Origin of the sequence: Streptomyces sp. V3I7, from assembly GCF_030817495.1 — a bacterium.
Taxonomy (GTDB): Bacteria; Actinomycetota; Actinomycetes; order Streptomycetales; family Streptomycetaceae; genus Streptomyces.
The window spans coordinates 2498604-2611083 of the sequence record NZ_JAUSZK010000001.1; the positions used below are offsets into that span (position 1 = coordinate 2498604).

Annotated in this window: 101 protein-coding genes, 3 tRNA genes and 5 pseudogenes (2 of these 109 only partly in view); 44 read left to right on the plus strand and 65 right to left on the minus strand. The window is 70.4% G+C overall.

The window, feature by feature from the left end; translation table 11 throughout:
* A protein-coding gene (locus QFZ74_RS11625; protein WP_307620735.1) for an IclR family transcriptional regulator crosses the window boundary here: on the plus strand, window positions 1–702 show its 3' portion. The gene continues 57 nt to the left of window position 1, outside the view; 702 of the gene's 759 nt are visible here — the last part of the coding sequence; its start codon lies off the left edge, out of view; it ends in the stop codon at window positions 700–702.
* A gap of 126 nt (window positions 703–828) precedes the next feature.
* Window positions 829–902: transfer RNA gene (locus QFZ74_RS11630), tRNA-Lys, on the plus strand.
* A gap of 64 nt (window positions 903–966) precedes the next feature.
* Here QFZ74_RS11630 and QFZ74_RS11635 read toward each other — a convergent pair.
* Both QFZ74_RS11635 and QFZ74_RS11640 read right to left on the minus strand, forming a co-directional pair.
* Window positions 967–2091 (minus strand): SPFH domain-containing protein, encoded by a 1125-nt coding sequence (locus QFZ74_RS11635; protein WP_307620736.1) that lies wholly within the window; start codon window positions 2089–2091, stop codon window positions 967–969.
* A 72-nt stretch (window positions 2092–2163) separates the two neighbouring features.
* Window positions 2164–3486 (minus strand): peptidoglycan-binding protein, encoded by a 1323-nt coding sequence (locus QFZ74_RS11640; RefSeq protein ID WP_307620737.1) that lies wholly within the window; start codon window positions 3484–3486, stop codon window positions 2164–2166.
* Window positions 3487–3683: 197 nt separating this feature from the next.
* Here QFZ74_RS11640 and QFZ74_RS11645 point away from each other — a divergent pair.
* A tRNA-Lys gene (locus QFZ74_RS11645) sits at window positions 3684–3757 on the plus strand.
* Between the two features lie 464 nt (window positions 3758–4221).
* Here the strand turns inward: QFZ74_RS11645 and QFZ74_RS11650 are convergent.
* A pseudogene (locus tag QFZ74_RS11650) lies at window positions 4222–4435 on the minus strand (transposase).
* A gap of 22 nt (window positions 4436–4457) precedes the next feature.
* Here QFZ74_RS11650 and QFZ74_RS11655 point away from each other — a divergent pair.
* Window positions 4458–4667: pseudogene (locus QFZ74_RS11655) on the plus strand (zinc ribbon domain-containing protein); the annotation flags it as partial.
* A gap of 228 nt (window positions 4668–4895) precedes the next feature.
* Here QFZ74_RS11655 and QFZ74_RS11660 read toward each other — a convergent pair.
* Both QFZ74_RS11660 and QFZ74_RS11665 read right to left on the minus strand, forming a co-directional pair.
* Window positions 4896–5564: a class F sortase gene (locus QFZ74_RS11660; RefSeq protein WP_307620738.1), complete on the minus strand. Its 669-nt coding sequence runs from the start codon at window positions 5562–5564 to the stop codon at window positions 4896–4898.
* A gap of 14 nt (window positions 5565–5578) precedes the next feature.
* A complete protein-coding gene (locus tag QFZ74_RS11665; protein ID WP_307620739.1) occupies window positions 5579–6292 on the minus strand; it encodes a hypothetical protein in 714 nt (237 codons plus the stop codon).
* A gap of 229 nt (window positions 6293–6521) precedes the next feature.
* Here QFZ74_RS11665 and QFZ74_RS11670 point away from each other — a divergent pair, with 229 nt between their 5' ends.
* Window positions 6522–7301 carry an HAD-IIA family hydrolase gene (locus QFZ74_RS11670; protein ID WP_307620740.1) on the plus strand — a complete coding sequence of 260 codons (780 nt, stop codon included), beginning with the start codon at window positions 6522–6524 and terminating at the stop codon, window positions 7299–7301.
* Window positions 7302–7325: 24 nt separating this feature from the next.
* On the opposite strand, the gene QFZ74_RS11675 is transcribed toward QFZ74_RS11670, so the two are convergent.
* A complete protein-coding gene (locus QFZ74_RS11675) occupies window positions 7326–8108 on the minus strand; it encodes a hypothetical protein (protein WP_307620741.1) in 783 nt (260 codons plus the stop codon).
* Window positions 8109–8238: 130 nt separating this feature from the next.
* Window positions 8239–9567, minus strand: a complete 1329-nt coding sequence (locus tag QFZ74_RS11680; protein WP_373462370.1) for an ROK family protein — start codon at window positions 9565–9567, stop codon at window positions 8239–8241.
* A gap of 56 nt (window positions 9568–9623) precedes the next feature.
* Between QFZ74_RS11680 and QFZ74_RS11685 the strand changes: the two genes are divergently transcribed.
* The 3 genes from QFZ74_RS11685 (at window position 9624) to QFZ74_RS11695 (ending at window position 12189) form a co-directional block, all read left to right on the plus strand.
* A complete protein-coding gene (locus QFZ74_RS11685; RefSeq protein WP_307620742.1) occupies window positions 9624–10712 on the plus strand; it encodes a Gfo/Idh/MocA family oxidoreductase in 1089 nt (362 codons plus the stop codon).
* Window positions 10709–11224 carry a heme-degrading domain-containing protein gene (locus tag QFZ74_RS11690; protein ID WP_307620743.1) on the plus strand — a complete coding sequence of 172 codons (516 nt, stop codon included), beginning with the start codon at window positions 10709–10711 and terminating at the stop codon, window positions 11222–11224. The genes QFZ74_RS11685 and QFZ74_RS11690 overlap by 4 nt, the downstream gene beginning before the upstream one ends.
* A gap of 77 nt (window positions 11225–11301) precedes the next feature.
* Window positions 11302–12189, plus strand: a complete 888-nt coding sequence (locus QFZ74_RS11695; protein WP_307620744.1) for an LLM class F420-dependent oxidoreductase — start codon at window positions 11302–11304, stop codon at window positions 12187–12189.
* A gap of 30 nt (window positions 12190–12219) precedes the next feature.
* Here QFZ74_RS11695 and yidC read toward each other — a convergent pair whose 3' ends face one another.
* From yidC to QFZ74_RS11710, 3 genes are all read right to left on the minus strand, one after another.
* Complete coding sequence (yidC, locus tag QFZ74_RS11700) at window positions 12220–12939, minus strand: membrane protein insertase YidC (RefSeq protein WP_307620745.1); 720 nt, start codon at window positions 12937–12939, stop codon at window positions 12220–12222.
* A gap of 114 nt (window positions 12940–13053) precedes the next feature.
* Window positions 13054–13362, minus strand: coding sequence for a DUF6412 domain-containing protein (locus QFZ74_RS11705; RefSeq protein WP_307620746.1), 309 nt, complete (start codon window positions 13360–13362; stop codon window positions 13054–13056).
* Between the two features lie 60 nt (window positions 13363–13422).
* On the minus strand, window positions 13423–13971 hold the full coding sequence (locus QFZ74_RS11710) for a helix-turn-helix domain-containing protein (protein ID WP_307620747.1): 549 nt from the start codon (window positions 13969–13971) through the stop codon (window positions 13423–13425).
* Window positions 13972–14021: 50 nt separating this feature from the next.
* Here QFZ74_RS11710 and QFZ74_RS11715 point away from each other — a divergent pair, with 50 nt between their 5' ends.
* The 5 genes from QFZ74_RS11715 (at window position 14022) to QFZ74_RS11735 (ending at window position 19659) form a co-directional block, all read left to right on the plus strand.
* Window positions 14022–15449 (plus strand): MFS transporter, encoded by a 1428-nt coding sequence (locus QFZ74_RS11715; RefSeq protein ID WP_373462371.1) that lies wholly within the window; start codon window positions 14022–14024, stop codon window positions 15447–15449.
* 237 nt (window positions 15450–15686) lie between these two features.
* Complete coding sequence (locus QFZ74_RS11720) at window positions 15687–16706, plus strand: SEC-C domain-containing protein (RefSeq protein WP_307620749.1); 1020 nt, start codon at window positions 15687–15689, stop codon at window positions 16704–16706.
* A 258-nt stretch (window positions 16707–16964) separates the two neighbouring features.
* Window positions 16965–17366, plus strand: coding sequence for a very short patch repair endonuclease (locus QFZ74_RS11725; RefSeq protein ID WP_307624123.1), 402 nt, complete (start codon window positions 16965–16967; stop codon window positions 17364–17366).
* Window positions 17363–18334: a DNA cytosine methyltransferase gene (locus QFZ74_RS11730; protein ID WP_307620750.1), complete on the plus strand. Its 972-nt coding sequence runs from the start codon at window positions 17363–17365 to the stop codon at window positions 18332–18334. The genes QFZ74_RS11725 and QFZ74_RS11730 overlap by 4 nt, the downstream gene beginning before the upstream one ends.
* A gap of 98 nt (window positions 18335–18432) precedes the next feature.
* The gene (locus tag QFZ74_RS11735) at window positions 18433–19659 is read left to right on the plus strand and encodes a DNA cytosine methyltransferase (RefSeq protein WP_307620751.1); all 1227 of its coding nucleotides are present in this window, start codon (window positions 18433–18435) and stop codon (window positions 19657–19659) included.
* A gap of 27 nt (window positions 19660–19686) precedes the next feature.
* On the opposite strand, the gene QFZ74_RS11740 is transcribed toward QFZ74_RS11735, so the two are convergent.
* Genes QFZ74_RS11740 through QFZ74_RS11750 form a run of 3 tightly spaced genes read right to left on the minus strand, consistent with a single transcriptional unit; the run spans window position 19687 to window position 23680 of the window.
* Window positions 19687–20565, minus strand: a complete 879-nt coding sequence (locus QFZ74_RS11740; RefSeq protein WP_307620752.1) for a DUF6339 family protein — start codon at window positions 20563–20565, stop codon at window positions 19687–19689.
* Complete coding sequence (locus QFZ74_RS11745; RefSeq protein WP_307620753.1) at window positions 20562–21554, minus strand: hypothetical protein; 993 nt, start codon at window positions 21552–21554, stop codon at window positions 20562–20564. Before QFZ74_RS11745 ends, QFZ74_RS11740 begins: the two co-directional genes overlap by 4 nt.
* Window positions 21551–23680, minus strand: coding sequence for a helix-turn-helix transcriptional regulator (locus tag QFZ74_RS11750; protein ID WP_307624124.1), 2130 nt, complete (start codon window positions 23678–23680; stop codon window positions 21551–21553). The genes QFZ74_RS11745 and QFZ74_RS11750 overlap by 4 nt, the downstream gene beginning before the upstream one ends.
* 584 nt (window positions 23681–24264) lie before the next feature.
* Here QFZ74_RS11750 and QFZ74_RS11755 point away from each other — a divergent pair.
* From QFZ74_RS11755 to drmB, 4 genes and pseudogenes are all read left to right on the plus strand, one after another.
* On the plus strand, window positions 24265–29022 hold the full coding sequence (locus QFZ74_RS11755; RefSeq protein ID WP_307620754.1) for a DEAD/DEAH box helicase: 4758 nt from the start codon (window positions 24265–24267) through the stop codon (window positions 29020–29022).
* Window positions 29019–30932 (plus strand): UvrD-helicase domain-containing protein, encoded by a 1914-nt coding sequence (locus tag QFZ74_RS11760; RefSeq protein WP_307620755.1) that lies wholly within the window; start codon window positions 29019–29021, stop codon window positions 30930–30932. Before QFZ74_RS11755 ends, QFZ74_RS11760 begins: the two co-directional genes overlap by 4 nt.
* A pseudogene (locus QFZ74_RS11765) lies at window positions 30929–34178 on the plus strand (helicase-related protein). Before QFZ74_RS11760 ends, QFZ74_RS11765 begins: the two are co-directional and overlap by 4 nt.
* Window positions 34175–36043 (plus strand): DUF1998 domain-containing protein, encoded by a 1869-nt coding sequence (drmB, locus tag QFZ74_RS11770; RefSeq protein WP_307620756.1) that lies wholly within the window; start codon window positions 34175–34177, stop codon window positions 36041–36043. Before QFZ74_RS11765 ends, drmB begins: the two are co-directional and overlap by 4 nt.
* A 164-nt stretch (window positions 36044–36207) precedes the next feature.
* On the opposite strand, the gene QFZ74_RS11775 is transcribed toward drmB, so the two are convergent.
* A complete protein-coding gene (locus QFZ74_RS11775; protein WP_307620757.1) occupies window positions 36208–36840 on the minus strand; it encodes an ATP-binding protein in 633 nt (210 codons plus the stop codon).
* 217 nt (window positions 36841–37057) lie between these two features.
* On the opposite strand from QFZ74_RS11775, the gene QFZ74_RS11780 reads away from it, so the two are divergent.
* The 4 genes from QFZ74_RS11780 to QFZ74_RS11795 all read left to right on the plus strand — a co-directional run bounded on the left by QFZ74_RS11780 (window position 37058) and on the right by QFZ74_RS11795 (window position 39694).
* Entirely contained in the window at window positions 37058–37903 is an 846-nt protein-coding gene (locus QFZ74_RS11780; protein WP_307620758.1) for a helix-turn-helix transcriptional regulator, read from the plus strand.
* Window positions 37904–38101 (plus strand): DUF397 domain-containing protein, encoded by a 198-nt coding sequence (locus QFZ74_RS11785; RefSeq protein ID WP_307620759.1) that lies wholly within the window; start codon window positions 37904–37906, stop codon window positions 38099–38101.
* Window positions 38102–38547: 446 nt separating this feature from the next.
* The gene (locus QFZ74_RS11790; RefSeq protein WP_307620760.1) at window positions 38548–39360 is read left to right on the plus strand and encodes a hypothetical protein; all 813 of its coding nucleotides are present in this window, start codon (window positions 38548–38550) and stop codon (window positions 39358–39360) included.
* A 163-nt stretch (window positions 39361–39523) separates the two neighbouring features.
* Window positions 39524–39694: a DUF397 domain-containing protein gene (locus QFZ74_RS11795; protein ID WP_307620761.1), complete on the plus strand. Its 171-nt coding sequence runs from the start codon at window positions 39524–39526 to the stop codon at window positions 39692–39694.
* A 436-nt stretch (window positions 39695–40130) separates the two neighbouring features.
* On the opposite strand, the gene QFZ74_RS11800 is transcribed toward QFZ74_RS11795, so the two are convergent.
* A complete protein-coding gene (locus QFZ74_RS11800) occupies window positions 40131–40742 on the minus strand; it encodes a DUF4291 domain-containing protein (RefSeq protein ID WP_307620762.1) in 612 nt (203 codons plus the stop codon).
* 856 nt (window positions 40743–41598) lie between these two features.
* Here QFZ74_RS11800 and QFZ74_RS11805 point away from each other — a divergent pair.
* The 5 genes from QFZ74_RS11805 to QFZ74_RS11825 all read left to right on the plus strand — a co-directional run bounded on the left by QFZ74_RS11805 (window position 41599) and on the right by QFZ74_RS11825 (window position 45497).
* Window positions 41599–41997, plus strand: coding sequence for a hypothetical protein (locus tag QFZ74_RS11805; RefSeq protein WP_307624125.1), 399 nt, complete (start codon window positions 41599–41601; stop codon window positions 41995–41997).
* Window positions 41994–42944, plus strand: a complete 951-nt coding sequence (locus tag QFZ74_RS11810; protein WP_307620763.1) for a hypothetical protein — start codon at window positions 41994–41996, stop codon at window positions 42942–42944. The genes QFZ74_RS11805 and QFZ74_RS11810 overlap by 4 nt, the downstream gene beginning before the upstream one ends.
* Before the next feature lie 259 nt (window positions 42945–43203).
* Window positions 43204–43446, plus strand: coding sequence for a hypothetical protein (locus QFZ74_RS11815; RefSeq protein WP_307620764.1), 243 nt, complete (start codon window positions 43204–43206; stop codon window positions 43444–43446).
* Between the two features lie 107 nt (window positions 43447–43553).
* On the plus strand, window positions 43554–44771 hold the full coding sequence (mycP, locus tag QFZ74_RS11820; protein ID WP_307620765.1) for a type VII secretion-associated serine protease mycosin: 1218 nt from the start codon (window positions 43554–43556) through the stop codon (window positions 44769–44771).
* 360 nt (window positions 44772–45131) lie between these two features.
* Window positions 45132–45497, plus strand: a complete 366-nt coding sequence (locus tag QFZ74_RS11825; protein ID WP_307620766.1) for a hypothetical protein — start codon at window positions 45132–45134, stop codon at window positions 45495–45497.
* A gap of 228 nt (window positions 45498–45725) precedes the next feature.
* Here QFZ74_RS11825 and QFZ74_RS11830 read toward each other — a convergent pair whose 3' ends face one another.
* The 4 genes from QFZ74_RS11830 to QFZ74_RS11845 all read right to left on the minus strand — a co-directional run bounded on the left by QFZ74_RS11830 (window position 45726) and on the right by QFZ74_RS11845 (window position 50039).
* The gene (locus QFZ74_RS11830; RefSeq protein WP_307620767.1) at window positions 45726–46433 is read right to left on the minus strand and encodes a hypothetical protein; all 708 of its coding nucleotides are present in this window, start codon (window positions 46431–46433) and stop codon (window positions 45726–45728) included.
* The gene (locus QFZ74_RS11835; protein WP_307620768.1) at window positions 46430–48688 is read right to left on the minus strand and encodes a hypothetical protein; all 2259 of its coding nucleotides are present in this window, start codon (window positions 48686–48688) and stop codon (window positions 46430–46432) included. Before QFZ74_RS11835 ends, QFZ74_RS11830 begins: the two co-directional genes overlap by 4 nt.
* A gap of 55 nt (window positions 48689–48743) precedes the next feature.
* The gene (locus QFZ74_RS11840; protein ID WP_307620769.1) at window positions 48744–49088 is read right to left on the minus strand and encodes a hypothetical protein; all 345 of its coding nucleotides are present in this window, start codon (window positions 49086–49088) and stop codon (window positions 48744–48746) included.
* Window positions 49089–49271: 183 nt separating this feature from the next.
* Window positions 49272–50039 (minus strand): class I SAM-dependent methyltransferase, encoded by a 768-nt coding sequence (locus QFZ74_RS11845; RefSeq protein ID WP_307620770.1) that lies wholly within the window; start codon window positions 50037–50039, stop codon window positions 49272–49274.
* Window positions 50040–50208: 169 nt separating this feature from the next.
* On the opposite strand from QFZ74_RS11845, the pseudogene QFZ74_RS11850 reads away from it, so the two are divergent.
* A pseudogene (locus QFZ74_RS11850) lies at window positions 50209–50535 on the plus strand (hypothetical protein); the annotation flags it as partial.
* Between the two features lie 240 nt (window positions 50536–50775).
* On the opposite strand, the gene QFZ74_RS11855 reads toward QFZ74_RS11850, so the two are convergent.
* Complete coding sequence (locus tag QFZ74_RS11855; RefSeq protein WP_307620771.1) at window positions 50776–52107, minus strand: DUF445 domain-containing protein; 1332 nt, start codon at window positions 52105–52107, stop codon at window positions 50776–50778.
* A 197-nt stretch (window positions 52108–52304) separates the two neighbouring features.
* On the opposite strand from QFZ74_RS11855, the gene QFZ74_RS11860 reads away from it, so the two are divergent.
* Window positions 52305–53642, plus strand: coding sequence for an SGNH/GDSL hydrolase family protein (locus QFZ74_RS11860; protein WP_307620772.1), 1338 nt, complete (start codon window positions 52305–52307; stop codon window positions 53640–53642).
* 88 nt (window positions 53643–53730) lie between these two features.
* On the opposite strand, the gene QFZ74_RS11865 is transcribed toward QFZ74_RS11860, so the two are convergent.
* Genes QFZ74_RS11865 through QFZ74_RS11880 form a run of 4 tightly spaced genes read right to left on the minus strand, consistent with a single transcriptional unit; the run spans window position 53731 to window position 57259 of the window.
* A complete protein-coding gene (locus tag QFZ74_RS11865) occupies window positions 53731–54558 on the minus strand; it encodes a DUF1707 domain-containing protein (RefSeq protein WP_307620773.1) in 828 nt (275 codons plus the stop codon).
* Window positions 54559–54597: 39 nt separating this feature from the next.
* Window positions 54598–55617 (minus strand): ATP-binding cassette domain-containing protein, encoded by a 1020-nt coding sequence (locus tag QFZ74_RS11870; protein ID WP_307620774.1) that lies wholly within the window; start codon window positions 55615–55617, stop codon window positions 54598–54600.
* Window positions 55618–55620: 3 nt separating this feature from the next.
* Window positions 55621–56466: an ABC transporter permease gene (locus QFZ74_RS11875; RefSeq protein ID WP_307620775.1), complete on the minus strand. Its 846-nt coding sequence runs from the start codon at window positions 56464–56466 to the stop codon at window positions 55621–55623.
* Complete coding sequence (locus QFZ74_RS11880) at window positions 56459–57259, minus strand: ABC-2 family transporter protein (protein WP_307620776.1); 801 nt, start codon at window positions 57257–57259, stop codon at window positions 56459–56461. The genes QFZ74_RS11875 and QFZ74_RS11880 overlap by 8 nt, the downstream gene beginning before the upstream one ends.
* Window positions 57260–57462: 203 nt before the next feature.
* Between QFZ74_RS11880 and QFZ74_RS11885 the strand changes: the two genes are divergently transcribed.
* Window positions 57463–60402, plus strand: a complete 2940-nt coding sequence (locus QFZ74_RS11885; RefSeq protein WP_307620777.1) for a transglycosylase domain-containing protein — start codon at window positions 57463–57465, stop codon at window positions 60400–60402.
* 92 nt (window positions 60403–60494) lie between these two features.
* Here the strand turns inward: QFZ74_RS11885 and QFZ74_RS11890 are convergent, their stop codons facing one another.
* Entirely contained in the window at window positions 60495–60851 is a 357-nt protein-coding gene (locus QFZ74_RS11890) for a co-chaperone GroES (protein ID WP_307620778.1), read from the minus strand.
* 57 nt (window positions 60852–60908) lie between these two features.
* On the minus strand, window positions 60909–61238 hold the full coding sequence (locus tag QFZ74_RS11895) for a DUF3618 domain-containing protein (RefSeq protein WP_307620779.1): 330 nt from the start codon (window positions 61236–61238) through the stop codon (window positions 60909–60911).
* Window positions 61239–61333: 95 nt separating this feature from the next.
* Here QFZ74_RS11895 and bcp point away from each other — a divergent pair, with 95 nt between their 5' ends.
* The 4 genes from bcp (at window position 61334) to QFZ74_RS11915 (ending at window position 63403) form a co-directional block, all read left to right on the plus strand.
* Window positions 61334–61801 (plus strand): thioredoxin-dependent thiol peroxidase, encoded by a 468-nt coding sequence (gene bcp, locus QFZ74_RS11900; protein WP_307620780.1) that lies wholly within the window; start codon window positions 61334–61336, stop codon window positions 61799–61801.
* A gap of 159 nt (window positions 61802–61960) precedes the next feature.
* Window positions 61961–62623, plus strand: a complete 663-nt coding sequence (locus QFZ74_RS11905; RefSeq protein WP_307620781.1) for an HNH endonuclease signature motif containing protein — start codon at window positions 61961–61963, stop codon at window positions 62621–62623.
* Complete coding sequence (locus QFZ74_RS11910) at window positions 62620–63288, plus strand: HNH endonuclease (protein ID WP_307620782.1); 669 nt, start codon at window positions 62620–62622, stop codon at window positions 63286–63288. Before QFZ74_RS11905 ends, QFZ74_RS11910 begins: the two co-directional genes overlap by 4 nt.
* A gap of 31 nt (window positions 63289–63319) precedes the next feature.
* Window positions 63320–63403 (plus strand) — tRNA-Leu (locus QFZ74_RS11915).
* A gap of 47 nt (window positions 63404–63450) precedes the next feature.
* Here the strand turns inward: QFZ74_RS11915 and rdgB are convergent.
* From rdgB to QFZ74_RS11935, 4 genes are all read right to left on the minus strand, one after another.
* On the minus strand, window positions 63451–64053 hold the full coding sequence (gene rdgB, locus QFZ74_RS11920) for an RdgB/HAM1 family non-canonical purine NTP pyrophosphatase (protein ID WP_307620783.1): 603 nt from the start codon (window positions 64051–64053) through the stop codon (window positions 63451–63453).
* A gap of 32 nt (window positions 64054–64085) precedes the next feature.
* The gene (locus tag QFZ74_RS11925) at window positions 64086–64496 is read right to left on the minus strand and encodes a hypothetical protein (protein ID WP_307620784.1); all 411 of its coding nucleotides are present in this window, start codon (window positions 64494–64496) and stop codon (window positions 64086–64088) included.
* A gap of 159 nt (window positions 64497–64655) precedes the next feature.
* A complete protein-coding gene (gene rph, locus QFZ74_RS11930; RefSeq protein ID WP_307620785.1) occupies window positions 64656–65396 on the minus strand; it encodes a ribonuclease PH in 741 nt (246 codons plus the stop codon).
* Between the two features lie 34 nt (window positions 65397–65430).
* Window positions 65431–65664 (minus strand): PTS glucose/sucrose transporter subunit IIB, encoded by a 234-nt coding sequence (locus tag QFZ74_RS11935; RefSeq protein ID WP_307620786.1) that lies wholly within the window; start codon window positions 65662–65664, stop codon window positions 65431–65433.
* A gap of 137 nt (window positions 65665–65801) precedes the next feature.
* On the opposite strand from QFZ74_RS11935, the gene QFZ74_RS11940 reads away from it, so the two are divergent.
* Window positions 65802–67076, plus strand: coding sequence for a PTS transporter subunit EIIC (locus QFZ74_RS11940; protein WP_307620787.1), 1275 nt, complete (start codon window positions 65802–65804; stop codon window positions 67074–67076).
* A gap of 24 nt (window positions 67077–67100) precedes the next feature.
* Here QFZ74_RS11940 and QFZ74_RS11945 read toward each other — a convergent pair whose 3' ends face one another.
* A complete protein-coding gene (locus tag QFZ74_RS11945) occupies window positions 67101–67853 on the minus strand; it encodes an MBL fold metallo-hydrolase (protein ID WP_307620788.1) in 753 nt (250 codons plus the stop codon).
* 233 nt (window positions 67854–68086) lie between these two features.
* Between QFZ74_RS11945 and QFZ74_RS11950 the strand changes: the two genes are divergently transcribed.
* Complete coding sequence (locus QFZ74_RS11950; RefSeq protein ID WP_307620789.1) at window positions 68087–68569, plus strand: type II toxin-antitoxin system PemK/MazF family toxin; 483 nt, start codon at window positions 68087–68089, stop codon at window positions 68567–68569.
* A gap of 5 nt (window positions 68570–68574) precedes the next feature.
* Window positions 68575–68811 (plus strand): annotated as a pseudogene (locus QFZ74_RS11955) (FtsX-like permease family protein); the annotation flags it as partial.
* On the opposite strand, the gene QFZ74_RS11960 reads toward QFZ74_RS11955, so the two are convergent.
* The 9 genes from QFZ74_RS11960 to clpS all read right to left on the minus strand — a co-directional run bounded on the left by QFZ74_RS11960 (window position 68787) and on the right by clpS (window position 74931).
* Entirely contained in the window at window positions 68787–69260 is a 474-nt protein-coding gene (locus tag QFZ74_RS11960; protein WP_307620790.1) for a hypothetical protein, read from the minus strand. The pseudogene QFZ74_RS11955 and the gene QFZ74_RS11960 overlap by 25 nt on opposite strands.
* A 204-nt stretch (window positions 69261–69464) precedes the next feature.
* The gene (locus QFZ74_RS11965) at window positions 69465–70004 is read right to left on the minus strand and encodes a GNAT family N-acetyltransferase (RefSeq protein WP_307620791.1); all 540 of its coding nucleotides are present in this window, start codon (window positions 70002–70004) and stop codon (window positions 69465–69467) included.
* A 12-nt stretch (window positions 70005–70016) separates the two neighbouring features.
* Window positions 70017–70967, minus strand: coding sequence for a PLP-dependent cysteine synthase family protein (locus QFZ74_RS11970; protein ID WP_307620792.1), 951 nt, complete (start codon window positions 70965–70967; stop codon window positions 70017–70019).
* A 16-nt stretch (window positions 70968–70983) separates the two neighbouring features.
* A complete protein-coding gene (locus tag QFZ74_RS11975) occupies window positions 70984–71262 on the minus strand; it encodes a MoaD/ThiS family protein (protein WP_307620793.1) in 279 nt (92 codons plus the stop codon).
* Window positions 71263–71375: 113 nt separating this feature from the next.
* Complete coding sequence (locus QFZ74_RS30420) at window positions 71376–71471, minus strand: putative leader peptide (protein WP_373462372.1); 96 nt, start codon at window positions 71469–71471, stop codon at window positions 71376–71378.
* A 113-nt stretch (window positions 71472–71584) separates the two neighbouring features.
* The gene (locus tag QFZ74_RS11980; protein ID WP_307620794.1) at window positions 71585–72007 is read right to left on the minus strand and encodes a M67 family metallopeptidase; all 423 of its coding nucleotides are present in this window, start codon (window positions 72005–72007) and stop codon (window positions 71585–71587) included.
* Between the two features lie 134 nt (window positions 72008–72141).
* Window positions 72142–73581 (minus strand): amino acid permease, encoded by a 1440-nt coding sequence (locus tag QFZ74_RS11985; protein ID WP_307620795.1) that lies wholly within the window; start codon window positions 73579–73581, stop codon window positions 72142–72144.
* A gap of 370 nt (window positions 73582–73951) precedes the next feature.
* A complete protein-coding gene (locus tag QFZ74_RS11990; protein WP_307620796.1) occupies window positions 73952–74554 on the minus strand; it encodes a DUF2017 domain-containing protein in 603 nt (200 codons plus the stop codon).
* Between the two features lie 11 nt (window positions 74555–74565).
* A complete protein-coding gene (gene clpS / locus QFZ74_RS11995; RefSeq protein WP_307620797.1) occupies window positions 74566–74931 on the minus strand; it encodes an ATP-dependent Clp protease adapter ClpS in 366 nt (121 codons plus the stop codon).
* A 7-nt stretch (window positions 74932–74938) separates the two neighbouring features.
* On the opposite strand from clpS, the gene QFZ74_RS12000 reads away from it, so the two are divergent.
* Both QFZ74_RS12000 and QFZ74_RS12005 read left to right on the plus strand, forming a co-directional pair.
* A complete protein-coding gene (locus QFZ74_RS12000) occupies window positions 74939–76336 on the plus strand; it encodes a nicotinate phosphoribosyltransferase (RefSeq protein ID WP_373462373.1) in 1398 nt (465 codons plus the stop codon).
* 46 nt (window positions 76337–76382) lie between these two features.
* Window positions 76383–76970 carry a nicotinamidase gene (locus QFZ74_RS12005; RefSeq protein WP_307620798.1) on the plus strand — a complete coding sequence of 196 codons (588 nt, stop codon included), beginning with the start codon at window positions 76383–76385 and terminating at the stop codon, window positions 76968–76970.
* Between the two features lie 3 nt (window positions 76971–76973).
* Here QFZ74_RS12005 and QFZ74_RS12010 read toward each other — a convergent pair whose 3' ends face one another.
* A complete protein-coding gene (locus tag QFZ74_RS12010; protein ID WP_307620799.1) occupies window positions 76974–77339 on the minus strand; it encodes a hypothetical protein in 366 nt (121 codons plus the stop codon).
* Between the two features lie 121 nt (window positions 77340–77460).
* Complete coding sequence (locus tag QFZ74_RS12015; protein WP_307620800.1) at window positions 77461–79812, minus strand: immune inhibitor A domain-containing protein; 2352 nt, start codon at window positions 79810–79812, stop codon at window positions 77461–77463.
* Between the two features lie 412 nt (window positions 79813–80224).
* On the opposite strand from QFZ74_RS12015, the gene QFZ74_RS12020 reads away from it, so the two are divergent.
* Window positions 80225–80536: a hypothetical protein gene (locus tag QFZ74_RS12020; protein ID WP_307620801.1), complete on the plus strand. Its 312-nt coding sequence runs from the start codon at window positions 80225–80227 to the stop codon at window positions 80534–80536.
* Window positions 80537–80549: 13 nt separating this feature from the next.
* Here QFZ74_RS12020 and QFZ74_RS12025 read toward each other — a convergent pair whose 3' ends face one another.
* Window positions 80550–81173, minus strand: a complete 624-nt coding sequence (locus QFZ74_RS12025) for an RDD family protein (protein ID WP_307620802.1) — start codon at window positions 81171–81173, stop codon at window positions 80550–80552.
* 505 nt (window positions 81174–81678) lie between these two features.
* Entirely contained in the window at window positions 81679–83049 is a 1371-nt protein-coding gene (locus QFZ74_RS12030; protein WP_307620803.1) for an RDD family protein, read from the minus strand.
* A 242-nt stretch (window positions 83050–83291) separates the two neighbouring features.
* Here QFZ74_RS12030 and QFZ74_RS12035 point away from each other — a divergent pair, with 242 nt between their 5' ends.
* Both QFZ74_RS12035 and QFZ74_RS12040 read left to right on the plus strand, forming a co-directional pair.
* Window positions 83292–83705 (plus strand): SsgA family sporulation/cell division regulator, encoded by a 414-nt coding sequence (locus QFZ74_RS12035; protein ID WP_307620804.1) that lies wholly within the window; start codon window positions 83292–83294, stop codon window positions 83703–83705.
* Window positions 83706–83808: 103 nt separating this feature from the next.
* Window positions 83809–85224 carry an FG-GAP and VCBS repeat-containing protein gene (locus QFZ74_RS12040; RefSeq protein ID WP_307620805.1) on the plus strand — a complete coding sequence of 472 codons (1416 nt, stop codon included), beginning with the start codon at window positions 83809–83811 and terminating at the stop codon, window positions 85222–85224.
* A gap of 8 nt (window positions 85225–85232) precedes the next feature.
* On the opposite strand, the gene QFZ74_RS12045 is transcribed toward QFZ74_RS12040, so the two are convergent.
* Window positions 85233–86693, minus strand: a complete 1461-nt coding sequence (locus QFZ74_RS12045) for an FAD-binding oxidoreductase (RefSeq protein WP_373462374.1) — start codon at window positions 86691–86693, stop codon at window positions 85233–85235.
* A 92-nt stretch (window positions 86694–86785) separates the two neighbouring features.
* Here QFZ74_RS12045 and QFZ74_RS12050 point away from each other — a divergent pair, with 92 nt between their 5' ends.
* Window positions 86786–88276 carry a lipopolysaccharide assembly protein LapB gene (locus tag QFZ74_RS12050; protein ID WP_307620807.1) on the plus strand — a complete coding sequence of 497 codons (1491 nt, stop codon included), beginning with the start codon at window positions 86786–86788 and terminating at the stop codon, window positions 88274–88276.
* A gap of 77 nt (window positions 88277–88353) precedes the next feature.
* Here QFZ74_RS12050 and hppD read toward each other — a convergent pair whose 3' ends face one another.
* Window positions 88354–89502 (minus strand): 4-hydroxyphenylpyruvate dioxygenase, encoded by a 1149-nt coding sequence (gene hppD, locus QFZ74_RS12055; protein WP_307620808.1) that lies wholly within the window; start codon window positions 89500–89502, stop codon window positions 88354–88356.
* Window positions 89503–89637: 135 nt separating this feature from the next.
* On the opposite strand from hppD, the gene QFZ74_RS12060 reads away from it, so the two are divergent.
* Window positions 89638–90108: an Lrp/AsnC family transcriptional regulator gene (locus tag QFZ74_RS12060; protein WP_307620809.1), complete on the plus strand. Its 471-nt coding sequence runs from the start codon at window positions 89638–89640 to the stop codon at window positions 90106–90108.
* Window positions 90109–90349: 241 nt separating this feature from the next.
* On the opposite strand, the gene QFZ74_RS12065 is transcribed toward QFZ74_RS12060, so the two are convergent.
* From QFZ74_RS12065 to QFZ74_RS12120, 12 genes are all read right to left on the minus strand, one after another.
* Complete coding sequence (locus QFZ74_RS12065; protein WP_307620810.1) at window positions 90350–91141, minus strand: S16 family serine protease; 792 nt, start codon at window positions 91139–91141, stop codon at window positions 90350–90352.
* Window positions 91142–91324: 183 nt separating this feature from the next.
* Window positions 91325–91966: an IclR family transcriptional regulator gene (locus QFZ74_RS12070; RefSeq protein ID WP_307620811.1), complete on the minus strand. Its 642-nt coding sequence runs from the start codon at window positions 91964–91966 to the stop codon at window positions 91325–91327.
* Between the two features lie 298 nt (window positions 91967–92264).
* Window positions 92265–94058 (minus strand): DEAD/DEAH box helicase, encoded by a 1794-nt coding sequence (locus QFZ74_RS12075; protein ID WP_307620812.1) that lies wholly within the window; start codon window positions 94056–94058, stop codon window positions 92265–92267.
* Between the two features lie 122 nt (window positions 94059–94180).
* On the minus strand, window positions 94181–94561 hold the full coding sequence (locus QFZ74_RS12080) for a type II toxin-antitoxin system death-on-curing family toxin (protein ID WP_307620813.1): 381 nt from the start codon (window positions 94559–94561) through the stop codon (window positions 94181–94183).
* Window positions 94558–94758, minus strand: coding sequence for a CopG family transcriptional regulator (locus tag QFZ74_RS12085; protein ID WP_307620814.1), 201 nt, complete (start codon window positions 94756–94758; stop codon window positions 94558–94560). The genes QFZ74_RS12080 and QFZ74_RS12085 overlap by 4 nt, the downstream gene beginning before the upstream one ends.
* Window positions 94759–94794: 36 nt before the next feature.
* Window positions 94795–95235, minus strand: coding sequence for a DUF4186 domain-containing protein (locus tag QFZ74_RS12090; protein WP_307620815.1), 441 nt, complete (start codon window positions 95233–95235; stop codon window positions 94795–94797).
* 42 nt (window positions 95236–95277) lie between these two features.
* Window positions 95278–96351 (minus strand): SUKH-4 family immunity protein, encoded by a 1074-nt coding sequence (locus tag QFZ74_RS12095; RefSeq protein WP_307620816.1) that lies wholly within the window; start codon window positions 96349–96351, stop codon window positions 95278–95280.
* A gap of 172 nt (window positions 96352–96523) precedes the next feature.
* Complete coding sequence (locus QFZ74_RS12100) at window positions 96524–98836, minus strand: xanthine dehydrogenase family protein molybdopterin-binding subunit (RefSeq protein ID WP_307620817.1); 2313 nt, start codon at window positions 98834–98836, stop codon at window positions 96524–96526.
* Window positions 98833–100776, minus strand: a complete 1944-nt coding sequence (locus tag QFZ74_RS12105) for a 2Fe-2S iron-sulfur cluster-binding protein (RefSeq protein ID WP_307620818.1) — start codon at window positions 100774–100776, stop codon at window positions 98833–98835. The genes QFZ74_RS12100 and QFZ74_RS12105 overlap by 4 nt, the downstream gene beginning before the upstream one ends.
* On the minus strand, window positions 100773–101666 hold the full coding sequence (locus QFZ74_RS12110; RefSeq protein WP_307620819.1) for a xanthine dehydrogenase family protein subunit M: 894 nt from the start codon (window positions 101664–101666) through the stop codon (window positions 100773–100775). Before QFZ74_RS12110 ends, QFZ74_RS12105 begins: the two co-directional genes overlap by 4 nt.
* 375 nt (window positions 101667–102041) lie before the next feature.
* On the minus strand, window positions 102042–102329 hold the full coding sequence (locus QFZ74_RS12115; protein WP_307620820.1) for a DUF3039 domain-containing protein: 288 nt from the start codon (window positions 102327–102329) through the stop codon (window positions 102042–102044).
* 29 nt (window positions 102330–102358) lie between these two features.
* A complete protein-coding gene (locus tag QFZ74_RS12120; protein WP_307620821.1) occupies window positions 102359–102931 on the minus strand; it encodes a YqgE/AlgH family protein in 573 nt (190 codons plus the stop codon).
* Window positions 102932–103183: 252 nt separating this feature from the next.
* On the opposite strand from QFZ74_RS12120, the gene murA reads away from it, so the two are divergent.
* Window positions 103184–104524: a UDP-N-acetylglucosamine 1-carboxyvinyltransferase gene (gene murA / locus QFZ74_RS12125; RefSeq protein WP_307620822.1), complete on the plus strand. Its 1341-nt coding sequence runs from the start codon at window positions 103184–103186 to the stop codon at window positions 104522–104524.
* Window positions 104525–104635: 111 nt separating this feature from the next.
* On the opposite strand, the gene QFZ74_RS12130 is transcribed toward murA, so the two are convergent.
* The 7 genes from QFZ74_RS12130 to QFZ74_RS12160 form a co-directional block, all read right to left on the minus strand.
* Window positions 104636–104917, minus strand: a complete 282-nt coding sequence (locus QFZ74_RS12130; protein ID WP_307620823.1) for an HU family DNA-binding protein — start codon at window positions 104915–104917, stop codon at window positions 104636–104638.
* Between the two features lie 359 nt (window positions 104918–105276).
* Window positions 105277–106692 carry an NAD-dependent malic enzyme gene (locus QFZ74_RS12135; protein ID WP_307620824.1) on the minus strand — a complete coding sequence of 472 codons (1416 nt, stop codon included), beginning with the start codon at window positions 106690–106692 and terminating at the stop codon, window positions 105277–105279.
* Window positions 106693–107051: 359 nt separating this feature from the next.
* The gene (locus QFZ74_RS12140; protein ID WP_307620825.1) at window positions 107052–109346 is read right to left on the minus strand and encodes a UvrD-helicase domain-containing protein; all 2295 of its coding nucleotides are present in this window, start codon (window positions 109344–109346) and stop codon (window positions 107052–107054) included.
* A gap of 84 nt (window positions 109347–109430) precedes the next feature.
* A complete protein-coding gene (locus QFZ74_RS12145) occupies window positions 109431–110255 on the minus strand; it encodes an anti-sigma factor (RefSeq protein ID WP_373462375.1) in 825 nt (274 codons plus the stop codon).
* Window positions 110255–110776, minus strand: a complete 522-nt coding sequence (locus QFZ74_RS12150; protein WP_010039908.1) for a sigma-70 family RNA polymerase sigma factor — start codon at window positions 110774–110776, stop codon at window positions 110255–110257. Before QFZ74_RS12150 ends, QFZ74_RS12145 begins: the two co-directional genes overlap by 1 nt.
* Window positions 110777–111093: 317 nt before the next feature.
* Entirely contained in the window at window positions 111094–111687 is a 594-nt protein-coding gene (locus QFZ74_RS12155; protein ID WP_307620827.1) for a CGNR zinc finger domain-containing protein, read from the minus strand.
* Between the two features lie 137 nt (window positions 111688–111824).
* Window positions 111825–112480, minus strand: partial view of a uroporphyrinogen-III synthase gene (locus QFZ74_RS12160; protein ID WP_307620828.1) — the 3' portion only. 523 nt of this gene lie beyond the right edge of the window; the window shows 656 of its 1179 coding nt (coding positions 524–1179); its start codon lies beyond the right edge, outside the window; the stop codon is at window positions 111825–111827.

Consider the following 112480-nt stretch of genomic DNA (forward strand, 5'->3'; position numbering starts at 1 on the left):
GTCCTGGAGACGGTGGCACGCCGCTCCGTCGGCGTCACCGACGCCGAGCTGGTCCGCCGGACCGGCATGCGCCCCGACCGCCTGACCGTCCTGCTGCGCATGCTGTGCCGCGAGGGGTACGTCGAGCAGATCGCCGGCGGTGCGTACGTCACCGGGGAGACCCTGCGCCGCCTCGGCTCCGCGCAGGACCGCGAGCAGACCCTGCGCGACCGGCTCCAGCTCAGCCTCGGCCGGCTGCGCGACTCGGTCGGCGCGGCGGTCTACCTCAGCTGGTACGTCGACGGGGAGGTCAAGATCCCCCAGTACGCCGACAGCCCGGCCACGCCGGTGGTCAACGAGTGGGTCGACTTCCGCTGCTCCGCCCACGCCACGGCCATCGGCAAGAGCCTGCTCACCCAGCTCGACCACAACGGCCGCCGCGACCACCTCTCCCGGCACAAGATGCCCCGCCTCACCTCGCGCACCATCACGAGTGACAAGCTCCTGCTGTCCCGGCTGGAGTCCCAGCCGCCGACCGTGCCCGTCCTGGACCTCCAGGAGTACGCGATCGGCACGGTGTGCGCGGCGGTCCCGATCACGGCCGGATCCGCGGTGGGCTGCCTGGCGCTGTCGCTCCCCGTGGAGCACGCCCACCGGCTGCGCCAGGCCGCCGACACCCTCAACCGCAACGCGGGCCCGGTCCTGCTGTCCCTCGCCCTGTAGCCTCGCCCTGTAGCCCGGCCTGTGGCCGCGGGTCAATGGTGATCACCGGCGTGGTCACCAGCACCCCTCGGGACCGGGTAGTATTTTCTTCGTCGCCAACCGCGAAGCGCGGAAGGCGAGAGTCATGCGCCGCTAGCTCAGTTGGTTAGAGCAGCTGACTCTTAATCAGCGGGTCCGGGGTTCGAGTCCCTGGCGGCGCACAGAAGAGAAGCCCCTCACCTCGGTGAGGGGCTTCTTCGCGTGGGGCCATGGGGCCACCACCCGTCACGCGACCGGCTCCCCCCGCCCCGAGCAGAACGCCACCGTCAGGTCCCTCACCAGGACCTTCCGCTCGTAGTCGTCGAGTTCGACCAGGCCGCGCATGGTCAGCCGGGTCACCGTGTCCTCCACCGAGTCCACCACGGAGGTCAGCATGCTGGAGCGCTGCTGGGCGTCCAGCGCGGCGATGCGGCGCCGGTGCATGGCGGCGGCGACCTCGGGGGCGTACTCGACGCACACCGGCCGCACCGAGAACACCTCTAGGCCCACGGGCGCGGCGTCCGCGGACACCAGGCGGGTCAGTGCGTCCCCGGCCGACTCCATGGCGCCCCGGGTCCCGCCCGGCATCTCCACCGGCACCCGCGCGAGCGCCGCCTCCACACACTCGCGCAGATACGTCTCGTGGTCCTCGACCCCGAGCACAGCCCGCGCCGTGTCCCGCACCCGCCACACCACGAGCACCACCGCCCGCAGCGCGACCCCGCTGCCGTCGGCCGCCGGCATCGGCTCGCTGCGCCAGTGCCGCAGCCGTACGTCCACCCGCCGCCGGCGCAGCAGCGGGTTGACCCACAGCAGGCCGGTGCGCCGGACCGTCCCCCGGTAGCGGCCGAACATCCCGAGCACCCAGGCCCGTCCGGTACGCCCCCGCAGCAGCCCGCCGAAGCCGAGCAGCCCGAGTGCCCCGGCCCCCGCGTACGCCGCCCACTGGGCCGGACCGAGCCCGGCGCCCGCCAGCGCGGGCAGCCCGAGCGCCTGCTCGGCGAGCCGCGGCAGCACGCCCGCCCACCAGGAGGCGGCCACACATCCGGCCACCCCGCCCACCCCGGCGCAGACCCCGGCCATCCCGGGCAGCACCCCGGCCGGGCACTCGGCCAGGTCGGGGTCGACCTGCGCCGCGGGCCGTGCCTTCGACGGAATCGGGGATCTGAGACGCGGCTGCTCGCCGGTCCCCTGCCGGCGGCCCACCACGGCGGGCTTCAGCGGCACCGACACCGGCGCGGGGTCGTCGCGGAACAGCAGATGGACGGGGATCTCGGTGGTCGCCTCGTTGTGGATCAGCCGGCCGTGCGGACGGAGCGGCCCCTCGACCGGTCCGTCCGACTCGGGCGTGTGTGACGTGGTCGTACTCATGGGTGCCTCCAGCCTCCGCGCCAGATGCGTCATGAACGGTGAGAAGTGAGAAAGAAGGGGGTCGGGGGGACGTCAAGCGAACAGGCGCCTCCAGGTCTCCGGGCCCGGATAGCCGTCCGCCGCTCCGCCCCGCCAGCCCTGTGCGCGCTGGAAGGCCTCGACCGCCCGCCGGTCCGCGTCGCCCCAGCGCGGCCCCGGGCCGTCGGTGTAGAAGGAGCCGAAGCCCTTCGCCACCAGCTGTCTGCCGAGCAGGGTGACGTACTTGTTGTCCGCGCCCGGCCGGAACATGGCGCGGCCGGGATAGCCGGGGACGCCGTGCGAGGCGGGTCCGGGCTCCGCGGGCTTGTCCGGGGCGGGCGCGGACGAGCCCGCCTTCGCCGGGGCGATGCTCTTGCCCTGGCCCGACGCCAGCAGCTCCCAGGTCCGCGGCCCCGGCAGACCGTCCGCGGCCGCCCCCGTCCACCCCTGGGCCTGCTGGAACGCCTGGGTCGCCCGCCGGTCCGCGTCCGACCAGCGCGGTCCGGGGCCCTGGGTGTAGAAGGCTGCGGCACCGCGGGCGACCAGCATCTGGCCGAGCTGCGTGACGTACTTGTTGTTCGCCCCCGGACCGAAGTACGACGCCCCCGGGAACGGGCCCGCCTTGATCGCGGCGGCCGGTTCGGCGCCCGACGTGGTGGGGGTCACGCCCTTGTACCGGTAGGGGACGTACCGGCTGGAGTTGCTCCAGTAGGCATATGGCGTGGACTGGCGGCGGGCGTTCGGGGGTGTCTGCTCGTAGGCGGTGTAGTAGGTGTGCGTGTAGTCGGTCCAGCCGCCGAAGATGACGACGTGCGAGCCCTTCTCGGGGTTGTCGGGGTTGTGGAAGAGCAGCATGTCGCCGGGCTCCAGCTCGTCCTTCTTGATCTTCACCCCGAAGCCGCCGAGGCTGCCGGTCCACTCGTTGCCCGGCAGCCCCCAGGCCATCGAGACGAAGCCGGAGCAGTCCTGCCGGTAGCCGTCGGTCCAGTACGTGGTCATGCTGTACGGCACCTTCGCGGTGACCCAGGTCTTGGCCCGGTTGATGATCTCCGTCCGGGTGGCCGCGGGCAGCTTCGCCGGTGCGGCGGGCTTGCCGCCGGGGCCGTGCAGCGGGGCGCGCTTGCCCTGGGGGGTGTCGGGCTCACCGTCCGCGGGGACACCGGGCCGCTGCGGGGCGGGAGCGGCGACGGCGGGGACCGCCTGGCTCGCGGCGAGGGCGGCCGAGGTGGCGGCGGCCACGACGAGGGCCCGCCGGGCCGCCGGGTGGCCGCCGAAGCGGGCGGGCAGGGCGCGCGAGCCCACCTGCCGCCAGTGAACGCATCCGGGGCAGTCGCAGTCGCTCACGGGATCGACGTCCTCGAAGACCGGAGTCGTCATGCGATTCCCCTCACATTCCGGGCCGTTTTCCGGATGAAATGCCCACATCTGTGCACGTTGATCAGTTTCTCAACTGTCTTCCGCACGCGCATGTTGACGGTCCGAATGATGTACGGCCCCGATCCGGCCGCATGCGGCCGACCGGGCGATGGTCGGGAGCACCCTCGCAGGTCAGGTAGAGTTCTCTTCGTCAGCAGGCGCCGCTAGCTCAGTTGGTTAGAGCAGCTGACTCTTAATCAGCGGGTCCGGGGTTCGAGTCCCTGGCGGCGCACAGACCGGAAGGCCTTCCACTTCAGTGGGGGGCCTTTTCGCATGGCGCACACCCCTTGTCAAGCACCGACACGGCCGATTCGCACACCCCCGCAAGCGGCATATTGAACGCATATGACCGGTAAACCCCGCGTTTCGCGTCTTGCGATCATGCTCGGCAGCGTAGAACCCCTGTTGTCCAAGTTGCCGCGCATTCAAGGAAGTTGGGGGGGGAAGCCGTTGTCGGCGTGCAGCCGTTCACCAGGTGCGGCACGTTCACCCACCGTGGCCTCCAGACCTCCCGCGCCGATCGCCGGCTACCGGGATTCATTCGCAGTGCCCCGGCGTTCACGCCGGGGGTGAAGCGAATCTGATGGTGGCGACGCGGAGCGTCGCGGATTCAGGTCCGGCGGAGCCGGACACCGCAGTTCTTCGTCTGCGGTCCGGAGTGTCGCGAGGGCTGGTCCCGGCGGAGCCGGGCGGTGCTCACACCGGCCGGTTCTGCTGTTCGATGTACTGCTTGACCACGGTGAGCGGGGCGCCGCCGACGGTTCCGGCGAAGTAGGAGCCGGACCACAGCTTGTTGGCCCGCCAGTAGTGGCGTACCAGGTCGGGGAACTCTTGGCGCAGACGGCCTCAAGTGGGCATCGGTGAACACTCCGTGCCGGAACTTGGTCACGAAGACCAAATGAACGTGCATCACGAAAGCACAGTGCCTACCAGACGGACCCAAGCCCCTCGATGTCCGGGAGTGGACGTGCGCCGCCTGCGGCGCGGTCCACGACCGGGACATCAATGCCGCGATCAACGTGAAGACGGCCGCCGGACTGGCGGTATCGGCCTGCGGAGCGCCGATGAGACCAGAACTCGCTCTGGCACAGCGCGAAGAAACAGGAAGCCACGGATTCCCGACCCAAGCCCGTGCCGCGTAGCGGCACGGGAACGGAACGGAAGGCCAGAATCCTCGGGCTTCAGCCCGAGGTGCAAGTCAATCCCGCAGCCCGAGCGCGCGCCGCGCGGTCGAGGACCAGCCCGGTCGGCGGCTTCGGGGGGAGCAGGTCGTCGACCGGGCCAGGTCAGGTCAGATCAGGTCAGGTCAGGTCAGGGGCAGCTCGGTGGAAGCTGGCTCATGGCCGGTGGCCCTCATGAGCCGGCGGTCCTCATGAACCGGTGGTCCTCGTGAGGTACGCCGAGACGACCACGTTCGCCGTGTAGCTGTGGCGCGCCTCGTCGTAGGCGCCGCCGCAGGTGATCAGCCGCAGCTCGGCCCGGCTCGACTGGCCGTCCCCGTAGGCCTGTTGAGCGTCGAAGTGGTCGCGCGGCAGCACCCGGACGTCGTCCACGGTGAACTCGGCGACCCGGCCGTCGTCACGGGTGACACGGACCGTCTCGCCGGTGTGCATCGTGCTGACCTTGTAGAAGACGGCGGGCGCGGCCTCGGTGTCCACGTGTCCCACCATCACCGCGGTCCCCGCGGCCCCGGGTTTCACCCCGCCCGAGTACCAGCCGACCACCCCGGGCCGGTCGAACGGGGGCGGGTCGACCGCCCCCTGCGCGTCCAGCCCGCGGGCGACGACCGGCGCCCTCACGCCCAGCTCGGGGATGTCGAGGCGCTGCGGCAGCGCGCTGCCGAGCGGCTCGGCGTCGGGCGGCAGTCCCGCCCCGTCGGGGCGCCCGACCGCCGCCATGTCACCCGTCGTCGGCCCGGTCATCCCCGGCGGTACGTCGGTGACCTCGCGTCCCCACAGCCACAGCCCGAGCAGCAGCATCGCCCAGGTCACGCCGGTCAGCAGCCGCCCGGCCCCGGCGGCCCGTTCTCCTTCGGACATCGTGACCCGCGCTCTCAGGCGGACCCGCGGCCGCGGCGGGCCGTGCGCAGCCCGACGGCGACCGCGGCGAGCCCGGCCAGCAGCAGGCCGGTGACCGTCTGGGCGGTACCGGGCCCGGCGGAGCGGGCGGCGTCCTCGGAGGCGAGGTGCGCGGTGCCGCCGCCGCCCGCGGGCACGGGAGCGGTGGGCGACGCGGCGCCCGAGGGCTTGGACGGTGCGTCGGAGGGCCCGGTGCCGGGCTGCCGGCCGCCGGAGGACTGCTGGTCCGACTTGTCGCCCTGGTCGTCCGCGGCCTCGTCCGACGTGCCATGGCCCGAGGACTGCTGGTCGTGGTCCGAGGAGTCGCCGCGGCCGGACTGCTGCTCCTGCTTGTCGCCGTGGTCCGACTGGCGGCCGGAGTCGTCGTCGCCCTTGTCGTGGTCCGACTGCTGGTCGGTCGGGTTGGACTGATTGGACTTGTTGGGTTGGTTGGACTTGTTGGATTGGTCGGCCTGGTTGGACTGGTTGGTTTGTGCGGTCTGGTTGGTCTGTTCGGTCGCCTGTCCGGTGAGGTCGCCGTAGGCCGCGAAGGCGTCCGTCCACAGGGCGACATCGGCGCCCTGGACCGGAGCGAGCGGCCCCGACGGAGGTACGGAGACTCCGCCGCCGTCCGCCGCGAGGGCGGCGGTCGGGGACAGTGCGACGGCGGTCAGCAGGCCTGTGCAGAGAGTGAGGCGTATTGAGCCCATCGTGAAACCTCCAGATAACTGGAGGCTCCCCCGCCCACCGGAAGCCCGCATCCGGCGACGGCGGTGATTACTCCATTCGGGGACGGATACGGAACATCCAAGGGGACCCGCACCCGGTACGGAACGCGGAGCCGGAGATCCCCGGATCCCGGGTTCGTCCGTCACCACCGGCGTAGGGCTGCCTAGCATGGTCGTCTCACACGTTCGCGCAGAGCGGGAGTCCGTACGCATGACAGAACGCAGGCCCATCGAATCGTGGCTCACCGACATGGACGGGGTGCTGATGCACGAGGGCATCCCCGTGCCCGGCGCGGAGGCCTTCATCAAGAAACTGCGTGAGTCGGACCGCCCGTTCCTCGTACTCACCAACAACTCGATGTACACCGCGCGCGATCTGCACGCCCGGCTGAACCGGATCGGCCTCGACGTGCCGGTCGAGAACATCTGGACCTCCGCCCTGGCCACCGCCAAGTTCCTGGACAGCCAGCACCCCGGCGGCACGGCCTATGTGATCGGCGAGGCGGGTCTGACCACGGCACTGCACGACGTCGGGTACGTGCTGAGCGACCAGGACCCCGACTTCGTGGTCCTCGGCGAGACGCGGACGTACTCCTTCGAGGCGCTGACCAAGGCGATCCGGCTGATCAACAACGGCGCCCGGTTCATCGCCACCAACCCCGACAACACCGGCCCCTCCCCCGAGGGCGCGCTCCCGGCGACCGGATCCGTCGCCGCGCTGATCACCAAGGCCACGGGCAAGGAGCCGTACTTCGTCGGCAAGCCCAATCCCCTGATGATGCGCACCGCGCTGAACACCATCGGCGCGCACTCCGAGACGAGCGCGATGATCGGCGACCGGATGGACACCGACGTCCTGGCCGGTCTGGAGGCCGGCATGGAGACCTTCCTCGTCCTCACCGGCCTCACGAACAAGGCCGACCTCGACCGCTACCCGTACCGGCCGACCAAGGTGGTGGACTCCATCGCCGACCTCGTCGACCTCGTCTGACGGCGCGGGCCGACCGGCGCCGGGTCAGCGGCGCCTGCGCGCCAGCAGCATCGCGGTGGTTCCGGTGAGCAGGAAGACGACGGAGGTCAGGGCGAGGAGGCGGATGACGAGGCCGGTACGGGCGAGCTGGTCGGCGAAGGAGAGGCCGCCGGGGTCGGCACTGGCCGACGGGCCGGGGGTGACGGCGGGGGAGGCCGGGCCCGAGCTGCTGGTGGGCCGCGTGGGCGTCGCCGCCACACCGGCACCGGCACCGCCACCGGTGATTCCGAACCGGTAGTCGTCGGACTGCCCGATCCAGTCACCGTCGTCGCCGTGCCGCTGCACGACGGCCGCGTTCGCGGTGACCGTGTCCGTCACCGCGCCGGCGGCGATCGCGAGCCGCACCTTCACGGTGACGGTCTTGCCGGGCCCGACCGTGAACCCCGGTAAGCCCCCGTCGAACGCCCCGACCAGCTCGTCCTCGTCGGTGGCCACGAACGGGACGGGGTACGCCCGCGCCCCGTCGTAGAACTCCAGCCGCGGCTGGGACGCCTGGAGGACGCGGAGGTCGTCGACGAGGACGAGGACCGGGTGGACGTCGGTGCAGGTGCCGCCGCCGGTGTTGGCGAGGTCGATGTACCAGGTGCCGTATCCGCCGCCGGCCTCGTACGTGTCGGGGCCGCCGTGGATGCGGGTGGCGAGGGGGAAGGAGCGCCCGTCGGACCCGGCGCAGGCGGGACTCGCCGCCGCGTGCGCGATGGCCGGGGGCAGCGGGAGGAGGACGGCGGCTGCGGCAAGGCAGAGGGACAGGGGCGTGCACAGTCGCATGAACACGGAAGTCTGGTGCGGGGGTTGAGCGGTCGGGGGAGCCGCGCCGAGACGGTGCCTCGATCGGCGGCCCAACTCCGCTCGATCGGAGGTGAGTTCTCTTGGTCGCTCACCCTCCCCCGCCCCCGCCTCACACATCCCCCCGCCCGAACAACGACCCCAGCACCAACTGAGCCGCTCCCTCCGCCACCCCCCGAGCCCCGCCGGAGGCGACCCGCACCGGGACCGCCCCGCTGGGCGCCCCCTCACGCCGGGCGCGTGCGTCGAGTACGGCGGCGACACCGCGCACGAACTCCTCCGGCGCGGCGTCGACCGTACGGCCGCCCAGCAGGACGAGGTCTATGTCGAGGAGCCCGACCAGGTTCGCCGCTCCCGCGCCGAGCACCCGCGCCGCCTCTCCCACGTCCCCGCGCTCCACGGCCGCGAGGCACAGTGCCTCGATGCACCCCTGGTTCCCGCACTCGCACACCGGCCCGTCGAGCTGGATGACCTGGTGCCCGAACTCGCCGGCCCCGGTCCGCGCCCCGCGGTGCACGTTCCCGCCGATGACCAGGCCCGCGCCGAGCCCCGTACCGAGATGCAGATACGCGAACGATCCCCCGCCGCCACCCCGGACACCGGAACCGCCGGCCCCGCCGGACTCGGTCTCGGCCCCGGCTCCCGCGTCCACACCCCCCGATCCGCCAACCCCCGCTTCCGCAGGCACCACTTCCGAGGACCCCGCCCCCACAACCCTCGCCCCCGCCCCCGAAACCGCAAGCCCCAACGCGGCCGCATTGGTGTCCTTGTCGACGACCACGGGCAGCCCCAGCCGCCGGCCCAGCGCGTCCCGCAGCGGGAAGCCGTCCCACTCGGGGAAGCCGGTGACGCGGTGCAGGATGCCGCGTGTGTGGTCGAGGGGTCCGGGCAGCGCGACGCCGACCCCGAGCACGGGGACGGCCGGCTCAGCGAGCAGTTCCTCGATCTGCCGGGCCGTCGCCTCGACGACCGCCTCCGCTCCCCCGCCGCCCAGATGGACCGGGGTCCGGCTCTCGCGTACGACCGTCCCGTCGAGGTCGACCAGGACCGCCCGCAGCTCGTCCCGGTCCAGGTGCACGCCCACCGCGTGCCCCGCCTCCGGCACCAGCCGCAGCACGGTCCGCGGCTTGCCGCCCGTGGACGCGCGCCGTCCGGCCTCCGCGGCGAGGCCCTCCTCGCGCAACCGCGCGGTGATCTTGCTGACCGCCTGCGGGGTCAGACCGGTGCGCTCGGCGAGTTCGAGCCGGCTGATCCCCTCGGCCCCGGCCGTCCGCAGCAGGTCGAGCACGAGCGCGGTGTTGTGGCTGCGCAGCCCCAGCAGATTCACCCCGGATGACCTGACCGCCCCGGCCACCCGGACCCCGCGGACCGTACGCCCCCTTATGCCCGCCGCCCGGCCACCGCTCCCGCCGCCGTCCTCCACGCCCGTCACCTGCTTCACACCCCCATTGTCGCCGACACTTGCACTATGGCAACAGCGTTGCGAAAGTGGGACGCATGACAACTGGTACGACCGGCACCACCGGCGCCCCCCTCCGTGTGGGCCTGATCGGCTACGGCCTGGCGGGCTCCGTCTTCCACGCCCCGCTCATCGCCTCGACCGAGGGCCTCACCCTCGACACCGTGGTCACCGCCAACCCCGAGCGGCAGGAGCAGGCCCGCGCCGAGTTCCCGGACGTCCGGATCGCCGCGACCGCCGACGAGCTCTTCGACCGGGCCGGCGAGCTGGACCTGATCGTCATCGCGTCCCCGAACCGGACCCACGTACCGCTGGCCACCGCCGCCCTCAAGGCGGGCCTGCCGGTCGTGGTGGACAAGCCGGTCTCCGGTACGGCCGCCGAGGCCCGTGAGCTGGCCGCCCTCGCCGAGGAGCGCGGTCTGCTGCTCTCGGTCTTCCAGAACCGCCGCTGGGACAACGACTTCCTGACCCTGCGGCAGCTGATCGCCGACGGCAGGCTGGGCGACGCCCTGCGCTTCGAGTCCCGCTTCGAGCGCTGGCGTCCGCAGCTCAAGGGCGGCTGGCGCGAGTCCGGCGACCCCGCCGAGATCGGCGGGCTGCTGTACGACCTGGGCAGCCACGTCGTCGACCAGGCGCTGGTCCTGTTCGGCCCGGTCACGCACGTGTACGCCGAGGCGGACGTCCGCCGCGCCGGCGCCGAGACGGACGACGACACGTTCATCGCCCTCACGCACGCGAGCGGTGTCCGCTCCCACCTCTACGTCTCCGCGACCACGGCCCAGCTCGGCCCGCGCTTCCGGGTGCTGGGCTCCGAGGCCGGCTATGTGAAGTACGGCCTGGACCCGCAGGAGGCCGCCCTGCGCGAGGGTCTGCGCCCCGGCCCCCACTGGGGTGCGGAGCCCGAGACCCTGTGGGGCCGGCTCGGCGCCGGCGAGTCCCCGCTCACGGGCGGCGGCGACGCCGTACCGACGCTGCCGGGCGACTACCTGGCGTACTACGAGGGTGTGGCCAAGGCCCTCACCGGCGCGGGCCCCAACCCGGTGACCGCCCTGGAGGCGGCCGCCGCCCTCGACGTACTGGAAGCGGCCCGCGTGTCCGCGCGCGACGGAGTGACGGTGACGCTGTGACCCACCCCCAGAGCACCCCGGCCGCCGCCGAGCACACCCCGGGCATCGAGGACCTGGAGGCGCAGGAACGGCGCCTGGTCTTCGAGCGGTTCACGCACGACGACGCCTGGGCCCTCGGCTCGCTCCTCGTGGAGATGGCCCGCGAGCGCCAGGCACCGGTCGCCATCGACATCCACCGTGCGGGCCAGCAGCTCTTCCACGCAGCCCTGCCCGGCTCCACGCCCGACAACGACGCCTGGATCGCCCGCAAGCGCCGCGTCGTGGAGCGCTACGGCTCCGCGTCCTACCTGGTCGGCGCCCGCTTCCGCGCCAAGGGCACGTCGTTCGAGGAGTCCTCCCGCCTCGACCCCGACACGTACGCGGCGCACGGCGGCTCGTTCCCGATCACCGTCGCGAACGTGGGCGTGATCGGCTCGGTCACGGTCTCGGGCCTCCCGCAGCTCCAGGACCATCGCATGGTGGCGGAGGCGCTGGAGCGGTTCCTGGGTCAGGCAGCCGCACGACGGGATTAACCCGCGGCTCCCTCCGGTTGGGCCTGTCGTACGCCACAGCGATCATGGAACGACACCCACCCGGAGGGAACGCCCCCATGAGCACCGCCCCGAAGGACACCCCGGACACCCTCAAGAAGGCCATCGGCCGGTACGGCGTCTGGAGCGCCGGTCTGCGCTCCGAGGACCCGGCCCTGCGCACCGAACTGGCCGAGGCCGCCGCCGAGCTGGAGCAGCTGGGCTACGGCGCCGCCTGGCTGGGCGGCAGCAGCGCGGCCCGGCACGCCGCGCCCCTCCTCGACGCCACCTCACGGCTGGTGGTCGGCACGAGCATCCAGAGCATCTGGCAGTACGACGCCGACGCGAGCGCAGCGGCCTTCACCGAGGTGGACGCCGCCCACCCCGGCCGCTTCGTCCTCGGCCTCGGCGCGAGCCACGCCAAGCTCGCGGAGCAGTACCGGCGCCCGTACTCGGCCATGGTCGCCTACCTCGACGCGCTGGACGAGGCCGGTGTCCCCGCCGGCCGCCGGGTCCTCGCGGCCCTCGGCCCGAAGATGCTCCAGCTGTCCGCCGACCGCGCGGCCGGCGCGATCCCCTATCTCGTCACCCCCGAGCACACGGCCGAGGCCCGCGAGGTGCTGGGCGAAGTCCCGCTGCTCGCCCCGGAGTTCAAGGTCGTCCTGGAGACCGACCCGGCCCGCGCCCGCGCCGCCGCCCGCGCGCACCTGGCCATGTACCTGGCGCTCCCCAACTACACCAACAACTTCCTCCGCCTCGGCTTCACGGAGGACGACCTGGCCGACGACGGCAGCGACCGCCTCATCGACGCCGTGTACGCCTGGGGCGACGACGACCGCGTCCGCACCCGCGTCCAGGCCTTCCTCGACGCGGGCGCCGACCATGTGGCGCTGCAGGTGGTGGGCGACGGATCACGCGACGGCCTGCCACTGGAGGAGTGGCGCAGGCTGGCGGACCTCCTGTCGTAGGGGCTCAACTGCCGGCTGTCACAGGGGTGCTCAGCGGAAGAGAACCGCCCGCTCCACCGCGCTCCACGTCGTACTGGTGACGACGTAGAGCGCGGCGGCCAGGGGGACGACGGCCACGGTGACGAGGGTGAAGTAGGGCAGGAACGGCGCCACCTTGGCGGCCGCGCCGAGCCCCGGCACCCCGTCACTCCCGGCCGCCGCCGGACCGTCGGTGATGTTTCTGCGCGCCGTACGGACCGTACGGACGCAGGTGAAGGTAGCGACGGCGGCGACGAGCGCGAACAGCGCGAGGTACACGACTCCCGCCGCCCCGAACACCCCACCGCCCGCGAGGGCATCGGCCCACCGCGCGCCGAGCGGCGCGGCGAACAGCCGGTGTGCCAGCAGGCCGTTGCTCTCGCCGCCGATCGTCGTGCTGGAGAACAGGCGGTAGAGCAGGAAGAACGCGGGCATCTGGACCAGCGTCGGCAGACACCCGGAGAGCGGCGACACCTTCTCCTCGGCGTGCAGTTCCAGTACGGCCTTCTGGAGCCGCTGCGGGTCCTTCCGGTACCGCGTCCGCAGCTCGGCGACACGCGGCTGGAGCGCGGCCCGGGCCCGCTGCCCGCGCGCGGCGGCCCGGGACAGCGGGTGGAGCAGGAGCCGTACGAACGCGGTGAGCAGAACGATCGCGGCGGCGGCAGCGGAGGCGTGCAGCAGCGGTTCGAGCAGCTCGGCGAACTGCCCGACAAGATCGGCGAAAACGGACATGGGTGAGCCCTCCGTGGGTCTCGTCGTGCCGGGTGACGATGTACGTGCATGGCGGCATGACGACCCGCGCGGGGTCAGCTGGGCGGTGTGCGGTGGAGCGGTGTGCGGTGTGCCCTACGCGGTGGCCGTCGGGAGGGCGTGCCCGGGCGCCCTGGGCCGCGGTCGGCCGGAGGCGTCGGGATCACGCTGCGGCAGGAAGGCCGTACGGCGGTCGCGGTCGCGGATGGCCGTACGGATCCGGGTCGGCGGCACGAGGGGCGCGCAGCGCGCGGCGACGAGACAGCAGACGGCGAACGCGGAACCGGCGGCGGCGGTCGCGGCGAGGGCGACGGTGGCGGAGAGGCCACCGGTGTCGATCAGGGCGATGCCGACCAGCAGGAGAAGTACGGCGGCGGGGCGCGTGCCGATCCAGCTGCGGATCATCAACTGCGCCCTCCTCCCGCCCACTTGCCCTACCGCCGCGACTACGCGCCTCGGTCGGGGCTATGCGTCCTCGGTCGCGAGGGGCTCCAGCAGCCGCTTGGGCCTGAGGAGTACCCGGCTGACCGGATCCGCCGGGTCCGGATCGAGTCCGGGGCCCGGCTCCATAAGGACGTCCTCGACGGGTACGACGGTTCCGCAGGCGCCGCATTCTCCGTAGGGGCCGAGTTCGGTGCCGCAATCCGCGTGCCGGAAGTAGCGCAGCGGACGGGTCCCGGTGAACTGCTCGCGCCCCCACAGGCCCAGCGCGCGCAGGGTCGGCCACAGGCCGATGCCCCGGTCGGTCAGCACGTACTCGTCCCTCGGCGGCGACTCCTGATAGCGCCGCTTCTCCAGAATCCCCTCTGCGGTGAGGGTCTGGAGACGGGCGGCCAGTACGGCGCGCGGGATGCCGAGATGGACGAGGAAGTCGTTGTAGCGGCGGACGCCATAGAGGGCGTCGCGAACGACGAGCAGGGTCCAGCGTTCGCCGACGACCTCCAGCGCGCGTGCGATGGAGCACTCCTGCGTCGCGTAGTCCTTGCCCAGTGCCATGGCGTCCACCTTAGCCATATCCGTAAGAGTCAGTTCAATGACCGAACTGATGATGCTAGGCTACCCCCATGCCTAGGTTCAATGAACGAACCATGAAGGAAGCTCGCGAGCGAAGCAGACCGCTCAGCGCACCGGAAGCCGGGCGGCCCCCGCGCCCGAAGGTCACGCTCGCCCTGACCAGCGCCGCCACGGTCGTGGCCCTGATGACCTACACGGCGCCGATGGTCACGCTGCCCGACACGGCCGCGGACCTGCACACTCCCCTGTCGGCACAGGCCTGGCTCCTGAACGGCACCCCCCTGGGACTGGCCGCGCTGCTCCTGGTGGACGGCAGCCTGGCCGACGACTACGGCCGCCGTCGCGTCTTCCTGTACGGCACGCTGGCCCTCGGATTGACGACGACACTGGGCGGCCTGGCCACGTCGACCTGGGCTTTCACTGTGGCCCGCGTCGCCCAGGGCGCGGCGAGCGCGGCGATCCTGGCGTGCAGCCTGGGCCTGCTGGTGACGGCCTTCCCGACACCGCGGGGACGACTGCACGCGACGGGCATCTGGGGCGCCTTCGTGAGCGGCGGGATCGCGACCGGCCCCCTGCTCGCCGGGGCGATGCCGAACTGGCGGTGGGCGTACGGCGCCCTCGGCGCGGCGGCGCTGGTGGTCGCCGGACTGGGAGCGCGGGCAGGCAGGTTGCCGGAGTCCCGCGCCCCGAGGGGCGGCCGTCCGGACATCGCGGGAGCGGCGGCGTTCGGCCTGGCGCTGGTGGCGCTGGTGGCCGCACTGACGCTGGGGCGGGACGGATGGCTGCGCGCGCCGGTGGGCTTGTTGCTGGCGGCGGCGGTGGTGCTGCTCGGTGTCTTCGCCCGCGTGGAGCGGCGCGTACCGACTCCGATGATCGAACTGAGCCTGCTGCGCAGCCCCCGCTTCCTGGCGTCCTCCGCGGGCGGCCTGTTCACGGGCCTGGCGGTGATCGGCCTGTTCAGCTTCCTACCGGCGCTGCTGCAACGGACGTCGGGCCTGTCGGCCATGGACACGGCCTGGCTGTTCCTGCTCTGGTCCGGCCTGTCCTTCGTCGTGGCCTTGCAGGTCAAGCGGCTTGCGGGCCGGGTGGCCCCACGCCGGCAACTGGCAACCGGCTTCCTGCTGCACGCCGTCGCCGCACTGACGATGCTGGGCGCGCTGGACACCGGGTCGTGGCCCCGGCTCCTTCCGGGTCTGGTGATCGGCGGGGTGGGCAGCGGCCTGCTGAACGCGGCGCTCCCCTCGCTGGCGGTGGAATCGGTACCGCCCGAGCGGGCGGCCATGGGCGCGGGGGCCCAGCAGACGTTCCGGTACATCGGCTCATGTGCGGGCGTGGCCTTGACGATCGCCCTCGCCACGTCGTCCGGCGGAGGTCTGGCGCGGGGCGCGGATGTGGCGATGGTGGTGTCGGCGGGCTTGGCCGTGGTGGGAGCGGCGGGTGTGGTGCTGCGGGAGCGGGGAAGGGCCGGCGCCGGTTGATGTCAGGAGGGCCGACGACGTCATACCGGAAGCGTCAGGGACGACGGCACGGTGTGCCCCTGCCTGCGCTGCCTGCCCCGCGGGCCTGCCCCGCGGGCCTGCCCCGCGGGCCTGCTCTGCCGGCTCTGCTCTGCCGGCTCTGCTCTGCCGGCTCCGCTCTGCCCGGCTCTGCCTGCGAAGGCCGGCCATCCGGTGCTCCCTCTCCTCATGTCACCGCTCGGCAGTACGGTGTCACCCATGCGCCCCGACACGCCTGCCGAGAACGTCGACCACACCAACGAAGCGGCACGTCTGGAGCGAGCCGCCGGCCTGTATCCCGAGGACGCCGAGGCCCTGCTCCTCCAGGCCGCGGCCCACCTGGAACTCTCCGGTGACCGCCCCGCCGCGACCACGCTCTACGACAGCCTCCTCTCCTCCTCCAGGAAACTGGAGAACCCCCACCTGGTACGGGCCCTCAAGGCCGCGAACCTCTGGGAGTACGGTCACGAGGCCGAGGCTCGCGCCATCATCGACGGAGTCCGCGCCTCCGCTCCGCGCGACCCGGCTCCCTGGGTGATCGTGGCCGAGTCGCTGGAAGCCCACGACGAACTGGAAGCGGCCCAGGACACGTTCACGGAGGGAGCCCGCCTCTTCCTCACAGACGCCGCGGAGCCCTCGCACGACGTCCGCTCCCTCCTCTTCGGCCGCCACCGCGTCCGCAGGATGCTGGGCCTGCCCCACGACGACTGGGACTCGCGGGCCGACACCCTCCACTCCGCGTCCGTCTCCCTGGACGAACTGCACGACCCCAAGCGCGTATGGTCCCTCGGCTCGGACAACCCGGCGGACCTGGCGGCGGAGATCGCCCGCCTCAAGGCCGAACTCGACACCTACCGCGAGGCGTTGTCCCGCCCCTTCCCGGTAGCGGTCCTCCACTGGCCGGCGAACGAACTGGGCGAACTGGTGGCGGCGTACCCATCCCTGTCCACGGAATACCCCTCCCATGACCGGCACCTGGCGACGATAGAGGCGTCCCTGCGGGAACTGGCGTCCTCCGGCACGGCGAACCTGGGAATCGTCACGGGAACGGTCCCCTCCTACGAAGCCTTCGCGGCATCGGAGGCGTCATCCCCGGCGGACGTGACGCTACTGCCCCAGTACGCGACGACGCTGGCGGCGCGGGGACGGGCTGTGGCTTGGCCTCCGCAGCGGGGGGATGGGTGTTGGTGTGGGGTGGGGCGGACCTACAGTGCCTGCCACGGGGACCTGGACGCCTGAAGGTCGACGACCACCCGGCCAACAGCCCGATGCGGCCGGACTCGCTTCCGTGATGGAATTGATGCCGCAGCCGTAGCGCAGCGGTTCGGTCGATCCGTGTGGGCTCGCGATGACGTTCGGTCTCGCCTTGCCCACCTCGTCCACGCGATCGTCTCGGTCCGGCCTGACTCGGCGATCAACCGAAGGATCGAGTCACGATCGTGAGGCACAGCCGCCTTGAGCACGATGAAGCCATTGTCGCCTGCCGTCTCGGCGCGCATGAGCAGGCAAGCCAGCAAGGACACGGCTACCGAACTGGCGGTCCGTCGCCTGCTCCACGCGGCCGGGCTGCGCTACCGCGTGGAATACCCGGTGCCTGGCATGGCTCGACGCCGGATCGACGTGGCATTCACATCGGTCAAGGTGGCGGTCCTGATCGACGGATGCTTCTGGCACGGTTGCCCCGAACACGCCACGCATCCGAAGTGGAACGCAGAGTGGTGGCGGCAGAAGCTGGATCGCAACATGGCGCGGGACGCGGAGACCACGGAGCACCTCGTGGCCGCCGGGTGGGAAGTGCTGCGGTTCTGGGAGCATGAAACTGCAGAAGACGTGGCATGGCGCATTGCGGCGGTGGTAAAGCAGCGGAGGGCCCAGCAAAGACGGGGGAACAAGCGATGAGTGGGCTGACCTTTGTCGACGTGTGCTCGGGGGCCGGCGGGCTCGCCCTCGGACTGGAGCAGGCTGGCTTCGAACCGAGCCTGTTGCTGGACGAGGACGCCGATTCCTGCCGGACCCTGCGGGCCAACCGACCACGGTGGAACGTGCTCCAAGCGGACCTTCTGGATCTCGACCCGAGCGAGCATCCGGAGAGCTACGACGTGGATCTGTTGTCCGCGGGACTGCCTCGGGTGAAGTCCAGCGCCACCGCCGCTCGGGCCGAGTCGGGCGCGGAGGAGCGGCTCCTGAGGGCAGCCGTCTACCTCGCCCACGCCATCAGGCCCCGGGCGCTGCTGATGGAGAACGTGCCCACCCTCGTACACGGGGACAGGTTCCGCGACTTCCGCGAGTTCGCCCGTGCCGAACTGGATCATCTCGGTTACGAGTTCAGCTGGTTCGTCCTCAACGCTGCGGATTTCGGAGTGCCACAGGATCGCAAGCAGGGGGTACTGGTGGCGATCAAGAAAACGTGGCACCCCTCCTTCCGTTCGCCTTCCCCCACCGTGGCCGACCATGTCTCGGTCGGTGAGGCCCTGGCGCCGTCCATGCGCTCGCGTGGCTGGAAGGACGCCGACCGATGGGCAGCCCAAGCAATCGCCGTGGCTCCGACCCTGGTCGGCGGCTCGAAAAGCCACGGTGGGGCGGACCTGGGGCCTTCCGGAACCAAGCGGAAGTGGGCTGGCCTGGGGGTGAACGCCCACTCGCTGAGCAACGAGCTCCCAGGGCCCGAATTCGTGTGGGCGCCGGAGCGCGGCAAAGACGGGATGGTGCAGCTCACGGTGGACCAGACAGCCCTGCTCCAGAGCTTCCCCGAGGGCTGGGAGATCACTGGAAAGAAGACGGCCCGATACCGGCAGATCGGCCATGCCTCCCCGCCACCGGTGGGCGAGGCGCTCGGCCGGGCCATAGCCCACGCACTCCGATCCTGAACGATGAATCTCCAGGTCAGATCAGAAGTGGCAGGTTCGCGACCGGCCGCATGATACAGGCGATGGACACGATCCACGGCTAGCTACACTTCCACCTCATGACCCGAGCACCTCATCCCGACGCGAATCAGGATCCGCCCGTCATCGTCGACCTCTTCGCGGGACCGGGCGGCCTCGACATCGCAGCCGAGGTGCTCAATATCCCCACCATCGGCGTGGAGTGGGACGAATCGACTCGAGTCACCCGGCGTGCCGCCAACCTGCGGACGACCGAGATCGGGGACGTGGCAAAACTGAACCCGCTCGACCCGGAGGTCGCCTCGGCCAGCGTCCTCACCGGCGGGCCCCCCTGCCAGACCTACTCCGTGGCAGGAAACCGCGAGGGACACAAACATCTCGATGACGTGAAGCACCTGGCCCAGCTCGTGGGGCAGAGCAAGAACGTCGGGGAGCTGGAGAAGAACTGGGCGATGGTCGAGCAGACAGCTCGCATGCTGTCATGGGCCGACGAGCGCACCGGGCTCGTACTCCAGCCCCTGCGGTGGATCGTCGAGAAGATGCTCAAGTCCGACCCCTACAAGGTGGTGGTGCTGGAGCAGGTGCCGACCGTCCTGCCCGTCTGGAAGCACTACCGCGACATCCTTCGCGAGCTCGGATACGACGCGGATTGCCACATCCTGCACACCGAGGAGTACGGGGTGCCACAGACACGTCGCCGCGCGGTACTGATCGCCCGTTACCGGGGAAGCGCAGGCAAAGGTGTCGAGTTCCCACCCCTGACGCACCAGCGCTACCGCAAGGGGGTGAAGCGCCTCTCCGCAGCGCCTGAAAACACGGCGCCGACGAGTGACGTTCAGCAGAACCTGCCCTTCGAGACCCCGGATCCCGCCCCCGCCGCGAGGAAGCCGTGGGTCTCCATGGGCGACACACTCAAGGACTCCCGTTCCACGGAATTCGTCGTTCGCTCCAACTACGGCTCGGGCGGTGACCCCGAGAAACGAGGACTCCGCACCTCCAACGATCCGGCCGCCACGGTCACCGGCAAGGTACTGCGCAACAGGGTGTTCGACCTCAAAGGCTACGACGCTGGCGATCAACCTGAACTGGGGCCGGAACAGGACCGTTTCACGTTTCCCGAGGCCGGCCTACTGCAGACCTTTCCTGCCGAGTACCCGTGGCGAGGCACCGACGTCGCGCAACAGATCGGCAACGCGATCCCGCCGCTCCTGGCCATCCACGTCCTGTGCACAGCATTGCAACTGGACGAGGACCACAAGCAGCGAGCCATCAAAGCACTGGGGACCTGGCGTCCTCCCCACTTGTAGAGAGGACACCGGCCAGGACTGCTCGGATCAGCTTTCGTCCACTGCTTCCTCGCTCTCGTCCTTCCCGCGCACGGGCGCGTCCGCGAACAACTCCGCGAAGTGGTCCGTCAGGCGATCCACCGATGCCTCGGGGGCGTGCTCCTCGACAGGGCCATGAGGAAGAGGGCGATGGTGCACGGAGAGACCCTGCTCACCCTCGTCGATCCACCTCTGGACAGCCCCGGCATCCCGCTCCACGTCCGGCGCGATCACGTCGTACATCAGAGTCGCGGCCGCCGTGTTGACGGCTTTGCCCAGCGCGTTCGCATCACGGCCCGTCCGGACGACGTCCCTCTTCAGCAGCCGGACCAGCGCCTGCGCCGTCGGGCGGTGATCGATGACGTCCAACCTCAGCACCGTGTTCAACATGTCCTGGTTGCCACAGGCGGTGACCACCGGTTCATAGTCGGAGCCGTTACGGAACAGTTCGGCCGACCACCAGAGCCGGGCGAAGGCCTGCTTGTGATAGGGCCCTTTGAAGTAGCGGGCGTTGACGGTCTTCGTCTCGGAACGGTGACGCCAGACGACGAAGTCGGGAGCGACACCGAGGGCCAGGTAGTTCCACAGCGCGGAGTCCGCGGCCTCCGCACGCGTCAGCCGAAGGACGGCGTGCAGACGTGGCGCGAGCCAGGCGTCCACCTGCGTCGGCCGGTCGTCGCGGTACGTGTACATCGCGTCGTCGATCAGGTCCCGTATCGCGCGAAGTCGCGTCCGAGGGGTCTCGGGCAGCGGCTCGGAAGCCTGGTTCAGAGCGATCGACGGGACGTTGTCCTTCCCTGACAGCAACCCGTCCGTGATGAACCTCGCCGCGTTCTCGTCGGCCAGTCGCGCCAGGTACTCGGGCAGCTGGTCGGGCCTCTCCGTCATGCCTCGTCCTCACGCTTGAGCTTGTCCAGACCGCGTACGGTCTCCGAGAGCACCCTGGGCACCTCGGCCCTTCGCATCGCCGCGTACTGGATGCGCGGCTGCAGTTCTGTCCACCCCGTCGCACCCACACGCCGGCGGTGCACCTCACGCAGGGCGTCCTCGAGAGTGCGGTCGGGCACGACATCGGGGAGCATCTCCCTGAGCACCTCGCCCTGCCAACCGTTCGGGAACAGCGGTGTGCCGTCGTCCTCGATCTCCAGATCGCCGATGGCCGAATGAAACACGGCGATCCACACGTCGGCGGCCATCTGGGACACCATCAGTTCATTGACCAAACCCTCGGGGCCCCTTCCCTCGGCGCCGAGGACGTCCGTCATACCCTCGAAGTCGGTGTTGATATGCACGGTGGGCAGCGTGCCCGACGCGTTCACGATCCACGGGGCGTCGGTGAAGCTCCGCAGCCAGCTCGGGCCCTTGGCGAAACCGACTTCCTTGATGTCGAAGCTCTGCTCCCGTGTCGGGGTGTCGCTCCGCACGTCGACGATCCACTCGTCAGCCGCTTCCGCGATGATCCGTCCGGGCACCCCGTCGACCGTCGCGACCACCTGGACCGTCAGTGAGGCGCGGTCGAAAACATCCGCGCGCAGAACCTGCAGTTCACCGCGCCATTCCCGGCCGCCCTCGACCTCGGGGGCGAGCCGGGACGTGACACGCATGTTGGTCGTCCTGTCGGCCAGCACCGCGGCCACCACGACATCGGACCACGGGCCGCCCGGCTCGGTGGCCTTCGAAGGAATCGTGGCGGAGATCGCCAGGGTGGCGCTCTCCCAGTCCTCCGTCTCCGCCAGGCCGAGTGCGACGGCGCGCTCGATCACGGAGCGCGCGCGGGAGTCGAGCCGCTCGCGGGGCTGTTCGGGCGCCTTCACACTCGCCGCGTCAACCCGCAGGGAGACCGTGCCGCGCAGGCGTGGGTACGGGAAAACCTTCATGACAGCGACTCCCCTTCACCGGTGCGCAGTTCGACGACGAGCCCGCTCAGACTCGACCTGACGGCGTGTGTCGCGGGATCCGTCACTCCGCGGAACGTCGCTGAACGCGCTTCGTCGGAGAGACGCAGGGTGCCGTCCACCACCTGGCAGTTGTTCACTCCGACGAGCTCGGCCCACTCGATGGTGGGCCGCGGCCCGGAGCGTACGTCGAACTTGGCCACCGGGGCGAGCCGCCAGGTGTGGCCACCGGCAGGAATCCTGATCTCGCCGATCACCTGCCAGGCTCCGCCGTCGAGCAACTGAGCGTCCAGTTCCTCCAGTACAGGCAGCGTCGCCGCCGACAGGCGACGCGCCTTCTTCGCCGAGCCCACGGTCAGCTTCGGAGCCAGGCGCCCTCCCCCTGCCTTGGACTTCTTCTTGGGACGGACCACCAGCTCCTTGATCGCCGCATTGGTCTCCCGAGTGAGGGAGGCTATGCGCCGGTACGCCGAGGGCGAGTAGGTGAGCGTGAGCTCCTCGGTCTGTCCCCACTTGTTGTGCTCCGGGGGCTCAGCGGCGCGAAGGAACTCCTCTGCCTCGGCTGCGAACGGGGCCTGTGTGCCCGCGGCATCGCCGGCCAACAAAACGGCCTGGAACGGGTTGATGGACAACGGCAATCCGGGGACGGCGGCGTCCCGTACCGTCATGCGATTGCCTCGCATGGCCGCGACACGATTGGATTTGCCGTCGGCGTCCTCGGCGTCCGTCACCAGAAGCACGGCGCGGTGCTCTCCCAGAGAGCCTCGTCCGCCATCTCGGGTGGGCAGTTGCAGGGGCACGGTGGTCGCGGCGACCTGCCCGGATTCCGTGAGCCGTTCCACGGTCGTGCCGTCGAGGAACGCCTTCAGAGCGCGTGTGCGCGAAGGCTGTGTCACCGTGGGGTCGACGCGCTCCTCCGGGAGGACCACCTCGCCGTTGCGGAGGGTGCGCACGGAGGCCTCCAGCAGAGGCAGTCGGTCGCCACCCCCCGTCATCGCCGCCCAGAAGTTCTTGCCCAGCGCCTGCACGAGCCTGCGATGCATCCGATGGATGCTGTCGTCGTCATCGCCCTCGTCGTCATCGGGTACGCGGTTGGCATCCACGAGGCTCGCCACGTCGTGGGCTCCGACGATCAGGAACGATGTCCCGGGCTCACCGCTCTCACGCGTCAGATGAAGGGAAGCGACCGTCTCCTCGTCCGCCCACCAGGAGCGTGCCACGGCGGCTCCCGGCGAGTCGGGGTCGGGTCGCCCGAGCCACGCCGGCCCTGCCCACGCGCTGCCGTCCACCTGACGCCACGGCAGGTCCAGCCGCCCGATGAGTCGCCGTTCGGTCCGGCCCTCGTGCGGTTCGGACAGCGTGGAGTTCATGAGTACGAGGCCGAGTCGACTGGTGGCCCACAGAGTGGCCTTGCCCAGACCGTACGAACCGCCCGCCGAACTACCGGACTTGTGGCTGTCGAGCTGACGCCTCACCACTGCCGCGAAGCGGCCGTCGTCGTAGTCGTCGCCCGTCAGACCGGCGGCGTTGTAGTCGTCCACCCGCAACAGCACAAGCCGGTCGTGCTCGTACATGTCCCGCAGCCCGGAGTCGATGACCCGGCCGACCTTCTGTTCCTGGGCGGCAGCCGTCACGTAGTGCGGGTAGAGGTCGTCCCACCGGATCGCTTCTCGGAACCTCGCGAGGGTCTCGCCGGTGAGTTCGTGCAGGGTGTAACGGACACGTACAGGTTGCCCGTTGGCGGTCAGCCGCTCATCGAGACTGTTCTGGCAGGTCTCCCTTGCGAGCACCTCCACGTCCGCGTCGAAGGCGAACGCCGCGGCATTGCCCAACTCGCGGCCGCCGTCGGCGTGTCCGGGACGGTGGTACCAGCCGACGGGGAGGCCGGCCTGGGTGTCGGCGGTGCGGGTGTGCACCGTGGCCAGATCGGTGTTCAATGCCCGAGCGATACGTTCGATCGTCTCAGGTCGCGGGGTGGCCCGTCCGGTGATCCACGCCGAGACCGCCGCACGCGTCACGTCCACGGTCTGGGCCAGCTCGGTCTGCGTCATGTCGGCGAGCTTCAACTGCCGCGCCAGCCATGGACCGAAGTCCTCGCTTGCTTCCACGGTCACCTGCTCTCGGGTTGTGCTCCACTTGCGTAGGACAGCGAGGCCACCCTACCCGCGCCTTTGACAACCGGCCCCTTGTCAAAGGGTCTTTGACAGAGAGCCCGACCTTCAAGGCATTACACGCTGCCAGACTTCACCCGGATTCATCCGGGTTGCCCCTTTCTTCGCCCTCCGCGCACCCCTTCGGAAGCCTTGCGCGCCCCCGACGCGGCCCGCTACCTTCTACTCCAGCGGCCCCACCCGCATCGGATGAAACGATTCTCCGAAGCCCTGGTTGAAGTGTGCCGTCTTCTCGTTTTAAATCTCCCGACGGCAGCACAGGCAGCGGTGTGCGGAAATCTGTCTTCGCGCACCCAACTTCATTCGCCAGCCCTCCTCGTGCGTAATACACGCTGACTCGCCGTCTCGCCGACCGAAAAACAGAGGCCGCGTTTCGGGAACCGCCGTCCCGATAGCCGCGTCAGTCTCCACACCCACACGTCGACACATATATGACCGGGAGTCACATCGGGACCGCCTCGGTCCGAACAGCGCACCGTTCCGCCCCTCCCGCCAGGCCTTCACCCCAGGACCGGAGTCCCATGTCTTCTGACTTGACCCCTGTGATCAAGACCGTGGTCGATCAATCCTCCCGTGTTCTCAGGACGTACGCCGTCGATCCCGGCCTCATACCTGAACACGCCAACGGAGAAAGGCGGATCACCCAGGGTGGATACGGTGACCGGCAGCTCTTCGAACTCGTCCAGAACGCCGCGGACGAGATCGCCGCAGAGCCCGGCGGCTGCGCCCACGTCGTTCTCACGGATACTTATCTCTACTGCGCGAACGAGGGATCGGCCGTCACTCCCGAAGGCGCCGAGACGATTCTCCGGATGAGCATGTCGCGGAAACGCGGCGGCCAGATCGGTCGTTTCGGGGTCGGCGTGAAATCCGTGCTCGTCGTGACCGACGCCCCGCAATTCTTCAGCCGCACCGGCTGTTTCGGCTTCGACCGCGAGTGGGCCCACGCGCGGATCCGCGCCGTTCCCGAGGTCACGGCCCGGCTCGGCGAGAAGTTCGAGGCTCCGGTGTTGCGCATGGCCCGTCCCTTGGACGAAGCCGCCGAGCGCGCCGCCGACCCCGTACTCGACGAACTGCTGACCTGGGCCACCACCGTCGTCCGTCTTCCGCTGCTCGACGGCGCCGCCGATCGGCTCGGCCAGGACATGCACGGAGGGCAGTCGGCCGGCGGCCGGGAGGAGTTCCCCCTCGGGTTCCAGCTCTTCTCGCCGCACGTGGCCAAGGTGATCCTGGAGGACCGCCGTCCGCGGCCTGTCGTACGGCGGACGCTCACCGTCGAACGAGACCAGGAACTGCACACCGTCCGTGAGGAGCGCCCCGGCAGGCACCCCTCGGCCAACCGATGGCGGGTGTTCACCCTCACCCACGAGCCGACCGCCGCCGCCCGCTCCAGTGCGGGCGAACTGCACGACCGGGTCGCCCTCGACATCTCGTGGGCCGTGCGCGAGTACGAGAAGGACGCCGCCGGGCTCATGTCCTCGCCCCGGGGGCGGGGCCGGTTCTGGTCGTTCTTCCCGACCAAGTACGAGATGACGCTGAGCGGAATCCTCAACGGTGCCTGGAAGACGAACGAGGACCGGCAGAACCTGCTGGACTCCTCCCCGTTCAACCAGGAGATGATCCGCATCGCCGCCCGGCTGGTGCTCGAGTCCCTTCCGAAGCTGGCCCACGTCGAGGACCCCGCCGCGTACCTTCCGCTCCTTCCCGGCCGTGCTCGTGAGTCGGAGACGGTCAGTTGGGCCGACCGCTATCTCACCGAGCACATCTGGGAGGCCACCGCCCAGCGTCCGTCGCTGCCCGACCAGGACGGGCGGCTGTGCGTGCCGCGCGACCTGCACATCCACCCGTCGCTCGGCAAGGACAACAAGTCGCTGGTCCGTTGGCTGACCCTGTGGAGCTCGTACCCGGGCCGGCCCACGAACTGGCTGCATCCGTCCGTGGAGGCCACGGATCTCCGCGCCGGCAAGCTGGACCACATCCTCAAGGCCGCCAAGCGGGAACGCGCCACGGTGCGCGAGTGGTTGGAGGCACTGGTCGCCGACGGCACCGCCGAGGCCTCCGCCACCGCCGTCCGCATCGTCGCCGACATGGTCCAGTCGTCCTCCCCGTACGCGAACGACGCGCGCACCACGCGGATCGTGCTGACCGAGGAGCACGGCATGGTGGCCCCGGTCGTCGGCAAGGTGTTTCGCCGCACCGACCAGGACGGGCTGCGCGAGTCCCTCGTGTACGTCGACACCGCTCTGTCCGACGACCCGTCCCTCGCGGGCGCCCTGTCCGTGCTCGGCATCCGGGACGCCGACGTCCGAGGTCGCTTCGTGAGCGTCCTCGAGCAGGGCTTCGCCTCGTACGGGCCGCAGGAATGGACCCGGTTCTGGGAGCTTTTCCACCAGGCCGGGAGCAGCCACCTGTCCCACGAGGTGATCCGGCGTGTACCCGAGCCGCTCTCGACGCTGTATGTGCGCACCTCGGACGGCCGCTTCCGTCCGATGCGGGACTGCATGCTGCCGGGCCCGGTCGTGACGCCGGAGTCGGACGCTTGCGTCGCCGTCGACGCCCGGTTCCACTCCGACGACATGGCCTTCTTCCGCGAGGTGGGGTTGCGCGACCGCCCCACGGGGGGACATCGCCCCGAGGCGGAAGCGTGGTTCGAGCAGTACCGCGAGGCCATGCACAAGGCGTACTGCGCCACCCTGCCCAACCAGGCCTCCCGTCCGACGCTCGCCAAGATCAAGCTGGAGGGTTCCGCGGTCGGCGGACCGCTGCACCTGCTGCCGGAACTCTCGAACGAGGCCCGGGCCAACTTCCTGAAGGTGCTGTCCGACGACGCCCTCGTCGACAACTGGACGCTACAGGTGGGAGCGCAGGTCAGCACCCGTAAGGCCGTGGCCTCGCCGATCCGCTGGATGCTCAAGCGGCATGGTCTCGTCCCCACCTCTCAGGGAATCCGCCCGGTCGGCGAGGCGGTCGGCCCCCAGCTCGATGCGTACAGCGACGTACTGCCGGTCGCGCGGATCAGCGCCGAGAAGGCCCGCAAGCTTCGCCTGGCCGCGAGCGTCGAGAACGTGCCCGACGCCTTCTGGGACCAGCTCCTGGAGAAGCTCCAGCACAGCGAGGACGACGTGTTCATCGGTAACACGTACGTGCTCCTGACGCGCCTGGAGGTGCCCTTTCCCGACGACTCGCTCACGCGGTGCCGCATCGGCGAGGAGTGGGGCACCCGACCCGACGGTGAGATCGCTGTCGCCTCGTCGCAGGAGGAGTATCGGGCGTTGCGCTCCGAGGGGCTGCCCGCCCTGCTGGCCTCGTCGACCAAGGACGCCGCGCTGCTCGTCAAGCAATGGGGGATGCTGCCGTACGCCGACGTGATCAGCCGCGAGACCCGGCATGAGCCCGCCGGCGAGCCGGTCCCCCTCAAGGAGGCGTACCCCACGCTGCGGCAGATGCGCGGCTCGCAGGTGGACCAGTACACGCTGCAGCGGTGCAAGGTTCTCGAAGAGGTGACGCGTACCCCCAACGGCATGCGCCCCACGACGCTGAACAGCAGCCTGCAGGGATCCACGATCCTCGTGCTCGAACCCGCCGACCCCCTTGGCGCACTGATGGCCGTGGACCGTGAACTGCGCTGGCGCATGGGAGAGGCCGGATGCCGGCAGGTTCTGGAGGCGCAGCGGCGCCAGGAGGAGGACCAGAAGGTCAAGAGCGCGCTGAAGGCCGTACGTGAGGCCGACGACGTGGTGGCCAAGCTCCTGCTGCTGCTGGGCGCCGACACCCTGCGGGACCGTCTGCCGGCCGGACTGATGGACGGTGAGCGCGCGGAGAACAGTGGGGCCGAGCCCGACGGCTATCGCATCGCGCAGATGGCGTTCAACGCGCACGGAGACAGCATCCTGCACGAACACGCCCGTGACCTGCAGAACCTCTACCCGAGCCATGCCCCGACGTCGTTCAGGGGCGCCTCCACAGCAGTGGCGTTCGTGGCGGACCTCCGCTTCCCCGACGCCTTCGCCGGCTTCCGGGCGCCGTCGTTGGAGCCGCGGATAGACGTGGACGGGCCGCGTCACTTCCCGCGCCTTCACGACTACCAGGAACGACTGGCCGCCAACGTCTTCACCATGCTGGACCGCATCGTCCCGCAGCGCGGCATGCTGTCCCTGCCGACCGGCGCGGGCAAGACGCGTGTCACCGCCGAGGCGGTGATCCGCTGGGTCAAGCAGGTGGGCCGGCTCGACGGGCCGATCCTGTGGATCGCCCAGACCGAGGAGCTGTGCGAACAGGCCGTACAGAGCTGGAAGTTCGTATGGGAGAAGGTCGGAGCGGAGACCCCTCTGGCGATCAACCGTCTGTGGTCGACGAACGAGGCAGCTCCCGTCACCGACCGACCGCAGCTGGTCGTCGCGATGGATGCCAAGCTCCAGCAGCCGACCTGCCTCGCCGCCGATGCCTACGCCTGGCTGCGCGACCCGGCCCTCGTCATCATCGACGAGGCGCACACCGCCATCACGCCCCGCTACACCGACATCCTGAAGAGCCTCGGCCTGACGTCCTCCCGCACCGACCGTCATCTCCTGGGGCTCACAGCGACACCGTTCCGCAACACCAACCAGGACGAGACGCGCCGTCTGATCAATCGCTTCGGTGGCAGGCGTCTGGACGACGGCGTCTTCGAGGGCGGCGACGCGTACGCCGAGCTGCAGCGACTCGGCATGCTGGCGCAGGTCGAGCACCGTCTCCTGCAAGGCGGCACGATCACTCTGCAGCCCGAGGAGAGGCAGTACGCCGAACAGATGAGCATTCTGTCCAGGGCGGCCGAGCAGCGGCTGGCCAAGGACCACGACCGCAGCTCACGCATCGTGGCCGAGATCTCGGCCATGCCGGAGGACTGGCCGGTGCTGGTGTTCGCCACATCGGTCGACCACGCAAAGTACCTGGCGGCCAAGCTGCGCGACCGTGGCATCACCGCCTCCGCCGTCGACTCCAACACGTCGGCCATCGACCGGCGCCGACGCATCGACGACTTCCGGACGGGCCGCACCCGTGTGCTCACCAACTACGGCGTCCTCACCCAGGGCTTCGACGCTCCTGCCACCCGAGCCGTCGTCGTCGCCCGCCCGGTGTACAGCCCCAACGTGTACCAGCAGATGATCGGCCGCGGTCTGCGCGGTCGCCTCAACGGTGGCAAGGAGACCTGCCTGATCCTCAACGTCCGCGACAACATCGAGAACTTCGACACCGCCCTGGCCTTCACCCAGTTCGAGCACCTGTGGAGCAGCAAGTGACCGCCCCCTATGACGACAGCCCTCCGCTCACCGACGAGCAGCGGGCCGTCGTCGCCCTCCCCTGGGACACCCGCCTCCTGGTCACCGCCGGGGCGGGTTCCGGAAAGACCCACACAGTCGTACGGCGCCTCGACGCGCTGGTGGGTCACGAGGACCCCGAAGAGGCGCTGGAGGCGGGCGAGATCCTCGTCCTGAGCTTCTCCCGCGCCGCCGTACGTGAGTTGCGAGACCGGATCGCCCGCCACGGCGACCGCGCCCGCAGGGTGCGGGTCCAGACCTTCGACTCGTGGGCGTACCAGTTGCTCGTGCGGGCCCACCCCGACCAGGAGTGGGCGGCCCGCAGCTTCGACGAGCGCATCCGCGCGGCGACGGATGCGCTCGAGAAGGGCGCGGTGGAGGCCGGTGAGCTCGGGGCTCCCGCACACGTGGTGATCGACGAGGCTCAGGACCTGGTGGGTGACCGTCGCGACCTGGTGGAGGCGTTGCTCGACCGCTTCCAGCGCTCGTGCGGATTCACCGTGGTCGGCGACTCCGCCCAGGGCATCTACGGGTTTCAGATCGAGGACCCGACGGAGCGAGCGAAGGAGACGGATCGATTCTTCGACTGGCTCCGGGAGTCCTACGACGATCTCGTCGAGCTCGGCCTGACCGAGAACTTCCGGGCAAGGAGCGACCAGGCCCGCACCGCGCTCCCCCTCGGCTCTCGGCTGCAGAACCTGGCCGCCTCCCCCGACGGCCAGGAGGCCGCGGCCGCGCAGCTCCACACCGAACTGCGCGACCGTCTTCTCGACCTGCCGAACCTCGGCAACCTGACCGACGGGTTCATGCTGGACGCGTTGAAGACGTTCCCGGACACCTGCGCCATCCTGACCCGTGACAACCGTCAGGCGCTCGCCGTGTCCGAGCTCCTGCACGAGCACGGGGTGGACCACGCGCTGAAACGTTCACTGCAGGACCGTCCCGTTCCGCACTGGGTCGCCGAACTGCTGCGTCGTTCAGAGTCGTTGACGCTCACCGAAGCTCGCTTCCTGGAGTTGCTCGCGCAGATCCCGTTGGCTCCCGGGGTGGAGCCGCAGCGGTGCTGGCGGTCGCTGCGTGCCGCGACCCGGCGCACCGGCCGCGGCCTCGTCGACGTCTCCGCCGTACGGCGTCTGGTGGCGGAGGGGCGCTTCCCCGACGAGCTGGCGGACCCGGAATCGGCTCGTTTGATCGTCTCCACGGTTCACCGGGCCAAGGGCCTGGAGTACGACAGGGTGCTGCTGCTGTCGCCCCCCTCCATCGCCGAGCTGCGGAAGGCACACGAAGATCTCGACGTGCCGGCCGAGGCGCGAGCTCTCTACGTGGCCATGACGCGCGCCCGCGAGGACCTGTACCCCGTGGCGGGTCCGGACACCTCGGCCATCCGCCGACACCGCCCCACCGGGCGCTGGTACCGAGGTGGTTGGAAGAAATTCGCGCGCTACGGCATCCAGGCAATGGCGAAGGACATCCACCGCGAGCAGCCTCCCGACTCGCACGAGGCAGGTGGGTCCGCGCTCGAGACGCAGACCTACCTGTTGGAGCACGTTCGTCCGGGTGATGCGGTGACGCTTCGGATGCGTCATCCGGTCCCTGTGGGGCCGGACCAGAGTCCGCCCTACGACCTGGTCCACCGCGACCGAGTCGTCGGCGAGGTCTCCGAGCGCTTCCGCCGAGACCTTCGAGCGGTGGAAGCGGTCTCACGCTCGTGGGAGATCACCTGGCCCACCGAGATCGTCGGCCTGCGCGTGGACACGCTGGAGACGGTGGCGGGCAGCACCGCGGCTGGGGTCAACGCTGGGCTCGGCGGCAACGGGGTGTGGATCGCCCCTCGGATCACCGGAATCGGACGGTATCGACGCGGCGAGCGCGCCGGGGAGGAACAAGGATGACGCACGGAACGGGAACGCATGCCGAGCACTATCGGGTCCGTGAGGAGCTCGTGGCGCGGCTGCGCCGCGAGCTCCTCGGACCGGATGTAGAGGCGGGCGACGACCCGGTCGAGGTACTCACCCAGGACGCCCCGATCACCCGCTACCCGATCGGCGTGCTGTTCCCGAGCGCCGCCGATCGCGAGGCCGAGCGGCGTGTGTCGGAGGACGCCGCCGAGGAGGAGGGGCTGGACGAGGCCCCGCTGCTCGGCCACGACAGCCCCGAGGAGACCGACGGCTCCGGCGAGCCTCCGGTCTCGGGTGACCGCCGCCCGTCGGCCATGGGGCTCACCTTCGCCGTGGCACCCGAGATCTGTCCCGAGATCGTGATCTCCGCGCGAGCCGCCGTATACGACCCTGTGGACCCCGAGGGCCGGCCGGTGTCCGCGCGGCGGGCGGAGGCTCGGTCGACGGCGGGCCAACGCGAGCATTGGCGACGCCGAGAACTGGAGCTGCCGGACACGAGGGTCGATGTCACCCGGCCGGGCACTCTCCACCCGACTCCCGTTCTCGCCGACGGTGTACAGCTGCACGTCCTCGTACGACCGGCCGGCGCGCCTTCCGGGACGGTCACCGTCACGGTCACCCTGATCAACACGCATGTCGTGGGCGAGAAGGAACTCCAGGACGCGTTCGCCCTGTTCCAGCCCGGCCTCCGGGTCCGGGCGGCCAACGGCGCGTCCGCCTTCGTCGAACGTCCCGCCGCTCTGTCCGCCGTCGACTCGGAGCTGGCCATCAGTCGTCTGCTGTATCGCCATGCCCCCACCTTCGCCGTGGGTCACGGCTGTTCCGCCCACTGGGACTGGGCGCCGCCATCGGTCGGCCTGACTGACATAGAGCGTGCCGCGATCAGTGAAATCCGCTCCGACTTCCTGCCCACTCACGAGGTGCTGCTGACCGACTCCAACCCGGAGATCGACAGCTCGGCCCTCGGCATGCTCGGTCTCGCCGAGCGCCCGGACGCGGAGGTGCTCGCCGCGCTGCGCGGTCTGGCCCGCGGCTACGAGCAGTGGATCGAGGCCAAGGCCACCGAGGCCGTCGCGCTCACTGGGACGACCCACGAGAAGCCCGCGCGGGAACAGCTCGACATCTGCCGCGAAGCCCTTGGTCGAATGCGCGCGGGTATCCGGATCCTGGCGGAGAAGCCGGACGTCATGGAGGCCTTTCGGCTGGCCAACCGGGCCATGGCGGAGCAGCGAGCGCGCAGCGCCTGGGTGAAGGGCGGCCGTAAGGGCAAGCCCGATCTGTCGACCCAGCGCTGGCGGCCGTTCCAGATCGCGTTCATCCTTCTGTGCCTGTGCGGCATCGACGCGCCGAACCATCCCGACCGCAAGGTCTCGGACCTGCTGTGGTTCCCCACCGGTGGTGGCAAGACAGAGGCCTACCTGGGCCTGATCGCGTTCACCACGTTCCTTCGCCGGCTGCGCCGCGGGACCGAGGGGGGGTGGCGTCACGGTGCTCATGCGGTACACGCTGCGCCTGCTCACCCTCCAGCAGTTCGAGCGCGCCACGATCCTCATCTGCGCGATGGAACGGATGCGCCGGGGCGCCCCCGACCGATTGGGCGCAGAGGGCATCTCCATCGGCATGTGGGTCGGCAAGTCGGCCACGCCGAACGACCTGAAGACGGCTGGCGAGAAGCTGGTCAAGCTGCGCGGAGGGCAGAGCCTGCAGACGGAGAACCCGGTGCAGCTCCACGCCTGTCCCTGGTGCGGCACGGCGCTGGACGCCCACAACTACTCGGTGGACGAGGACGACGTCCGCATGGACGTGCGCTGCCCCGGCCCGGACTGTGACTTCGCCTCCGGGCTGCCCGTGCACCTGGTGGACCAGACCATCTACGAGGCCCGCCCCACGCTCGTCATCGCCACGGTCGACAAGTTCGCCTCCATGCCGTGGCGCGAGGACACCGCCGCATTGTTCAACCGGGACCGCGTCGGCGACACGACTCCGCCCCCCGAGCTGATCGTCCAGGACGAACTCCACCTCATCTCCGGGCCTCTGGGAACGCTGACCGGCCTGTACGAGACGGCCGTCGACGCCCTGGCCGAAGAGCCGAAGGTGATCGCTTCCACGGCGACCATCCGTCGCGCGGCCGAGCAGGGACTGCACCTCTTCGACCGGGACGTACGTCAGTTCCCCCCGGCCGGTCTGGACGCCCGGGACTCCTGGTTCGCCGTGGAGACCGACCGCAAGGCCAAGGCCAGTCGCCGCTACGTGGGGCTGCTCGCTCCCGGCACCAGCCAGTCGACGCTTCTCATCCGGACGTACGCGGCCCTGCTCCACCAGGCCATGCGCGCGGACACGAGCGACGAGGTCCGGGACGCGTACTGGACACTGGTGGGCTACTTCAACAGCCTCCGCCTGCTCTCGGCCGCCGAGCTCCAGGTGAACGACGACGTCGAGGACTATCTGCGGCTGCTCGCCGACCGTGACGGAACCGAAGTACGGATCTCCAACCGCTACTCGGAGCTGACCAGCCGTGTCGACGCGAGCCTGATCCCCGCCCGGCTCAAGGAGATCGAGAAGCGCTACCCGGATCCCGACGTTCGCGACGTCCTCCTGGCCACCAACATGATCGCCGTCGGTGTCGACGTCGACCGCCTCGGCCTGATGGCGGTGATGGGCCAGCCCCAGACCACGGCCGAGTACATCCAGGCCACCAGCCGCGTGGGCCGTGCCCATCCCGGCCTGGTCGCCGTGATGCTCAACTCCACCCGTTCCCGCGACCGTTCGCACTACGAGAACTTCCTCCATTTCCACTCCGCGCTCTATCGGGAGGTGGAGTCCACGTCCGTGACGCCGTTCTCCGCCCGGTCGCGTGACCGCGGTCTGCACGCCGTCGTCGTGGCCCTGGTCCGCATCCTCATCCCCGAGGCCCGCGCGAACGATGCCGCCGGTCGGATCGACTCCTACCTGGATCGCATCCACGCGGAGATCAAGCCGCTGTTCACGCAGCGTGTCTCCCAGGTCGCCCCCGAGGAGCTGCAGGACACCTCCGACGCCTTCGACGAATTCGTCAAGTGGTGGAAGGAGAAGGCGGACGCGCACGGCGGACTGCTGTACGTGCCCCACCGCGGCAAGCCCACCCCCGCCCTGCTCAAACCGTTCGACGACGAGTCCGAGGGCGCCGACGCCTGGTCCACCCTGTGGAGCCTGCGCGACGTCGACGCCGAGTCCGCTCTCTTCATGGAGGCTTCCCGATGACCCCGCCCCCCGCGCGGCGCCGACGCGGCGCCGACGGCAATTCGCCCGCTCCCCGCCTGGCCTTCCCCCGTCGCGGTTCGGTGCGCCGCTCCCAGATGATCACCACGTACGGTGTCGGATCACTGATCGCAGTCGACAACGAGTCGTTCATCGTCTCCGGCCTCGACGAGGCCGACCGGAGCTGGGCCGACGACGAGGCGCCGAAGGTCTACGAGCACCGTCTCGCCCGGGTCCTGGGAGTGAGTCACTTTCGGTTGCCCCCGGCCTCCGAGGACACGAGCAAGGACGGGGTACGCGTTCGACGGTTCCCGCTGTGGCACTCCTGCCCGAAATGCCAGTCCCTGCAGCATGTGCGGGGCTTCAACCCGCCCGTCGGCAAGAACGTCTGCACAGACTGCGACGACGAGCCGCTGGTGCCGTCCCGATTCGTCATGGCCTGCGAGGACGGGCACCTCGACGACTTCCCCTACTGGAAGTGGCTTCACCGCAAGAACCGTGAGGAGGGTGCGGTCGGACGGTGTGGCGGCCGGATGGGCATGCGCTTCTCCGGTCAGAGCGCCTCGTTGCGTTCCATTCTCATCTCGTGCACGTGTGGCGTGCCGGAGGTGTCCATGGAGGGCGCCTTCCGCCGCTCAGTCCTGAGCGACCTCGGGGTGCGGTGCGCGGGCCGGCAGCCCTGGCTCAAGGACGCGCCCGCCGAGTTCTGCACACAGGCGCCGCGTACGCTCCAGCGCGGTTCGTCGGCGGTCTGGCAGCCGGTGCTGAGGTCCGCCCTGTCCATCCCTCCGTGGAGCGACGGTATCGCCGACAAGCTCTCGGAGCACTGGGAGAATCTGCGTTCGCTCGCGTCCCGCGAGAAGATCGAGATCTACCTCATGGGAGCGTTCCAGGGCGACGACTCGATCTCGGTCGACACGGTGATGGACCTGCTGGAGGCCGAGCAGGAGGAGGACCCGACGCCGGACGGCAACTCGGACGCCGGTGCGGTGAGCCGTTACCAGGTGCTGCGCCGCCAGGAGTACGAGCGGCTCTGCTCCGGCAACGCCCTGCGGGACAAGGGGCGCGAGGAGCAGTTCATCTGCGAGCCGCCGGTCTCGGATCCCTCGATCCTCGCCCCGCTCGGCGTCGGCAGGCCGATGCTGGTCAAGCGCCTGCGCGAGGTGCGGGCGCTCAAGGCGTTCACCCGCATCGCGGACCCGGAGTCGAGTTCCGACGGCCACGAGGCCGCCCTGTCCCTGGCACCGACGAACTGGCTCCCCGCCATGGAAGTGCACGGCGAGGGCGTCTTCATACGCCTCGACGAGAACCGGTTGGACGACTGGGCCGAGTCGGTCGCGGTGGCCGCTCGCGTCGAGCGCATACGCACCAACCACAACCGCATGCTGAGGGAACGGGCTGCTAACCCCGCGGAGGTACCTGTCTCGCCCGCCACGCCCCGCATGGTGCTGCTGCACACTCTGGCGCACGCGCTGATCAACGAATGGAGTCTGGAGGCCGGTTACCCGGCCGGAGCGTTGCGCGAGCGCCTGTACGCGGACGCCACCATGGCCGGCTTCCTCATCTACACGGCGACCAGCGACTCCGCCGGCAGTCTCGGCGGCGTGGTGGCCCAGGGGGAGCCCAAGCGTCTCGCCGAGGCGCTCGGCTCAGCACTGCGGCGCGCCACCTGGTGCTCCGCCGACCCGCTGTGCATCGAGGCGCGGTCGTCCGGCACCGGGGGTGCGAATCTGGCGGCGTGCCATGCCTGCGCGATGCTGCCCGAGACGAGCTGCGAGCACAACAACATCCTGCTCGATCGCGCGCTGCTCGTCGGCACCCCGGACGACGCGCGGCTGGGGTTCTTCGCGCACATACTGAACAACTGACATCCGGCCGACCGTGGGACGCCGATATGTATCGGCGTCCCACGACGCTTTCAGCGTCTCCGAAGTAGCTGTTGGACGGTCCGGATCACCCTGGATTGCCGGTAGATGTCAATCGACCTGGAGCGGCGCAAGCTGGGCACGATTGCAAGATCTTCAGCAGGCTCTCAAGCCGCGTTCATCTCGGCCTCGTAGTGCATCTGTGCGCGATCGAGGATGTCGTCCGGGTCGTGTCCCTGGGCAGCGGTCCAGTGGAGCAGGTCAGCAATCAACTCGATCGCCGACTTTTCGAGGTCGGCTTCTCGCCATCTCCCTTGGAGACCGATAGCACCGGAAGCACCCTGATAGTTCTCGATCGCTTCGGCCGCTCGCTCGATACGCCGACATGTGCGCCTCGCACCAAGCGCGATCTCACACCAGACCGCCTTGCCGGCCGCAGTCAGGACCGTGCCCCAGTCCGCCGCCAGCGCCGCGAGGAGGTGCAGTCCCCGACCACACTCCTCGTCACACTCCACCGCCTGGAGTACTGGGATCCCATCACTCTTGTCGTGTACCTCGAGCCTCAGCCGCTCGCCCCTCCACTCGAGGATCAAGGTCGCCGACACACCTTCGCCGACATGCTTGAGGACATTTGTCGCCAACTCGGTGACAAGCAGTTCGGCCTCGTCCACGGCGACGGGCATGCCCCAGCGGCCCAGTTGCTTGACGGCCGCTCTCCGGAGCAGAGGTACTTCCGTTGCCACCGCCTCGAAGGGCAGCACGCAGCGGAGTCGGGGTTCGGTGTCTTCGCAGCCATTCATGACCGCTCCTCCCTCCCAAGCCACGCAGATGCTGCGCCCGCCGTATCCGTCCGGCCGCATTGCGTAGCGGTCTGCAAGCGAGCATGGCACAGAGAAATCTCTCCATGTAACTTCTCACGAGAATCCATCGAGTGAATCTGATGGTGGGGACGCTTCCCCGCTGCCTAGCCTGATGGCGATGACCGGGCCGCCGCCCGGCACCCGGCAAAGGAGCCGAATGTCCGAACGAACCACCACGCGACGCCGCCAACTAGGCGCGATGATGCGCAAGTTGCGAGCCCGCAGAGGCATGACGCTCGAAGAGGCGGGGCAGCTCGTCGGAGTCTCGAAGGCCACGGTCAGCCGGTACGAGACCCAGGCCGGGCCGGTCAAGTGGATCGTCGTCGACGCTCTCTGCCGTGAGTACGGGGCAACTGAGGCCGAGCGGCAGGCCGTTGTCGGACTGGCAAAGGATGCCAAGCAGCAAGGCTGGTGGAGTTCCTTCGCCGACTCCATCCCGGAGAGCATGAACCTGCTGCTCACGCTTGAGGACGAAGCGGTGAGCGAGAGCCACTTCTCCTGTGTGTACGTCCCCGGCCTTCTGCAGACCCGCGCCTACAGCACAGCACTTCAGAAGGCCAACGAAGTGCCCCTGGAGACAGCGGAGATCGAGCGGCTGGTCGACATCCGCATGAAGCGTCAGGAGATCCTCAATCGGGCGAAGCCGCTCCGCCTCTGGGCGATCCTCGACGAATCGGTGATCCGGCGTGTCGTCGGCTCACCGCAGATCATGAAGGATCAGCTCGGCCGCCTGCTGGAAGCGAACGAGTCCCCACACATCACGCTCCAGGTGCTGCCGTTCTCCAAGGGGGCCCATGCTGCCGCCCTGGGAAGCTTCGTCATCATCGGCGGCCCTGAGCATGCCCTCGACGTGGTGTACGTCGACTTCCACACGGGCTCCCTCTTTCTGGAAAAGGACGAGGAGCTCGACCGATACAGACTTGCGTTCGAGTACCTCCGCGCACAAGCGTTGGACATGGAGGCCTCCTCTGCCCTGATCCAACGCGTCCGCCAGGAGCTGTAAATGCCCGTCTCCCCCGAACCCAGTGATCACCCCGCCTGGTTCAAATCGTCGTACAGCGGAGGCAACGCGACCGAGTGTGTCGAGGCCGTCTTCGTGCCGACCGGCGTACTGATACGTGATTCCAAGCGGCCTGAGGGTCCCTGTATCGCGGTTTCGGCCAGGGCATGGAACGAGTTCCTGGCTGCGTCGGTGAGATGATTCATGATCGCCTTCGACCACCTCGGTCTCACTTCTGCGCTGCACGGAAGGCCCCGGCCAACATCGGCCAGAACGTCCCCTGGTCGCTTTCGTTGCTCCCTTGAACTGGGCTATTTTGGCGCACCGTTCACAATCGAAAGCATCCTGGAGGTCGGATGTCCTCGCCTACGCCGCCCACACCGCCCGCCCTGCCATCCCAGGGTGGCCCATCTGCGCCACAAGGCGGGGACACTCCCCTCCCGACGCCTGTTGGAGGAACGGCCAGTCAGCCGCCCCTGAGATCCCCTTCCGACGCGGTACCCAACTCGGCCCCTTCGACTCCAGCGCCCGCTGCTCCATCGCAGAACGCCGTCGACGCGGCCGAACGCCGTGCAAGACGTGCGGAACTAATCGCAATCGGAGGGCTCCTGCTCGGCGCAATCGGTCTCGTCGCCACCATTGTTGCTTTGATCCCCGATTTTCAGGGGGAGGCTCGTGAAAGGCGGAGCGACGCCGAGGACCGGAAGGAGAAAAAGGAGGAAGACGCGTTGGAGGCGGGGCTGCCGCTCAAGCTATCTCCGGGCACTACGTACTACGGCCCGACCTGGTATGTCAGCGATACGTCGTACGGCAACGACCAGCTCAACGGCCAGCCCTTCAACGACGATGGAGGAGCAGCCGTACCCAGCTGGGCTTGGCTTACCAAGAACTGGACCCCATTGTCTTCAACTGGGGTAGCTGTCAGCGTCGAGAGCCAGTACAAGACGACCGTCCTCGTCCAGGCCCTGAAACTGCACGACGTCGACTGCCAACGACCTCTACCGAAAGGCACGTTGCTCCAACCACCTGGCATCGGCGACGGGGGTGAGGGAGCTTCCTCGGTCGAGATGGGCATGAACGTCGACTCCAACCGTCCCGTCACCCGCAAGGTGAACGGGCTCAGCCTCGGAGCGCCGTACACAGCCCAGGTCGCACTGGACAAGGGGGATGCCCGCGAGTTCCGGATCATCTTCACCACGCGGACGCGAGCCTGTACCTTCAAAGCCAACCTTCTGGTGAACTCCAAGGGGAAGCAGTACCGCATTCCCCTACCCGCCGAGTGGGACCACAACGGTAAGGCGGTCGGCTATACGTTCAACGTCGCGCCACCAAGCAAGGCGTACCGATCACGCTACGTAGTGGGTAATGACGGCGAGCTGATTGCGGTTCCAGAGAGCGACATCACATGGGTGGGCCAGCGTCCCACCTACACGGGCGATGGCGAACTCAACTACTGGTGAGCTATCGCACTCATACGCAGGACCTGTTCAATTCAGCTCGCGAATGCTGCCTCATGGCGGCGACGCAGCACGGGAAGTCCAGGCAGCGGGACCTGCGTGCCGCAACTGTGAGCTCTCAACGTTCTGCAACGCTCATCGTGTCGATGTCGAAGGAGAACGCAATTTGAGCACGCCAAAGCCCAGCCACGCCCACGGCCCGGCCTGGTTCACCTCCTCGTACAGCAACGGGGCCGGTGGGGAATGCGTCGAGTGCGCACTGATCGAGAACCGGGCTCTCGTACGCGACTCCAAGCGCCCGGAAGAGGTTGTGATCACTGTCGACGGCGAGGCTTGACGCTCCTTCATTCAGGTCTTGAAGGAGCCAGCGAGCCCGAAGCGGTCCCGCGCAGCAGGGCCACTTGTAGGACGCTCCCTGTAGAACACAGGGCATCGAGGAGCACGATCGTGAGCGCACAGCACTCGGATACACCCGTCCATGCGTTGCTGCCGCTGCGGACCATCGGCGACATTCAGGCCGCCCTGCGTTCCGGTCACGGCTTCCCCGGCGATCGGGAGTCCTTCGTACGCAAGCCCGGAGCACGGCTTCTGATCAGTTCGAGGGCTTCCAGTTCTGTCGAGAGCTCACCCACCCCGACGCCGAACGGGCCCTTCTCAAGAAGACCGCTATCGGGGGCGACAGCCACGTGGCCGCCAGAGCGGCCCGAGTAGCTGGGCTGACAAGCTGCACTTTCCCCATCGCGCCCAAGCACCGTCCGATACGCGAGTACGACTCATCGGTGCAGGTGCCCCAAGAACCCGTCAGGCACCGGGTAGGCGCGTTCAATTGGCAGGAGTCCCCGGGCCGCATCCAGGTCCCCGTCCCGTACGTGCCCATGGACCGCGTGGGCCAGCGGCGTCACGTCGGTGATGGACACGATCCACTCGTCAGCGAAGCGGTGCGCGGCTTCGCCGGTGAGGCCTAGTTGGAGGGATCGGTGTGGCAGGGGGTGGAGGTGCAGGTCGCGTTCGGGGTCCCACTGGACGCGTGCCGGCGCTTCGTTCAGCGCTTGCTTCCAAGCGGCAGGGTCGGAGTGGAGGTCCTTGTCGTAGTGCGACAGGCAGGCGCGTGACAGTGCCCACTCGAAGCCCTCGCGGGTGATCTCCACGGCGAGGACGGCCTCCTGGCCTTCCTTGGTGGCCCAGCCGCAGCGGTACATCGTCCAGAGGAACGACGGCTTGATCCAGGTCATCCGGTCCCGCTTCCAGGCCGCGGGGAAGCGGCCTTCCTTGGCCGCGGGTATGCCGATTGCGGGTGCGTACGCCTGGTAAACGGTGATCGTGGTGTCCGTGTGCGCCGCGCGGATCTCGTATCTGGGCGCGGTGGGTGTCGTTGGTGTTGTCACGGACACCAGCGTGGACGTGTCGCTTCGTGGGGGCCACTGAATTGCCGTCGGCGCCCTGCGACCGCCGTCATGGAGGAGATTTGAACGTTTCCACACCAGACCGCAACCATCCCGCGCACGCGCGAGTCTGTGATGGCGACAAGAAGGGGGTGGGGGAGATGGACGACATCTTCCAGGAGATGCTCGAGGAGATCGCGGAGGAGTCGGCCGACGAGGTCGGCAGCGACGCCATCAAGGACATCGTGGAAGGGCTCTTCGACTGACGAGGGGGCTCGGCGGCTCGGCCGGCGTCGGAGCGTTCCGGCGCCGCGTTCCGAGCCGGGGGGGCGGCGTGATCTTGTGGCCCAAGTCGCCGGTGCTGTACAGTCGATCTTGAGCGCGGCACCCAAGTGCGGGTGAAACGCGATGCGTTGGTGGTCCAAGGAAAGACGTCCCGCTTCCTGCGGGGAGATGCAGGTGCAAGGCCTGCCCGGCGCTCCGAGAGAAATCCGTTCCTGGTTTTCCAGGGGCGGGTTTCTTTGTTGGGGCGGGTCCGGAGCGCTGCACTGACCGTGGGTTGCAGCTCGGCCGGGCGGGCAAGCCGATAGCCGACGCGAGGGCACGCGCATCGCACGCGGGGCCGGGCCGTCGACCGCGTCCAGGGGCTGTACCAGCCGTACCAGTCGGCGCTCAAGTCATCCCGCGACGTCCTCCCTGTCCACAACGACGGTGTACGAATGGTCATCCAACGTCATATGGAACCGGTTGGGTGTTGGCACCGGCGGAGCCTGAAAGTCCCTGCTCCACCTCGGTTCCAGCTGTCCCCGCCGCCCAAATCCCCTGTTCTCATATAAGCCAAGGGCAGGAATTGGCCGCTGTGCGCTGTCTGATGCGGCCGATAGAGTTGCTCGCGCTATCGGTCGTACGGGGACAGGGGGCACTCGCGGTGGCGAGCGGCGGACTGAAAGTCGATCTGAGCGCACTGGAGGATGTGCTCAGACAACTCAATGGAGTTATCTCGAATCTGGGCAACACCTCCTCCAAGGCGCGCTACCAGACATACCTGCCGCCCGGTGCACTGGGCAGTGAACACTTCGCCGAGGCGAACGATCTCCACCTGGCGCACACGGAGATGAAGCAGCACCTCGAAGACATCGTCGCCCACATCCACGGCCTGATGGATGAATTCGGGACGAAGACGAAGAAGACGCACGGCGCGTACCAGGACCAGGAAGCTGAGATCACGTCGGCGCTGTCGGACGGGGGCAGGTCATGAGCTCGGGCGGAAAGAAGAGCGACGACGGCTACACGTACGAGTACGTCCCCGCGGGGATGTGCTTCAACGAGAAGGCCACGACGCCGTTCGCGGACCTGACCTTGAACCAGATGAAGGCCATGGTCGTCAACGCGAAGCCGGGCGACGTTCACGACGTAGCCCGGGGCTGGCTCAAGGTCAACCATGACCTGGTGGGCGAGAAGGGCGGTGGCGGGGCCCGGCACGACTTCCTGCAAGCGGTGTACGGGGTCCTGGAGCACTGGGAGGGAGACGCCGCCGACCGCTTCAAGGAGCAGGCCGAGATCATCGCGAAGAAGATGGAGGACGGCGCCAAGTACGCCGAGTACACCTCCACCGCGATGGAGAACGCGGCCACGGTGCTGGAGACCACCAAGACCGCGGTCGACGACATGGAGGAGCCGGGGGCGTTCTCCAGGGGGTTCGACTTCGTCGCGGACGGGCTCTCGCACGACGACAGCGGCTACCAGGCGGACCAGCGCGCCGGGATGACCGCCCAGGAAGCCCTGGACAAGTACGACGACGACCTCTCGGCGGGCAAGGAGACCCAGCTGCAGGCGGCCGCGAAGATGGAGGAGCTGGGGGCGGCGTACGCGACGCAGACCAAGAACATGGGGTCTTGGAATCGCAGGCCGCTTCCTTCCACGAACGATAACAACGACTACCCCGGTGACCCTGGGGGTACGGCGCCGGTCCCGGTCATGGCGATCCCGACCGAGAGCGGCCCCAGGTTGGTGGGCCGGGCTCCTGTCAGTAGCGGGACGTCGAGCAGCTCGGGCCGGTCGGCCATCACGACGTCTCCCAGCGCCCCCAACCGCGTTGCCCGCGCAGGTGCCGGTTCCTCTTCCCAGGTGTCCGCGTCCTCCGGCGTTGGCACGGATGTGGACGGCCTTGCGGCCCACCAGCCCCCGTGGGACTGCGGTCGGTGACGGCGGCGCCCATGCAGGTACAGGCAGTGGCCGCGCCGGCGGGGGAGGCTGGGGGGCCGGAACAGGAGAAGGTTTCCCGGGCGCGCCCGGCGCCCCTGCAGCTGGCTCGGCGCGTGGTGGCGCTTCCTCCGGTGCAGGGTCTGCGGCGGGCAACGGCCGTGCAGGTATGGGCGGTGTGGGAGCCGGAGCGGGGGCAGGACCCGCGCCCGGTAAGCAGTCCGGTGGCCGCGGCCCTCTGGCCCGTACGAAGGGCGGGGTGATGGGCGAGCCCGAGGGCACCCCCTCCACCAGGACTGGCGCCGGTTCCGGTCTGCACGGCAGCCGTGGTGGTACGACGGAGGGCCGCAAGGCGGCGGGCCTGTCGGGCGCCGGACATGCGGGCGCGGCCGGCACGGGCCGTGACCGGAGGAAGAAGGACGGTAAGCAGGTTCCGGACTACCTCGTCGAGGACGAGGAGACCTGGGTACAGAAGCGGGACAACACCCCGCGGGTCATCGAGTAGACACGACCGAGACAGCATGAAGTGGGGCTCGCTTGATCCACTGCGCGAGCTCCGCCCGGCGGGACGAAAGAGGGATACACGGCATGGGCCTCACGCGGACACTGCGCATGGCAGGCAGTACGGCAGCGGTGGGAGCGCTGGTCTTCGCCGCCGCGTCACCAGCAGCGGCAGACCAGGTGAGGCAGGACCAATGGCCGCTCCATGCCCTTGACGCCGAGGCGGTCTGGAAGGTCGCGACCGGGAAGGGCGTCACCGTAGCCGTCATCGACAACGGCGTCGACGCCTCCCACCCCGACCTGAAGGGCAACGTCCTGCCGGGCAAGGACTTCATCGACGGTGACTCCGACGCCTCGCCTGCTGCAGGCGCCTACCACGGGACATCCATGGCCGGCGACATCGCCGGCCATGGCCACGGTCCCAACGGGGCGGACGGCGTGAAGGGACTTGCTCCCCAGGCAAAGATCCTGCCCCTCCGTGATGACGGCGCCCAGACGGGCGGCCTCGCCCCGTCGATCAGATACGCGGTGGACCACGGTGCATCGGTCATCAACATTTCCGAGGGTGGGGGCCCGGTAGATTCCAGCGGCGAGGAACTGAAGGCGATTCAGTACGCGCTTCAGCACAACGTGATCGTCGTGGCAGCATCGGGCAACGAGGGAAAGAGCGGCACCAAGGCCATCGGCTACCCGGCAAGCTATCCAGGCGTAGTAAATGTCGGCGCGGTCAAGGAAGCCAACGAGATCTGGGAAAAGTCCAACTCCGGTACGAATGTCCTGCTGACGGCCCCCGGCTACCACGTCGTCTCCACCAGCACGAACTCCTACGGCTACGGCATGGGCACCGGTACCTCCGACTCCACCGCCTACGTCTCCGCCGCCTGCGCCCTGCTGCGCGAGAAGTTCCCCGACCTCACCGCGGGCCAGATCGTCAACCGCCTCACCAGGACCGCCGGCCTCCCCGCCTCGGCCAAGGGCCTGAAGCTCCCCGACCAGAAGTACGGCTACGGCTACATCCGCCCCCTCGCCGCCCTTCAGCAGAACATTCCGGCCGGCTCCAAGAACGGCCCACTGACCATGCCCGCATCCGAGACCGCGGTGCCCCCGGCCTCCACGTCCGCTGATTCACCAAGCGGCCTGACCACCAGCTCGATCATCGCCCGCGTGGTCCTGGCCGGCCTCGGCGTACTCATCGTGATCGGCGTGCCCCTGCTTCTGGTCCTGCGCGCGAAGCGGCGTCGGGCGGCGGAACAGGCCCAGTTCAACCAGCAGCACGGATACGGAAGCTATCCTCCGAATTCCTACCCTGATTCTGCTCCGTACCAGTGAGCCGAAGCACGATAAGTGTCACCATCAGCCCCTGCTGACCTGCGACATCGATCTGGCGAAGCACGGTGGTTGTCACCAGGGCGGCGCTCGTCTTGTCACCAGCAGCCCGCGAAGCAGGGTCGGTGTCCCCGGCTCCGGCGCTCCACCCATCGCCGGAGCTGCCCCGCCGGTGGCCGGTGTCCTGTGACAGCGACGGTTGACCGATTGCCATCTGAGGTTGGCTGCTGAGCGAGGACAGCTGTCAGGCGGTCACCTCAGCCTCTCCCATGTCGCGCACCGCAGTCGTCATGCCTAGCCTGCTGAAGAGGCCGACGTTTCATTTCCTCGGCTCCCACGGCGAACCCCAACGAGGAGGCAGCCATGACGGCGACGACGCGAACCGTGGCCCCTGTGGTGATCGAGGGCGGTGGTGTGGAATTGCGCCTTCAAGAAGTCGGAGGCGACATGTCCGCTGCATTCGTGCGGTTCCCCAAGGGCGCGGACATGGCGCCGGCCCTCACGGGTCTGCCAGGCAACCTGTGCCAGTGCCCTCACTGGGGATACCTGCTCAAGGGGCGGCTGAAGATGCGGACGGCGGACGGCGACGAGATCTATGAGGCCGGGCAGGCGTTCTACTGGCCGCCAGGGCATGCGCCGGAAGCCCTCGAGGACTGCGAGTACGTCGATTTCTCGCCGACGAAGGAGTTCAACAAGGTGGTCGACCACCTCAAGACGCAGATGGGATGACCTTGTCGAGGCGCAGTAAGGTTCTCTCTGCGCCCGAGACGGTTCAAGGCCCGTGGCCCTTCGACGGCAAACGGTCAACCTTCGATGTCACAGGACAGCCGGCCAGCACTCCTGTCCGGCGCTCCCGGTGACAACAAGCCTGCCTTGGTGACAGCTATCGTGCTTCGGCTCAACCAGCACCAGCCGCCGACTGACCGTTACCCGCAGCAGTAGCGGTAACTGTCGTAATCAATCCTCGTGAGACTTCTTGATCTCGTCAGAGGGGGACAGACGAGGATTGTTCGTGCAGCCCAGGGACTTACTTACCTTGGATGCGGCTGAGAGCAACACTCTGAGCCGGGCGTTGTTCGCCTCGATCACGCCTAGATCGCTGTCCCAATACCCTTGAAAGTAGCCTTGCACAGCCCCCTCGTGAGCGCCCGGAAGTCTGCACGCGAAGCGTGCTGTTGCTCGCCGGAGGTCGTCCACGGTACGCGTCATCTCCGCATCGCCTACGGTGAAGTTGAGGACCTCGGACCTCTCCTCTTTGGTGAAGTAAGGGTGTCGGGTCCAGCCGAAGTAGAAGTCGATCTCTCTTTGGCCTCCGCAGCGCGTTCGCACATCTTCCTTGCACAGCAGGAAGGAACACACGGAGGAGGCTCTGGTGTAGTTCGGCTTGCTGCTGCCTGGGGCTTCCTTACGCATCTGGTCTGCCACCCGCTCGACTCGCACCCCCTCGGATCGTGTGCGGGGGTAGAACTCCTTTCGCCCGGTGAGGAGTTGTTGAAGGTCTCGCCCTGTGTCACTGCCGAACATGCCGCCACAGATGTCGTCCGCCGCGACCGGCTTGATAGGGGCGGGTTTGGGCGCGTCCTGTGGGGCGCCGCATGCGGTGATGAGGGCAGCAAGCGTCAGAAACGTGGCCGTCGCTCGCAGGCAACTGGGCTTCAGGGTCATCGAGAGTTGTCCGTATCCGTTATGTCAGCACCCCGGGCATAAGCGGCGTCGAGTGCCGTGTTCCGAGCATCTCGTGGTGCCCCCATCACACCTTGCTGGTCCATGTAGTTGTCGATGCCTGTCCTGGCCAACTTCTTGGCTTCGTAGTCAAATGCATCAATGCTATTGATGGCCTTGCCACTGCTGTCCCGCTCGGCGGCCTTGAGGGAGTCGGAGATCTCGTTCCCCAGCCCGGTTTCCACAGCTGAACCGGCGGCCTCGGCGATAGGAACGATGATGGGCACCGATTGCGGGGCCAGGATGGTGGCAGCTCCTTCGACCCCGGCTGTGGCGCCACCCACGGCGATCGACACGCCCGCTTGCTTCCAGGCAGCCGACTTCTCAAGTGCGTGGTTGTAGCTCTCGTCGCCCTCGCGGTAGTCGTGGCCGATCTGTTCGGCACGTGCCTCATCGAGGGCACCGTGCATCGTCATTCCCCACTCGGCAGCCCGGTACGCCTCGGGGGTGCCTTCGTGGGCGTGGATGCGGCTGGTAGTGAAGGCTTGTTGGGCCTGGGACATGATGCCGTGCGAGGTCTCGTCGTGGCCCAACTCTCGGATGAACTGCTTGGCCGTGACCGCGTCCATCTTGTTCTCGTCCTTGGTGCCGAACAGTTCCTCCATGCCTCCTCTGCTGGGGTCTGAGGCATCCAGTCCCGAAATGCTGTAGTTGAGGTCGTCGATGTAGGCGGCGCCGATGCGTCCCATGCTGTCGGAGATGCCCGCCTGCTTGCCCATCAGCCCAAGGTCGGGATCCCCGTAGCGTTCCATGACCTGCCCCACGATGGCGCGCTCTTCCGCACCCCGGTGCAGTTCCGGGCTGCCTGCCCCGTAGTCGCTCCCCGTCGTCGCCGACTCCAGGGCGTGGCCGAGGGCGTCGTAGCCGCGGGACGTGCCGTGCTTGTCCTGGGGGTAGGCGTCCTGCGGCCAATCGCGGGCGCCCTTGTCCCCCTCGCCGCCGCCCACCACGTAGTCGAAGTCGGTCTTGTCGGAGAAGAAGTCGGTCGATGCCTGGTGGTTGTGGCCGAGGGCGTTCATGTAGCCGGTCATGGGGTCGGTGCCCCAGTTGTTGGTGAGGTCGATGTCGCCGCCGTCGAGGCCGCTGCCGGCGATGGTCTTGCCGAGGTACTCGTCGTGCAGGGACTGACCGCTCTTGACGGCGTCCTTCTCGTAGTCGATCAGGGCGTCGCCGTAGTCGTGCAGGAAGGCGTGGTCGTAGCGGCCCGAGTTCATCAGGTTGGACATGACCTGGAATCCCCTGGGGTTCTTGAGGTCGTAATCGAGATGGTGGGGGCCCGCGGCGATCACGTCGTGCTTCCAGTCCTGCATCGCTCTGCTGTCGGACTGGGTGGCGGTGGCGAGGGTGGCGCCGAGCTGGCTGCGGGTCTGTTCCAGGAGGTCCTTGCGGGTGCCGTCGGGGCCGGGGTGGCCGTGCAGGTCCATGCCCTCCCAGAACTCCAGCGTGCCCTGGCCGCCCATGCGGGTGGCGAACCGTTCCGCGAACTCGGGGTCCTTGCTGTGCTCCTTGAGGAGGCTGTTGAACTCCTTGAGCTCGCTGTTGCTCATCTTGTCGCCCTTGTGTGCCAGCTGAACGGCGCGGGCGGAGTCGTAGCGGTCCTCGGCCTTCTCCGTGTTGCCGGTGGCGTGTTCGTTGAAGCTGCGCTTGTCGTTGCCGACGTCGTAGCGCAGGGCGGCGGCGGCACTGTCGTCGACCTCGGTGGCCGCGGCGAGGATCTTGCGTATCTCGCCCTCGATCTCGTCGATGGTGCGCAGTTCGGCGGCCACGGCCTGGCCGTAGCCGGGCTGGCCCTGGAGTTCGGGGTCGTCCACGACGGAGTCGGTGAAGGTGACCTTGCCCTGGTCGGAGATCCGGACCTTTCCGCCCGCGGTCGTCTCCGCTACGTAGTCGTGGAGCCGTTTCTGCTGCGCCTTGAGGCTGTCGCGGGTCTCCGTGAGGACCTTCTCGATCGCGCGGGCCTGCTGCAGGGCCGCATCGGCCTCGTGGCCGGCGTTCTTGATCTGCCGGTGGGCCGCCGCGGCCGTGTCCGAGCCGCCCCCGATGGTGCTCCATCCCGCGGCCTCGAAGGGCTTCTGCGCCTTGGGACCGTGGGATTCGTCGACCTCCTTCATCTTCCGCACGACTTCCTGCCACGCGGTGATGGCGTGGTCGAGGCGGGTCAGACTGAGGTGGTCGAGCTGGACGTAGGTGATCGTCATAGTGCTGCCCCCCGTGGGTAGCGACTGGTCGGCTACGGCTTCAACTCCGCTCGGGTCAGCCGAAGGTGGCCCGCATGTCGGCGTGCGCGCCGTTGAACGTCGCGGTGTTGGCGCGCTCGACACCCGTGTACGCCGACCACGTGTCCCAGGTCTTCTGGCCCAGTCCCTGGTAGGTGGTGTGCAGCGCGTCGCACTGATCCGTCCACCGGGTCGCCAGGTGCCTGAGGGCAGCGCCGAGCTGGCCGTCCCAGTTGGCGCCGGACAGGCTGCCGGCCGCGTCGTCCAGGTCGCTGCGCGGGAAGTCACCCGCGGTCCTGACCAGCGAGGCCAGCTCGGAGCAGCCGCGGCTGGCCGCCAACAGCTGCTCCGCGTCGCCGACACGGGTCGTGCCTACTGCCATCGCCGCCCCCGAAAGCGTGTGCCGCCGGGGCCATCGATGCGTCTCCCGGCTGTCGGGGGCATGCTAATTGACGTGTGAGCGCGCCTACAGTGGGTTCGCGCCGAACCGGCCAGCGCGGTACGGCTCGACAGGACACCTTGGGCTTGATGTCCGACATCTGAGACTCCGGACGGCAGGTCCCGGTTACTTGCGGCGCAGGCACATCACATAGCCCGCTCCCGACGGGTCGCTTTCCAGGGTTTCCAGGGTCCAGGGCGACACAGCGATCGCCGGCTCCAGTTCGGCCGGGGCCGCCAGCCAGTAGTCGAACCACGGGGTTGCCGTCACGCCGTCCCGTACGCGCAGGCGCAGTTGGCCGCGGGGGCGGCCTCGGTCGAGGTTCCAGGCGTGGTAGGCGGCGTGGACGGGGCCGCCGTCACCGGGGTCGGTGCCCGTGCCGATCAGGAGGGCGCCGGGGCGGGCCACCGCGGCCAGGGACGCCAGCACCCGCGGCGCCTGGGCGGGGCCGCCCAGCAGGCCCAGGTTGTTGCCGAAGAGGGCGATCGTGTCGAACTCCCCGAGCCCTGCGGGCAGGGACGACACGGAGCCGACGGTCGCGTCGACTCCCCGTTCGCGCGTGATGCGTACCGCCTCCGGGGACGGATCCAGGCCCAGCACCTCGTGGCCCCTGGCCCGCCACGGAACCGCGTGGCGGCCGCCGCCGCAGCCCACGTCCAGGATCCGGCCCGTGGCCTGGCCCCATGCCCAGGTGTCCAGCGCCGACCACTGCCCGGGCTCACGGAAGTACCGGGCGGCGTCATGGGCCGCGACGAAGCCGTCGTCGCGTTCGATCACCTCCACCGCCGACCAGGGTGCGGCGCCCGCCGCCCAGCAGCGGGCCAGGATGCGGCCGAAGGCGTCGCCGGTCCTCGGTTGCCTCGGAGTCGGAGCAGTCTGAGCAGTGGGATCCATGGGGGTCACGGTCCCAGTCGTCGCTCGCCTCGCGCACTCGGTTTATCCGGCTTGTCCGGCGGTCGCCCTCGCCCCGCCTCGACGGGTGACCCCGGCCCCCGCCTCCGCTCCGTTCTGCCCGGCGCAGGACATGGAGTTAGCCTCAGGTCACAGGCACCAGGAGGCAGACATGATCAAGGCCCGATCGATCTCGCTCAACGCTCCCTTCGACATCCCCACCTCGCTGCTCGCCGCCGGCGGGATCGTCGGTGGGTACTCGGTTTCGCGACTGACCGGCATCCGGCCGCTCGGCGGCGCCGTGCTGGCAGTCGTCGGCGTCGTCGCCGCGCGCCAGTGGCGTGACACGGTCAGCGAGCCGGTCGCCCTCGCGCTGAGCGCCGCGTACACCGGCGCCTTCGCCCTCTCCCACCCGCTGGCCAAGAAGATCGGCGCGTGGCCGGCCGTCCTCGGCCTCGCGGGGGCCATGGGCGTTGTGTCCTACGTGGTCGCCGACCGGGCGGAGCACAGCGCGCTGCGGAGCAGTCACCGGGGCGCCGGAGCGCGTAACCCTCAGGCGAGGCGAGGCATGCACGCGGAGACGCGCTCCCCCCAGGCCAAGTAGGGCGGGAGGCCACCCGAGGCCACCCCTTCGGCCCAACAGCGCGCCCCGCGTACCTCCTCGGCCTGGCAGCGCACCCCCGCGCACCCCTCAGCCCAGCCACCGGCCCAGCGCGGCCCCGCAGCGCGCCCCCACCCCTCAGACCCCCACCCCCCGAGTCACCGCGAAGATCGCCAGCCCCGCCAGCGATCCCACCACCGTGCCGTTGATCCGGATGAACTGCAGGTCGCGGCCGATGTTGGCCTCGATCTTGCGGGTCGTGTGCTCGGCGTCCCAGCCGGCCACCGTGTCGGTGATCAGGGAGGTGATCTCCTTGCGGTACGTCGACACGACGTGGACGGCCGCGTCCTCGACCCAGCTGTCGACCTTGCCCTGGACCCGGGGGTCGTGCGCCATCCGGGCGCCCAGGGAGAGCAGTGAGGCGCGCACGCGCATCCGCAGCTCGCTGCGCTCGTCCTCCGCCGCCGCGACGATCATGGATCGTACGGCCGTCCAGGCGGAGGCGATGAGGTCCTGCACCTCGCCGCGGCCCAGCACCTCGTCCTTGAGCCGCTCCACCCGCGCGCGGGTGTCCGTGTCGGACTGGAGGTCGCCCGCGAAGTCGGCGAGGAAGCGGTCGAGGGCGCCGCGCGCGGGGTGGGAGGGCATGTCCCGGATCTCCGTGCAGAAGCGCAGCAGCTCGCGGTAGACGCGCTCGCCGACTCTGCGGTCGACGAAGCGTGGCGTCCAGCCGGGGGCGCCGCCCTCGATGGCGTCCATGACCTGGAGGTCGTGGAGCACCAGCCAGTCGTGGGCCCGGGAGACGATCAGGTCCACGACCCGCCGGTGGCCGCCGTCGGCGACGATGCGCTCCAGCAGTTTCCCCATGCCGGGCGCGACCTCCTGGGCCTCGGCCCGGCGGGTGATCGCCTCGCCGACCACCGCCTGGACGTCGGAGTCGCGCAGGACGGTGAGCGCGCCGCGCAGCGCGGTCGCCAGTTCCGCCGTCACCCGGTCAGCGTGCTCGGGCTCGGCGAGCCAGGCACCCAGCCGGCTGCTGATGCCCACCGCGCGCAGCCGCTGCCGTACGACGTCCCCGGAGAGGAAGTTCTCGCCGACGAACTCACCGAGGGAGACGCCCAGCTGGTCCTTCTTGGTGGGAATGATCGCGGTGTGCGGGATGGGCAGGCCAAGGGGGTGACGGAAGAGGGCGGTGACCGCGAACCAGTCGGCGAGCGCGCCGACCATGCCGGCCTCGGCGGCCGCCGCGACATAGTCCGTCCAGGCGCCCGCGCCGCTGTGGGAGGCCCATTTGGCGAGGACGTACACCACCGCGACGAACAGGAGCATCCCGGTCGCGGTGAGCTTCATCCGCCGTACTCCGCGCTGCCGTTCCACGTCGGCCGGTGTGAAGGTATTCATGGCGCGGCGGGGCGGGGCACCTCCCTGTGTCGCTGTTTCTTCCGTTTCTTCCGGTTCGGTACGTTCCATTCACTCCACCCGTTCGGTGATCCCGCACACATTGTCCCTACCTGACCGACTCCTGGAACGGAACAGGAGTTCCCGACGTCTGTCTGGGCGGAGGACCAGGCAGGTGCCGGTCACGTCCACCCCGGCTCATGAAGCATCATGGGCTCATCACACCGGAGCCTCGGGCTCCTCACCCGCCCGAGGGGAACAACACGCGTATGACCAGGGGTCACGGGTATGCCGTGCTCAGTTCGATCGTCGCGCTGGTCGTCGGCCTGTCCACCGCCATCTACGTCGGGGTGTCGGCCGACGACGGCACACCGCTGAGCAGCATCGCCGGGAACCGTCCCCACCGCGACGCCTCCGCGGCCCCCGCCTCCGCCGGCACCTGGGTCGGCGCCTGGTCGGCCTCCCCCGTGGGCGGCGAGCCGGGCACGCTGGTCCGCGGCATGGCCGGCCGCTCGGTGCGCAACGTCGTGCACGCGAGCGTCGGCGGCACGAGCGCGCGGATCACGCTGTCCAACCTCTACGGACGCACGCCGCTGACCATCACGCACGCCTCCATCGCCGTCGCCGTCGGCGACAACTCGGCGGAGGCCGCGGCCGAGACGATGCGCCGCCTCAGCTTCGGCGGCAACGCCTCCGTGGTCATTCCCCCGGGCGGCCAGGTGCTCAGCGACGCGGTGCGCGTCAACATCCCGCACGACACCGACGTCCTGGTCACCACGTACTCGCCCACCGCGTCCGGCCCGGTCACCTACCATCCGCAGTCGCGGCAGATGTCGTACGTCGCGCTCGGTGACCACACCGAGGACGCGACCGGCACCGCCTACACCCAGCAGACCCCGTACTGGCGCTACCTGACCGCCCTCGACGTGCTGAGCAACGCCTCCGACGGCACCGTCGTGGTGCTCGGCGACTCCATCACGGACGGCTACCGCTCCACCGTGGGCGCCAACCGCCGCTGGACGGACGTCCTTTCGGAGCGCCTGCGCACGGACCTCGCCGACGGCCGGAGCGTGCCCCGCTACACCGTCGTCAACCAGGGCATCAGCGGCAACCGCGTCCTGACCGACGGCGGTTCGGGCCGCCCGGCCGGCAACGAGAGCGCGCTCGGCCGCTTCGGCCGTGACGTCCTGTCGCGTACGAACGTCAAGGTCGTCGTCATCGACCTCGGCGTCAACGACATACTCCACAACCCGCGCCTGGCGGACGCGGGCGAGATCACCGACGGTCTGCGCACCCTCGTCCGCCAGGCCCACGCCCGCGGCCTGAAGGTCATAGGCGCCACGCTGATGCCCTTCCAGGGTCACCGCGGCTACACCCCGGCCCGCGACGCGGTCCGCCAGGAGGTCAACGCGATGATCCGGTCCGGCCAGGTCTACGACGCCGTCGTCGACTTCGACCAGGCGCTCAAGGACCCGTACAACCCGCTGCGGCTGCGCCCTGAGTACGACTCCGGCGACCACCTCCACCCGAGCGACGCCGGCTACCAGAAGATGGCCGAGACCTTCGACCTGCGGGAGCTGAAGGGCGCCGGGCAGGCCGAGCTGTAGGCGGTACGCCGGCCCCGGCAACGGACGTACGGGCGGCCCCGATCCACCACGGAGCGGGGCCGCCCGTCAATCCGCGGGACCCGAGTTCTCAGAAGTGCCGGCGCCGGCGTTCCTCACGGCGTTCGCGCCGGCCCTCTCGGCGCTCCTCATAGCGCCCGCGCCGCAGTTCGCGGTGACCGTCGAGCATCCGGCGCCGGGCCTCGTGGAGGTCCTCCTGGAAGGATTCCTGCAACTCCCTGAGCGCCGCCTGGCGGTCCAGCTTCTCCTGGCGGCGCTCCCCCTTCAGCCGCTGCCGCTGCGCCCGGGTGAGCTTGCGCTCCACGCCGACGCCGCCCCAGAAGGCGAAGCCGCTCACGATCACGCGCGGAGCCCCCGGCTCGCCGGCCACGCCCTCCTCCCGGTGGTCGAAGCCGCCCATGACGCCGATGCCGCGGACGACGACCTCCACGCCCGGCGGCACGATCACCTGCACGCCACCCATGACGGCCACGCAGCTGATCTCCACCTCCCGGTCCGCGAAGTCGGCCTCGCGCAGGTCGATCTCGCCGCCGCCGCAGAAGGCGAAGCAGGTGAAGCGGCGGGGCATCGTCCAGCGGCCCTTGCGCTGGAACCCCGACAGGACGGCGACCGCCCCGGACGAGGAGCCCTCACCCCCGGTGATCCGGCTTGCCCAACTCGCGCTCTCGGCGGGCACCTTGCGCAGCGAGACGGTGGGCGGCGCGACCGTGCCCGCTCCCGGCAGGTCCCGGGTGATCGGCGCCAACTCCCCGTACGTACGCGCCGCGTACGTGGCGTCCAGCCGTTCCTCGAACTCCTCCATGTCGAGGCGCCCTTCGGCCACGGCGTCCCGCAGGATCTCGGCTACCCGCTCACGGTCGGCGTCGGAGGCGCGCAGTTCCGGGGCTTCGTCGGTCATGCACAGCAGCGTACGAGGTTGCCCTCCCCCGGCCCAGGCCTACGGGACCGCTTCCTCCGCGTCCCCGGCGTCGACCGGGTGACCGGCGTACATCCGGGCGATCACCTCCTCGATGTCCGGCTCCCGTACCGACAGGTCCACCAGCGGGTACTCCGCCGCGATCCGCGCCACCAGCGGGGCCGCCGACGCGGCGGCGGGGAACGCCAGCCACTGACGCGGGCCGTCCACCCGCACCACCCGGGCCCCGGGCACCGTCACCGGCGGGAGTTCGCGCTCCAGGTCCACCACCAGGGTCCGCTCGCTCTCGCCCGCCTCGTGCAGCCCGGTCAGCGGGCCGTCGTAGACCAGCCTGCCGTGGTCGATGACCATCACGCGCGAGCACAACTGCTCGATGTCCTGAAGGTCGTGGGTGGTCAGCAGGACCGTCGTACCGCGCTCGGCGTTGAGCTCGCGCAGGAAACCGCGCACCTTCGCCTTGGAGATGACGTCCAGGCCGATCGTCGGCTCGTCGAGGTAGAGCACCTCGGGGTCGTGCAGCAGAGCCGCCGCGATGTCGCCGCGCATCCGCTGACCGAGGGAGAGTTGCCGTACCGGGACGTCCAACAGGTCACTCAGCTCAAGGAGTTCGACGCAGCGGTCGAGGTTCTCCCGGTAACGGGCGTCGGGGATGCGGTACATGCGGTGCGCCAGCCGGTAGGAGTCGATCAGCGGCAGGTCCCACCACAGCGTCGTACGCTGCCCGAAGACCACGCCGATGCGGTGCGCGAGGCGCGAGCGCTCACGGGCGGGGTCGATGCCGGCCACCCGCAGCCGGCCGCCGCTCGGCGTCAGGATGCCGGTGAGCATCTTGATGGTCGTCGACTTGCCCGCGCCGTTCGGGCCGATGTAGCCGACCATCTCGCCGCGCGCCACGGTGAAGGAGAGCGCGTCGACCGCCCGCACCTGCCGCCGCTCCCGGCGCAGGAAACCGGTCTTCCTGCGCACGTCGAAGACCTTCTCCAGCCGGTCCACCTCGATGAAGCCGCGCCCGCCCGGAACGCCGCCGTCACTGTCCGCCATGCGCTAACTCCCTGTACTCCGGTAGGAACGAAGCCCCGCCCGCCATGCCACCCCGGCCAGCACACAGCACGCCACCGCCACCAGCGGCGAGACGAACGCCGTCCACTCCGGCAGCCCGAGGGGGTACGGCCGCCCCAACACGTACGTCGCGGGCAGCCAGTTGACGAAGGCGAGCGGCAGCACGAAGGTCACACCGCGCACCAGCTCCCGCGCGAACACGGTGGGCGGGTACTGCAACAGCGTGGTGCCGCCGTACGTGAACGCGTTCTGCACCTCGGAGGCGTCCTGCGCCACGAACTGGAAGGCGGCGCCCGCCACGAACACCGCGCAGAAGATCAACGCACCGCTGAGCAGCATCAGGGGCATGAGCAGCAGCTTCAGCGGCGTCCAGGTCAGGTGCAGGGCCGCCAGCGCCCAGCCGAGCACCAGCGCGCCCTGGGTGACCCGGCCCAGCCGACGCGGCGCGAAGCGGTCCGCGGCCACCTGCGCCAGCACCGGCGCGGGGCGCACGAGCAGGGTGTCCAGCGTGCCGTCGCGGACGCGGCGCCCCAGCCGGTCCATCGAGCCGATCGCCAGGTCGGCCAGGCCGAACGCGACGCCGGAGGCGCCGTACAGGAAGGCGACCTCGGGCAGCGTCCAGCCGCCGAGGGCGTCGATGCGGGAGAACATCAGCAGGATCGCGACGAAGTCGAGCGCGGTCGCGGCGAAGTTGCCGAACGTCGTCATGGCGAAGGAGGCCCGGTACGCCATCGTGGAGCGGATCCACATCGCGGCGATCAGCCGGTAGGCCCGCAGTCCGTCCACAACTCGGTTGACCCGAACGGGTTCTGTTACGCCGCTCTCAGCCACCCTGCACCACCACCCGCCGCGTCGCCGCCGACTGCACCAGCCGGCCGGCTCCCAGCAACACCACGGCCCACGCCGCCTGGAGGGCGAACGTGCCCCACACGTCCGCCCGGCCCAGCAGCACGTCGGCGGGCGCCTGGAGCAGCGACGCCCACGGCAGCAGCCGTACGACCTCGCCCAGCGCGCCCGGGAAGACGTTCAGCGGCAGCACCATCCCCGAGCAGAACATCCCGACGATCCACGCCATCTGGGCCACTCCGGCCCCGTCCAGCAGCCAGAAGGCGCTCAGCGCCACCAGGTAGCGGATCCCGAACCCGACCAACAGGGCCAGCACCAGGGCGAACGCGAAGGCGGCCCAGGTGCCCACGTCCCTCGGCAGCGCCAGCTCGAAGCACAGCGACCCGAACACGAACGGGACGACGCCCCGCCCCACCAGTTGGAACAGCGCCCGCCCCAAGTCGGCCGACAGCCACCACAGTTGCAGATCGGCGGGCCGGTACAGGTCGATCGCGACGTCGCCCGTCCGGATCCGCTCCATCACCTCGGACTCGACCCCGCCGCCCCCGATCGCCAGTGTGGCGAACAGCGCCTGACCCACCCACACGTAAGTGACCGCCTGCGCCGGGCCGTAGCCGCCGAGATGCGGCTTCTCGTCCCACAGGGCCAGGTAGGTGTACACGAGGATGAGACCGAAGACCGTGTTGGTGAACACCCCTGCCGCAGTGGCCGAACGGTACGTCGCGTACCTTCTGAAGACCCCCGCCGCGACGGCCGTGTACAACCGTCCAGCGCCCATGCCAACCGCCCTCCCGGACCTCCCGACACCGAAGCGCAGGAGCCTAGTCCGCAGGCCACGTGGGAAGCCACGCATTTTCCGGCCGGACGCGTGCCGGAATCCGGGAACGGATCGCATGGTGCGAGAGTCTTCATCCGGGGGAAACCGAGAGGCGTACGAGGCGTACGGCGACGTACGACGCGAAACAGGAGTCCGTGCACGACATGAGCGACGAGCCGCAGCCGCAGCAGCCCGACGAGGGCGGCGCACCGAGAGAGCCGCAGGCGGCACCCGACGAGGGGGCGGACGGACGCGACGAGCGGCCCGAGGAGCAGCCGAAGACTCCGAAGGCGCCGGAGGCGACCGAGCGGCCCGGGCAGCGGCCGGAAACACCGGAGTCGGCCAAGGCGGCCGCGCGGCCCGGGAGGCAGCCGGTGAAGCCGGCGGCGGACGAGCGGCCCCAACGGGCCGACAGGCAGCCGGAGAAGCCCGAGGCGAGCGAGCAGGCGGACGAGCCGAAGGCGGCCGAGCGGCCCGAGCGGCCCGATCAGACCATGCAGCTCAAGCAGTTCAGGCGGCCCGACGCCCCGAAGGCCCCGAAGGCCTCCGAAGCTTCCGCGGCATCCGCGGCCTCGGAGGCTTCCGGGGCCGGGGCCAGGGCCGGGGACGAGCCGGAGCGGCCCGCGCGCCCGAAGGCGCCCGCGTCCCCCTTCGCGCCCCCGGTCCCCCAGGCACCCCGGACCCCCGAGCCGCCCACCGGATCCGTCGCGTCCCAGCAGGACGGACAGGCCGGACCGGCTGCGCAGGCCGGGCGGCCCGACGTACCCGAGGACGCCCCCGGGGCTCCCGCGCGGCGCAAGCGCACCGGCTGGCGCCGGGCCGTCCCGACCTGGCGCATGGTGCTCGGCACCCTCGTCATCGGCGTCCTGCTGCTCGCCGGCGCCTTCTTCGTCGGCTACTCACTGGTGAAGATCCCGTCGGCCAACGCCCTCGCCACCCAGCAGGGCAACGTCTACCTGTACGCCGACGGCTCCCAACTGGCCCGCGACGGCGAGGTCAACCGGGAGAACGTGCGCCTCTCGCAGATCTCCAAGGCCGGCCAGCACGCCGTCCTGGCGGCCGAGGACCGCGACTTCTACACCGAGTCCGCCGTCGACCTCAAGGCGATGGTCCGCGCCGCCTGGAACACGGCCACCGGCAAGGGCAAGCAGTCCGGTTCGACCATCACCCAGCAGTACGTGAAGAACTACTACCTGGCGCAGGAACAGACCGTCACGCGCAAGGTGAAGGAGTTCTTCATCTCGATCAAGCTGGACCGCAACCAGCCCAAGGACAAGATCCTCGAGGGCTACCTCAACACCAGCTACTTCGGCCGCAACGCCTACGGCGTCCAGGCCGCAGCGCAGGCCTACTACGGCGTCGACGCCATCGACCTCGACCCGGCCCGCGCCGCCTACCTCGCCGCGCTCGTCAACGCCCCCAGCGAATACGACGTCGTCGCCCACCCCGAGAACAAGCCCGCGGCGCTCGCCCGCTGGAACTACGTCCTCGACGGCATGGTGAAGCAGGGCTGGCTCCCCGCGTCCGAGCGCGCCGGCATCAAGTTCCCGATGCCCAAGGAACAGACGGTCTCCACCGGCCTGTCCGGGCAGCGCGGCTACATCGTCGAGGCGGTCAAGCACTACCTCGACACGAACGGCATCCTCGACGCAGGCGCCCTCGCGGCCGGCGGCTACCGGATCACCACCACCCTCGACAAGGGCAAGCAGGACGCCTTCGTCAAGGCGGTCGACGACCAGGTGATGTCCCAGCTGGACAAGAAGAACCGCAAGGTCGACTCGTACGTCCGCGCCGGCGGCGCCTCCATCGACCCCAGGACCGGCAAGATCGTCGCCATGTACGGCGGCGTCGACTACGTGAAGCAGTACACCAACGGCGCCACCCGCGGCGACTTCCAGGTCGGCTCCACCTTCAAGCCGTTCGTGTTCACCTCGGCGGTGGAGAACCACTCGACCACGCAGGACGGCCGTACCATCACGCCGAACACGTACTACGACGGCACGAGCAAGCGGCCCGTGCAGGGCTGGGACGGCGGCCTGTACAACCCCGAGAACGAGGACGGCCACTCGTACGGCCAGATCACCGTGCGCGAGGCCACCGACAAGTCGGTCAACTCGGTCTACGCGCAGATGGCCGTCGACGTCGGCTCCCCGAAGGTCAAGCAGACCGCGATCGACCTCGGCCTCCCGGAGAGCACCCCGGACCTGACCGCCTCCCCGTCCATCGCGCTCGGCCCCTCCACCGCCAGCGTCCTGGACATGACGCGGGCCTACGCGACACTCGCCAACCACGGCAAGCACGGCACGTACACGATGATCCAGAAGATCACGCGGAACAACGCTGAGGACGTTCCGCTGCCCGCGCACCACACCGAGCAGGCCGTCAGCCGTCAGGCCGCGGACACCACCACGTCCGTCCTGCAGAGCGTGGTCGCCAAGGGCACCGCCACCGCCGCCCTGGCCGCCGGCCGCCCCGCGGCTGGCAAGACCGGCACCGCCGAGGAGGACACGGCGGCCTGGTTCGCCGGCTACACCCCCGAACTCGCCACGGTCGTCTCGGTGATGGGCCAGGACCCGGTGACCGCCCGGCACAAGCCGCTGTACGGGGCCATGGGCCTCGCCCGCATCAACGGCGGCGGCGCGCCCGCCGAGATCTGGGCGCAGTACACCAAGGACGCCCTGAAGGGCAGGCCGGTCAGCAGCTTCGACCTCCAGCTCCAGCCCGGCGCCGACAAGACCCAGCCGCCCGTCGCGCCGTCCTCGTCCGCGTCGGGCACCGGCGACGGCGACCAGGGCGCCGTCGGCGGCGGCACCATCGGCGGCGACGACCAGGGGCAGACCGCGGGCCAGACGACCGGCGGGACGGACGGCGGCACCACCGGCGACCCGGGTGACAACGGCGGTACGCCCACCGACGGCGGCGTGACCGGCGGCCCCGGCCCGACGGACGGGGGCATCACCGGCGGCACGACCGACGGCGGGACCACCACCGGTGGCACGGACACCGGCGGCACCACCACGGGCGGCACGGACAGCGGCGGCACCACCGACGGCGGCACGACCGCGGGCCCGGGCGGCTCGCCGCCCCCGACCCGCAAGCGCTGACCGGGTACAGCGCCGGAGAGACGAAAAGGGCTGGTGACCGTGATCGGGCACCAGCCCTTTTCGGTCGGGCGTGCGGCGGACTCAGAGGTGGCTCAGAGGTACAGGCCCGTGGAGTCCTCCGACCCCTCGAAGCGGTCGGCGGCCACGGCGTGCAGATCGCGCTCGCGCATGAGCACGTACGCCACGCCCCGCACCTCGACCTCGGCCCGGTCCTCCGGGTCGTACAGGACGCGGTCGCCCGGCTCCACGGTCCGGACGTTCTGCCCGACCGCGACGACCTCGGCCCAGGCCAGCCGGCGTCCGACCGCCGCCGTGGCCGGGATCAGGATGCCGCCGCCCGAGCGCCGTTCGCCCTCGGAGGTGTCCTGCCGCACGAGCACACGGTCGTGCAGCATGCGGATGGGCAGCTTGTCGTGCTGCGGGTAGTGCTCGTTTCTCTTGGCGCTCACGCCATCGAACCTACCTGCCTTCGCGGCACCCGTACGCAGCCGGGTGGCCGCCGCCGCTCAGCGCTTGCGGCGCCGGGAGCCGACCACGATCAGCCCCACGACACCGGCGGCGAGCAGCGCGGCGGGCACGACCCGCTCCATGCGCGGCGACCCGTCGTCGTCGACGAACTGCGCCTTCACATCGCTGACGACCTTGTTGACCTGTACACAGGCCTTGCCGAAGGTGTGGTCGACCTGGGAGACGACCTTCGCCTTGGCATCCCCGACGATGGTCTTCGGGTGGACCCGAATCCCGATCTCGTCGAGCGTCTCGGCCAGCACCTCGCGGCGGCGCTTGATGTCCGCCTCGATCTGCGCCGGGGTTCTCGTGTCCGACGTGTCCGCCACCGTACGGCCTCCGAAATCTGCTGATGCTGTTCTGGACAGTCTGTCAGCTTTACGCGCCGCCGCATCGCCAGGACCCCTCCCGTTAGGCTAGACCGATGAGCGAGCGACTCCAGCCCGGGGACGTGGCCCCCGCCTTCTCCCTTCCCGACGCCGACGGCAACGAGGTGTCCTTGGCCGACCACAAGGGCCGCAAGGTCATCGTCTACTTCTACCCCGCTGCCCTCACTCCAGGCTGCACCAAGCAGGCCTGCGACTTCACCGACAACCTGGCACTGCTCGCCGACGCGGGCTACGACGTCATCGGCATCTCCCCCGACAAGCCGGAGAAGCTGGGCAAGTTCCGCGAGCAGGAGAACCTCAAGGTCACCCTGCTCGCCGACCCGGACAAGAAGGTGCTGGAGGCGTACGGCGCCTACGGCGAGAAGAAGCTGTACGGCAAGACGGTCGTCGGCGTCATCCGCTCCACGGTGGTCGTGGACGAGGAGGGCAAGGTCGAGCGCGCCCTGTACAACGTGAAGGCCACCGGCCACGTCGCCAAGATCATCAAGGACCTGGGGATCTGAGGATCCGGGGGTCTAAGGAACGTTTCTGCAGGTAGGACGGCCCGCACCGGGACACACCGGTGCGGGCCGTCCTGCATGCCGGGCGTGACTGTCCGATAAACGGTTCGTTACTCCGTACGAGACCGCGAACACGCGGCGGAAAACGGAGGGGGCGGGCTCATGGGGGCCAGTGCATACACCAAGGAGCGGCTGGAGGCGGCCGCTCGGGGAGCGCGGAACTTGTCGGAAGCGTTGGAGAGGCTGGGGGTGGATCCGGGGAGTTCGACGCGGGGGTACGTAACGAGGCGCATGAAGAAGCTCGGTGTAGATACGTCGCACTTCGAGCGAGAGGGGGCGAAGTGGACGCGGGAGATCCTTCAGTCGGCGGTGTCGGCGTCCAGGAACATGTGCGAGGTGCTGCGCCATCTCGAGATTGAGGCCGTGGGCGGGTATCACACACACATCAGCCGCCGGATCAAGGCGTTCGGGATCGACACCTCGCACTTCACGCCAGCGGTCCGTACGGAGAACATGAGGCACAACCAGCGGCGCCGGACCGCTGATGAGATCCTCGTCGAGGACACGTCAGCGCACCCCAGGCGCACCTCGAGCAGCCGCCTCAAGAGGGCGATGCGCGAGCTGGGAGTGGAGGAGCGCTGCGCCCTGTGCGGTATCGAACCAGTCTGGCTGGGCGAGCCGCTCCCCTTGGAGGTCGACCACATCGACGGCAGTTGGCGCAACAACCGTCTCGAGAACCTGCGCCTACTCTGCCCCAACTGCCACTCGACAACAGACAGTTATCGAGGGCGCGGCAAGGGCTGCATGAGGAGCGGCGTCTCATGAGCCACGGCGTGCAGTACACCCACGAACAACTGGTTGAGGCGGCCGCGCAGTGCTCCAACATCGACGAGGTCATCGACTTCTTCGGCACGCGGCCATACCGCAACCTTCGTCTGCACCTGTACAAACGTTTCGAGCACTTCGGCATCGACGTCTCGCACTTCCCTCGCCGACGGCGGGCTAAGGAACCACACCCCAAACCGGCAGCTTTAGAGTTGCGGTGCGCGGTCGACGGAGCAACATCCATCGCAGGTGCTCTCCGCGCCCTGGGCATGCCCCGCAGCGGCCAGTTTCGTGCCCTGTTCCATCAGTGGGTGGTCGAGGATGACCTCGATACCTCACACTTCCTCGGCCAAGCCCACCAGCGAGGCAGGCCGAGCTCGAACGCCAAACGGCCTGAGGACGTCCTGGTACAGCACGAACGCAAGCACCGAACGGGCACCTCATTGCTCCGCCGCGCTCTCCGCGACATCGGGGTGCCAGAGGAGTGTGCAAGGTGTGGTGTCGGCCCCGAGTGGCTGGGCAAGCCCATGACGCTGGAGGTCGATCACATCAACGGGGACTGGCGGGACGACCGACGCAAGAACCTGCGGTTGCTCTGCCCTAACTGCCACGCGATCACCAGCACGTGGTGCCGGGGAGGGCGGGCCAACATCCCTCTCCAGTGAACGAGGCCTACCCGGTAGCATGGCCGTGCACGCGGCCGTGTCGTAACTGGCAGCCGAGCTGCGTTTAGATCGCAGTGGGCGAAAGCCCGTGTGGGTTCGAATCCCACCGGCCGCACCCAGCCCCGCACCTTCGATTCGAAGGTGCGGGGCGTTTTCGTGAGGTCAGCCCAGCAGCTCCCGCACCACCGGCACCAGCGCCCTGAACGCCTTCCCCCGGTGGCTGATCGCGTTCTTCTCCTCTGGGCTCAGTTCCGCGCACGTTCGCGTTTCACCCTCCGGCTGGAGGATCGGGTCGTAGCCGAAGCCGTTCGTGCCGGCTGGGGTGTGGCGCAGGGTGCCTCGCAGCCGGCCCTCGACCACGCGTTCCCGGCCGTCCGGCAGGGCGAGAGCCGCCGCGCACGCGAAGTGGGCGCCGCGGTGTTCGTCGGCGATGTCGGAGAGCTGGGCGAGGAGGAGGTCCAGGTTGGCCTTGTCGTCGCCGTGGCGGCCGGCCCAGCGGGCGGAGAAGATGCCGGGGGCGCCATTCAGGACGTCCACGCACAGGCCGGAGTCGTCGGCGACGGCGGGCAGGCCGGTCGCCTGGGCGAGGGCGTGGGCCTTCAGCAGGGCGTTCTCGGCGAAGGTCACGCCCGTCTCCTTGACGTCGGGGACGTCGGGGAAGGTGTCGGCGCCGACCAGTTCGTGCGGGAGGCCGGCCGCGGCGAGGATGGCGTGGAGTTCGGCGATCTTGCCGGCGTTGCGGGTGGCGAGGATCAGGCGGGTCATGGGGGCCAGTATCCCCCGCGCCCCGCCGGGCCCTACGGCGTGCAGACCTTCGTGAGTTCGCCCGCGGCGTCGGTGACGGGGGTGATGTCCGGGGTGTTGTCGCCGTTCCTGACCGAGCTGCGGACCTGGTCGACCGCCTTGCCCAGGTCGTCGACGGCCTTGTCGACGTCGGCGTTGTCCGTCCGGTCGCCGATCTCGTCGAGGTTCTTGTCGATGGCGTCGAGGGACTCCACGGTGCGGGTGGGGTCGTTCGCCGCGTTCTCCACCGCCTGCTGGAGGTCGGTGACGTTGTCGGCGATGGCGTCGGCGGTCTGGACGCAGTCCAGTGCCTTGTCGACGGCGGCGCAGCCGGTGGTGAGACCGGCGGTGAGTGCGACGGCCGCGGCGGCGGCGATGGCGGTGGCGGTGGTACGGGCCAGGCGTCGGCGGCGGCTCGCGGACATGCGGTGGTTTCCCTCCCCGGTGGATGACGATGGCACGGGCGCACGGTGGTGGGCCGTACGTCCGTACTGGGAGGGACGCCGGGCGGGAGGGGTGTGGTTGCCCCGCCCGCCCTTCGTTTTTGGTCTTCCCTTTACTTGCTGTGGGACTCGCTGCGGGACTTACTGCGGGTCGAGGGTGCGTGCCAGCGCTTCGCGCTGGGCGTCGGCGAGTTCGCCGCAGCCGGCCACGGCCAGGTCGAGCAGGGCGTTGAGTTCCTCGCGGGCGAAGGGTTCGGCCTCGGCGGTGCCCTGGACCTCGACGAAGCGGCCGTCGCCGGTGCAGACGACGTTCATGTCGGTCTCGGCCCGTACGTCCTCCTCGTAGCAGAGGTCGAGCAGGGGCACGCCGTCGACGATGCCGACGGAGACGGCGGAGACGGTGCCGGTCAGCGGCTGGCGGCTGGGGCGGATCAGCTTCTTCTTCTGGGCCCAGGCGATGGCGTCGGCGAGTGCGACGTACGCGCCGGTGATGGCGGCGGTGCGGGTGCCGCCGTCGGCCTGGAGGACGTCGCAGTCCAGCACGATGGTGTTCTCGCCGAGGGCCTTGTAGTCGATGACGGCACGCAGGGAGCGGCCGATGAGGCGGCTGATCTCGTGGGTGCGGCCGCCGATCTTGCCGCGGACGGACTCGCGGTCGCCGCGGGTGTTGGTGGCGCGGGGCAGCATGGCGTACTCCGCGGTGACCCAGCCCTCGCCGCTGCCCTTGCGCCAGCGGGGGACGCCTTCGGTGACGGAGGCGGTGCACAGCACCTTGGTGTCGCCGAAGGAGACGAGGACGGAGCCTTCGGCGTGCTTGCTCCAGCCGCGTTCGATCGTGACGGGGCGGAGCTGTTCAGGGGTGCGGCCGTCGATACGAGACATGGCGTCGAGCCTAGTGCCAGGTCCTCGGTCCGGTTCACATCAGGTCCTCGATCTCGGCGGCGATGGGGTCGGCGTCGGTGCCGATGACGACCTGGACGGCGTGGCCGAACCGGACGACGCCGTGTGCTCCTGCGGCTTTGAGGGCGCTTTCGTCGACCAGTGAGGGGTCGGCGACCTCGGTGCGCAGGCGGGTGATGCAGCCCTCGATCTCCTCGATGTTGTCGATGCCCCCGAGTCCGGCGACGATCTTCTCAGCCTTGCTGGCCATGGTGTTTCTCCCTGGTGTGAACCCGTTCGCCGCAGTAACCCATAGTCGGACGGTCCAAGCGAGTATTTGCGGCATACATTCCGGTGATGGCGTTCGTACCGATTGACGGGCCACCACCCGATGGAGGAGAGCAGCGCATGAGCACCGCCACCGCGACGGCGGCCCCCGCGAAGCACACCAAGAAGCGGGGTCCGGGCCTGTTCCAGGGACTGCAGAAGGTCGGCCGCAGCCTCCAGCTTCCGATCGCCGTGCTGCCGGCGGCGGGCATCATGGTCCGGCTCGGTTACGGCGACGTCTTCGGCAGCGACGGCCTCGGCTGGGACCGGGTCGCCGCCGTCTTCGAGGCGGCGGGCAGCGCCATCACGAGCAGCCTGCCGCTGCTGTTCTGTATCGGTGTCGCCATCGGTTTCGCGAAGAAGTCGGACGGTTCGACCGCGCTCGCCGCGCTGGTCGGCTTCCTCGTCTACAGCAAGGTGCTCGAAGCGTTCCCGCTGACGGAGCAGCACATCGACCACGGGCGGATCGTCGAGGCGACGTACAACGACCCGGGGGTGTTCGGCGGGATCGTCATGGGGCTGCTGTCGGCCGTCATGTGGCAGCGGTTCCACCGTACGAAGCTGGTGGACTGGCTCGGGTTCTTCAACGGGCGGCGGCTGGTGCCGATCCTGATGGCGTTCGTCGGCGCGCTGGCCGGGGTGGTGTTCTGTCTGGTGTGGGCGCCGGTGGGTGCGGCCATCACGGGCTTCGGCGGGTGGATGACGGGCCTCGGTGCGTCGGGTGCGGCGCTGTTCGGGCTGGTCAATCGGGCGCTGATTCCGATCGGTATGCACCAGTTCGTGAACACTGTGGCGTGGTATCAGCTCGGTGAGTTCAAGGACGGGGCGGGTGAGGTCTTCACCGGGGACTACAGCCGTTTTCTGCACGGGGATCCGAGTGCCGGGATGTTCATGTCGGGCTTCTTCCCGATCATGATGTTCGGCCTGCCGGCGGCGGCGCTCGCCATCGCGCACTGCGCGCGGCCCGAGCGCCGCAGGGCGGTGACGGGCATGATGGTCTCGCTCGCGCTGACCTCGTTCGTCACGGGGGTGACGGAGCCGATCGAGTTCTCGTTTCTGTTCATCGCGCCGGCGCTGTACGCGGTGCACGCGGTGCTGACCGCCGTGTCGATGGCCGTGACGTGGGCGCTGGGGGTCCACGCCGGCTTCAACTTCTCGGCAGGCGCGATCGACTACGTCCTCAACTGGAATCTGGCCACCCGCCCGTGGCTGATCCTGCCGATCGGCCTGGTGTGCGCGGCGGTCTACTACGCCCTCTTCCGCTTCGTCATCGTCCGGTTCGACCTGGCCACCCCGGGCCGGGAGCCCGGGGAGGAAGAGGAGACGGCGAGGGAGGCGGCGTCGGCGAAGACGTGAGGGGCGCCGGCGGGGGCGGACGGGTCAGAGTTCGTACGTCGCCCTGGGCTGGGCCAGCTCCACCGGGCCGTCGAAGACCGCGCGCGCGTCGGTCAGGTTGACCTGGGGGTCGGTCCACGGCGGGATGTGGGTGAGGACCAGCAGACCGGCGCCCGCGCGGGCCGCCGTCTCTCCGGCCTCGCGGCCGTTGAGGTGCAGGTCGGGGATGTCCTCCTTGCCGTAGGTGAAGGCGGCCTCGCACAGGAACAGGTCGGCGTCGCGGGCCAGCGCGTCGAGCACCTCGGTGGTGCCCGTGTCGCCGGAGTACGTCAGCGACTTGCCGCCGTGCTCGATGCGGATGGCGTACGACTCGACGGGGTGCGGCACTCGCTCGGTGTGCACGGTGAAGGGGCCGATCTCGAAGGTGGACGGCTTGACCGTGTGGAAGTCGAAGACCTCGCTCATCGACGAGGCGGAGGGGGTGTCCGCGTAGGCGGTGGTCAGCCGCTGCTCGGTGCCTTCGGGGCCGTAGACCGGGATGGGGGCGCAGCGGCCGCCGTCGTAGCGGTAGTAGCGCGCCACGAAGTAGGCGAGCATGTCGATGCAGTGGTCGGCGTGCAGGTGGCTGAGGAAGATCGCGTCGAGGTCGTAGAGACCGCAGTGGCGCTGCAGCTCGCCGAGGGCGCCGTTGCCCATGTCGAGGAGCAGCCGGAAGCCGTCGGCCTCGACGAGGTAGCTCGAGCAGGCCGATTCCGCGGAGGGGAACGACCCCGAGCAGCCGACGACGGTGAGCTTCATGAAGCAGAAACCTCCGTTGGCGGGATCCAGAGGGGTGGATGAGGAGTCGGGCGGGTACGGACGGGGGGTCGTGCGGTTCGTTGAGCGTAAGGCGCGTACGGGCCGGTCGCTCCTTCGCCAGGGGCCGTTGTGGGCGAACTCACCTGTGGTGTCACCAATTCGGCTGGAACCAGGGCGCATCAAGGTGGAGAGAGGGCGCGCGTGGGTGTTTGCGCGCCGGTAACGTCAATCGTATGGACACGTCCTGGTGGCTCGCGCTCGCGGCGGTGGTACTGCTCGCGCTGGTCGCCACGCTCATCGACGGCTGGGGGCGCGGACGCCGTCCGCGGGGGCGCCGGTCGCGGCCGCCGGGGCGGCGCGAGGGACCGGCGCCGGGGCGGCGCGAGGGACCGCGGGATCGCGCGACGCGGCCGCGGCCCGGGGACATCTGGTGGGCGCACGTGCCGTACGAGGACGGCCCCGGCGCCAAGGACCGGCCCTGTCTGGTGCTGACGGTGCGCGGGAACCGGGCGACGGTCGCCAAGATCACCAGCCGGTTCCACGACGAGCGGGCCGGGGTGATCCCGCTGCCGCCGGGTTCTGTCGGCGACGCGCGGGGCCGGCCGAGCTTCCTGGAGACGGGCGAGCTGCGGCAGGTGCCGGTACGGGACTTCAGGCGGCGGGTGGGTGTGGTCGACCCGGTGCTGTGGGACCTGGTGCGGCACTTGGCCTGCTGAGTGGCGTCGCCGTCCTCGGTGTCATCACCACCCTCGCCATGTCGGTGTTCGAGCGCGCGCAGGAGATGGGCATGCTCCGCGCGATCGGCCTGGACCGCCGGTCCGTCAAGCGGATGGTCCGCCTGGAGTCCCTGGTCATCTCGCTCTTCGGCGGCGTCCTGGGCATCGGCCTCGGCGTGTTCTTCGGCTGGGCGGCCGGTGAGCTGCTGAGCGGGGATCAGCGCACCAGGACGGTGACCGTCCAGTGCTGGATGCCCTTGCAGGAGACCTTGCCCAGGGAGGCGCACAGCGGGCGGGTCGAGGAGAGGGTCGCGAGGCCGGGCGCGACGGCGTCGTAGGCGGCGACCGCGTCTCCCGGCAGGATGACGAAGCCCGGGTTGGCGGCCCGCAGCGCGTCGCCTCTCTCGGTGACGGGGGCCCAGGGGCGCTCCTCGGTGCCGTCGAGGGTGAGCCGGATCTGGCCGCCGCGCACGAGGCAGACGACGCGGCCGTGGTCGGCGGCGGTGAGTTCGGCGTGGGTCACGCAGGTGGTCGCGGGCGGCGCCGAACTCCCGGACGGGGACGCGGCGCTGCCGCCCGCGCCGGTGTCCCCGGCGCTGGTGCCGCAGCCCATGAGGAGGAGTGCCGCCGTGGCGGCGACGACCGTCGCGTGCCGGGGAGGCGTCGGGCGCTGGAGTCTCGTACGTCGCATGGGTGCTCGCCTTTCCGCCGGGGCCGGCCGACCGGCAGGCCCGCAGAAGTGACGTTCCCACTGCGACCGCCGATCCGTGGCGCGGCCGCGGCCGCGTCACCCGGCCGGGGGTCCTCCGCTCAGCGGTACGTCAGGGGGTCAGGTCTGGTCCATGTCCGCACAGTGGCGGCCTCGCCCCATGGTCCAACGGGTCGCCGCGGGCGGCTACTCGTCCTCGTCCTCCCGTGGATCGAAGTCGGCCCACAGCACCTCGCCGTCATGAATCGCGTCGGTCGGCCGCATCCCCAAGGCCCTCGCGATACCGGCCGAGGCGCGATGACCGGGATGCACATGGGCCACACACCCCGCCACCCCCTGGGTGCGCAGCCACCGGACCATGGTGGAGGCGCCCTCCCTGCCGTAGCCGGCACCTTGGAAGGCGTGGCCGACGACCCAGGCGAGCTCAGCCTCGACGCGGGCTGGGCGGGGGCGGTAGAGCGTCGCCTGCACTGTTCCGACCAGCTGCCCGCCGCGGATGGTCCGGAGCATCCAGTTCAGCCAGCCCTGCCGCCCGTCGGGTGAGTGGCCCACCGTCTGCCGCCGGTAGCGCCGCTCCAGTTCCTCTCGGGTGGGCGGCGTACCTCCGGTCCACTCGTGCAGACGCCCGTCGTCGAGGATTTCCGCGGCTTCCTCGGCATGTGCGATTGCCAGCGGCTCCAGTTGCAGACGAGCCCCTTGGAGCGGGGCGGCGGCCGGCCAGGTCATTGCGGCAATCACCTAGGCCCAGAGCTGGCCCTGGAGCGCCTCGATGGCCTCCTCGGTCGTGGCGGCGGTGTAGACGCCCGTCGAGAGGTACTTCCAGCCGCCGTCGGCGACGACGAAGACGATGTCGGCGCTCTCGCCCGCCTTGACCGCCTTCTTGCCGACGCCGATCGCGGCGTGCAGGGCGGCGCCGGTCGAGACGCCCGCGAAGATGCCCTCCTGCTGGAGGAGTTCACGGGTACGGGTGACCGCGTCGGCGGAGCCGACCGAGTAGCGGGTGGTGAGGACGGAGGCGTCGTACAGCTCCGGTACGAAGCCCTCGTCGAGGTTGCGCAGGCCGTACACCAGGTCGTCGTAGCGGGGTTCGGCGGCGACGATCTTGATGTCGGGCTTGTGTTCGCGCAGGTAGCGGCCGACGCCCATGAGCGTGCCCGTGGTGCCGAGGCCCGCGACGAAGTGGGTGACCGACGGGAGGTCGGTGAGGATCTCGGGGCCGGTCGTGGCGTAGTGCGCGCCCGCGTTGTCCGGGTTGCCGTACTGGTAGAGCATCACCCAGTCCGGGTGCTCGGCGGCGAGCTCCTTGGCGACGCGTACGGCGGTGTTGGAGCCGCCCGCGGCGGGGCTGGGGATGATCTCGGCGCCCCACATGCCGAGCAGGTCCCGGCGTTCCTGGGAGGTGTTCTCCGGCATCACGCACACCATGCGGTAGCCCTTGAGCTTGGCCGCCATGGCCAGCGAGATGCCGGTGTTGCCGGAGGTGGGTTCGAGGATCGTGCGGCCGGGGGTGAGCCGGCCGTCCTTCTCCGCCTGCTCGATCATGTGCAGGGCGGGCCGGTCCTTGATCGAGCCGGTCGGGTTGCGGTCCTCGAGCTTCGCCCAGATCCGGACGTCGGAGGACGGCGACAGCCGCGGCAGGCGCACCAGGGGGGTGTTGCCCACCGCGGCCAGCGGGGAGTCGTAACGCATCGGAATCAGCGGCCGCTCAGGCCATGCCACCGGCGACAGCCGGCAGGATCGTCACGCTGTCGCCGTCGGAGAGCTTGGTGTTGATGCCGTCGATGAAGCGGACGTCCTCGTCGTTCAGGTAGACGTTCACGAAGCGGCGCAGCTCACCGCCGTCGAGGAGACGGTCCTGGATGCCCGCGTGCCGGGTCTCGAGGTCGGCGAACAGCTCGGCGAGGGTCTGTCCGTCGCCGTCGACGGCCTTCGCGCCGCCGGTGTACGTACGCAGGATGGTGGGGATGCGGACCTCGATGGCCATGGTTGCGGGCTCCTGTCGGAAGGTGTCGGTTCGGGGGGCGCGCGATGGGGGTCCCCCAGGCCCTCGGCACAGGGGGAGCGCCGCGGCTCACGGCCGTACGGCGGCGGGGAACGTCAACAGATGGCGCTGCTGAGCCTGCACAGGTCGACGTGCAGCCGCGCCACGAGCAGCACGCTCGGCGTCTTGTCGCTCACGTCGTGAAGAACCATGGGCTCATCGTATCGATTCCCGGTCCGGCTTCTGGATGGCGATCCCACATTTCGGACGGACTTCATCCGGGGTTCGAGATACGGGGTGCTGGCGGCTGTCGGGGCGGGCGGAGTCAGTACGTCTCCACCACCTTGACCTCCTCCTCCGTGATCTCGCCTTCGAGGATGCGGAAGGAGCGGAACTGGAAGTCGCCGGCGCCGTCGGTGTCCGCGGTCGACACCAGGACGTAGTGGGCGCCGGGCTCGTTGGCGTAGGAGATGTCGGTGCGGGAGGGGTAGGCCTCGGTCGCGGTGTGGGAGTGGTAGATCACCACCGGCTCCTCGTCGCGGTCGTCCATCTCCCGGTAGAGCGCCAGCAGGTCGCCGGAGTCGAACTCGTAGAACGTGGGCGAGCGGGCGGCGTTGAGCATCGGGATGAAGCGCTCGGGCCGGCCCTCGCCCACCGGACCCGCGACCACGCCGCACGCCTCGTCGGGGTGGTCCTGGCGCGCGTGCGCGACGATCCGGTCGTACAGGTCCTGGGTGATGGTCAGCATGCCGGCCAGGATAAGCAAAGGGGACGCCCCGTACCGATTGCTGGTACGGGGCGTCCCACAGTGCGGACGTCCTGAGCGGCTGTCGCAGGGAGTCCCACGAGTACTCCCTGCGACCGGACGTCCTTCGGGGAGGGTCAGCGCTTGTGGAAAGCGGCGGCTTCCGGGTTACGGCGCTTGAGGACCCAGTAGGCGACACCGAGGATCAGGGCCCACAGCGGCGCGCAGTACAGCGAGACGCGGGCGTCCTTGTCGATGCCCATCATCACGATCACCATGAGGATAAACAAGAGCGCGAACGCACTGGTGTACGGGGCCCCGGGGGCACGGAACTCGGACTGCGGCAGCTCGCCCCGGTCGGCCTTCCTCCGGTAGCGCATCTGGCAGATCAGGATGACGATCCAGGCCCACATGCCGGAGATGGTCGCGAAGGACACCACGTAGTCGAACGCCTTGCCCGGCCACTGGTAGTTGATCCAGACGCCGACCAGCATCAGCGCGGCGGAGACGGTCGTTCCGACGAGCGGGGTGCCGGTGCGGGTCAGCTTGGTGAAGAGCTTCGGGCCCTGGCTGTTGAGCGCGAGGTCGCGCAGCATGCGGCCGGTGGAGTACATGCCGGAGTTGCAGGACGACAGGGCGGCGGTGAGGACGACGAAGTTGACGATGCCCGCGCCGGCAGCCAGCCCCATCTTCTCGAAGGCGGCCACGAACGGGCTCACGCCCGGCTGGAAGGACGTCCACGGCACGACCGAGAGGATCATGATCAGTGCGCCGACGTAGAAGACGGCGATACGCCACGGCACGGTGTTGATCGCCTTGGGCAGCACGGTCTTGGGATCCTTGGACTCACCCGCGGTCACACCGACCAGCTCGACGGCGAGGAAGGCGAACATCACCATCTGCAGCGTCATCAGGGTGTTGCCGACGCCGTGCGGGAAGAAGCCGCCGTCGCTCCACAGGTGACTGACGGAGGCGGTGTCGCCGGCGTCGGAGAAGCCGATCGTCAGGATGCCGGCGCAGATCAGGATCATGCCGATGATCGCGGTGACCTTGACCATGGAGAACCAGAACTCCAGCTCACCGAAGAGCTTCACGGAGATCAGGTTCGCGCCGTAGAGCACGATCGTGAAGATCAGGGCCGAGACCCATTGCGGGATGTCGAACCAGTACGTCATATAGGCGGCCGCGGCGGTGACCTCGGTGATACCCGTGACCACCCAGAACAGCCAGTACGTCCACCCGGTCACGAAGCCCGCGAAGGGACCGATGAACTCACGCGCGTACTCGGAGAACGAGCCCGACACCGGGCGGTACATCAGCAGTTCGCCGAGCGCCCGCATGATGAGGAAGATGACCAGGCCCGCCACGGCGTACGCCAGGATCAGGCTGGGACCGGCCTTGGAAATGCCCTTGCCGGCACCGAGGAAGAGGCCGGTGCCGATGGCACCGCCGATGGCGATCATCTGGATCTGCCGGGCCCCGAGCCCTCGCTGGTAGCCCTCGCCGTCCTCGCTGCCCTCGACCTGCGCGGCCTCGTGGCCGTCGCGATGCCGGTCGTCGACCTGCGCTGAGGTCATGGTGATGCGCCTTTCTCCATGCCGACCCGGGCCGTTCGCTCGGCCTCGGATCGGGTTTCGATCCCCCCGGATTGATGGAGCTGTGCCTGGCCGGCGATTGGCCGGCTCGGTGGCGCACCCGGCCGAAACATGGGTGGTGTTCGCCGAGCGGTCGTGAAGGTTTATCACGCCCGTAACGGGGGGCGCTGTGGCGGAACACACAGGAAGAAGTGGAGAAAATGCCTCCGAACGGGGCATATCCGGCCGCAACGGTGACAGGATCGTTATCCGGATTTGAGCGTCCTCCGAGCGAACGCGATATCCGGACGAACGGGGATGCAAAGAGAACCGGCCGCATGCGGCCGGTTCACGGCATCGGATCAGGGCGTCATCACAGGAGCGTCGAGACGAGCGTCTCCTGGAGTCCGCCGAGCCACAGGTACGCCATCACCATCGGCTTGCGCGGGTCCTCGTCGGGGAGCCGGTAGAGGAGGTCGGTGTCGTCCTCGTCGGTGATCTCCAGCCGGGCGCCGATCGCCAGGCGCAGGTCGTTGAGCGCGCCGAGCCACTGCCTCGACTCGTCCGGCGACAGCTTGAGGACCGCGCCGCCCTCGCCGGCCGGGGCCAGCGCGTCCAGCGAGCGGATCACCGCGAGGGCGCTCTCCCGCTTGCCGGCCCGCAGGTCGTTCTCGGTGTAGCGGCGGAACTCGGCGGAGTGTGCCTGCTGCTCCTCGGCCGCCGCCGGGGAGTCCGGGAATCTCTCCGGGTCGCTGTAGGCGTCCGGGAAGAGGCGGCGCAGCACGGGGTCGGCGGGCGGCTCGCTCGGCCCCTCGGCGAAGAGTTCGGCGAGCGGGTCGGCGGGGGCGTCCTCGGTGGGGCCGGGGCCGATGAGTTCCATCAGCTGGACGGCCAGCGAGCGGATGATGGAGATCTCGACGTCGTCGAGGGCGACGGCCGCGCCGCCGCCGGGGAGCGGTTCGAAGTGTCCTGGCATCAGTGGGGTCGTTACTTCCGGTCCTGCTGGAGGGTGGCCCACAGGCCGTATCCGTGCATGGCCTGCACGTCGCGTTCCATCTCCTCGCGGCTTCCGCTGGAGACGACCGCGCGGCCCTTGTGGTGGACGTCGAGCATGAGCTTGGTGGCCTTGTCCTTGGAGTAGCCGAAGTACGACTGGAAGACGTACGTCACATAGCTCATGAGGTTGACCGGGTCGTTGTGGACGATCGTGACCCAGGGGACGTCGGGCTCAGGTACGGCGAAGACCTCCTCCGCCGACTCGGTGCGTTCGATCTCTACGGGAGCGGGTGACGTCACATGGCCATGCTGCCACGCGGCCCACAAATCGTCACACTGACGAGATGGGAGTAGCATCACCGTCATGAACTCAGGGGACCTTGGGCTGCCGATGAAAGAAGGGCGCGAAGCGCTTGTGCAGGAGGGCGGTGGTGGGCGACGGGTGGGCGTTCCCTCGACGGCGCTCTTCACGGACCAGTACGAGCTGACGATGGTGCAGGCTGCGCTCAAGGCGGGCACGGCCGAGCGGCGCAGCGTGTTCGAGGTCTTCACGAGGCGGCTGCCCAACGGCCGCCGCTACGGCGTCGTGGCGGGCACCGGACGGGTGCTGGACGCGGTCGAGAACTTCCGGTTCGAACCGGACGTCCTCGGCTTCCTGCGGGAGCGGCGGATCGTCGACGAGGAGACCCTCGACTGGCTGGCCGACTACCGCTTCGGCGGTGACATCTGGGGCTATCCCGAGGGCGAGGTGTACTTCCCGGGTTCGCCGATCATGCGGGTCGAGGGGTCGTTCGCCCAGTGCGTGCTGCTCGAGACCGTGATCCTGTCGATCCTCAACCACGACTCGGCCATCGCGGCGGCCGCCTCGCGCATGTCCTCCGCCGCGGCCGGGCGGCCGCTGATCGAGATGGGCGCCCGCCGAACCCACGAGCTGGCGGCCGTCGCGGCCTCGCGGGCGGCGTACGTCGGCGGCTTCGCGACCACCTCCGACCTGGCCGCGGGCTTCCGCTACGGCATCCCCACCGTGGGCACCTCAGCCCACGCCTTCACCCTGCTCCACGACCGTGAGCGGGACGCCTTCCAGGCCCAGGTGAACTCGCTCGGCCGGGGCACCACGCTGCTCGTCGACACGTACGACGTCGCCGAGGCGGTCCGCAGCGCCGTCGAGGTGGCCGGGCCGGACCTCGGCGCGGTGCGCATCGACTCCGGCGACCTGCTGCTCGTCGCGCACCGGGTGCGCCAGCAGCTGGACGCGCTGGGCGCGACGGATACGAAGATCGTCGTGACCTCGGACCTGGACGAGTACGCCATCGCCTCGCTCGCGGCGGCGCCGGTGGACGCGTACGGCGTGGGTACGCAGTTGGTGACCGGCTCCGGGCACCCGACCTGCTCGATGGTCTACAAGCTGGTCGCGCGCGCCGAGTCCGGCGATCCGAAGGCCCCGCTGGTGCCGGTGGCGAAGAAGTCCACGGGCGGCAAGACCTCGATCGGCGGCCGCAAGTGGGCGGCGCGGCGGCTGGACGAGTACGGGGTGGCCGAGGCCGAGGTCATCGGCACCGGACCGGTCCCCGGCGACCTGGCGGACCGGCAGCTGCTCGTCGAGCTGGTCAAGGGCGGCGAGGTCGTCACCCGCGAGCCGCTGGACGCCGCCCGGGAGCGGCACATGAGCGCGCGGGCCGACCTGCCGCTGTCCGCGACCCAGCTCTCCCGAGGGGAACCTGTCATTCCGACGGAGTACGTCGGCACCCCGTCGGGTAACTAGGGGGTGCCGCCTCGCTCGTCACGCTCACAGCCGAAGGACACCGACCATGCGCCGCGCCTTGATCGTCGTAGACGTGCAGAACGACTTCTGCGAGGGGGGCAGCCTCGCGGTGACCGGGGGTGCCGACGTGGCCGCCGCGGTCACCGAGCTGATCGGCCAGGCGCCGGCCGGGTACCGGCACGTGGTGGCGACCCGCGACCACCATGTCGCCCCGGGTGACCACTTCGCGGACAGCCCGGACTACGTCCACTCCTGGCCCGCGCACTGCGTCGCGGGCACGGAGGGCGTCGGCTTCCATCCGAACTTCGCCCCGGCGGTCGCCTCCGGCGCCGTCGACGCCGTCTTCGACAAGGGGGCGTACGCCGCCGCGTACAGCGGGTTCGAGGGGGCCGACGAGAACGGGACCGCGCTCGGCGACTGGCTGCGGGCCCGGGAGGTCGACGAGGTCGACGTGGTGGGCATCGCGACCGACCACTGTGTGAAGGCGACCGCCCTGGACGCCGTGCGCCAGGGTTTCCGCACCCATGTGCTCCTGGAGCTGACCGCCGGGGTGGCCGCGGAGACCACCGAGCGCGCCCTGGAGGAGCTGCGCGAGGCGGGCGTGGAGCTGAGCGGCAAGCCCGTCGTCCAGTAGGGGCTACGCCGGGGCGGCTGGGCGTCCGAGCAGGGATCTGATCGGGCGCCACAGCTCCGTCACGTCCGTGACCAGGCCCGATGGCGTCGGCAAGGCGGCGGCGCCGGGGTCCGTGCGCCATATCAGGCCGTCCGGATGGTGCAGGACCGCCGTGATCTCGTCCGGGGTCGGCGGGGCCGCGTTGCCCCGCAGGTAGACCGCCCGCAGGCCGAGGTTGCGCAGCCGCGTCAGGGCGCGGGCGCGGTTGCGGGCGTGCACCAGCACACGTACTCCCGTCATGGCGGCCGAAGCGTCGGCGGCGGGGCTGGGCAGGTTCAGTGCCACCACCACCGTGCCGTTCGGCAGCTTGCAGAATCCTCCTGCGGCCATGCGGTCATCCCCCCGTGCGTACAGGTGTCAATAAGAGAGCCACAGGACGCACCTAAACACGATCGGCGGCGACCCGCCAGGGGGTCACCGCCGATACGCTTCTGACCTGCGAAGACGCTGACTACTTCACCGCGGGGCCGATCTGGAGCGAGACGGTCGAGCCGTCCCAGGCCTCGTCGGTGACCCGGATCTTGGTGTTGGTGTCAGTGATCTTGACACCGCCGGCCGGGTTCGACTGGTCGTAGTAGGTGCTCGTGTGGTCGTTGAAGACCGGCACCCCGGCCGCCGAGGGGATCTTGGTCGCGACGTCCGCCTTGTGCAGGGTGAGGGCGTCGGTGCGGTCCAGGCCGAAGGTCGAGTCGTAGGACTGGATGCGGTTGCGCATCAGCGTGCCGTCGGACCACTTCAGCACCGCCGGGTGCGCGTCGACCGGCAGGACCAGGCCGACGCCCGGGTGGACGCTGGTGTTGTTGTCCGCCTGCGAGGTGTCCCACTTCCAGATCAACAGGCCGTTCTGGTACGGGTAGTGCTCCACCCAGTCCGGACGGGTCGTCGAGAAGCCGAAGTTGTACGGGCCGACCTGGAGGGTCTTGTCGTACGACACGTACTGGCGGTTCTCCGCGAGGTAGTACTGCGCGTAGTCCTTGGTGAAGGAGGCGCCGATGCGGGAGAAGCCGTTCGCGGTCCAGGCGGCGTCCGCGGACTCGGCGTCGTCGGAGAACAGGGCCTGGCCGTCGGCGGTCAGGGTGATCTCGTCGGCCGCGAAGCCCTTCTGCGCCACACCGCCGTCGGTCTGGTAGCGGAAGCGGACGTCGACCTTCTGGCCCGCGTAGGCGTTCAGGTCGTACGAAAGCTTCTTGTAGCCCTCGACCGTGCCGGTCAGCGCCGGCTTGTCGCTGGCGTCGCGCGGGATCGGCTGGCCGTCCACCGTGCCGTCCACAGCGGTCCAGTTGGCGCCGCCGTCGGTCGACACCTCGGTGTAGAGGTAGTCGTAGCCCGACTCGATGTCGTAGTAGCCGTCGAGGGTCAGCGCGGCCGAGGACTTGCCGGTGAGGTCGACCGAGCGGGTCAGCGTGTTCTTCAGGTCGTCGCCACTGCCGCTCCACCACTGGGTCGCGCCCTGGGCCGGCGTCACGACCGAGGTGGTGACCGCCTTGTCGGGCAGCTTCACCACCAGGCCCTGCTTGTTCGCGGTGTTGTACTCGGCGACGCCCAGCTTGTGCGAGGACGCCGTGCCGGCCTGGGCGATGTCGTAGTCGAGCCAGCCGAGCTGGAGCTTGTCCCAGGCGTTGAAGTCGCCCGGCAGGTCGCCGATGGCCTCCTTGCCGGTACCGAGCCAGGAACCGGAGGACATCAGGGTCCAGAAGCCGGTGGAGTTCTCCCCGCCCTGGGTGTCGTAGTGGTCCGGCAGACCGAGGTCGTGGCCGTACTCGTGGGCGAAGACGCCGAGTCCGCCGTTCTCCGGCTGGATGGTGTAGTCGCCGACCCAGATGCCGGTGTCGCCGATCTGGGCGCCGCCGAGCTTGTTGTCCTGGGGACCGGTGGCGCCGGCGTCGGTGCCGAAGGCGTACCAGCGGTGGGCCCAGATGGCGTTCTCGCCCTCGGCGCCGCCGCCCGCGGACTCGTCCTCACCGGCGTGCACGAGCTGGAAGTGGTCGATGTAGCCGTCGGGCTCGTTGAAGTCGCCGTCGCCGTCGTGGTCGTAGCGGTCCCACTGGTCGAAGCGGGCCAGGTCGGCCTTGATGTCGGCGTCGGACTTGCCGGCCGCCTTCTGCTGGGCGACCCAGGCGGTCACGCCGTCACTGACGGCGTTCCACACGCTCGAGCAGTTGGTCTGGCCGCAGGCGTTGTTGCCGTAACGGGCCTCGTTATAGGGGACCTTGACCCAGTCGGTGACCTCGCCGTCGACCGAGTAGCGGCCCGAGGACTGCTTCTCGTAGAACTTCTTCATCGACTCGACGCCGGTGCCAGTGCCGAAGTAGAGGTCCTGGAAGTGCTGCTGGTTGTAGTCCGCCTGCCAGGCCGTGCTGTTGTCCTTGGTGCGGTCGGGCTCGGCTATCCGGTTGTGCAGCGGGCCGGGCGTGCCGCCGTACTTCGGGTCGGCCTGGTCGCCGAACTCGACGAGGATCGTGAAGATCTTGTCGGTCTTCTCGCGGCCGAGCTCGACGTACTTGCTGTCGCCGCGCCGGCTGTCGAGCCGCACGACCTTCGAGCCGTCACGGCTCTCGACCTTGGCGTCGCCGGATATGACCTCGTTGAGGGCTTCCTGGCGCTGCGCCTCCTGGGTCTTGCTCAGGGGGCCGTCGAGGTTGTGCTCCCGCTGCTTCACCGGCTGCGGGTCGTGCCGGTCGATGGCGGCCGGCTTCGCCGCCGTGCTCGCCTCCGCCACCGCGAAGGTGGAGAACGTGGCGGACGCCGCCGCGAGCGCCACGCCGATCGCGGCCGCTCTGAACGTCCAGGGTCTGCTTGTCACTTGAGTTCCTCCCCCGCGCCGCGCACACGGAAGGGAAGGGACCAGGTCAGGGTGGTGTCCGTGCGCGCACGTTCAACGCGTGTGTCAAGTGCCCATATTTGACTAGAGGTTTGCAAGAAAAGACAGACCTTGACTTGGACAGGTCAATTGCACTATGCGGAGATGGCGTTCGCTTTACGAACACGCACGGGCGGTCAATGGGCGCATATGCCTGCGGAGTTGGCGGGTCCATGACTCCGTGCGCCCCCTGTGCACCGGAACCGTAGGTAAGGCCAGGCTTACTCCCCGTTCGTGTCGGGCATGGACGCGAAGAGAAAGAAGAGAAAGTCGAATGGTGGAACGCCCGGAAGTCGGCGGAAAACCAGGCCGGTTGCCCGCCGCACCCCCGATTCCTTCCGAGGACACGATTGCCATGCCTCGTCCGACCGCCGCACAGCTCGCCTACGGTTCCTGCACCGTGATCTTCTCGACGCTCGCCATGCTGCTGCTGTCCCAGACGAGTTCGGGCCTGGGGGTCGCGGTCATCGCCCTGGCCGCGCTCGCCCTGGGGCTGCTGGTCGCCATGACGGTGCCGCTGCCGCCGCTGCCCCGGCAACGCACGGCCGCGGAGCCGGCGGCCGAGAGCCGGGCCGAGACCCGGGGTGTGAAGCCGGCCGCCCGGCAGCGGGTGCACGCCACGGCCGGGGCCGCGCCCGAGCCGGTCAGGGAGCCGACGGCCCGCTGAGAACGCGCCTTCCTCAACTGGTGCTGACCACCACCGTCTTGGCAGCCTTGTCGTCCAGCCCCTGCTTGTAGGGCCGGTCGAAGTAGCTCCAGCCCCCGGCGATCGCCGTCCAGATACAGGCGCAGCAGAAGGCGAACGGGATCCACAGCACGAGCGCGCGGATCAGCGAGGTCTGCCAGGAGGGCGTGGCCCCGTTGTCGAGGTTGGCCACGCGCATGCCCATCCACCGCTTGCCGAGGGTCTGGCCCCACTTGGCGGTGAGGACGGTGTCGTAGGCGACGTAGAGCACGGCCACGATGACCGACTGGGCGATCGACTTGCCGGTGTCGATCCGGTCGCTGTCCATCTCGTACTCGGCGACCCCGAACGCCCAGGTGACCAGCCAGACGACGATCGCCACCAGGATCATGTCGATGATGCGCGCGATCGTCCGCTTGACGCTGTTGGCGAGCGGCGGCATCCCGGCGAGCGGGTCGGCCGGATAGCCGCCGGGGCCGTAGGGCGGATGCTGACCGCCCTGGCCGCCGTACGGGGTGTCGTACGGCGAGCCCGCCCCCGGGCCCTGCGGGGGCTGCTTCCTGAACGGGTCGTCGTCCGGTGGCTGCTGTCCGGAGCCCGGGGGCGGTTCGGTGCTCATGGCCCGAGTGGACCGCGAACCCCCGGCCACCGCATCCGGCAGGCGGCCGTCCGGCGTACGCCCTCACGCTGGGCCGTACGCCGGTGCCGTACCCCCTGTGCCGTACGCCGGGACCCACGCGCGCGTGGAGCGCGTGGAGGAGGGCGCGGTCGTCGCCGACCACGGCTCACGGCTGCCGACGGGCACCGTCGTCCCCGACAGCGGCGCGGCCGCACCGACGACGGCTGCACACCCACGGGCGCGCTCAGCCCGCGACGGCGGCCCGGCGTACGGCCTCACGCTGGGCCGTACGCCGGAACCCACGCGCGCGCGTGCAGCGCGTGGCGGGGGCGCCGTCACGCGTGCAGCGCGTGGCGGGGGCGCCGTCGTCGTGGCATCGGCGCGCGCCCGCCACGGCTTAGTTGGCTGGCTCCGGCGCCAAACTCGACGCGCACGGCGCGGCCGCCACCGACGACCGGCTGCGCACGACCGAGTGCGCACGACCGGGTGCGCACCACCGGTGTGCTCAGCCCGCTACGAAGGTGTGGGACGCCTTGTCGTGCCAGCACTGGTGCCAGGGGCGGTCGAACAGGCACCAGGCGAGGCCGAGGATGCCGATGCCGAGCAGGGTGGGCAGGGTCTGGACCAGCCAGCGGATCAGGGACGGGCCGAAGTCCGGGGGCTCGTGGCCCTCGATGTCCCGTACCTGAAGGCCGCACACCTTCTTGCCCAGGGTGCGACCCCACTTGGCGGTGGGCAGCACCTCGTAGAGGACACCGACGACGAGCAGGAGGCCGAGGACGATGCCGAGGTAGGCGCTGGTCGTGCCGTCGAGCAGCCAGACGGTGACGGTCCGGCCGGAGAGCTTGGCCGCGTCGATCTTCGCCTGGACGTGGTCGGCCGCCTCGATGCCGAGCGGTACGGCGGCCACGGCGGTGACGCCGCCGATGACCACGGAGTCGATCAGCCGGGCCGCCAGCCGCTTGCCGAGTGCGGCGGGCCGGGCCGCCGCCTGGCGCCTCGCGGCCGCCTGGAAGATGTCCTCGACCGGCGGCTTCCACGGTGCCACGGGCTGATCGGCGCCGGCCCCCGCGAGCCGGTGGACCTGCTGGGCCCAGGAGGCCTGGCCGCCGCCGGGACCGCTACTCATCGGCGCGTTCGCCTGCTGCGGGATGGAGGGGGCCTGGGCGACCTGGGGGGCGGCGGGCCCGGGCTGCGGCTGTCCCTCGGCGTAGGCCGCGGGCGCCGGACCGGCACCGGGGGCGGGGGCCGGGCCGCCCGCGCCCACGGGTCCCTGCACACCGAGCCCCGCCGCGTCGCCCTGCGGAGCCTGCGGCCGGCCCGGGCGCCGCTGGACGGCGCGGAACATCATGGTGCCCTCGTCCCCGGCGGCCGGATTTCCGGCGGCCGGGCCGGCGGCGGCCTGGTCCGATCCGCCCGGCACCCGGCGGAACATCATCGTGCCGTCCGCAACGTCGTCGGCCGGGGCGGCCTGCGGTGCCCGCGCCGCCGCGTCGGGGCCGCCCGGGGCGTCGGACGCCGCGTGCGGCTCGGAGCCCCAGGAGACCCGGCGGTCCTGCTCGCCGGCGAAGCCGGACTGCCGGGCCGGGTCGGCGCCCCACGCGGACGCCGGCTCCTGATCAGAGGGTTCGGGTTCCTGGCCGACCGATGCCGGGTCCTCGTCGAAGAAGTGCGGGCCGGTCTCCTCGACGGCGGGAGCCGCCGAGCGCACACCGGGCGGGGGCGCGAGCGATTCACCGTCCTGCGGGGCCGGCCGGCTGGTGCCCGGTACCCACGAGGCGCCGTTCCAGTACCGGACATATCCAGGAATGGACGGGTCCGGGTAATACCCTTCGCGAGGCGTGTCCTCGCCGTGGGCCGGGGTGGGGCCGCTCATGTCCGTCGTCCCGTATCTGCTCGGGGGTCCTGTAGAGGGCTCCACATCTATCAGACCCGCGCCTCCGCCACCGCAAAGTCCCGCCGCACCCACCCCTTTCCGGGCAACACCACGCACGGGCTTCACGGCTGCCGAAAAAAATTCTCCGAACCCGCGTAATGCTTCCGGCTCCGCGCCCTCTCAGTTCGTACGGGCCCACCCGAAGGGCCCCGTACACATGCCCGAGAGAGGAAACGGACGACATGCACTACACCGTGGTGGAGCGCGAGCTGGAGCTCCGGCTCATCCTGTCGCCGGAACGCAGCGTCCCCGTGCCGGCCCGGCTCAGCTACCGCGCCGACGACCCCTACGCCATCCACATCAGCTTCCACATCACCTCCGAGCACCCGGTCCACTGGACGTTCGCGCGCGAGCTTCTCGTGGAGGGGGTGTTCCGGCCGTGCGGTCAGGGGGACGTACGGGTGTGGCCGACCAAGTCGGAGGGGCGCAGCGTCGTACTGATGGCGCTGAGTTCGCCCGACGGCGACGCCCTGCTGCAGGCGCCGTCCGCCCAGGTGTCGGCCTGGCTGGAGCGGACGCTGCGGGTGGTGCCCCCGGGGTCTGAGGGCGAGCAGCTCGGCATCGACGACGCCCTCGAGCAGCTGCTCGCCCGGTGACCCCGGTAGGCAACCTTCCCGCCACCTCGTGGGTCCCACTCCGGAGACCGGTCGACCGTCTTGTCTTCCAGGGACCTCGGAGGCTCCTATGCGTACTCGGACCATGTCGGCAGCCGTCTTCTGCGCGGCCGCCGTCCTCGCCGTCACCGGGCTGACCGCGGGCCCCGCCTCGGCCGCGCCCGCGGGACTGAAGGGGGACTTCAACGGCGACGGTCACGCGGACCTGGCCGTCGGTGTGCCGAAGGCGTCCGCCGGCGGCCATGCCGGGGCCGGGTACGTGAACGTGGTCTGGGGCGGCGCGGGCGGGCCCGCGAGATCCACCGTCGTCAGCCAGTCGACGGCCGGGGTGCCCGGTACCCCGGAGGCCGGCGACGGGTTCGGCGCCGCCGTGGTGGCGGACGACCTGAACGGCGACGGCTACGCGGACCTGGTCGTCTCCGCGCCGGGCGAGTCGCTCACCGCCGACGCCACCGACCACCAGGGCACCGTCACCGTGCTGCTCGGCTCCCCCACCGGTTTCGGCGCCGCGTTCACCGCCGCCCGCGGCGCCGACCGGTCCGCCCGGCTCGGCTCCGTGCTCGCGGTGGGCGACTACGACCATGACGGCGACCGGGACCTGGTGTACTCAGCTCGGGAGGAGGACGACGGTCTCCTGCTCCGGCAGCCGGGCCCGGTCGGCCCGGCCGGCGCCGCGCCCGAGCTCGTCCACGACTGGTACTTCGCGACCCCCAAGGCCGTCGCCACCGGCGACTTCGACGGCGACGGAAGCGACGAGCTGGCGGTCACGTTCCGCGGCAAGGAGCTGAAGGGGACGTACGTCTACACCTGGAAGCAGGGCAAGCCGGTCGAGCAGTGGCGCACCAGTGACTACGCGGACTCGCTCGCCGCGGCCGACTTCTCGCGGGACGGCGCCGACGACCTCGTGCTCGGCCGGGTGCTCGCCAACCCCGAGGCGGACGAGGACTACTGCCCGGTCGTCGTGCCGGGCGGGACGCTGCGCGTCGAGACGGGCGGCCCCGGCTCCGGCCTCGGGGGCGGCTTCTTCTGCGTCAGCCAGAACACCGCCGGGGTGCCCGGCACCGGTGAGGCCGCCGACGACTTCGGCGCCTCGCTCGCCGTGGGCGACGTCGACCGCGACGGCTATCCGGACCTGGCGGTCGGCAACGACGCGGAGGCGATCGGGAGCCTCGCCGGGGCGGGCTCGGTGACCGTCGTCCTCGGTGGCGCCGACGGCCCGGACGGCAGCGCCGGGGCCTACGCCTTCCACCAGGACACGGCGGGCATGCCGGGCGTGGCGGAGCGCGGCGACCGCTTCGGCGCCGCCGTGACGCTCGCCGACTTCGACGGCGACGGCCGGGCCGACCTCGCGGCCGGCGCACCCGGCGAGAACTCCGCCACCGGCGGCGTCTGGTACGTACCCGCCCCGGCCGCGGCGACGGCGGCCGGAGCGCGTGCGCTGACCCCGGACTCCCTCGGGCTGAAGGGGGCGAGCGGATACGGCGGGGTGCTCAGCCGGTAGGCGATCCGTCAGAACAGCTTGCCCGGGTTGAGGATGCCCAGGGGGTCGAAGGCGTGCTTGACGGCTCGCTGCATCTCCATGCCGACCGGGCCGATCTCCCGGGCCAGCCACTCCATCTTCAGGACGCCCACGCCGTGTTCGCCGGTGATGGTGCCGCCGAGCTGCAGGCCGAGGGCCATGATCTCGTCGAAGGACTCGCGGGCCCGGCGGGACTCGTCGGGGTCCGCCGCGTCGAAGCAGACGGTGGGGTGCGTGTTGCCGTCGCCGGCGTGGGCGCACACCCCGATGGTCAGCCGGTACTTCTCGGCGATCCGCTCGATGCCCTCGAAGAGCGGGCCGAGCTGGGAGCGGGGCACGCACACGTCGTCGATCATCGTGGTGCCCTTGACCGCCTCGAGGGCGGTGAGGGACAACCGGCGCGCCTGGAGGAGGAGTTCGGACTCGGCGGCGTCGTCGGCGGGGACCACCTGGGTGGCGCCCGCGGCCTCGCACAGCGCGCCGACGGCGGCGAGGTCGGCGGCCGGGTCGAGGGTGTCGAAGGCGGCGAGGAGCAGGGCCTCGGTGGTCTCGGGCAGGCCCATGTGGGCCATGTCGTTGACCGCTTTCACCGTCGTACGGTCCATGAGTTCGAGCAGGGACGGCACATGGCCGCCCGCCATGATCCGGCACACCGCGTCGCAGGCCTCGGCGGCGGAGGCGAACTCGGCCGCCAGCACGAGCTGCTCGGGCGGCTTGGGCTTCAGGGCGAGGACGGCGCGTACGACGATCCCGAGCGAGCCCTCGGAGCCGACGAACAGGCGCGTCAGGTCGTAGCCGGCGACGCCCTTCGCCGTGCGGCGGCCGGTGGTCATGAGCCGTCCGTCGGCCAGCACCACGTCCAGTCCGAGCACGTACTCGGCCGTCACCCCGTACTTCACGCAGCACAGCCCGCCCGAGGCGGTGCCGATGTTGCCGCCGATGGTGCACATCTCCCAGCTGGAGGGGTCGGGCGGGTAGCACAGGCCGTGTTCCTCGACCGCCCGGGAGAGGGCGGCGTTGACGACGCCGGGCTCGACGACCGCGATGCGGTCGACCGGGTTGATCTCCAGGATGCGGTCCATCTTGGTGAGGGACAGCACGATGCAGCCGTCGCAGGCGTTGGCGCCGCCGGACAGGCCGGTGCGGGCGCCCTGCGGGACGACCGGGACGCGCAGCTCGGTGGCGGTGCGCATGACGTGCTGCACCTGTTCGACCGTGCGCGGCAGGACGACCACGGCCGGGACGCCGGCCGGGCAGAAGCTCGCCATGTCGTTGGCGTAGGAGGTCGTGACGTCGGGGTCGGTGAGAACGGCCTCGGCCGGGAGACCGGCGAGGAGCCGGTCGGTCAGGATGCCCGGATCGCCCAGGGCTTCCGTGTCTGCGGTGTCTGCGGTGTCTGCGGTGTCTGCGGTGTCTTCAGCGGTGCGGACTTCGCTGCGGCTCATGATCACAGCTTTGCACTCGGGGCCATCGGTGTGAACCCCGTCGAGGGCGCGCCTTCCCTGCCGGAATGTGATCATCGTATTGACGCACAGTGAGCACCATGGAGAACGAACAGTCCGGTCCGGGCACGTCCCTGGTGGCTCCTGCGCCGCCGTCCCGCCCGCGCGCGCTGCGGCGCGTCCTGCTCGCCTCGCTCGCGGCCGGTGTCGCGGGCGCCGCCGTGTTCGGCGGCCTGCTCTCGCTGGTGCCGTCCGCGCCACCCGCGCCGCCGCGGGCCGGACTGCCCGCGCCCGGCCCCAAGCCGCAGACGCTGACGACGGTCACCGCCGGGATGCCCGCCGCGCTGCCCGGCCTGACCGGGCTGATCGCGGACCGCGAGCGCCATCTGCGCGCCCATCCGCAGGACGCGCAGGCGTGGACGGTCCTCGGCACGGCGTACGCCGAGCGGGGGCGGCGCAGCGCCGACGCCGCCGACTACCCGAAGGCCGAGCAGGCGCTGAAGACGGCGCTGGAGGTGCGCGGCGAGGAGGACGCCCGGAGCGCGCCCGCGCTGGAGGGGCTGGCGGCGCTGGCGAACGCGCGGCGGGACTTCGACGAGGCCAGGAGCCGCGGCGAGCAGGCGCTGGAGCTCTCCCCCAAGCGCTGGACGGCGTACCCGCTGCTGATCGACGCGTACACCGGGCTCGGCGACTACGAGTCGGCCCGCGGCACGCTGGACGACCTGATGAAGCTGCGCGTCGGCGCCGAGGCGAAGCCCGCCGTGATGGCGCGGGCCGCGGCCGTCTACCGGGACCGCGGCTGGCGCGAGGACGCGCAGGCGCAGGTCGCGGACGCGGCGGCGGGCGCGCGGACGCCGGCCGAGCAGGCCGCGTATCTGGAGCAAGCCGGGCAGCTCGCATGGGAGCGCGGCGACCGGCATGACGCGCTGCGGCATTACGAGGCGGCCCTGCGCCTCGATCCGGACCAGCGGGCCGCGATGGCGGGGCGCGGCCGCGCGCTGGCCGCCCTGGGCCGCACGGCGGAGGCGGTGAAGGCCTACCGCGCGGCGCTGGCCGGGCACCCCGCTCCCCAGTACGCCCTGGAACTGGGCGAGTTGTACGAGTCCCAGGGCATGCGGGAGCAGGCGCAGGCGCAGTACGACCTGCTGCTGGCGACGGTGGAGCGGAACACCTCGGACGGGGTCGACGGCGAGCTGGTGGCCGGGCAGTACGAGGCGGACCACGGCGACCCGCAGGACGCGGTGGACCGGCTGCGGGCCGAGTGGGAGCGCCAGCCGGGGATCGAGGTGGCCGACGCGCTGGGCTGGGCGCTGTACCGGGCCGGGGACCCGGAGGGCGCCCTGCACTACGCCGCGATCGCCACGGACAAGACGAAGGGCGGCGGGGTGCGCAGCGCCCTGTACTCCTACCACCGGGGCGTCATCGAGCGGGAGTTGGACGACGGCCCGGTGGCCCGCCGGTTCCTGCAGGACGCGCTGCGCGTCAACCCGTACTTCTCCCCGCTGCGGGCCCCCGAGGCGCGGCAGGCACTCGCGGAACTCGGGGACCCGCCGGACGAGCCGGTACCGGACGACCTGACGGGAATCCAGTAGGCCGGGGGAATCCCGCGACCTGACGGGAATCCAGCAGGCCGGGGGAATCCGGTAGGCCGTGACTCGTGCAGGCCGCGTCAGAGGTTGCCGCGGCGCTCCTGCTCGCGCTCGATCGCCTCGAACAGGGCCTTGAAGTTGCCCTTGCCGAAGCCCATCGAGCCGTGCCGCTCGATGATCTCGAAGAAGACGGTCGGCCGGTCCTGGACCGGCTTGGTGAAGATCTGCAGCAGGTAGCCGTCCTCGTCGCGGTCGGCGAGGATCTTCAGCTCGCGCAGGATCTCGACGGGGACGCGGGTGTCGCCGACCCACTCGCCGAGGGTGTCGTAGTAGGTGTCCGGGGTGGCGAGGAACTCGACACCGGCGGCGCGCATGGTCCGTACGGTCCGGACGATGTCGTTGGTGTTGAGCGCGATGTGCTGGACGCCCGCGCCGCCGTAGAACTCCAGGTACTCGTCGATCTGGGACTTCTTCTTGGCGAGGGCGGGCTCGTTGATCGGGAACTTGACCTTGAGGGTGCCGTCCGCGACGACCTTCGACATCAGCGCGCTGTACTCGGTGGCGATGTCGTCGCCCACGAACTCCTTCATGTTCGTGAAGCCCATGACCTTGTTGTAGAACCCGACCCACTCGTTCATCCGGCCGAGCTCGACGTTGCCGACGCAGTGGTCGATCGCCTGGAAGGTGCGGTGGGCGGGCGGCTCGACGATCGGGTCGGCGGCGACGAAGCCGGGCAGGTACGGGCCGTCGTAGCCGGAGCGGTCGACGAGGGTGTGCCGGGTCTCGCCGTACGTCGCGATGGCGGCGAGGACGACCGTGCCGTGCTCGTCCTTCAGCTCGTACGGCTCGGCGACGGAGCGGGCGCCGTGCTCGACGGCGTAGGTGTACGCGGCGCGCGCGTCCGGGACCTCGATGGCCAGGTCGACGACACCGTCGCCGTGCTCGGCCACGTGCCGGGCGAGGAACTCGCCCCAGGGGGTGCTGGGCTTGATCACGGAGGTCAGCACGAAGCGGGCGGAGCCGTTCTCCAGCACGTGACTGGCGGTCTCGCGGTGGCCGTTCTCCGGGCCGGAGTAGGCGACCAGCTTCATGCCGAAGGCGGTGGAGTAGTAGTGCGCCGCCTGCTTGGCGTTGCCCACGGCGAAGACGACCGCGTCCATTCCCTTGACCGGGAAGGGGTCGGCCTGCCGGGCGGTCGTGTCGGACGTCTGCTGTGTGATCTGCGTCATGGCGGCAGCGTGACTCCACTCGGCAAGGTGCGCAATAGTTTGCGTACCCGCTGGGCATTCTGCTCAGGCATACGGCCGTATCGGCGGCCTTTCTGTACAGGATGACCACCGCGGGAAGAGGCTCGGGAGGCCGGCGTGGCGATCGATCATCTGGACGGGCGCATCATCGTGCTGCTGGCGCGGGAGCCGCGGATCGGGGTGCTGGAGATGTCCCGGCGGCTGGGGGTGGCGCGCGGGACGGCGCAGGCGCGGCTGGACCGGCTCCAGTCGAACGGGGTCATCCGGGGCTTCGGCCCGCAGGTCGATCCGGCGGCGCTGGGCTACCCGGTGACGGCGTTCGCCACGCTCCAGATCCGCCAGGGCCAGGGCCCCGACGTACGCGCTCATCTGGCGACCGTCCCGGAGGTGCTGGAGCTGCACACCACCACCGGCACCGGGGACATGCTGTGCCGCCTGGTGGCCCGCTCGAACGCCGACCTGCAGCGGGTCATCGACCGGGTCGTCGCCATCGAGGGCATCGTCCGCGCCTCCACGGCGATCGTGATGGAGAACCCCGTACCCCTGCGGATCATCCCGCTGGTGGAACAGGCGGCGGAGGACGTCTAGGAGCGTCTAGGGTCTGTCGTTTGGATCAGGCCGGCTGTGAGGTGCGGTACTTCTCGACCGACCCGAGCGGGGTCTGGTGCGTGCAGCTGCAAGGCGGAGGAGGGCGTCGACGCGATGGGGGTCCCCCCGCGCGAGCGGAGCCGAGCGTGGGGGAGTTGGCAACCGACGACAACGCGGCAGATGTGCGTGCCAGACCCCGCGACGCCGGGATGATCCAAACGACAGGCCCTAGGCGCGACGTCTAACAGCTCGGGATCGAGCCCTTGCCCTGTTCCAGGGCGACGAGGGAGTCGACGGCGCTGTCCAGCGTGGTCACGGGGATGAGCCGCAGCCCGGCCGGGAGGCTGGACTTGGCGTCGGTGCACTCGCCCTTGGGGACGAGGAAGACGGTCGCGCCGTCGCGCCGCGCGGCCTGCGTCTTCAGGCCGACGCCGCCGACGACGCCGACCTTGCCGGCGGCGTCGATGGTGCCCGTGCCGGCGACCTTGCGGCCGCCCGTGAGATCGCCGCCGCGGCCGTCGCCGTCCAGCTTGTCGACGATGCCGAGGGAGAAGAGCAGCCCCGCGCTGGGACCGCCGACGTCGGCCAGCCGCAGCGAGACCTTGACCTTGTCGTCGTTCAGGTCCAGGTGCTTCAGGGCCGCCTCGGTCGCCGCGTCCTGGGAACCCTTCATCTGCGCGGCGTTGTGCTTCTCGATCTCCTTGAGGTTGTCGCCGGTCGGGTAGACCGCGTCGTACGGCAGCACCGCGCGGTCCGTGCGAAACCAGCTGCCGACGACGTCGCCGAACGTCACGGTGGCGTCCGGTGCGGTCGCCTCGATGGTCGTCATCCGCAGCTGCCCGCTGGTCTTCCGGGTCGGCGCCCCGGAGACGGTGATCACCTGCGTGCCCTTGTTCTCACCGAGTACGTTCGCCGTCATCCCCGGCTGCGCCACCGCGAACGGCAGCGGCGCGAACACCGCCGTGGCGACCAGGGCCACGACGGGCACGGCACAGACGGCAACGGCCCGGGAGCGCGTGAGACGAGAGAACACGGGATCAATCTAACGCGACGGGAGGGCCGGGCCGGCGGGCCGGGGCGGGGGCAGTGGCTTCGGGAGGCGATCGACGGACGCGCCGCCGGTCACCGCACCACCAGGCCGACGCACCGCCGGTCCGGTGAAGCGCGCGGATCAGCGCAGAACGGATCAGGGCACCGCCGGTCAGCGCAGGGCGGATCAGCGCAGGGCCTCCGCGACCTCCTTCGCCGCCTCGACCACACGGTGTCCGACCCGCTCCGGCACGGTGTCCGTCAGCAGCACCACGCCGACGCTGCCCTCCACGCCGGTGACGCCCAGCAGCGGGGCCGCGGCGCCGCTGGCACCGGCCTCCAGCTCGCCGTGCGTGAGGGTGTAGCCGGGCTCGGCGAGGGCGGAGCGGCGGGCCGCGAGGATCGCCTTGCCCGCGGCGCCCCGGTCCAGGGGATGGCGGAACCCGGTGCGGTAGGCCACGTGGTAGTCCGTCCACGTCGGCTCGACCACTGCCACGGCCAGCGCCTCGGTCCCGTCGACCAGGGTGAGGTGGGCCGTCGCGCCGAGGTCCTCGGCCAGCGACCGCAGCGCGGGCAGCGCGGCCTCCCGTACCAGCGGGTGCACCTGCCGGCCCAGGCGCAGCACCCCGAGCCCGACGCGGGCCCGGCCGCCCAGGTCACGGCGTACGAGCGCGTGCTGCTCCAGGGTGGCGAGCAACCGGTAGACGACCGTCCGGTTCACGCCCAATTTCTTGGACAGCTCGGTCACGGTCAGGCCGTGGTCGGTGTCGGCCAGCAGTTTGAGGACACGCAGTCCCCGGTCGAGCGTCTGAGAGGTCTCCGCGGTCACGACGCCCCTCCTTCGGTCGTGAGGCCGGCGGCGCTCCCGTGGCGGATGCGTCACGAGTCCCGTCGTCGACGCGCTACAGAGGCCGCCGATCGGCAGGACGGCCCGGCGGCCCCGGACCCAGTCGCTTCACGGCTGCGCTCCGCGGCGGCGCTGCCACGGGGCGTGTGCGTAGCCGGACAGTAGCGAAGCCGGTTCGCTGAGCGGAAGCCTCCGTCCAGAATCCGGTCACGGAGAGGGAAGGACTGCTTACCTTCGTCCGCATACGTACGCGCGCGCCCGTGGCCCGCCCGGCGGGGCGTCACCGCATCCGGGTGGCCCACTCCTGCATCTTGGCGATCCGCTGCTTCAGCTGGCCCGCCGTCGCCTCGGCGCTCGCCGGGCCGCCGCACACGCGCCGCAGCTCGGTGTGGATCACGCCGTGCGGCTTGCCGCTCTGGTGGACGTACGCGCTCACCATCGTGTTGAGCTTCTTGCGCAGCTCCATCATCTCCTTGTGGGAGACCACGGGGCGTCGCTCGGCGGGCAGTTCGACCAGGTCGGCCTCGGAGTCCGGCTTCCTGCGGCTGTGCGCGATCTGGCGGGCCTGGCGCTTCTGGAGCAGGAGCTGGACCTGGTCGGGCTCCAGCAGACCGGGGATGCCGAGGTAGTCCTGCTCCTCCTCGCTGCCCGGGTGGGCCTGCATGCCGAACTCGGCACTGTTGAACAGCACCCGGTCGAAGACGGCGTCGGACTCCAGCGCCTCGAAGGAGAACTGCTCCTGCTCGCCGGTGTCCTCGTCCTGCTCCTTGTTCGCCTCCTCCATCTCCTTCTCGGACTCGGCGTACGGGTCCTCCTCGCCCTCCTTCTTGGGCTTGTCGAGGGCGTGGTCGCGCTCGACCTCCATCTCGCCTGCGAAGGTGAGCAGGTCCGGGACGGTCGGCAGGAACACGGAGGCGGTCTCGCCGCGCCGCCGGGAGCGCACGAAGCGGCCGACGGCCTGGGCGAAGAACAGCGGGGTGGAGATGGTGGTGGCGTACACGCCCACCGCGAGGCGGGGGACGTCGACGCCCTCGGACACCATCCGGACCGCGACCATCCAGCGGTCCTCGCTCGCGCTGAACTCGTCGATCCGCTTCGAGGCGCCGACGTCGTCGGACAGCACGAGCGTGGCCTTGCTGCCGGTGATCTCGCGGATCAGCTTGGCGTAGGCGCGGGCCGAGTCCTGGTCGGTGGCGATGACGAGCGCGCCCGCGTCCGGGATGGCCTTGCGGACCTCGGTCAGCCGCTGGTCGGCGGCGCGCAGCACGCTCGGCATCCACTCGCCGCGCGGGTCGAGCGCGGTGCGCCAGGCCTGGCTGACGGCGTCCTTGGTCATCGGCTCGCCGAGCCGGGCGGCGATCTCGTCGCCGGCCTTGGTGCGCCAGCGCATGTTGCCGCTGTAGGACATGAAGATCACCGGCCGGACGACGCCGTCCGCGAGGGCGGAGCCGTAGCCGTAGGTGTAGTCGGCGGCGGAGCGCCGGATGCCGTCCTGCCCCTCCTCGTACGTCACGAAGGGGATCGGGTTGGTGTCGGACCGGAACGGCGTACCGGTGAGCGCGAGCCGCCGGGTGGCCGGCTCGAAGGCCTCCAGGCACGCCTCGCCCCACGACTTGGAGTCACCGGCGTGGTGGATCTCGTCCAGGATGACGAGGGTCTTGCGCTGCTCGACCCGGTTGCGGTGCAGCATGGGCCGCACGCCGACACCGGCGTAGGTGACCGCGACGCCCTGGTAGTCCTTGCCGAGCGGTCCCGCGCTGTACTCGGGGTCCAGCTTGATGCCGATCCGCGCGGCCGCGTCCGCCCACTGCTTCTTCAGGTGCTCGGTCGGCGCGACCACGGTCACCTGCTGCACGACGTGGTGGTGCAGCAGCCATGAGGCGAGCGTCAGTGCGAAGGTCGTCTTGCCGGCGCCCGGGGTGGCGACCGCGAGGAAGTCGCGCGGCTGCTCCTGGACGTACTTGTCCAGCGCCCCTTGCTGCCAGGCCCGCAGTCTGCTCGCGGTACCCCAGGGGGCACGGCCGGGAAAGGCCGGGGAGAGGTGGTGGGAGGAGGAAGGGGCGGTGGTAGTCACGGTCTCCGTGGTGGGGGTCGGCTCGGCTACGTATGACAACCGGGCCACCCTACCGGCGGCCCGGTCACGTCAAAGCGCGGACGAGGCGGCGTCACCCGGGGATGGGACCCACCTCACATCGCCTACTCCGTCAGGTCGCGCAGCGCCTCGCCGATCGCCTTGACTTCTTCAAGGCTCCCGGTCGTCACTGCGATCACGAGACGCTCGGCCGCGTCGATGTCCGGGCGTAGCTGCACGTTGTTCATCGCCAGGAAGACGACACAGGACACCCAGGCCGTGCGCTTGTTCCCGTCGACGAGGGGATGGTTGATCGCCAGCGACTGCAGAAGCGCCGCCGCCTTGTCGAACAGGTCGGTGTAGGCCTCCTGCCCGAACATCGACGCCGAAGGCCGATGCACAGCAGACTCCAACAGGCCCGCGTCGCGCACGACGACGTCCTGGTCATCGACGGCATGCTCGGCAATGGCCAGGACGTCCTCGGCCGACAGATAGATGTATGTCACTTGAGCCGCTCCAGCAGCTCCGCCCACTTGGCGGTCTGCTCCTTCGCGGCGTTGCGGACCAGGGCCTCGTGAGCCGTCCGAGCCAGGTAGTCGTCCACGGCCCTCAGCACTATGGCGTGCATACTCGCGCCCTCCTGCTCGGCCCGCAGCTTCAGTGCTTCCGTCTGGTCGTCACGGAGACGCAGGTTCATAGCCATACCAGAACAGTACCACCCAATGGGGTCAGATTGGTACTACTCAGCGGTCATCTCCCGTTCGATCCAACGGAAGATCACCGCGACCACGTAGAGGTGCTCCTCGCGGGTCAGCTGCCGTCCCTTGGGGATCTGGTGCCAGCGCTGGAGGCAGGTGCGGCAGCAGGTCGCCGTCGCGTGCTGGGCCACGAAGACGGGGTGGCCGCGGTACGGCGTCTGCTTGCCGTCCTTGTACGGCTCGGCCGGGGCCAGGCGCTTGGCGATCAGGTCGTAGGCGTGCCAGCGGATCGTGGCGGGCCCGCGCTCCTCGGCGAGGGCGCGGTCGCGGCCGCGCAGGTGGAACTTCGCGCGGAACGGATGGCGCGCGATCGTGTCCAGGCGCTGGTCGAGGTCGCCCAGACGCTGGCCGAGGTCCAGGCGCTGGTCGGGCGAGCGCGGTGCCGCCGGATCGGGGCTCGGGGGATCGGATGGGGAGGTCATGCTCTTTTCGAGCATACGGGCGCCGGCCGCGGTCGGCCCCGGTCAGCAGAGCTCGGAGCACACCCTGCGCGTCGTACGGAACAGTTCCGTCCAGTAGTGCCAGTCCAAGGCCGACAGGATCTGGATCATCCGGGCGGCCAGCTGGTGGTACGCGTCGAGCGCCCGCTCGCGGTGGAGCAGCCACAGGGTGAAGGCGAGGGTGGAGACGTCCGTGTGCAGCGGCTCCAGGGACGCCTTCGACTCGCTCCAGTGCAGGACGGCGCCCGTGCTGCCGTCGACCAGCACGCTGCCGTCCGCGTCGAGCCGGCCGAGGCGTATCAGCCGGTCGGCGCCGGCGGGGAGCAGGTCCAGGGGGTACGCGCCCGCCCACTCCTCCGCGCAGTGCTCCACCAGCGTCGGCAGCGGCACGTCGGTGTCCATGCGGAACAGGAGCGTGTCCTCGGGCAGGCCCGTCTCGCGCAGGAAGCGGCGGGTCGGCTCGTGGGTGAGCGCGGCCGGGAAGTCGACGTCCTCGAAGCGGGGCACCCCGCCGCGGCCGAACTCCTGCTCCAGCAGCCGGCCGGGCAGCTCCAGGGCCAGCCCGCAGTCCGTGCCCCGGCCTGCGGCCAGGGCGAGGGGGCGGATCAGCGCGGCCGCCGTCCCGTACGCCCGGTCGTCGGTCCGCGCGCCCTCCTCGAAGAGCGCGAGGAGCTGCCGGGACGCCTCGGCCGCGACCTCCGTGCCGTACCGGCCGGACAGCGAGGCGAACCGGCCGCGCAGGCCCGCCAGTTCCTCCGTGACCGCCGCGAACCGCAGCAGCGTCGCGGGCGACGGCGCCGGGGAGCGGGGGTCCACCGGGCGGTAGTGGTACCGGGAGCCCATCTCGACCGTGCCGCCGTCGAGGAGGATCGCCTCCGCCTCCCAGGTCACCGGGGCGAGCAGCTCCCCGAACACCAGCCGGTTGCGCAGTTCCTGCGCCAGCCGCGTCGGGCCGTCGGTGACGTCGGCGAACCGGCGCCGTCCCCGCGTGCGCTCGAGCCCGGCCGGCGCCTCGCGCCGCGCCGCGCGCGCCCCCCGGCGGCCCGTGCCCTTGTCGGTCAACGTGATCGCCGCGGCACCGGCGTCCCTCGTCCTCATCGCTCCCCCGTGCATTCGAAGCGGCTGTCCCCCACTGACCGGAACACTACGCCGCCCCACTGACAACTCCCCCCACCAGGAAGGACGCTGGGCACCGGCGGCGCGTTCCCTCCGGTCGGGTCCAGGGCCGGAGCCAGAGGCCCTAAGTGCGACACTCCGGTGGGCGCCGCGCTCACTGCGCCGTCACCACCGCCGCCTGCGGGCGGATCGGCAGTCGGTTCACCGGGCGCCCGGTCGCGGCGCGTACGGCGGAGGCGATGGCCGCGGGCGAGGTCACCACCGGGACGGCGCTGACGGACTTGGCGCCGAAGGGCGCGACCACGTCCCGCTCCTCGACCAGCTTGACGATCCGGATGTCCGGCACGTCCAGGGCCGTGGGCAGCGCGTACCCGGTGAGGTCGGGATGGCGGACGAGGCCGCGCGGCGTGCGCAGGTTCTCGGTGAGGGCGATGCCCACGCCCTGCGTGACACCCGCCTCGATCCGGGCGGCCAGCTGGGCGGGGTTGAGGACCCGGCCCACGTCCTGGGCGACGGCCAGCTCCACGACCCGTACCGAGCCGAGTTCGACGTCGACATCCACCACCGCGCGGATCGCGCAGAAGGCGAGGCCCACGAAGGCGTCGCCCTGGCCGGCGTCGTTCAGCGGCTCGGTGGGGTGCGGGCGGCACTGCGCGGTGGCCCACAGTTCCTTGTCGGCCAGCGCCTCGGTGACGGTCGTGGACAGTACGCCGTCGTACGACGTGATCTTGCCGTCGGTGATCTGGAGCAGCTCGGCCGACATGCCGAACTGGTGGGCCAGCGGCTGGAGAAGCTGGGTGCGGACCATCTTGGCCGCACGTTCCACCGCGCCGCCCGACACCCACGTGTGGCGGCTTCGGCAGCCCGCGCCGGCCGGGGGCTGGTCGGTGTCGACCGGCGCCACGTGGACCTCGTCGATGCCGAGGGTCTCCTGGACGATCTGCCGGGCGAGCGTGGTGAATCCCTGACCGCTCTCGACCGCCGCGCACAGCACGGTGGCGACGCCGTCGTGGACCTTCACGGTCGCCGTGGACACCTCGTCGGAGCCCTCCGCGCCGAGCATGTGCACCATGCCCACGCCGTAGCCCACGCCCCGGCGCACGGCGTCCGCCTCGCCCGCGCCCTCGGGTCCGCCGGGCAGCAGCCAGTCCTCCTCGGCGGCGTCCTGCGGCTCGGGCAGCGGGAAGTCCCGTACGGCCTGCAGCAGTTCGGCCACCGGGGCCGGGCAGGTCACCGTCTGGCCGATCGGCAGGACGTCGCCCGTGGCGAGCACGTTGCGCAGCCGCAGCTCCGCCGGGTCCTCGCCGAGCTTCTTCGCGAGCTTGTCCATCTGCGCCTCGTAGGCGGCGCACACCTGCATGGCGCCCTCGCCGCGCACATGGCCGGAGGGCGGGTTGTTGGTGCGCACGGCCCAGCCCTCGATGAAGGCGTTCGGCACGACGTACGGCCCGCAAGCGAAGGAGACGGCGGCGGCCAGGGCGTCGGAGGAGGTGTCGGCGTAGGCGCCCGCGTCGAGCAGGATCTGCGCCTCGACCTTCACCAACCGGCCCTCGGCGTCCGCGTGATGGCGGTAGCGCAGCAGGGTGGGGTGGCGGTGGACGTGGCCGAGGAAGGACTCCTCGCGGGTCGCCGCCAGCTTCACCGGGCAGCCGGTCCTGAGGGCGAGCAGTCCGAGCGGGAGCTGGAAGCCCTGGTCCTCGCGGTCGGCCGTGGCGCCGGGCACGCCGGTGACGACGACCTTCACCTGGTCCGGGGTGAGCCCGTAGCAGGCGGCGGCCGTGTTGCGGTCGGTGTGCGGGTCGGTGGAGGCCAGGTAGAGCTCGACGCCGCCGTCGGGGCGGGGCACGGCGAGGCCCGCCTCGGCCCCTATGGGCGCCGGGTCCTGGCGGCCGATGCGGTACAGGCCCTCGACGACGACCTCGCCGATCGCGTCCGGGTCGCCGTGCCGCAGCGGGATGTGCCGGATCAGGTTGCCGTCGGGGTGCAGCGGTTCGGCCTCGAAGGCCCGCTCGGGGTCGGTCACCGGGTCGAGCACCTCGTACTCGACGGTGATGGCCGCGGCGGCCATCCGCGCGGTGTCCGGGTGGTCGGCGGCGACGGCCGCGATGGGCTCGCCGTGGTGGCGCACGACCTCGGAGGCGAACACCGGGCGGTCGGCCGTGCCGCGGCCGTACCGCGGGGTGCCGGGCACGTCCTCGTGCGTGATCACCGCGTGGACGCCGGGCATCTCACGCGCGTGGGAGGTGTCGATGGAGACGATGCGCGCGTGCGGGTGCGGGGAGCGCAGCACGGCGGCCCACAGCAGGCCCTCGGCCCACAGGTCGGCCGCGTACGGGAACGTGCCCTCGGTCTTGGCGCGCGCGTCGGACGGCGGCAGGGAGGCGCCCAGGCCGTGCGGCAGCTCCTCGGGGGCCGGGGCGGGGGCTGCCTCCGCGGGGGTGGTCGCGGTGGCGGCTTCGTTGCTCACGCCTGGCCTCCGTCCTGGCCGTAGGACTGGTCGTGGGACTGGCCGTGTGACTGGCCGTAGGTCGGGTCGTAGTGCTGCTCGCCGCCGTAGGAACCGTCGTACGTCTCGTCGTAGCCGTCTTCGTAGCTCTCGTCGTACGGCTGGGCATGCGGCTGGGCGTGCGTCTCGGACGCGGTGTGGTCCGGCGGGTCGAAGGCAGCGGGGTTGACGCCCCCGGCGCCGGGGCCGGCCTGGTGCGGGATGCGGGTCTCGTACGCGTCCGCGGCGGCCTCCGCCTCCGCGGCGGCCACGGCCTTGCGCTCAGCGACGACGTCCTTGACAGCGTCGAGGACGCCCCGGTAGCCCGAGCAGCGGCAGAGGTTGCCGCACAGCGCCTGGCGCGTCTCCAGCTCGCTCGGTGCGGGGTTGCCCCCCAGCAGGTCGTGCAGGGTCATCGCCATGCCGGGCACGCAGAAGCCGCACTGCACCGCGCCGCACCGGGCGAGCGCGCGCTGCACGTCCGAGGGCCGGCCGTCGGTGGCGAGGCCCTCGACCGTACGGACCTCACTGCCGGCGGCGGTGACCGCGGGCACCAGGCAGGAGGCGACGAGCCGGCCGTCGACCTGGACGTTGCACGCCCCGCACTCGCCCTGCGAGCAGCCGTCCTTGGCGCCGGCGAGGCCGAGGCGCTCGCGCAGCACGTAGAGCAGGGACTCGCCGATCCAGGCGTCGGTGACGGGCCGGTCGGTGCCGTTGACGCTCAGGACGTACGAGGCCAGGGGCTGGTCGTCGTACAGCGGCGCGGAACCGGACCCGGGCTCGGCGGGGGCATCAGGGCCCTCGGCCGCCGTGGCCGCCTCCTCCGCGCCCTCGGGGCCGGCTTCGGCGTCGACCGGTTCGTCGTGCTCCGCCGGGGGCTCAGCGGCCCCTTCAGGCGCCTCCTCGGGCCCGTCGGCATCCTCCGGCGCCTCGGCGGGTTCGGCCGACTCGGTGGATTCCGCGGCCGCTTCGGGCTCGGCGAACTCGGCCGGTTCCGGCGCCTCTTCGGGCTCGTAGACCTCGGCCGGTTCCGGCGCCTCTTCGGGCTCGTAGACCTCGTGGGACTCGTGGAGCTGGTGCGCTTCGTGCGGCTCGTGGGCCGGGTGCCCGCCGTCGTGGGCGTCGTGCGCGGGCTCCTCCGGGGCGTCCGCGCCGTGTTCGGCGGGCATGCCGGCGTACGCCTCGGCGGGCGCGGGCGCGTAGCCGGACGCGGCCAGGTGCGCGGCGGCGTCGTGGGGCTCGTACGCCGGTACGTCGGCTTCGGGGGCGGCGTATTCCGCGGCCCGCGCCTCCGGCGGGAGCGCGTGTCCAGCGCCGTGTGTGTCGTGCGGGTCGTGGCCCCAGGGCTGTCCCTGTCCCGTGGCCTGCGGCGCCCAGGGCGCGGCGGCGCCGCCGGGAAGCGTGGCCGGCGGGGTGCCGCCCCACTGCTCGACCAGCGAGGACGTGGTGAACTCGCCGGACTCGTCCGGGAGATCGCCCTGCGCGACAGGGATGGACCAGTGCCCGGTCACGTCCTGACCCGGCGTCTCGTGGCCGGGGGCCGCCTGCTCCTCGTAGGCGACGGGCTCCTGGTACGCCCACTGCCGACCGGTGGCCGGGTCGTACGTGAACCGGTCGCCCGTGTCCGCCTCCTGGGGCAGCGCGCCCGGGTCGCCCCACTGCGCGCCGCCGGCCGGGGTCGTCCAGGACTCGGGCAGGCCCGCGCCGGACCCGGCGTCGGTCTGCGGGGTCACCGCTATCCGCGGCGGCACATAGCCGTGGCCGGGCGCGGCGAGCGGGCTGTCGGCGGCCAGGAGGGCGTCGATGCCCCCCTCGGGGAGCTTCACGAACGCGGTGGCGCCGTCGTCGTAGTCGCCCTGGGGCAGCGGGTCCCAGCGGCCGCCGCCCTGCGGCGTGCCCTCTCCGTGCTGGTCTTCGGTCACGACAGCGCCCTCCCCAGTGCTCGTCGGGCCAGTGCGGCGACGGTGCGCCGCAGATGCAGTACGGCGGGCGGCAGTTGCGGCACGGAGCCGTCCTGCTCCGGGCCCGGGTCGGGGATGCAGGCCGCGGCGACGTACTCCCCGAAGGCGTGCAGCGCCTCGGGCGCGATCGCGCGGTCGTTGTCCCAGTCGATGAGCTGGGCGACCCACTGCTCGGCGTCCAGCGGACGGAGCGGCATCGGCGCTATGGCACCGACGGCGCACCGCACTCCGCGCCGGGCGGGGTCGAGGACCAGCGCCACGGAGGCGACCGACCGGCCCGGGCCGGTGCGTCCGGTCGCCTTGAGGAAGACCTGGGGGGCGTGCAGCAGCGGAAGGCGCACGTAGCCGATGAGTTCGCCGGCGCGCAGCATCTCCACGCCCGCCAGCAGGTGCGACACCGGGACCTCCCGGCGGGCCCCTTCGGGGCCGGCGACGATCAGCATCGCCTCCAGGGCGGCCAGCACGGGCAGCGCGTCCCCGGTGGGCGCGGCGGAGGCGATGTTGCCGCCGAGGGTGCCGGCGTTGCGGATGTGCGGCGGGCCCGCCGCGCGCGCGGCGGCGGCGAGGGCCGGGATCAGGGCGGCGAAGTCGGGGCGGCCCATGCGCGCGTGGGTGAGCCCGGCGCCGAGCAGTGCGTGTCCGTCCTGGTACTGCCAGCCGCGGATCTCGCTGATCCGGCCGAGGCCGACCAGGCCGGCGGGCCGCAGCTGCCCGGAGTTCACGGCGGCCATGAGGTCGGTGCCGCCCGCGACGGGGACGGCGGCGGGCATGGCGGTGAGAGCTGCCACGGCCTCGTCGAGCGTCGTGGGCAGCGTGACGGCCTGCCCCGCCTGTGGTGCGTGCGTGGTCAAACCGGCTGCCCCTTCCCGCTGCCCCGCCTGGTCCCACCTGTGCTGGCCGTACGGTACGTGCTGACAGGGCGGACGTGGCAACTCTGGCACATCTTCGCGAGGCCCGAACGCGGGGGTCCACAAGGAGGTGTTGGGCCCGCCCACCGGGGATTTGGTGCGCATCGTCACCCCCTCACCCGTGCGCGCGGATTGACACTCTTCGGTGACTCTTGGGGTCTTTTTTCCCGTGTGTTTCCACCGTGTTCGGTGTTTCCTCCGCGCCCGGGAGGGGCCGGCGCACGACGAAGCCCCCGGAACGCGCCGCTGCGCGCCGGGGGCCTCGTGAGTCCTGGCCGGAAAGTTTTCGACCGGAAGGTTTCGATCGGGAGGGCCGGTTTACTTGCCCTTGCCCTTGCCGTCACCCTCGTCGCCACCGCTGGCCATGGACTCGTAGATCTCCTTGCACATGGGACAGACGGGGTACTTCTTCGGGTCCCGGCCCGGCACCCACACCTTGCCGCACAGCGCCACGACGGGGGTGCCGTCGAGGGCGCTCGCCATGATCTTGTCCTTCTGGACGTAGTGGGCGAAGCGCTCGTGGTCGCCGTCGCCGTGGGACACCTGCGGCGTCGGCTCTACGAGGGTCCCCGTACCAGTCCCGCGCTCGGGCTCGAGAGTGCTCATAACGCCAAGCGTACTGAAGCTCGCCCGCTTCAGTTGAGCGACGGGTCGTCCGGATACGTGGCGACCATCGCGAGTTCGTTGCGCTGGCGGCGCAGGACCTCGCGCCACAGTTTCTCCGGGGCCGGCGAGGAGACGTCGCCGGGCTCGGACTCCACGACGTACCAGGCGCCCTCCACCAGCTCGTCCTCCAGCTGGCCCGGGCCCCAGCCGGCGTACCCGGCGAAGATCCGCAGGGAGCCGAGGGCGGAGGCGAGCAGCTCGGGCGGGGCCTCCAGGTCGACCAGGCCGATCGCGCCGTGCACGCGGCGCCAGCCGAGCGGGGCGGCGTCGGCGGCCGAACCGCCGGGGATGACCGCGATGCCGAGCGCCGAGTCAAGCGAGACCGGGCCGCCCTGGAAGACGACGCCGGGTTCGCCCGCGAGGGCGCCCCAGCCCTCGAGGATCTCGCCCACGTTCACCGGGGTCGGGCGGTTGAGGACGACACCGAGGGAGCCCTCCTCGTCGTGGTCGAGAAGGAGCACCACCGCGCGGTCGAAGTTCGGGTCCGCCAGGGCGGGCGTTGCCACGAGCAACCGCCCTGTGAGCGAGGACACCTCGGTCATGCCAGACATGATCCCGCATCTTCCCGCCCGGTGGGGAGCCGACGAGGGTGCGGGGGTGAAGGGCGGACGGGGGCGCACCGGCGCACCACGGCGCGCGACCCGCCGCGGTGACCGGACGTGTGCGAAGGGAAACGTTTCGTGTTGTGACAGTGCTATGACGCTCCCGTGTCGCACTTGGGCTTACGGACGGGGGGTCAACGGCGATTACCCTGTCTCTCCGGCCCCTGACCTACTCCACGGAACGCGAGATTCATGACCGTCAACGACGATGTCCTGCTTGTCCACGGCGGAACCCCGCTGGAGGGCGAGATCCGTGTCCGCGGTGCGAAGAACCTCGTACCGAAGGCCATGGTCGCCGCCCTGCTCGGCAGCGCTCCGAGCCGACTGCGCAACGTTCCGGACATCCGTGACGTCCGTGTCGTGCGCGGCCTGCTCCAGCTGCACGGGGTGACCGTACGTCCGGGCGAGGAGCCGGGCGAGCTCGTGATGGACCCGACGCACGTGGAGAGCGCGAACGTCGCCGACATCGACGCCCACGCGGGTTCCTCGCGCATCCCGATCCTCTTCTGCGGCCCGCTGCTGCACCGCCTCGGCCATGCCTTCATCCCCGGCCTGGGCGGCTGCGACATCGGCGGCCGTCCCATCGACTTCCACTTCGACGTGCTGCGCCAGTTCGGCGCGACCATCGAGAAGCGCGCCGACGGCCAGTACCTGGAGGCGCCGCAGCGCCTGCGCGGCACGAAGATCCGGCTGCCCTACCCGTCCGTGGGCGCGACCGAGCAGGTGCTGCTGACGGCCGTCCTGGCCGAGGGCGTCACCGAGCTGTCCAACGCGGCGGTCGAGCCGGAGATCGAGGACCTCATCTGCGTACTGCAGAAGATGGGCGCGATCATCGCGATGGACACCGACCGGACGATCCGCATCACCGGTGTGGACAAGCTCGGCGGTTACACCCACCACGCGCTCTCCGACCGCCTGGAGGCCGCGTCCTGGGCCTCGGCGGCGCTGGCGACCGAGGGCAACATCTACGTCCGCGGCGCGCAGCAGCGCTCGATGATGACGTTCCTCAACACCTTCCGGAAGGTGGGTGGCGCCTTCGAGGTCGACGACGAGGGCATCCGCTTCTGGCACCCGGGCGGCCAGCTGAAGTCCATCGCGCTGGAGACGGACGTGCACCCCGGTTTCCAGACGGACTGGCAGCAGCCCCTGGTGGTCGCCCTGACGCAGGCCACGGGCCTGTCGATCATCCACGAGACGGTCTACGAGTCCCGCCTCGGCTTCACCTCCGCCTTGAACCAGATGGGCGCCCACATCCAGCTCTACCGCGAGTGCCTGGGTAGCTCGGCCTGCCGCTTCGGCCAGCGCAACTTCCTGCACTCAGCGGTCGTCTCCGGCCCCACGCGGCTCCAGGGCGCCGACCTGGTCATCCCGGACCTGCGCGGCGGCTTCTCGTACCTCATCGCGGCGCTGGCGGCCCAGGGCACGTCCCGGGTCCACGGCATCGACCTGATCAACCGCGGTTACGAGAACTTCATGGAGAAGCTGGTCGAGCTGGGCGCGAAGGTCGAGCTGCCGGGCCAGGCGCTCGGCTGACGTCCTCAGCCGCGCCGCGCACGCGAGAGGGGCGGCCACCCGGACCGGGTGGCCGCCCCTCTTGGCGTCAGTGCGCCGCGTGCACCGTCCCGTGGTGCACGAGCGGCAGGGTCACTTGCCCTTCGCGGCTTCCTTGAGCTTGCTGCCCGCGGAGACCTTCACGCTGAAGCCGGCCGGGATGTTGATGGGCTCACCGGTCTGCGGGTTGCGCGCGGTACGAGCGGCACGGTGGGTGCGCTCGAAGGTCAGGAAGCCGGGGATGGTGACCTTCTCGTCGCCCTTGGAGACGATCTCGCCGACGACCTCGGCGAACGCGGCCAGCACGGCGTCGGCGTCCTTGCGGGTCACCTCGGCGCGGTCGGCCACGGCGGCCACCAGCTCACTGCGGTTCATGTTGTTACTCCCGTGTTCTTCTTGCCATGGAGGCGTGCCACGCGGCGGAGCCGCATGGGGATGCGGCGAAGCCGATGCTGCCAGGGTCCTCGGACAGTCCCCGGACCCGGGTCTATGGATCAGACCCTCGCGCCCAGGGACGCATCCTGCCCCTACCTGCGGCGGGAAAGCCAATCCGGCACCCGCCGGAGTCGTGAGAACACCCTTGGGAGTCACACGAAAAGTGGGCTCACGCCTGACCGACAAGCCTAGAGGGATACGTGAGGGCACCCGTTCCCGACGCGCCGGGCTCAGGAGCCGCCGTGGCGATCCTCACAGCTCCTGGCCCGATCCGCACGTCCAAAACCGCTCCGAGCGCTCTACAGGGCCGCTCCGGCCGCCCTGGCGGCCTCCCGGACGGCACCGGCGACGGCGCCCGCGACGCGGTCGTTGAAGACGCTCGGAACGATGTAGTTCGGGTTGAGCTCGTCCTCGCTCACCACGTCGGCCAGGGCCTGCGCGGCGGCGAGCATCATCTCGGTGTTGACGGTGCGGGACTGCGCGTCCAGCAGGCCGCGGAAGACGCCCGGGAAGACCAGCACGTTGTTGATCTGGTTCGGGAAGTCGGAGCGGCCCGTGGCCACAACTGCCGCCGTCTGACGGGCGATTGCCGGGTCCACCTCGGGGTCCGGATTCGCGAGCGCGAACACGATGGCACCCTCGGCCATCGCGGCCACGTCGTCGCCGTCGAGGACGTTGGGGGCCGACACGCCGATGAAGACGTCGGCGCCGCGCACGGCCTCCTTCAGCGTGCCGGTGAGGCCCTCGGGGTTGGTGTTGTCGGCGATCCAGCGCAGCGGCGAGTCGGCGGGCGCGTCGATCAGGTCCTCGCGGGCGCCGTGCACGACGCCCTGGATGTCGGCGACGACGGCGTTCTTGACGCCGGCGGCGAGCAGCAGCTTGAGGATGGCCGTACCGGCGGCGCCGGCGCCGGACATGACGACGCGGATGCTCTCCATCGTCTTGCCGGTGACGCGCAGCGCGTTGGTCAGGGCGGCGAGGACGACGATCGCGGTGCCGTGCTGGTCGTCGTGGAAGACGGGGATGTCGAGGGCCTCGCGCAGCCGGGCCTCGATCTCGAAGCAGCGGGGCGCGGAGATGTCCTCGAGGTTGATGCCGGCGAACCCGGGGGCGATCGCCTTGACGATCTCGACGATCGCGTCGGTGTCCTGGGTGTCCAGGCACAGCGGCCAGGCGTCGATGCCGGCGAAGCGCTTGAAGAGGGCCGCCTTGCCCTCCATGACGGGCAGCGCGGCCTTCGGGCCGATGTTGCCGAGGCCGAGGACGGCGGAGCCGTCGGTCACGACCGCGACGGAGTTGCGCTTGATGGTGAGGCGGCGGGCGTCCTCGGGGTTCTCGGCGATCGCCATGCAGACGCGGGCCACACCCGGCGTGTAGATCATGGACAGGTCGTCACGGTTGCGGATGGGGTGCTTGGACTGCATCTCGATCTTGCCGCCGAGGTGCATGAGGAACGTACGGTCGGAGACCTTGCCGAGGATGACGCCCTCGATGCCGCGCAGCTCCTCCACGATCTCGTCGGCGTGGGCGGTCGAGGTGGCGGCGATGGTGACGTCGATGCGGAGCTTCTCGTGGCCGGACGCGGTGACGTCGAGGCCGGTCACCGAGCCTCCGGAGGACTCCACGGCGGTGGTGAGCTGCGAGACGGCCGTTCCGCTCGCGGGCACCTCCAGCCGGATCGTCATCGAGTAGGAGACGCTGGGCGCCGTTGCCATGGCCGACCTCTTCTGCTTTCACGGTGTCGCGAAGTTGTGCCGTCCGATCGTCGCACCTACCCCCGAGTACGCGATAGCCGCCTCGGATTAAGGACGTTTTGTTCACAGTCGGCGGCGCGGAGCGGCGCATGGAGAGAGGCCCGCATCACATCGGATGCGGGCCTCTCGTCCTGCTCGATGACACCGACCCGCCATGCTCGCCTCGCGGCAAGTGGTCCCTCTAAGGGACGAAGGTTGGGCCCGGGGGCTTGGATCGAGCCGGTGTCACAGTAAGGCTAACAAACCGCTGCCCCGGGACCATTCCCGTCCGGGAAAACGGGTGGGAAACGGGTGGGGAGCAGGTGGCGAAACGGGCGGGATCAGTCCCTGAGCAGGTCTGGGACCCCGGCCTCGTCGGGCTCGTCCCGGTCCGCGGAGACGACCGTGAGCTGCTGGGTGGCGCGGGTCAGGGCGACGTAGAGCACGCGCAGACCGGCCGGGGACTCGTCCGCGATCTCCGCGGGCGAGACGACGACCGTCGCGTCGTACTCCAGGCCCTTGGCCTCCAGGCTGCCGAGCGCGACGACCCGGTCGCCGAGCCCGTCGAGCCAGCGCCGCGCCTCCCCGCGCCGCTGCATCGGGACGACGACGCCGACGGTGCCGTCGACCTGGCCGAGGAGCCGCTCGGCCTCCGCGCGCACCGTGTGCTCCAGGGAGCCGTCCGCGACGGCGAAGCGCGGCTCGACGCCGGTGGAGCGCACGGCCGACGGGGACTGCGAGCCGGGCATGGCGAGGGCGAGCACCTTGGAGGCGAGCTCGGCGATCTCGGCGGGGTTGCGGTAGTTCACGGTGAGGTTGAAGCGGCGGCGTGGGCGGGTGCCGAGGGCCTCGTCGCGGGCCTCGGCGGCCTCGTCAGGGTCGGACCAGGAGGACTGGGCCGGGTCGCCGACGACCGTCCAGGTGGCGTGCCGGCCGCGGCGGCCGACCATGCGCCACTGCATCGGCGTGAGGTCCTGTGCCTCGTCGACGATGACGTGCGCGTACTCGGTGCGCTCCTGGGCGAGGCGCTCGGCCCGCTCGCGCTGCGACTCCTCGCGTACGGGCATCAGCTCCTCCAGCCCGGTGAGGTGGTCGAGCGGGTCGGCCTCGCGCTTCTTCCTGGGGCGGGCCGGGGCGCCGAGGATCGCCTGGAGCTCGTCGAGCAGGGCGATGTCGTGCACGGAGAAGCCGTCCCGCTTCAGGGAGCGGGCGACCTTGCGCACCTCGCCCGGGTTCAGGACGCGGCGGGCCCAGCGGCCGAGGCGCCGTTCGTCGGACATGGCCGCGAGCACGCCCCTGGGGGTCAGCTCGGGCCACCAGGCGTCCAGGAACTCGATGAAGCTGTCCTCCGAGGTGATGTCCTCGTCGAAGGAGGAGCGCAGCTCGGCGGCGAGTTCGGGGTCGGCGTGCCGGCCGGCCGCGCCGGACCTGGCCCACAGGGCGTCCAGCAGCAGGCGGCGGGCGCGCGGGCGCAGCAGGTTCACGGGGGCGGTGCCGCCGAGGGCGTTCTGCCGGATCCGCTCCAGCTCCCGCTCCTCCAGCTCGATGCGGCGTCCGAAGGCGACGACGCGCAGCCGCTTCGGCGCGTCCTCGGTCTCCAGCGCTCCGCGCGCGGCCTTCCGCAGCACCTTCAGCATCCGGTACGAGCCCTTGACGCGGGCCGCGGCCGGGGAGTCGTACAGCGTGGCCTCGGCGCCGTCGACGAGCGAGCCGATGGCGCGGATGGCGACCTGGCCCTCCTCGCCGAGGGAGGGCAGCACGCCCTCGGTGTACGCCACGAGCAGCGGCGTCGGCGAGACGATCAGGATGCCGCCCGCGTAGCGTCTGCGGTCCTGGTAGAGCAGATAGGCCGCCCGGTGCAGCGCGACGGCGGTCTTGCCGGTGCCGGGGCCGCCCTCGACGTACGTCACGGAGGCGGCGGGGGCGCGGATGACCTGGTCCTGCTCGGCCTGGATAGAGGCGACGATGTCGCGCATGGTGTGGCTGCGGGCCTGGCCGAGGGCGGCCATGAGGGCGCCGTCGCCGATGGCGGGCAGGTCCTCGCCGTCGAGGGAGGCGGTCAGCTCGGGGCGCATGAGGTCGTCCTCGACGCCGAGGACCTTGCGTCCCTTGGAGCGGATGACGCGGCGCCGCACGACCCGGCCGGGGTCGACCGGCGTGGAGCGGTAGAAGGGGGCGGCGGCGGGCGCCCGCCAGTCGATGACCAGCGGGGAGTAGTCCTCGTCCAGGACGCCGATCCGGCCGATGTGCAGGGTCTCGGCGATGTCGGCGGTGTTGTCGTCGCGCACCGCGCCCTCGGCGGGCTCGACGGCCGTGTAGGCGCCGTCGGGGCCCTTCTTGCCGTCCTTGCCCTGGAGCAGGTCGATGCGGCCGAAGAGGAAGTCCTCGAACTCGTTGTTGAGCCGGTTGAGGTGGATGCCGGCCCGGTACACCTGGGCGTCGCGCTCGGCGAGCGCTCCGGGCGTGCCGACCTGGCCGCGCTGGGCAGCGTCGGCCATGAGGAACTCCGCCTCGTGGATCTTCTCCTCGAGGCGCCGGTACACCTTGTCCAGGTGTTCCTGTTCCACGCTGATCTCTCGGTCCCGTACGGAATCCTGAACCGAGCCGACCGCGGATTGCTGAGCCTGAGCGGCCACCGGGCCCCCTTCTGACGTGCTGGGCAGCCGTCAACCGTACGCGAAGGGGGCCCGCGGAAGCTACGCGCCGGGGCGCGGCGCCGGTTACGCGTCGACCTCCACCAGCCGCTTTCCGTCGAAGGTCATGACCTCGAAGTGGTCGATCTCGTTGGGGGTGAGGGCGGCGCCGCCGTGGACGTACAGAGGCTTTCTGGCCTCCTCGGTCTTGGCATTCGCAATGCCGTAACCCCAGTTCGGGACGGACCATGAGGTGACCGTCTCCCGCTCGCCGTTCTTGCCGACGGCGATCAGCGAGCACTTCTTCGGGCCGGTGACGTTCTTGAGCTGGAGGACCGCGTGGGTGCCCCAGTTCTTCTTCTCCATGGCGACGGTCGCGGTGATCTGGGTCCCCGGGTCCGTCGCCGTCCTCTTGTCGCTCATGGTCTGGAACGCCGCCTGGGCGGGCCCCGCGGCCATGACGCCGCCCCCGTCGTCCGAACCGCCCGTCGCGGCCATGACGACCAGCGGACCGCCGACGATCAGCGCGGCCGCGGCCGCGACCAGGTAGAAGCTCCGGCGGCGCTTCATCGCCCGGCGTTCGGAGACCTCGTCGACCAGCTTCTGCACCAGCCGCGGGCTGGGCTTGGCCGAGGCGGACAGCGACTCCCCGATCGCGGGCGTGCCGGAACCCGGCAGGTCGGCCAGCGCGGCCAGCATCGGCTCCATCCCGGCGAGTTCTTCGAGCTGCTGGGCGCACCACTCGCATCCGGCGAGATGAACCTCGAAGGCGGTCGCCTCGGCGTCGTCCAGGATGCCGAGCGCGTAGGCGCCGACCGTCTCGTGCTCGTTGGGCACCGGAGTTCCCTGCCTGGGGCTCATGGGTCCAGACATACCCGGACCACCTGTTCCGAATCCCCCGTAGACACTCATCACGCCGTCACCCCGCGCTCCTCCAGTGCCAGCTTCATCGACCGCAGGGCGTAGAACACCCGTGAACGGACGGTGCCGCTGGGGATGCCGAGAGTCTCGGCCGCCTCGTTGACGGTACGCCCTTTGAAGTACGTCTCGACGAGCACCTCCCGGTGGGCAGGGGTCAGGTCGTCGAGCGCGTCCGACAGCGTCATCAGCCACAGCGCCTTGTCGATCTCGTCCTCCGCGGGGATGACCTCCAGCGGCGACGGATCGACCTCCTGCGGCCGGGCCTGCCGGCTGCGGTGGCCGTCGATGACGATGCGACGTGCGACCGTCACCAGCCAGGGGCGTACCGAACCGGTCGCTCGATTGAGCTGACCGGCGTTCTTCCAGGCACGGATGAGCGTCTCCTGCACGACGTCCTCTGCTCGCTGCCGGTCTCCGGCGACCAGACGCAGGACATACGCAAGGAGTGGTCCGGCATGCTCTCGATACAGAGCACGCATCAGCTCCTCATCCGGCTCCGAGGGCTGGGACATGCGATGTCGGGCCCTCGATCCAGATTCTTTGGCCACGACGGAATCCTTGCGCACGCCCACCTCCGATGTCCGGGGGTTCCCCCGTTCGGTCGCTCGACCACCGGTACGGACGTGAACTGCGGGACGTTCAAAGGCAGATGAGTGATTCCGTCGACGCGGGATGACGAGAGAGACATGAGCGCACATTCCCGTCGAACGATGTTTACATTTCCGACACGCGTGCGGGAGCGGTGAGACGGCCCGCCAACTCCGTCGCCGGGTGTCCTGTTACTCAAATCACGTCGCCCAAGTCCATGATTCCCGGCCGGGCGGCCCGTTCACGCGCGCGCGAGCGCCGCCCGCCGCCGGTGCCGGGCGACCCGCTCGCGGTTGCCGCACACCTCGCTGGAGCACCAGCGTCTGCGGCGGCCGCGGGAGGTGTCGAGGTACACGATGGGGCAGTTGTCCCCTTCGCACTCCCGGACGGCGGCGCGTGCCACGGGGTCGGTGAGCAGCTCCACCACGTCCCGGGCGACGACGGCCAGCAGCTCGTCGCGCCGGGGCGGGTGTTCCAACTCCCTTACGAGGACTCCCTCTTCGCCGCGTACGGCACGCAGGGCCGGCGGGGCCGCGCAGGCGATCTCGTTGACGTGGGCGAGCGCGAGGTCGTACGGCGGACTCTCGGGGACCGCGCCGCCGCGCACCAACCAGCCCACCTGGTCGCGCAGTTCACGGAAGGCCACGAGCCAGGTGACGTCGGCGTGCGCCAGCGGGGTGCCGGGCGGCACGAGCCCGGAGCCGGTGATCCAGGCGCACAACGGGCCTACCGAGTCGAGGCGTTCGTCGGGATGGGTGGTGGCGAGGAGATCCAGGCAGATCCGCCCGGCGTCGAACCGCAGCTCGTACGGGATCGTGGCCGTACCCGATGCCATGCGCCTGTCACCGCCTAGGGGTCACCCGGACAAGGAACCGCTCCCTCTCTCACAGTGCCTGCCCGCGCACAGGACCGAAACCCCTCGTACCGTCGTGCGAAAACGGTGAACACGCCTTTGTTCTCGACGCATTGTGCTCATTCGTCCGCGTACTTGGCGTCGGCCGCCGGGTCCATCGCCAGTCGGTACCCCCGCTTGACCACGGTCTGGATCAGTTTCGGCTCCCCCAGTGCCGTGCGCAGCCGGGCCATCGCCGTCTCCACGGCGTGCTCGTCACGCCCCGCGCCGGGCAGCGCCCGCAGCAGCTCGGCCCGCGGGACGACCCACCCCGGCCGCCGGGCGAGTGCCCGCAGCAGCGCCATCCCGGCCGGGGGCACGGGCCTGAGGTCGCCGTCCACCAGCACCGCCTGCCCGCGGATCTCCACCCGGTGCCCGGCGAGGGGCAACACCCGGGAGCGGGCGGGCAGTTCCCGGCACAGCAGCTGCACCAGCGGCCCGAGCCGGAACCGCTCCGGCTGTACGGTGCCGACGCCGCGCTCCTGCAACGGCGCCGCGGTGACGGGGCCGACGCACGCGGCCAGCACGTCGTGGCCGAGGGCGGCCAGCAGGTCGTCGAGCAGTCCGCGTTCCGCGGCGCGGGCGAGGAGGGAGGCGGCGGCGGGCGCGCTGGTGAAGGTGACGGCGTCCAGTCCGCGGGAGAGGGCCGCGTCCAGGAGCCGGTCCACCGGCCCGATGTCCTGCGGCGGCAGCCACCGGTACACCGGCACCGGCACCACCTCCGCTCCCCCGGCCC

Coding starts and splice junctions, on each gene's coding strand:
- QFZ74_RS11880 (WP_307620776.1), bottom strand. CDS start 57,259: ATGGGCGCTGGACGGTTGTACACGGCCGTCGCGGCGGGGGTCTTCAGA.
- QFZ74_RS11825 (WP_307620766.1), top strand. CDS start 45,132: ATGACGGCGACGACGCGAACCGTGGCCCCTGTGGTGATCGAGGGCGGT.
- QFZ74_RS12025 (WP_307620802.1), bottom strand. CDS start 81,173: ATGAGCACCGAACCGCCCCCGGGCTCCGGACAGCAGCCACCGGACGAC.
- QFZ74_RS12035 (WP_307620804.1), top strand. CDS start 83,292: ATGCACTACACCGTGGTGGAGCGCGAGCTGGAGCTCCGGCTCATCCTG.
- QFZ74_RS11685 (WP_307620742.1), top strand. CDS start 9,624: ATGACAACTGGTACGACCGGCACCACCGGCGCCCCCCTCCGTGTGGGC.
- mycP (WP_307620765.1), top strand. CDS start 43,554: ATGGCAGGCAGTACGGCAGCGGTGGGAGCGCTGGTCTTCGCCGCCGCG.
- QFZ74_RS11670 (WP_307620740.1), top strand. CDS start 6,522: ATGACAGAACGCAGGCCCATCGAATCGTGGCTCACCGACATGGACGGG.
- QFZ74_RS11925 (WP_307620784.1), bottom strand. CDS start 64,496: ATGTCCGCGAGCCGCCGCCGACGCCTGGCCCGTACCACCGCCACCGCC.
- QFZ74_RS11675 (WP_307620741.1), bottom strand. CDS start 8,108: ATGCGACTGTGCACGCCCCTGTCCCTCTGCCTTGCCGCAGCCGCCGTC.
- QFZ74_RS12000 (WP_373462373.1), top strand. CDS start 74,939: ATGAACTCAGGGGACCTTGGGCTGCCGATGAAAGAAGGGCGCGAAGCG.
- QFZ74_RS12115 (WP_307620820.1), bottom strand. CDS start 102,329: ATGAGCACTCTCGAGCCCGAGCGCGGGACTGGTACGGGGACCCTCGTA.
- hppD (WP_307620808.1), bottom strand. CDS start 89,502: ATGACGCAGATCACACAGCAGACGTCCGACACGACCGCCCGGCAGGCC.
- drmB (WP_307620756.1), top strand. CDS start 34,175: ATGACCCCGCCCCCCGCGCGGCGCCGACGCGGCGCCGACGGCAATTCG.
- QFZ74_RS11665 (WP_307620739.1), bottom strand. CDS start 6,292: ATGGGCTCAATACGCCTCACTCTCTGCACAGGCCTGCTGACCGCCGTC.
- QFZ74_RS12095 (WP_307620816.1), bottom strand. CDS start 96,351: ATGAGGACGAGGGACGCCGGTGCCGCGGCGATCACGTTGACCGACAAG.
- QFZ74_RS11885 (WP_307620777.1), top strand. CDS start 57,463: ATGAGCGACGAGCCGCAGCCGCAGCAGCCCGACGAGGGCGGCGCACCG.
- QFZ74_RS11940 (WP_307620787.1), top strand. CDS start 65,802: ATGAGCACCGCCACCGCGACGGCGGCCCCCGCGAAGCACACCAAGAAG.
- rdgB (WP_307620783.1), bottom strand. CDS start 64,053: ATGACCCGCCTGATCCTCGCCACCCGCAACGCCGGCAAGATCGCCGAA.
- yidC (WP_307620745.1), bottom strand. CDS start 12,939: ATGTCCGTTTTCGCCGATCTTGTCGGGCAGTTCGCCGAGCTGCTCGAA.
- QFZ74_RS11860 (WP_307620772.1), top strand. CDS start 52,305: ATGACCAGGGGTCACGGGTATGCCGTGCTCAGTTCGATCGTCGCGCTG.
- QFZ74_RS11990 (WP_307620796.1), bottom strand. CDS start 74,554: ATGCCAGGACACTTCGAACCGCTCCCCGGCGGCGGCGCGGCCGTCGCC.
- QFZ74_RS11785 (WP_307620759.1), top strand. CDS start 37,904: ATGCCCGTCTCCCCCGAACCCAGTGATCACCCCGCCTGGTTCAAATCG.
- QFZ74_RS11730 (WP_307620750.1), top strand. CDS start 17,363: ATGAGTGGGCTGACCTTTGTCGACGTGTGCTCGGGGGCCGGCGGGCTC.
- QFZ74_RS12090 (WP_307620815.1), bottom strand. CDS start 95,235: ATGACCTCCCCATCCGATCCCCCGAGCCCCGATCCGGCGGCACCGCGC.
- QFZ74_RS11945 (WP_307620788.1), bottom strand. CDS start 67,853: ATGAAGCTCACCGTCGTCGGCTGCTCGGGGTCGTTCCCCTCCGCGGAA.
- QFZ74_RS11950 (WP_307620789.1), top strand. CDS start 68,087: ATGGACACGTCCTGGTGGCTCGCGCTCGCGGCGGTGGTACTGCTCGCG.
- QFZ74_RS11725 (WP_307624123.1), top strand. CDS start 16,965: ATGAGCAGGCAAGCCAGCAAGGACACGGCTACCGAACTGGCGGTCCGT.
- QFZ74_RS12135 (WP_307620824.1), bottom strand. CDS start 106,692: ATGGCAACGGCGCCCAGCGTCTCCTACTCGATGACGATCCGGCTGGAG.
- QFZ74_RS11935 (WP_307620786.1), bottom strand. CDS start 65,664: ATGGCCAGCAAGGCTGAGAAGATCGTCGCCGGACTCGGGGGCATCGAC.
- QFZ74_RS11720 (WP_307620749.1), top strand. CDS start 15,687: ATGCGCCCCGACACGCCTGCCGAGAACGTCGACCACACCAACGAAGCG.
- QFZ74_RS11960 (WP_307620790.1), bottom strand. CDS start 69,260: ATGCGACGTACGAGACTCCAGCGCCCGACGCCTCCCCGGCACGCGACG.
- QFZ74_RS11740 (WP_307620752.1), bottom strand. CDS start 20,565: ATGACGGAGAGGCCCGACCAGCTGCCCGAGTACCTGGCGCGACTGGCC.
- QFZ74_RS11745 (WP_307620753.1), bottom strand. CDS start 21,554: ATGAAGGTTTTCCCGTACCCACGCCTGCGCGGCACGGTCTCCCTGCGG.
- QFZ74_RS11810 (WP_307620763.1), top strand. CDS start 41,994: ATGAGCTCGGGCGGAAAGAAGAGCGACGACGGCTACACGTACGAGTAC.
- QFZ74_RS12120 (WP_307620821.1), bottom strand. CDS start 102,931: ATGACCGAGGTGTCCTCGCTCACAGGGCGGTTGCTCGTGGCAACGCCC.
- murA (WP_307620822.1), top strand. CDS start 103,184: ATGACCGTCAACGACGATGTCCTGCTTGTCCACGGCGGAACCCCGCTG.
- rph (WP_307620785.1), bottom strand. CDS start 65,396: ATGTCTCGTATCGACGGCCGCACCCCTGAACAGCTCCGCCCCGTCACG.
- QFZ74_RS12155 (WP_307620827.1), bottom strand. CDS start 111,687: ATGGCATCGGGTACGGCCACGATCCCGTACGAGCTGCGGTTCGACGCC.
- QFZ74_RS12010 (WP_307620799.1), bottom strand. CDS start 77,339: ATGGCCGCAGGAGGATTCTGCAAGCTGCCGAACGGCACGGTGGTGGTG.
- QFZ74_RS11780 (WP_307620758.1), top strand. CDS start 37,058: ATGTCCGAACGAACCACCACGCGACGCCGCCAACTAGGCGCGATGATG.
- QFZ74_RS12005 (WP_307620798.1), top strand. CDS start 76,383: ATGCGCCGCGCCTTGATCGTCGTAGACGTGCAGAACGACTTCTGCGAG.
- QFZ74_RS11970 (WP_307620792.1), bottom strand. CDS start 70,967: ATGCGTTACGACTCCCCGCTGGCCGCGGTGGGCAACACCCCCCTGGTG.
- QFZ74_RS11735 (WP_307620751.1), top strand. CDS start 18,433: ATGACCCGAGCACCTCATCCCGACGCGAATCAGGATCCGCCCGTCATC.
- QFZ74_RS11815 (WP_307620764.1), top strand. CDS start 43,204: ATGGGCGAGCCCGAGGGCACCCCCTCCACCAGGACTGGCGCCGGTTCC.
- QFZ74_RS12150 (WP_010039908.1), bottom strand. CDS start 110,776: ATGTCCCAGCCCTCGGAGCCGGATGAGGAGCTGATGCGTGCTCTGTAT.
- QFZ74_RS11835 (WP_307620768.1), bottom strand. CDS start 48,688: ATGACGATCACCTACGTCCAGCTCGACCACCTCAGTCTGACCCGCCTC.
- QFZ74_RS11710 (WP_307620747.1), bottom strand. CDS start 13,971: ATGGCTAAGGTGGACGCCATGGCACTGGGCAAGGACTACGCGACGCAG.
- QFZ74_RS11840 (WP_307620769.1), bottom strand. CDS start 49,088: ATGGCAGTAGGCACGACCCGTGTCGGCGACGCGGAGCAGCTGTTGGCG.
- QFZ74_RS11660 (WP_307620738.1), bottom strand. CDS start 5,564: ATGTCCGAAGGAGAACGGGCCGCCGGGGCCGGGCGGCTGCTGACCGGC.
- QFZ74_RS12145 (WP_373462375.1), bottom strand. CDS start 110,255: ATGAGTGTCTACGGGGGATTCGGAACAGGTGGTCCGGGTATGTCTGGA.
- QFZ74_RS11830 (WP_307620767.1), bottom strand. CDS start 46,433: ATGACCCTGAAGCCCAGTTGCCTGCGAGCGACGGCCACGTTTCTGACG.
- QFZ74_RS11980 (WP_307620794.1), bottom strand. CDS start 72,007: ATGCTGACCATCACCCAGGACCTGTACGACCGGATCGTCGCGCACGCG.
- QFZ74_RS11975 (WP_307620793.1), bottom strand. CDS start 71,262: ATGGCCATCGAGGTCCGCATCCCCACCATCCTGCGTACGTACACCGGC.
- QFZ74_RS11910 (WP_307620782.1), top strand. CDS start 62,620: ATGAGCCACGGCGTGCAGTACACCCACGAACAACTGGTTGAGGCGGCC.
- QFZ74_RS11640 (WP_307620737.1), bottom strand. CDS start 3,486: ATGACGACTCCGGTCTTCGAGGACGTCGATCCCGTGAGCGACTGCGAC.
- bcp (WP_307620780.1), top strand. CDS start 61,334: ATGAGCGAGCGACTCCAGCCCGGGGACGTGGCCCCCGCCTTCTCCCTT.
- QFZ74_RS12020 (WP_307620801.1), top strand. CDS start 80,225: ATGCCTCGTCCGACCGCCGCACAGCTCGCCTACGGTTCCTGCACCGTG.
- QFZ74_RS12040 (WP_307620805.1), top strand. CDS start 83,809: ATGTCGGCAGCCGTCTTCTGCGCGGCCGCCGTCCTCGCCGTCACCGGG.
- QFZ74_RS12130 (WP_307620823.1), bottom strand. CDS start 104,917: ATGAACCGCAGTGAGCTGGTGGCCGCCGTGGCCGACCGCGCCGAGGTG.
- QFZ74_RS11870 (WP_307620774.1), bottom strand. CDS start 55,617: ATGGCGGACAGTGACGGCGGCGTTCCGGGCGGGCGCGGCTTCATCGAG.
- QFZ74_RS11705 (WP_307620746.1), bottom strand. CDS start 13,362: ATGATCCGCAGCTGGATCGGCACGCGCCCCGCCGCCGTACTTCTCCTG.
- QFZ74_RS11965 (WP_307620791.1), bottom strand. CDS start 70,004: ATGACCTGGCCGGCCGCCGCCCCGCTCCAAGGGGCTCGTCTGCAACTG.
- QFZ74_RS11695 (WP_307620744.1), top strand. CDS start 11,302: ATGAGCACCGCCCCGAAGGACACCCCGGACACCCTCAAGAAGGCCATC.
- QFZ74_RS11635 (WP_307620736.1), bottom strand. CDS start 2,091: ATGAGTACGACCACGTCACACACGCCCGAGTCGGACGGACCGGTCGAG.
- QFZ74_RS11855 (WP_307620771.1), bottom strand. CDS start 52,107: ATGGAACGTACCGAACCGGAAGAAACGGAAGAAACAGCGACACAGGGA.
- QFZ74_RS11755 (WP_307620754.1), top strand. CDS start 24,265: ATGTCTTCTGACTTGACCCCTGTGATCAAGACCGTGGTCGATCAATCC.
- clpS (WP_307620797.1), bottom strand. CDS start 74,931: ATGCTACTCCCATCTCGTCAGTGTGACGATTTGTGGGCCGCGTGGCAG.
- QFZ74_RS11775 (WP_307620757.1), bottom strand. CDS start 36,840: ATGAATGGCTGCGAAGACACCGAACCCCGACTCCGCTGCGTGCTGCCC.
- QFZ74_RS11985 (WP_307620795.1), bottom strand. CDS start 73,581: ATGACCTCAGCGCAGGTCGACGACCGGCATCGCGACGGCCACGAGGCC.
- QFZ74_RS12085 (WP_307620814.1), bottom strand. CDS start 94,758: ATGGCTATGAACCTGCGTCTCCGTGACGACCAGACGGAAGCACTGAAG.
- QFZ74_RS11865 (WP_307620773.1), bottom strand. CDS start 54,558: ATGACCGACGAAGCCCCGGAACTGCGCGCCTCCGACGCCGACCGTGAG.
- QFZ74_RS12030 (WP_307620803.1), bottom strand. CDS start 83,049: ATGAGCGGCCCCACCCCGGCCCACGGCGAGGACACGCCTCGCGAAGGG.
- QFZ74_RS11845 (WP_307620770.1), bottom strand. CDS start 50,039: ATGGATCCCACTGCTCAGACTGCTCCGACTCCGAGGCAACCGAGGACC.
- QFZ74_RS30420 (WP_373462372.1), bottom strand. CDS start 71,471: ATGGTTCTTCACGACGTGAGCGACAAGACGCCGAGCGTGCTGCTCGTG.
- QFZ74_RS11715 (WP_373462371.1), top strand. CDS start 14,022: ATGCCTAGGTTCAATGAACGAACCATGAAGGAAGCTCGCGAGCGAAGC.
- QFZ74_RS12050 (WP_307620807.1), top strand. CDS start 86,786: ATGGAGAACGAACAGTCCGGTCCGGGCACGTCCCTGGTGGCTCCTGCG.
- QFZ74_RS11905 (WP_307620781.1), top strand. CDS start 61,961: ATGGGGGCCAGTGCATACACCAAGGAGCGGCTGGAGGCGGCCGCTCGG.